The organism is Sphaerisporangium album (genome assembly GCF_003323745.1).
Lineage (GTDB): Bacteria > Actinomycetota > Actinomycetes > Streptosporangiales > Streptosporangiaceae > Sphaerisporangium > Sphaerisporangium album.
The window spans coordinates 57,672-165,923 of record NZ_QOIL01000010.1; the positions used below are offsets into that span (position 1 = coordinate 57,672).

Sequence of the window (108,252 nt, forward strand, 5' to 3'; positions counted from 1 at the left end):
CGAGGATCGTGCGGTCCAGGCGGTCGGCGAGCGCGCGCCGCACCTGGCCGGGGTCGGTGGTGTCGAGCACGGTGAGCGGCACGTCGGCGGTGGCGCAGATGACCTCGGGGGCCAGGGAGGAGCCTCCCATGCCCGCCAGCACGACGTGCTCCAGGTTCTCGGCGCGGGCGCGCTCGACCAGTTTGGTGATCTCGGGCAGCAGCTCACGCGAGGTGGTGGGCAGGTCGAGCCAGCCGAGGCGCATCCGCGCCTCGCTCTCGGCCTCCGGCCCCCACAGGGTCGGGTCGCCGTTGGACAGCGCCTGGGGGACGCCCTCCTCGGCGAGCCTCCGCACGGCCTCGGAGGCCTCCGCGGCTACCGCCTCGTCACCGAACGTTACAGACATATCCATCCTTAAAGGTGTCTCCTCGCACGAGGGCGGGCCTGCCGAGGCGCCGCACGGCACTCCCGTGGGCGCCGGGTAGGCCAGGGGCCTACCCGGCGCGCCGCCGGGAACCGGGTCCGAACCGCCGGACGCTCAGCTCGCCTTCTTGAGCTCGGACTCGACGGTCCCGAGCAGCTCGTTCCACGAGGTGACGAACTTCTCGACGCCTTCGTCCTCCAGTGCCCTCACCACGTCGTCGTAGTCGATGCCGGCCTGCTTGAGCGCGGCCATGGTGTTCCACGCCTGCTCGTAGTACGGCCGGACGGTGTCGCCGTCGATGTTCCCATGATCGGCGACCGCGTCGAGCGTCTTCTCCGGCATGGTGTTGACCGTGCCGGCGGTGACGAGCTGGTCGACGTACATGGTGTCGGGGTAGTCGGGGTTCTTGACGCCGGTGGACGCCCACAGCGGCCGCTGCGGGTGCGCCCCGGCCGCCTTCAGCGCCTGCCAGCGCGGGCTGTTCATGACCTCTTCGTACGCCGCGAACGCCAGGCGGGCGTTGGCGATGGCCGCCTTGCCCTTCAGCGCGAGCGCCTCCGGCGTGCCGATCTTCTCCAGGCGCTTGTCGATCTCGGTGTCGAACCGGCTGACGAAGAAGGACGCCACCGACTCGATCTTCGACAGGTCCAGGCCCGCGGCCTTCGCCTGCTCCAGGCCGGTCAGCCAGGCGTCCATGACGGCGCGGTAGCGCTCCAGCGAGAAGATCAGCGTCACGTTCACGCTGATCCCCTCGGCGAGGGTCTGCGTGATGGCCGGCAGCCCCGGCAGCGTCGCGGGGATCTTGATGTGGACGTTCGGGCGGTCGACCAGCCACCACAGGGCCCGGGCCTCCGCCACCGTCTTCTCGGCCGTCTCGGTGGCCAGGCGCGGGTCCACCTCGATGGACACCCGGCCGTCCACGCCGCCCGTGGCGTCGAAGACCGGCCGCAGGACGTCGGCCGCCCAGCGGATGTCGAAGGTCGTGATCGCCCGGACCGCCTCGCCGACGTCCACGCCGCGCACCGCAAGGTCGCGAAGCTGGGTGTCGTAGGCGTCGCCCTTGCTCAGGGCGGAGGCGAAGATCGTGGGGTTGGAGGTGACACCGGTGACGTACTTGTCGTTGATCAGCGACTGCAGGTTGCCGGTGCGCAGGCGCTCGCGGCTGATGTCGTCCAGCCAGATTGACACGCCCGCCTCGGTGAGGCGCTTCAGGTTTTCGCTCATGACGGTGAGTCCTCTAGTTTCCGGTGGTGTGACCCTTGTCGGCCCCGGTCTTGGCGAGGCTGCCCTTGGCGGCGGTCGCCACACGTTCGGCGGTGAGGCCGAACTGCTCGTACAACGTCTTGTACGGCGCCGACGCGCCGAAGTGCTCGAGACTCACGACCTCACCCTCCTCCCCTACGAACTGCCGCCACCCGAGCGCGATTCCCGCCTCCACCGCCACCCTCGCCCTGACGGACGGAGGCAGGACCAGCTGCTTGTAGGCGTCGTCCTGCGCGTTGAACCACTCCACGCACGGCATGGAGACCACCCGGGCGGGGATGCCCTCGTCCTCCAGGATGCGGCGCGCGCCCACGGCCAGCTCGACCTCGCTGCCCGTGCCGATGATCACCACGGCCGGCTGCCCGTTCGAGGCCTCCTCCAGGATGTAGCCGCCCTTGGCGACCTTCTCGAAGTCGGACGTCCCCTCGTAGACCGGGAGGTTCTGCCGGGTCAGCGCCAGCGCCGCCGGGCGGTCGGTGTGCTCCAGGACGGCCTTCCACGCGGCCGAGGTCTCGTTGGCGTCGGCGGGCCGCACCACGTCCAGGCCCGGGATCGCGCGCAGCGCCCACAGGTGCTCCACCGGCTGGTGGGTCGGGCCGTCCTCGCCGAGGCCGATCGAGTCGTGCGTCCAGACGTAGGTCACCGGCAGCCCCATCAGGGCCGCCAGGCGCACCGCCGGGCGCATGTAGTCGCTGAAGACCAGGAAGGTGCCGCCGTAGGGCCGGGTGCCGTTGTGCAGGGCGATTCCGTTCAGGATCGAGCCCATGCCGTGCTCGCGGATGCCGAAGTGCAGCGTGCGGCCGTACCGGTTCCCGGGGAAGAGCTTGGTCTGGTACTCCTCCGGGATGAAGGACGGCTCGCCCTCCATGGTCGTGTTGTTCGATTCCGCCAGGTCGGCCGAGCCGCCCCACAGCTCCGGCAGCACCGGCGCCAGCGCGGTCAGCACGGCGCCCGACGCCTTGCGCGTCGCCACGGACTTGCCCGCCTCGAAGACCGGCAGGGCCTCCTCCCAGCCCGCCGGGAGCTTGCGCACGCTGATGCGGTCGAACAGCTCGGCGTTCTCCGGGTTCGCCGACCGCCACTGCTCGAACTTCTCGTTCCACTCCGCGTGCAGGGCCCGGCCGCGCTGGGCGACCTCGCGGGCGTGGGCGATCACGTCGTCCGGCGCGATGAAGCTCTTGGCCGGGTCCAGGCCGAGGACCTCCTTGGTCGCCGCGACCTCGTCCGCGCCGAGCGCCGACCCGTGGATCTTGCCGGTGTTCTGCTTGTTCGGCGCGGGCCAGCCGATGATCGTGCGCAGCTTGATCAGCGTCGGGCGGTCGGTCTCGGCCACCGCCGCGCGGTACGCCTCGTACAGCTTCTCGACGTTCTCGACGTACTCGCCCGTCTCGGTCCAGTCCACGCTGATCACGTGCCAGCCGTAGGCCTCGTACCGCTTGGCGACGTCCTCCGACAGCGCGATCGCGGTGTCGTCCTCGATCGAGATGTGGTTGGCGTCGTAGATGACGTTGAGGTTGCCCAGCTTCTGGTGGCCCGCGATGGAGCTCACCTCGTGGCTGATGCCCTCCTCGATGTCGCCGTCGGAGACGATGCACCAGATGCGGTGGTCGAACGGGCTCTCGCCCGGCGCCGCGCCCGGGTCGAACAGGCCCCGCTCGCGGCGCTGCGCCATCGCCATGCCGACGGCGTTGCCGATGCCCTGGCCGAGCGGGCCCGTGGTCGTCTCGACGCCGAGCGTGTGCCCGTGCTCCGGGTGCCCGGGCGTCAGGCTGCCCCACTGGCGCAGCGACGCGAGATCGTCGAGTGTCAGGCCGTAGCCGGAGAGGAAGAGCTGGATGTAAAGGGTCAGGCTGGAGTGCCCGGCGGACAGGACGAAGCGGTCGCGCCCCACCCAGGCCGGATCGGTGGGATCATGGCGTAGCACGCGCTGGAACAGCAGGTACGCGGCCGGGGCGAGGCTCATCGCGGTGCCGGGGTGGCCCGAGCCCGCCTTCTCCACCGCGTCCATGGCCAAGGCGCGTATGACGTCGACCGTGCGCCGATCGAGGTCGCTCCACTCAAGGTCTGGCACGAGTTCGCTGCTCAACTGCTCGATCTCCTATTGGCTATTGGGCGCCGGTTCGGCTCTGCGGCCCGTCCGGTCTGGTCGTTCCTCCCCACACCGGACCTTAACGGGTCGTTCCCCATACCGTAGATGCAACGTGCGTCTAACATGTGACCGGGCAATGTGGGGTTCACATCGTTAGTTCCATCCCCTCGTGAAGCGGTATGGAACGCGATCCGCGGCACGGCCTGCGGGCCCGGCCTGCGGGCCTCCCGAGGGGCCGCCCGCCGGGGTGGACGAACCTCCCCACAGGGCCACTTGCCCACGTGGCATTCGCCCCCGATGCCGGGACCGGCGACTCCCCGCACTACAGTGAGTCCTCGAAGTTCGGCTCATGCCCGCAATCACGGACCGCTCTAATCTGAGGTTACGCGTTGACCCCGCTCCCGCTGGAAGCGCCTTGACGGTGCTCACGACAAAGCCGCCGGCCGTCCCGATCGCCGGCGCCCGCCGATCGCCGCTCGCGGTCGTGCGCGCGTACGTCGCGCTGACCAAGCCACGGATCATCGAGCTGCTCCTGATCACGACGCTCCCGGTCATGTTCCTCGCCGCGCGGGGCTTCCCGCCCCTCTGGACGGCCGTGGCCACGCTGGTCTTCGGCACCCTGTCCGCGGGTAGCGCCAATGCCCTGAACTGCTACATCGACCGGGACATCGACGCGACCATGCGCCGCACCCGCCGCCGCCCGCTGGCGATGGCGACGGTCGCGCCGAGGAACGCGCTGATCTTCGGCATCGTGCTGGGGGCGCTGTCGACGCTGGGCCTGGCGCTCACCGTGAACCCCCTGGCCGCGGGGCTCTCGCTCGCCGCGATCCTCTTCTACGTCTTCGTGTACTCGATGGTGCTCAAGCGGCGCACGTCGCAGAACGTCGTGTGGGGCGGCATCGCGGGGTGCATGCCCGTCCTCATCGGCTGGGCCGGCATCACCGGGCGGGTCGACTGGGCGCCGGTGATCCTGTTCGGGGTGGTGTTCTTCTGGACGCCCCCGCACACCTGGACGCTCGCCATGCGCTACCGCGAGGACTACGCCGCCGCCGCCGTCCCCATGCTGCCGGTGGTCGCGACCGAGCGGCGCGTGGTGGTGGAGTGCATCGCCTACACCTGGGCCACCGTGATCTGCTCGCTGCTGCTGTGGCCTGTCGCCGGGACCACGCCGGTGTACGGCGCGGTCGCGGCCGTCCTCGGCGCCGTGTGCCTGTTCGAGGTCTACCGGCTGCTCGGCAGGGTCAACGCAGGCAAGACCGGCGTCGCCCTGCGTCCGATGCGCTTCTTCCACTGGTCCAACGCCTACCTGGCGTTGCTGTTCCTCGCCGTGGCGGTCGACTCCCTGCTCTGAGACCCGCACCGAGATCCATACCGAGAGCCGCGCCCGAGGATTCCTCCGCGCGGCTTTCAGCGTGTTGGAGCCCTTTCGGCCTCGGTTCGGCAGGCGGCCCAGCCCTACAGGCGATGTAGTCGCCGGGGGTGAGGGAACCGGTTCCGCGTCCATGGCGAAAAAGGATGGAACACGGCACGGGTCGAATGGGACGGCCGGGTACAACATTCCAGGGCGCACGCGTCGCGCCGCCGCACGGCCACGACCTGCGGTGAACGACATCGGATCGGGGGGCGAGACGTCCATGGCGGTGAGTCTGAACCTGAGGGCCTACGCGCATGCCAGGGATCTGGTCAAGGAGGAGCGCGTCGTCCTGGACGAACGGCGCGACTGGGACGTGCACCGGCCCACGCCCGAGCAGGAGAACCGGTTCATCGAGGAGCACGGCTACGGCGAGTACGGGCGCTGGTTCCTCGGCGTCGACGACGAGCACGGCGAGGAGACCAAGGGCCACTACAAGTTCCCCTACGGCGACTTCGACAGGCTGCACAAGTGCGCCGTCCTGTCGGCCGAGGTCCGCGCCGCCCAGTACAGCTACGACGACATCGAGGCCGCGGCGGCCCACCTGCACGGCATGCTCATCGCGCTGGGGGAATGAGGCAGCCTTCCCATGCGCCCCACCTGGCACTTCTCTTCCTCGCCGTGACCGGCGACCGGCGGCCGCAGATCATGGGGCGCCTGCGGCTGACTTCGGCCGGTCGCGGACCCCTCAGCGGCCGGAGATCAGATCGGCGAGGCGGGCGTACGCCGACGTGCGCGCCATCTGGGCGTTCTCGTGGCGGTCGGCGGCGCGGAACATCGTGTAGATCATCTGGACGCCGATCCAGCGCAGCGGCTCCGGTTCCCACTGGCGCACCTGGCGGCCCACCCAGGGCAGCGCCGTCAGTTCGGTGTCGCGGCGCAGCACCAGGTCGCGCAGCGTGCGCCCGGCCAGGTTGGTGGTCGTGACGCCGCTCCCCACATAGCCGCCCGCCCACCCCAGGCCGGTCTCGTGGTCCAGGTGGACGGTCGAGCACCAGTCGCGGGGAACGCCCAGCACGCCGCACCACGCGTGCTGGATCCTCGCGCCCGCGGTGGCCGGGAAGAGCGTCGTCAGGATCGAGCGCAGCGCCGCCACCGTCCGGGGCTGCGTGGCGCCGCGCACGTCCGTCCGCGAGCCGAAGCGGTACGGCACGCCGCGGCCGCCGATGGCGATGCGCCCATCGGCGGTCCTCTGCGCGTAGCAGTACGCGTGCGCCTGGTCACCGAGCAGCTCCTGGCCCCGCCAGCCGATGCGCTCCCACACCTCGTCCGGCAGCGGCTCGGTGACGATCATCGAGCTGTTCATGGGCAGCCACTGGCGGTGCTGGCCCTTGATGCCGGCGGTGAACCCCTCGGTCGCGCGGATCACGTAGTCGGCGGTGACCGTCCCGTTGCTGGTGACCGCCGACGCCCTGCCCTTCTCCCCGGCGCCCCTCGGACGGATCTCGGTCACCGTCGTGCCCTCGAAGATGTCGACGCCCAGGGCCTCCACGGTGCCGGCTAGGCCGCTCGCGAGCTTGGCGGGCTGGATCCGGGCGCAGTGCGGGCTGTAGATGGCCGACAGGGCGCCGGCGACGCTGATGCGCTCCTCCTGCTCCTCGCGGGTCAGCAGCCGCATGTCCTCCTCGCCGAAGCCCCAGGTGCGCAGGTCGGCGAGCTCCGCGTGCATGCGCCGGTTCTGGGCGGGGTTGGTCGCCACGTGTACCAGGCCGCCCTTGTGGACGTCGGCCTCGATGCCCTCCGCGCGGGTGACCTCGATCACCTCGTCCACGGCCGTGAACATCGCGTGCTGGAGGTCGATCATCGACTGCCGCCCGCGCGCCGCCGCGTGCCGCTCTCGCGACCCGGCGAACTCCGCCGACAGCCAGCCGCCGTTGCGTCCCGAGGCGCCGAACCCGGCGAACTCCTTTTCCAGGATCGCGATCCGCAGGTCGGGCTGGGCCTTCTTCAGGTAGTACGCCGTCCACATGCCGGTGTAGCCGCCGCCGACGATGGCCACGTCGTAGTCCCGCGACCCGGGCAGCGCGGCACGGCGAGCGGGCAGCCCGATCTGCCGGTACCAGAACGACACCCCGCCGTTCGCGAAGTCGGGGGTCAGGGGGATGCCGTTAAGTTCGCTACCACTCATGCCGTTCACAACCGTTCACGCCGTTCGTACTGATTTCTTGCTTGCCACAGGATGCCGTGTCCCCTCCCGCGGTCGCCGCGCAGGGTGCGGGGGAGCGCGCTTCCGCCCGACGGCCGCACTTGATTACGGAAGGGGCACAGGCTGCCATGTCATGCGATATAAGACATGCCAGTCAAAGACGATCGTGTGCAGAGGCGTCCCCGGCCGAGGCTTCCCGCCGTGACCGACGCGTCCCCCCGACCATGGCGGCATCCGTCCAAGATCCCCCCGAGAGGCGATGACCGAAGACGATGGCCGGACCGGGGTGGTCCAAGACGATGGCCGGAGGCCGGTGATGACGAAGGAGACGGTTCCGTCCCGGTTCTCGCGGACGAGGCTGGGAGCGGCCACCCAGGCGTTCGGGTGCGGGATGGTCGTGGTGATCGCCCTCGTGTGGGCGGTGGGCGGCGCGTTCCTGGACAATTACCTGGTCGCGCAGGCCCGCTCCTACTGCGACGCCGGCTGGGAGCCCCCGCACAAGCTGGAGCTGCTCTTCTTTCTTCCCACGCGGCTGCTCTATTTCCCCGTCGCCGCCGTGGTCTCCGGAATCGCGTCCCTGCTGTTCAACCCCCTCGCCCTCTGGTCACCCCTGGGCCGCTGGAAGACCACCAGAGCGATCTTCAGTGCCCTGGCGATCCTGGTGGCCCTGACCGGCCCCGCCCTGCTCCTGCTCCACGACTTCGCGACCCTGGGAACCCTCGACGGCTACCCGGGAGACAGCGGCCTCTGCCCCCCGGACAACGTCCCCCCTTGGTGGCCGTCCTGGCTCCCGTCCTGAAACTTCGGCGTAGCGCCGGCAGAGGCTTCGACGAATGACGGAAGTGGATTGGAACATGTGTCAGCGCCACGGCAACGGTTTCTCTGCGAAATTCATCCTTGATGAGAAGGAGACGGCGGCGCCGGAAACGGCGGACTATGTCAACACGTTCGTCACCCTGAACGATGACGGACTCGAACTGCCCGGCGTTTCGATGGAAGACGCAATGCGGGCGTTCGTCTCTCCCACGTGGACGCCGGTTTCGGTGCGCGAAGCCCGGGAGCACGCCCAACCCGAGGAAATGGTGCTGGGCGTGGCGGGTGAACTCGGTGATCGCCGGGTACGGGTCTACGCGTTTCAGGATCGATCTGGGAAAGGGCCCGTCCGAGTCTCGGCCCGGTTCCTGGACGATTGACCCCACCCTGGCACAGACGGGTTCACGCCTGGCATATTCGGGTTCACGCCCGGCATATTTGTTCACGACGGCGATGAGTCTGGTGAGTATTGGCGTCCCACGACCAAACTCCCCAGTGGGATGCCGATACCCGATCGGCAGAGAACCTTCGTGTGCGAATGCTGCGTTCGTCCGTAGAGCGGACCTGTGGTTACTCGTCTTCTATGACGATCCGTATGGGGCTCCTGACGGAAAGCGCATTGACGACCTTGTTGACCCTCATTACTCTGGGTGCGTTTGCAGTGCTTTACGGCTGCTTTATGCGTGTTCGACGTGGACCGCGGGGCGCGGTGCCACTGGTTGACGGGGTCTTTCGGAGGTTTGTCATGCGCCTTCAGCGTGTCCATGTTTGGCTGCTCACGGTTCTCGCGGTGGCGTTACTGGTTTCGTCGGTGAATGTGGTGACCGGTCTGGCCTCGCCTGCGGGTTCGTCGGATTCGTCGTCTGAGCCGGAGCGATCCGTGGAGGGGCGTGCGGTCCGGAAGGTCGCCGACGTGCACGGGGCGGAGGACTCTCCGCCGCTGGTGGAGAAGGACTTGGCGGCGGTGTTGCCGGGTGCGGGGTCGGCCGAGGCCGTGGTGGGCGCCGCTCCCGCTGTCGCGGCGGGTCTGCCGTTCTGGGTCGGCAAGGCGGACGGCGTGGCGGCGCCGGGCCGGGTGCGGGTGGAGTCCATCGGCGCCGAGGCGGTCAAGCGGGTGGGCGGGGTGGCGGTGGGCGTGCGTGTGGCGCGTGCCGATGGCGGCGTGCAGGCGGCGCGGGTGCGGGTGGGCGTCGATTACTCGACGTTTGCCGGTGCGTTCTCCGCGGGGGCCCTGTCGCGGCTGGGGTTGATCGAGATGCCGGCGTGTGTGCTGGCTGCCCGTCCGGACGCGGCGTGTGCGAAGGCGGCGCGGAACGCCCGTGTCGTGCCCAGCAGTAACGACGTCGCCGCGCGTCAGGTGGTGGCGGATTTGGATGCCGCTCCGGACGGGGTGCCGGATGCCGGGAATGTTTATGTGCTGGCGTCGGTCGCGGCGGCGGAGGATCCCGGATCGGGAACGACCAACTTCGCGGCGACGGACTTGAAGGCGGCCGGGTCGTGGCAGGTGGGGTTGTCGGGGGGCGGGTTCTCGTACTCCTACCCGATCCCGGTGCCGCCGCCGGTGGCGGGCAAGGCGCCGGAGCTGGCGCTGTCGTACTCCTCCTCGGGTGTGGACAGTCTGACCAACTACACCAACAACCAGGCCTCGGTGGCGGGCATGGGCTGGGAGCTGTCGACGGGGTTTGTGGAGCGCCGGTTCCGTGGGTGTGCCGATGACGCGGCCGAGACGACCAAGAACGCCGATCAGCGTAACTGGAAGCACCAGTGCTGGGAGTCCCCGGACGAGAACGACGGCGACTCCGCCACCACCGACTACACCACCTCGCATCTGACGCTGTCGGTGGACGGCAAGTCCTCGCAGATCGTGAAGGACCGGACCAGCGGCGGGTGGAAGACGGTCGAGGACTACGGCTGGAAGATCGACTACGTGATCGACACGCAGGCCGGCCTGGCCTCGTGGGTGGTGACCACCGCCGATGGCACCCGCTACCGGTTCGGCGCGGTGCGTGACTCCAACTGGCAGACCGCCTACGTGGGCGACGACCCCGGGGAGCCGTGCTATTCCAGCTATTCCAAGACCGGTGCGCCGGGGCTGTGCAACGCGACCTGGCGGTGGAACCTGGACCAGGAGATCGACCCGAACGGCAACGTGATCGACTACACCTACACCCGGGAGGAGAACTGGTACTGCAAGACCGTCGGCGCGCTGTGCCAGCCGGGGCCGCTGGGAGATGGGCGGGCGTTCCGGGTGGCCTACGACCGGGGCGGTTACCTGTCCCAGGTGGCCTACGGGCGTAACACCAACGTGGCCGGATCGGCGCACACCGCCAAGGTCACCTTCAACACCGTCGACCGGGGACAGCCGCCGGCCTCGGGGGTTCCGTGGGACAACGACACCCCCACCGACCTGAACTGTCCGTCAGGACCGGCCGATGTGATCACCGCGTGTGACACCCCGGGGCCGGCGTTCTACATCTCCAAGCGGCTGAACACGGTCGTGACCTCGGTGGTGAACCCCTCGGGCGGGTGGGACGAGGTGTACCGGCTGGAGGCCGGCTACAAGTGGGTCTATACCCAGGTCCTCCCGCCGCTGCCCCCGGCCGGTCCGGTGCTGTGGCTGGACACCCTGCGCCCGGTCGGCCTGGCCGGCACCGGCCCCGACATCGCACTGCCCCCGGTGGACTTCGAAGCCGTCCTGCTGGACAACCGCGCCGACTACAACGACTCCCAGGGCAAACCCCGGCTGCAGATGCCGCGCATCTCTGCGGTGTACAACGGGCTCGGCGGCCGTACCGACGTGTACTACGGCCAGGCCAACCCCTGCCCGATCCCCTCGGGGTATCCCACCACGGGGTGGGACACCAATGCCCGTGACTGTTACATGGCCACGCTGGGCAGCTACTACGACTCGGGCGGCATCCAGCGCACCAGTCGCGCGGTGTACATGAAGTGGCTGGTCACCCAGGTCGTCGACAAGGACCTGGTCGGCGGCTCCCCGGACGTGCCCACCCGGTACGAGTATCTGGGCACCCCGGCCTGGGCGCGCGCCTTCAACTACATGAAGGCCACCAGCGTGAGTGGTGTCGTCTGCACCCCGCCGGTCACCGGCTACTGCAAGATGCTGACCGAGGACTGGGACGAGTTCCGCGGCTACCAGACCGTCCGCACCATCAAGGGCGCCGGCACCAGCCCCGACGACTACACCGTCAACACGACCTCGTTCTTCCGGGGCATGTACGACGACCCCAACTCCAGCGGCACCGCCAAGGGCACCCGGATCACCGACTTCGACGGCAACGGCTACAACGACAGCCGCGTCCTCGTAGGCCGCACCTTGCAGGAACAGACGTGGCGCGCCACCACCATCAACGGCACCACCCCCGCCGCGTCGGCGGCCGCGCAACCCCGGCCCGCCGCCGGCCCCCGGGTACGGCAACAGAGCTCCCAGTCCCAGGCTGCTCCCGCCGTGGCCGGTGCCAGTCCTCAGCCCCGCGCCGCTCTCGCCGTGGCCGGTGCCGAACCGGTGGCCGCACCCGCCGGTTCCCGGGTGACCACCGCCGCGCTGGCCCCGGCCCGCGCGATCGCCCAGGGCGTCCGCCGCCTCCTCGGTAAGGCCACCTTCGCCTGCACCTACCCGACCTGGTCACGGACGGGCTTCTACGGCAAGGGCAACCGCGTCACCTGGGTCAACCACACCTGGGAGGCCAAGAACCTGAACATGGGCATCGGCGCCGAACCCGGCGTCGACCCCTCGTGGCTCGATCTCGGCGTCTGCGCGACCCCCACCCCCACGCCCACGCCCACCCGCACCCCCACGCCGACTCCCACCCCGACGCCGACCACACCACCCCCGAGCGGCCCCGCCCTCGGCGGCTACGTCGAGATCGGCTCGACCCGCTACGAGTACACCACCGTCTCCACCGGCAACGGCCCCGGTATCTACGACCCGCTGTTGATCACGACCAGCCGCCAGGTCTCACGGGAAGCGGTCACTGGCGGGTTCCGTTACACCGACCAGCGCACCACCTACGACTCCTACGGTCTCCCGACCAAGGTCAACGACTACGGCGACACCGGCACGGCCACCGACAACACCTGCACCACCACCGCCTACGCGCGCAATACGGCCAAGTGGATGCTCGACTACCCGGCCACCGTCGAACGCAGGGCTGGAGACGCCTGCACCAGTGGAACTCTGTTGGCCAGAACGGTCACTCTGTACGACGGGGCCACCAACCTGGCCGGCAATACCCCCTCAGCGGGGGACGCGACCGAGACGCGTACCTACAGTGGCGATACCGAGTACACCACGGTCACGGCCACGTTCGATCGGTACGGGAGAGACATTTCGACCACCGATGCGCGCGGAAAGATCACCAGAACCGCCTATCAGCCGGCTGTCGGATATCCGATCGACGGTGTGAAGGTGACCAACTCTGTGGAGCACACGGCTACGACGTGGTCTTCGCCATCGCACGGCCAGAATCTTAAGATCCGGGACGCAGCTGGCCACGACGTGGTGATCGACTATGACGCGCTAGGACGCACGCTGCGATATTGGACTCCCGAACAGCCGCAGAGTGGCGGCACGCCGGCCGCACGAGTGGACTACAGCATCCCCTACGACGGCAACCTGGGTCAGCCGACTTCGGCGGCCAAGAGCACGATGAACACGCTGCGGTCGGGGACCGGAGGGTCCGCGAAATGGCTGAGTACCCACACCTACATCGACGGGTTCGGGCGTCCTCGCGAAACGCAGGGAGCATCTCCTGCGGGCGGGCGCGTCGTCACCGTCACAACCTACGACACGCGAGGTCTTTCCGCGGCCCGGTCCGCGCCCGCGTATAACTCCGCCCCACCTGGGTCGGCACTGCTGAACCCGGCTCTCACTGATCTGCCCCAGTGGTCGCGATCGGCGTACGACGGCGCGGGGCAGATCGTGGCTCAGGTCAACTACAGCACCGGCAGAGAACTGAGCCGGACCACTACCCGCTATTTCGGCGACCGCATCGAGGTGCAGCCACCGGCGGGGGGAAAGACCGTTTACTACTCCGACCTCAAAGACCGGGTGACGAAGGTCGAGGAATGGGCGGACGGGGTGACGCACCACGACATGACCTACGCCTACGACGTCAATGGTCATATGACGAGGATGGTCGACGCCGCCGGGAACATCCGTACATTCACATTCGACTCGGCAGGCCGCCGGATCGCCTCGCACGACCCGGATACCGGTGACAGCCAAGACCATTACGACGCCGCTGGCCTGCTGACATGGACGTCGGACGGCAGAGGACAGAAGGTTTCGTACGACTACGATGACCTCGGCCGGAAGACCGCCGTGTGGGCGGGTGAGTCCGGCACGGGAACCAAGCTCGCGGAATGGGTCTACGACACCCTGGCGCCAGGAAAGCTCACCTCGTCGACCCGGTATGTGGGCGGTAACGCTTACAAAGAGGAGGTCACCGACTACGACATCATGGGGCGCCCGCGTGGCTCTAAGGTGACCATTCCTACGTCGGAGGACCTGCTGGCAGGAAGCTACACGTTCTCCGCCGAGTACAACACGACGGGTGCGCTCAGCGCGGTGACGATGCCCGCCGCTGGGGGGCTTCCCGCCGAGAAAGTCACGTCCACCTTCGATGATCTCGGCATGGCCAAGCGAGTGACGTCTGACCTCGGAGGCGTATTCGTCTACGTTGACGATGCCCGGTACACGCCGACGGGCCAACTCGCCGAACGGACCTACGGATCCAACGGAAAGATCAAGCGAACCATCCGGTGGGACGATTCCACAGGCTGGGTATCCCGGATCACCACGCTCACTGACGCTCAGACCAGCACTCCGAAGACCGCTCAAGACGATCAGTATTACTATGACCTGTCCGGGCAGATCACTCGAATAATGGACGCTGCCTCGGCAGTGGCGGGGAGCACACCCGGCCAATCGGAATGCTTCCTCTATGACGGACTCCGCCGGCTCGCGGAGGCGTGGACCACCACGGTCTCGTCCTGCACGGAGGGGCCGGCGGCCGCGGACGGTTTCGGTGTCGACCCTTACAAGCAGCGATACCAATACGATGCGGTCGGCAACATGACGACCCTGACGGACACGGGCCAGGCGTCGGTCTACCACTACCCAGCGTCCGGCGCGTCCAGTGTTCGTCCCAACGCGGTCACCTCCATCTCGAAGCCGGGTGGCGGTACCGACACCTACGGATACGACAACGCCGGCAATCTGACGTCACGTTCCGTGGACGGGAAGCCAGGAGTCTTCGAGTGGAATGAGCTGGGCGAGCTGAGCAAGGCCACTGTCGACGGCCAAGAGACCAGGATGATCTACGATGCAGACGGCGAGCGCCTCATCAGGCGCGATCCGAGCGGGAAGGTCACTCTCTATCTCGGTTCCATGGACGTCGAGCTGGACGGTGGTCGGCTCACCGGCAAGCGTTACTACACGACACCCGACGGAACGACCGTCGCCATGCGTATGGGCACCACTGGAGTGACCTGGCTGGCCTCGGGATTCCACGGGTCCGAGCAGCTTGCGATCAACGACTCCACCGGGCTGGTCAGCCGGGAGCGGTACCTGCCCTTCGGTGCACGCCGCGGCATCGACGACCTTCCCTTCACGGACCGTGGGTTCCTCGGAAAGGTCGAGGATGAGGCGACGGGCCTGGACTACCTGTCGGCGCGGTACTACGACCCGTCGATCGCCAAGTTTATCTCGGCCGACCCGTTGCTGGACGTCGACAAACCTCAGTGGGCAAACCCCTACAGCTACGCTGGAAACAATCCGATCGGCATTTCCGATCCCGCTGGACTCAAGCCTTGCCTGAACAACACCCCGGAGTGCGACAGTTACAATCAGTACGAATGTAAGCGTAGCCCTACTTCCTGGTGCGAGGAATACTTCAAGCGGCAGAGACTCGCCAAGCGGGCGATGGAGGAGGCCGAGCGGTGGCGCAAGGCGGTCGCCGACCTGTTAATCCGGCGTACCCAGTGCGCGGTCTATGACTGCATCGGTGTGATCGACCAGCAGTTGACGCAGCTGCTTGGATTCGATCCGTTCGAGTACTATGACGACAGCGTCATGGCGAATGTCACTCGTTTCACCCTCGACGTAGTCAAATTCGTTATGGAGGACGCGGTCAAATGTACGGAGGGTAACGCGGGCTCCTGCGCTATGTTCGCGGCCAGCTTCATACCGGGCGAAAAACTCGTGGTGGGTGGGGTGAAGCTCGCAGGAAAGGCTGGCAAGGCAGCAGAGAAGCTGGGCGGATACCTGGGCAAGTCCATCAAGTCGTGTAGTAGCTTCCCTCCCGGTGTCCTCGTGCTCATGGCCGACGGCGCCCACAAACCGATCGAGGACGTGAAACCGGGTGACGAGGTCGTCGTCTACGATCCCGAAACCGGGAAACGCGGCGTGCGGCCGGTCCTGGCGACTCCGAGCAGCCAGGGTGAGAAGTATCTATACGAGATCGTTCTCCATACCGGCCACGCAGGAGTCGCCGGCGTCACAGCGACGGACCGGCACCCCTTCTGGGTGGAGGAGCAAGGTCATTGGCTCAACGCCTCCGACCTGAGGCCCGGAATGCTACTCCGGACCGCGGAGGGGGAGACCGCCGAGGTCACCGTAGTCCGGGCGCACCACCGGGCCGACCAGCGGGTGCACAACTTGACGATCGACGGTGTTCCGACGTACTTCGTCACGGCCGGGGGCGAGGACATCCTCGTCCACAACGGTTCCTGCCTGCCCGCCCTGCGCGGATTCAACAGCGTGCGTATGACGTTCGGCAACCAGACCTTCCTGCTCGACAAGAAGGGACTGTCTCACGTACTCAAGCGACATCACCCGAAGTACTGGGATGGATCACAAAAGGCGCAGCAGACGTTCTTCGATGCCGACATGTCAATCGATGACGTAGTCAAGGCCATCGGGGCCGTCATGCGACAGAACCGGTCTATCCTTCTGCAGAAGGGGGCGAACGGGACCTACCAGATCCGCGGTAAGGTCAACGGAATCACCTACGTCCTCGGCGTCAAGAACGGACGTATAGGCCAGTTCTACCCGAAGTAAAGGTTCGTTTCATGATCAACGTTCGGAGTTTCTTCCGGACCCCTGACGGTGAGTTCGTGGCCGTGGACGAGTTCGACGGGGCATTGGACGATCTCGACTACATCGAGGGAGCCATAGAACTCGAGGTCGACGGGAAGCCGATGCTGGGCAAGGCGGAATGGGACTATGTCGACGAGTTGTGGTTCTACATCTCTGACATGGTCAGGGAGATGCGGTCCACCGGCGAGGCCATGACCGATTTTCCCGACCAGCCGATCACTCTGTCGTTCCGGCGGATCGACCGTGTCGGGCGGGTGAGGATATCGTGCGACTTCGGCGTCTCGCACGAGCGTCGCGACGCGGTCGTCCGGGAGGAGGAGTTGCTGGACGCACTCCGGCGTTCGGGAAGCCTTTTCTTCGAAAAGATGGCGATCCTGGCTCCCGGTCACAGCAAAGGCTACGCGGATGCCGTCGAACGCCTTCAAGGCTGAAGGGCTTGTCCGGCGCCGCGTGGACTTCGGGCACATCAGTCCGGCCCGGAGTACCTGTGCGCCCCGAAAGCCCGGACTCTATACGTGTCGTGACTTGGAGACGGCGCGCTGGTAGAGGGCCATTTAGCGGTCAGCCATGATCGAAGTGGTCAGTGTCCGGCACTACCGCCAGATCCGCCAGCGCGTGCAGGACCTCATCGTCGAGGGGCTGCATACTTACTATGTAGCCCGCGGCGAGAACCACGTCCTCGTCCACAATGAAGCGTGCTTCATGATGTCCTCGGCCATCGGCAAGGATCCTCTTTTCGCCAGGGAGGCGCAGCGGGCCGGTAAGGACACGACAGTGCAGCGAGAGATGGCCGCGACGTTCGACCAGCTCTCCAAGGGCAACTGCCAGCCCGGTATGGAGACCAAGTACTACAGGAGCGGTATGTAGTACGCGCGTAGCAGGAACCGCGCCCGTTTGTTCTTCAGGATCGTGGACGGGGGTATGGAGATCGTCGGGAAGGCCGGCAAGGCCGACCAGGACACAGTCATGGACAGGGTCAAGAAGTTGTATGGGCCGAGGGGATATGCCTTAGCGCGACGGTGACGGGTTCTCGGCGAGATTCGTTCTCGATGAGAATGAAATGGAGGCGCCGGAAACGGCTGATTACATCGACGTGTTCGTCACGCTGCACGATGACGGAAGCAATTGGATCGGCGTCTTCGTTTCGCTGGGCAAGCTGGAACGCCTGATGCGCCAACTCGACGGTACCGATGAGTGCTGTGGGGGCCTGTACTACTACGAGAGCGGGTTGGTCCTGCTGCGCGAGCCGGGTGTCGACGCCATGTTCGCGGCGATACAGGACATGGTCGATGAGGATGGTATTCGAAGACATCTCGTGAGGCAGGTCGAGGACGACGACGAGGACGTCTGAGTTCCGGGGCGCCGAGGAGCATCCATCGGCGTCGTCGTCCATGGCATCGTCGGTTATCGGCCCGGCGTGGTGGTGAGGCGACTGTAGAGGGTCAGGTACTTGTCGGCCATTACTGCGGGGGAGAAGCGGGTTCGGGCTTCTCGGCGGCATTCGTCGGGGTCGATTTCGTCGGTGCGGAGGAGGTATTCGGCCAGTTCCTCCTCGGTGTCGGCGAGGAAGCCCGTCCGGCCGTGGTCGATGATCTCGGGGAGGACGCCTCGGCGCAGGCCCACGGGCGGGACGCCGAGGGCCAGGGCTTCGACTACGGCGGTGCCGCCGGGTTCGTCCCATTGGATGGGGAAGAGGGCGGCGCGGGCGGAGGCGTAGAGTTCGTCGCGCTCTGAGCCGCCGACCGAGCCCGCCCAGCGGACGAGGTCGCCGTCGAGGTACGGGGTCACCTGGTCGAGGTGGTAGCGGACGTCGGGGTGGCCGTTGAGCGGGTGGTCGGGGTCCTCGGTGACGGACTGGAGCTCGGCGGCGTCGTTCAGACCGCTCACCGGGCCGGCCAGGACGAGGGGGAGGCCGAGCTTCTGGCAGATCCTGGCCGCGATGTCCTGGCCCTTGAGGGCGCAGACGCGGCCCATCACGATCAGATGCTCGCCGCGGGGGAGGGAGGGGTCCGTGCCTGCCGCCGATGTGCCTGCCCGCGTGCCGGCCGACGCGCCGGTCGAAGTGCCGGTCCTGGCGGTCGTGCCGGTCGGTGTGCCGGCCAGCGGGGTGGCCAGGTGGACGGCGCCGAGGGAGGCCGCGCGCAGTGCGGCGGGGGCGCGGCGGAGCTGGGACTCCGACACGCCGTTGACGGCGATGGAGCCGGGGAAGGCGCCGTAGAAGGCGGCGTGCTTGCGCAGGTCCCAGTGCAGGGTGTGCAGGACGGGTGGGCCGCCGAACCCGGACAACGTGGAGAGGACGGCGGGGCCGACGACCTCCAGGTGGTCGTGGACGAGGTCGATGTCGTCGCGGGAGCGCAGCTCGGCCGCCACCCGCGCCATGTGGGCGTGCGCGATGCCCATGACCTGGTTGTACGGCTTCTGTAGGTGGGTGAACTGGCCCTCGTCGAAGACGCTGATGTGCTCGTCGGCCTCCAGCGTGCTCTCGCCGACCGTGGCGAGCACGACCCGCACGCCGCGCTCGCGCAGCGCCGGCACCAGGGTGGCGACGATGTTCTCGATCCCTCCGTAGCCGGTGGGCGGCACGGGAAGCCAAGGACCGGCGTTCATGAGGACGTTCATGCGACCTCCTCTGTCGCGGACGGGACGGCGGGGAGCGCGGGCATGGGCGGGGCCAGGGGCAGGACCATGGGTGAGGTCACGGACGGCTCGGCCGGGACGGGCGGCGGGGAGGACATGGCGGGCGGGCGGGCGGTGGCGCGGGCGCCGAGGACGGAGGCGAGGGGCGGGCGTTCGGCGACGCCGACGTCGCTCAGGGTCGTGTTGCCGTCCGCGTCGAACTGGAGCAGGCCGGTGGCGGGCGGCTCGGAGGCGACGATGCGCCCCTGACGTTCGAGCCGGGACCACGCGGTCAGCATGATCTGCCCGGCCATGCGGCCGAGCGCGGCGGTGGACTGGTGGCTGTGCTCGCGGCAGCCCAGGTCGACCTGCGCCATGGCGTCGAGCCCGATGTGCTGGAGCAGGTCGACCAGGAGCCCGAACTCGACCCCGTACTCGGTGACGAAGGGGACGGCCTCCAGGACCTCGCGCCGGGCCGCGTACTCCCCGCCGAGCGGCTGGACGAACCCGGCGAGCTCGGGCCAGTAGAGGTTCAGCATCGGCCGGGCCACCAGTTCGGTGACGCGGCCGCCCGCGCCGCGCTGCGCGACCCCGTCCGGACCGGTGAGCGGCCGCTCGTAGGCGCCCTTCACGAAATGGACGTGCGGCTGGGTGAGCAGCGGGCCGAGCAGCCCGGAGATGAAGTGGGAGCCGAAGTTGCGCAGGTCGGAGTCGGCGTACACGACGATGTCGCCGGTGGAGGCGGCGAGCCCCTTCCACAGGGCCTCTCCCTTGCCCGACAACGACGGCAGGCCGGGCAGGACGTCGTCCTGGGACACGACCCGGGCGCCGGCCTCGGTGGCGCGTACGGCGGTGGCGTCGGTGCTGCGCGAGTCGACGACGATGATCTCGTCCACGAGCGGGACGTCCTCGACCAGGTCGCGGCGGATGGCCGCGACGATGCCGCCGACGGTCTCCTGCTCGTCGCGGGCGGGCAGGACGACGCTGACGGTGGTGGCTCCCTTGGCGGGGAGGAGGGTGTGGGGCGGCCAGTCGGCCGCCGCGCTGGTGTGAGGGCCGAACCAGTCCCCGACGAGGGCCGGAAGCCGTCGGGAAGGGTGGGAATGTCCATCCATGCGAGTGCCCCGATCTGTTGGCATGACGGGCGGCAAATCTGCCCCGGAAAAAGCGGTTCGAACATTGCCGTTTGCGGAGCCGCAGAGGTGGCATATGCCGCTTCGTGACCTCGATGACGCGTATCGGCATTATCGGTGCTGGAAATGTCGCGGCCCGCCATGCGGATGTCCTGTCGTGTTTCCCCGATGTAACAATTAGTGCGATCGCCGACACGGATCCGGCGAGGGCCGGGGCGCTGGCCGCCCGGTACGGATCACGGGCTTATGGCGCCCACACCGAGATGCTCGACGCGGGCGGCCTGGACGCGGTCTACGTCTGCGTGCCCCCGTTCGCCCACGGCGCGCCGGAGCTCGATGTGCTGGCCGCGAATATCCCGATATTCGTGGAAAAGCCGCTCGCGCTGGACCTGGCCACCGCCGAGAAGATCGCCGCCGAGATCCGCAGGCGCGGCCTGGTGTCGGCGGTCGGCCACCACTGGCGCTACTTCGACACCGTTCGCCGGGCCGCGGAGCTCCTCGACGGCAGGCCCGTACGGCTGGCGCTCGGCCACTGGCTCGACAAGGTCCCCCCGGTGCCGTGGTGGCTGCGGCGGGACGGGTCCGGCGGGCAGGTGCTGGAGCAGGCCGTCCACGTGCTCGACCTGGCCCGCGTCCTGGTGGGCGAGGTGGACATGGTGCACGCAGTCCCCGCTACGGGTGCCGGCGACGGCGAGATCGACCGCGCGGTCGCCGCCGTGCTGCGCTTCCGCGGCGGCGCGGCGGGGGTGCTCGCCACGACGAGCCTGCTCGGGCGCAAGCTCAGGGCCGGCCTGGAGGTGCACGCCGAGGGGATCACCCTGGAGATCGGCGAGACGGCCCTGGTGGTGGACGGCGGTGGTGAGCCGGGCGCGGTGTTCGAGGACTCCGGCGACGCCAAGGTCCGCGTGGACCGGGAGTTCGTGGACGCCGTGCGCGGCGCGGACGCCGACGTGCGCGCCCCTTACGAGGAGGCCCTGCGCAGCCACCGCCTGGCGTACGCGGTCGCGCGCTCGGCCTCCGAGGGCGTCCCGGTCACGCTGGACGAGGATCGCTGACAATCCGGAAGCGGACACGAGGGCCCGGAGGATGACCGGAATGGTGGAGATCAGGACGCTCAGCGTCGACGCGCCGGGCATGGTGAGCCTGGCCGAGGAGAAGAGCCGCGCCGTGCCCGACGGCGGGTTCCGGGTCGAGACGCTGTACAGCGGCGTCTCGGCGGGCACGGAGCTGACCTACGTCAAGGGCGGCAACCCGTACCTCGGCTCCACCTGGGACGCGGAGCTCGGGCTGTTCCTGCCGGGAACCCCGTCCGTGGAGTACCCGGTGCGCGGCATCGGCTACATGCAGGTGGGGCGGGTCGCCGAGAGCAGGACGCCCGCCGTGCGCGAGGGCGCGATCCTGGCGATGGCGTACGGGCACCGCACCGGGTACGTCGCCGACCCGCTGGCCGACCGGTTCGTGGAGTTACCCGAGGGCCTGGACCCCCTGCTCGGCATCTACGTCGCCCACATGGGCCCGATCTGCGCCAACGGCCTGCTGCACGCGGCGGCCGACCTGTACGGCGCCGGGGTGCGGAGCCTCGGCGACGGCGTGCGCGGGCGGCGGGTCGCGGTGACGGGCGCGGGCGTGGTGGGCCTGCTGGTCGCGGCGTTCGCGATCGAGCACGGCGCGGCGGAGGTCGTGGTGGTCGACGAGACCGCCGGTCGGCTGCGGGCCGCCGAGGCGCTCGGCGCCGCCACGCTCGCCGTGCGCGACGACCCGGCCGTGGCGTTGAAGAGGCGATGGCGTCACGGGCACAGGGACAGGGGCGCCGACGTGGTGTTCCAGTGCCGGGGCCGGGCCCGCGCCCTCGCCCTGGCCCTGCGGCTGCTCCGGCCGCAGGGGACCGTGATCGATCTCGCCTTCTACCCCGAGGGCGCCGGCGAGGTGCGCCTGGGCGAGGAGTTCCACCACAACGGGCTCGGCGTGCGGTGCGCGCAGATCGCCAGGGTGCCGCGCGGGCTGGCCCACGCCTGGGACAGGGAGCGGCTGTCGCACGAGACCGTCGAACTGCTGCTGCGGCGCGGCCGGGTGCTACGTCAGAACATGATCACTGATGTCGTGGACTTCGCCCAGGCGCCCGGCCTGCTGCGCGACCTCGCCTCCGGGCGGCGCCAGACCCTCCAGGCGGTGCTGCGCCAGGACGTCGGTGACGAGCGCCGCTGACCAGCTGAAGTCGTGGCACCCGTGCCCTTCGAGCGTGGCGGGGTCGAAGTACTCGCGAAAGCCCGCGTGCGCCACCGCCCGCACCATGCCGTCGGCGACCAGCGCGGCGAGGTCGGGACGCCTGCGGCGCAGGCCGTGCCAGACCAGCCAGGACAGGTTGATCCAGCTCGGGCCGCGCCAGTAGCGGGCCGGGTCGAACTCGGGGGTGGCGGGCGCGAAGCTCGGCACCGTGCCGCGCCTTTCCAGCTCGAACCGGTCGAGCGCGGTGGCGGCCAGCGCGTCGGCGATCTCGTGGGGCAGGCCCGGCAGGATCAGCGGGGTCAGCCCGGCCGCGCTGCCGGACCTGATCAGGCGGCCGGTGAGCGCGTCGCGCGCGTGGAAGAGCCCGTCGGCGTACAGGTGCTCCACCATCGCGGCGGTGATCGCCGCCGCCTCGCGGTGGTGCGGCGCCGGGTCAAGCCCACAGGCGGCGGCGATCTTCGCCAGCGCCGACTCCGCCGCGCCGTAGGCGGCGTTGAACAGCGGGTCCTGCACGGCGAACGCGCCCGGGCGCCGGTAGCCGGTGTCGCGGTAGGCGCGGGCCAGCACGGTGTACCGCTCGTAGTCGCGGTCGGTGGGACGCTCGCCCGGGTCGACGTGGGCGAGGTCGCGGCGGCTGACGCCGAGCGGGTCCGGGCGTACGGCGGCCAGCGGCGCGTCCCAGGCCGGGCTGTTGTCCATGCCCGACTCCCACGGGTGGACGATCGACAGCAGCCCCTCGGCCGAGCGCCGCGCCTCGCGCAGGAACCGCTGCTGGGCGACCAGGCGCGGGTAGATCCTGCGCAGGAACGCCGGGTCCGGGTCGGCCAGGTGCACCTGCCAGGCGGCCGGCGCGTGCACCGGTGGCTGGACGATCCCGGAGGTCGCCGCGCCGCAGGGCGCGCGCACGCCCCAGAAGTCCGGGCCGGGGAAGTACGAGCCCGCCGGGACGCTCGGGTTGAACACGATGTGCGGCACCCTGCCGTCCCGCCACTGCGCGCCGAACAGGGTCAGCAGCTCCTGCCTGGCCCGGCGCGGCGCCCAGCGGGCGTTGCCGATCGCGATGAAGGCCGAGTCCCAGCTCCACTGGTGCGGGTACAGGCGGCGCGAGGGAACGGTGTAGCTGCCGTCCCAGTTGGCGACCAGCACGCGCACCGCCTCCCGGGACAGCTCCCGCGGGCCGCCCGCCCGGTCCGGCCACGCGGCCGGGCTGGAACGGTCCTGACGCGGGGCGGGCGCGAGGAGGTCGCCGCCGCGCGGGGGAGCGGCCGGGTGGGAGATCATAGGAACTTCCTGATGAAGGCGGCCGTTTCCGGCAGGGCGGTGCGGGGCTCGCCGCGCAGGCGGCATTCCAGGGCGAGGTAACCGTCGTAGCCGATCGCGTCGAGGCAGGCTAGCTGCGCGGCCCAGTCGATGTGGCCGGTGCCCGGCTGGTTGCGGTTGGACTCGCTGATCTGCATGTGCGCGAGGTACGGCGCGGCCTCGGCCAGCGAGCGGCAGGGGTCGTCCTCCTCGATGTTCATGTGGTAGGTGTCGCCGGCGACCCGGACGGAGTCCATCGCGCACAGCGCGACCGCCTCGGCCAGGGTGTTGACCATGTGGTTCTCGTACCGGTTGAGCGGCTCGATCATGATCAGCACGCCCTCGCGCGCGGCGTGCTCGCCCAGCTCGCCGAGGGCCTCGGCCAGCACCTCCCGGTCCTGCCCCGGTGAGCGCGGCGGCTCGAACGGCGGCAGCCGCCGGGAGAACTGCCCCCACGAGCCGGGCGTCATCACGCCGACCCCGCCGAGGCGCCCCATGACGGTGAGCTGGGAGCGGAGCTGGTGGATCGCGTCCCGGCGCTTGGCGGGGTCGAAGTCGCCGATGAAGTGGGACATCTCCACGCAGACCGTCGGCATGACGACGCCGTCCGCGAGCGCGCGGTCCAGTTCGCCGATGCGCGAGGCGAAGTGGAAGTCGCCCTTGCCGCGCAGCTCGATGGCATCGAACCCGGCCTCGACCGCGAAGGCGAACTTCTCCTGCAGCGTGTCCCCGGGTACCAGTTGCTCCTGCACCGCCAGCTTCATCGCGCCTCCTCGTGCGCCGGCGGGCCGGGCGTGGGCGGCCCGTGGTTCCCGGGGGGCTCCCCGAACGCGAACACCACCTGGAGCGCGTCGGCGGGATGCCGGTCCAGCAGGGCGAACGCCTCGGCCGCGTCCCGCGCGGGTGTCACGTGGCTGACAAGCGCGCCGGTGTCCACCTCGCCCCGGAGCGCCAGCTCCATGAACGTGCGCTGGAGCCGCTCGACGTCCCAGCGGTGCGACAGCCCCGCGGCGACCGCGCCGATCTGGGAGGAGACGAGCTGCACCTGGTTGTGGTGGAACTCCTCGCCGAGCCGCAGCCCGACGCCCTCACCCTGGTAGAACCCGGCGGCGACGACCCGGCCGCCCCTGCGCACCGACCGGATGGCCTCGTGCAGGGCGTGGTGGCTGCCGCTCAGCTCGATCGCGGTGTCGGCGCCGTCGAGCCGCTTGCGCACGAACTCGGCGCACGAGCCGGTCAGGACGTCGAACGTCTCGGCGGCGCCGAACCGGCGGGCCAGGGCGAGGCGGGCCGGGATGGCGTCGGCGGCGACGACCCGGGCGCCGCTGAGCACGGCGAGCCGGGTGGCCAGCAGCCCGATGACGCCCTGGCCGAAGATCGTGACCTGGTCGCCGAGGTGGACGCCGGCGGCGTGGACGGCGTTCAGGGCGATGGCCCCGACGCGGGCGAAGACACCGGTCAGCGGGTCGGCGCCTGGCGGCAGGACGTGCCCGGCGAGGCGCTCGGCGGGCAGCACCGCCTCCGCGCGGTGGCCCCAGATGCCCCAGACGAGGCTGCCGACCGGCGGGGCGGCGACGTCGGGCGCCGCCTCGACCACCTCGCCGACCTCCTGGTACCCCCAGCCCGACAGCGGGTAGGCGTGCGTGCGGCCCTCGGTGAAGAGCCGGCGCTCGGCGTCCCAGTGCCGGGTGAGGTACGGATTGGTGCCGCGGTACGCGGTGAGCTCGGTGCCGGCGGACACTCCCGAATAGATGGTGCGGACGCGCACGCATCCGGCTTCCAGACGGCCGGGCGGTTCCGGGGTGACACCGACGACGCCGGGTTCTTGAATGGTGATGGCGTGCATATCCCCATACTTATGAGTTTTGATCAAACAAAAGTCGGAGGGTTAGTCCTGCCGTTCACACGATAGTTACATCCCAGAGAGACCTAAGTCCAGGGCTTCTGTCGGAGGTAGCCAATGAAATTGGGATTTTTGACGGCCTGTCTACCGGAAAGCGATCTTTCCGACATCGCCCGTTGGGCCGCGGAGCAGGGCTTCCAGGCGCTGGAAGTGGCCGCGTGGCCCGCGCCCGATCCCAGAAATCACATCCGAGTAGATCAATTCGACGAGGCCGAATCCACCCGGGTGAAGAAGATCTTCGAGGAGACCGGCCTGACGCTCTCCTCGATCGCCTACTACGACAACAACCTGCACCCCACCCGGCGTGCCGGGATCAACGCCCACCTGCGCCGATGCGTGGACGCCGCCGCCGAGCTGGGGTGTCCGACCGTGGGCACCTTCGTCGGCCGCGACCCGGGGCTCACCGTGGACGCCAACCTCAAGCTCGCCGAGGAGGTCTTCGCGCCGGTGGTGGAGCACGCCGCCCGCCGGGGCGTGACCATCGTGATCGAGAACTGCGTGATGAAGAGCTGGCACCCGGACGGCTACCCGGGCAATCTCGCCTACTCGCCCGAGCTGTGGGAGTGGATGTTCACCCTCGGCCTCAAGCTCAACTACGACCCCTCCCACCTGGTCGGCCTCGGCATCGACCCCATCGCCGCCGTCACCCCGTACGTCGATCGGATCGCGCACGTCCAGGCCAAGGACACCCAGATCCTCCCCGGGCGGATCGACCGATACGGCTTCTACGGTCCGCTCGGCGGCGACAAGGGCTGGTACCGCTTCCGCGTCCCGGGCCTCGGCCAGGTCGACTGGGCCCGGTTGATCGACGTGCTGTACGAGGGCGGGTACGACGGGGTGATCTCCGTCGAGCACGAGGACCCCGTCTGGAGCGGCGACCCCGCAAAGGTGCGCGCGGGCCTCGGCATCGCCTACCGCACGTTGCACGGCCTCATCGTGGGGTAAAGGGCGGCTCTGAACCCCCGGGAGGAGCCCCATGCCGAGGAAGGTCCCCGCCGTCCTCTGCCTCGCCGTGCTCGCCGCCGCCCTGGCGGCCTGCGGCGGCGGCGCGGAGCCGGGCGCGTCGAACACCATCACCGTCTGGACCGAGGAGAACCTCGCCGACCGGATGGCCGTGCAGCAGGACCTCGCCGCCGGGTTCACCCGGAAGACCGGCGTCAAGGTCGAGCTGGTGGGCATCGGCGAGGACCAGTTCAGCCAGGTCCTCACCGCCGCCGCGGCCGCGGGCGACCTGCCGGACGTGATCGGCGCGGTCCCGCTGGCCGCGGTCCGCGAGCTGGACGCCAACGAGCTGCTCGACACCGAGACCCCGGCCCGGATCGTCGGCGACCTCGGGCGCGAGACCTTCTCGCCGCGGGCCCTGGAGCTGGACAGCGACGGCGGCAGGCTGCTCGCCGTGCCCAGCGACGGGTGGGCGCAGCTCATCCTCTACCGCAAGGACCTGTTCCAGAAGGCGGGGCTCGCGCCGCCCGACACCTACGAGCGGCTGGAGGCCGCCGCGAGGAGGCTGAACACCGGCGGCGTCGCCGGCATCACGCTCGCCGTCGCGCCGAAGGACTCCTTCACCGCGCAGAGCTTCGAGCACGTCGCGCTCGCCAACGGCTGCGAGCTCGCGGACGGCTCCGGGAAGACCGTGCTCGATTCCCCGCAGTGCGTGCGGGCGTTCGCCTTCTACTCGGCCCTCGTGCGGAACTACTCGGTCAAGGGCGACCAGGACGTCGACTCGACCCGGGCGACCTACTTCGCCGGCAGGGCCGCGATGACGATCTGGTCGTCGTTCATCCTTGACGAGCTGGCCGGGCTGCGCGACGACGCGCTCCCGAGCTGCGCCGAATGCCGGGCCGACAAGCGGTGGCTGGCCGCGAACACCGGCGTGGTGACCGCGCTGAAGGGCCCCGACGGCGCGCGGCCCGCGCAGTTCGGCGAGATCGTCTCGTGGGCGATCCCCTACGACGCCCGCAAGGACGCGGCGCGGCGGTTCGTCACGTACATGATGAGCGAGGGGTACGAGCGCTGGGTGGGTATGGCGCCGGAGGGCAAGGTCCCCGTCCGCACCACCCTGGCCCGGTCCTGGGACCGGCTGCCCGCCGGGGTCGACGCCAAGGAGCCCCTCGCCGCCGTCTACCCGGCCGGCCTGCTCGACGCGCTGCGCCGGAGCCCGGACACCTTCGCCCGCTGGGGCATCGCGCAGGGGCAGGGCAGGCTCGTCGGCGCCATGATGGGCGAGCTGCCGGTGCCGAGGGCGCTCGCCGGCGCGGCGGGCGGCTCGCTCACTCCGGAGGCGGCCGCGCGGCGGGCGAAGGCCGATGTCGAGACGATCAAGCGCGGGATCCGGCGATGACCGCCCCCGCCGGACCGTCCGGCCGCACGCTGCGGGAGCGCGAGGCCAGGGCAGGGCTGTTCCTGATGTCGCCCACGCTCGTGATCACGCTGGTCGTCGTGGTGGTCCCGCTGCTGTGGGCCGTCATGCTGGCCTTCCAGAACGTCCGCCTGATCAACATCAGGCGGGTGGGGCTGTTCGGCCGCTACACCCTGGAGAACTTCGCCTACGTGCTGGCCGAGCCCGGGTTCTGGTCCGCCTTGGCGAACACGCTGGTCTACACGGTCGCGGGCACCGTCCTGTCGATCGGCGTCGGGCTGGCCGCCGCGCTGGCACTGCGCGGCGCCTTCCCCGGGCGCACGCTGGTCAGGGCCTCGATCCTGATCCCGTACGTCGCCCCGGTCGTCGCCGTCGCCTTCCTGTGGCAGGTGATGCTCAGCCCGCAGTACGGCATCGTCAACACCTGGCTCGGCGAGCCGATCGCCTTCCTCAGCCAGGCCGAGGGCGCCTTCCTCGGCGTCAGGGTGCCCGTCGCGCTGCTCACGGTGATCGCCTTCGAGGCATGGCGGTACTTCCCCTTCGCCTTCCTGTTCATCCTGGCCCGGCTCCAGGCGCTGCCCCCCGAACTGGACGAGGCCGCCGTGGTGGACGGCGCCACGCCCACCCAGCGGTTCCGCCACGTCACGCTGCCGCAGCTGTGGCGGGTCATCGCGCTGCTGTCGGTGCTGCGGTTCGTGTTCACCTTCACGAAGTTCGACGACGTCTACCTGCTCACCGGCGGCGGCGCGGGCACCGAGGTGGTGGCCGTGCGCGTCTACGACTTCCTGACCGCCCGGGACGACCTCGGCGCCTCGGCCGCCCAGGCCATCGTGATGGCCGCCGTCCTGGTCGTCTTCCTGGTGGTCTACCTGAGGTCCTTCGGCGGAGCGGAGGCACGCCGATGACCGGCGCGACCCGTCCTCCCCTGACCCGGGACCGCTTGGAACGTGGCCTGCTGCGCGTGCTGAAGCCGCTGGTCATCGCCGCGCTCGTGCTGGCCACGGCCTTCCCGTTCCTCTACATGGCCATGCTGTCGGTGCGGGACGTCCAGGAGCTGATCCTCGAACCGGGCTCGCTGTGGCCGCGCCGGTTCACGCTGTCGTCCTACGCCGACGTCCTCGGCCGCCAGGGCTTCCTCACCTTCATGCGCAACAGCGCGATCGTGTCGGCCGCCTCCGTGGCCGCCACGCTGCTGATCTCGATCCCCGGCGCGTACGCCCTGGCCAGGCTGCGGTTCCGCGGCCGCCGCCAGGTGCACTTCCTGTTCCTCGCCGTCTACCTCTTCCCGGCCATCGTGCCCGCGATCCCGCTGTTCGTGCTGTTCACGATGCTCGGCCTGCGCGGCTCGCTGGGCGGTCTCGTGCTCGTCTACGTCGCCCAGACCGTCCCCGTCGCCGTCTACATGCTGCGCAACTACTTCGAGACCGTGCCCGAGAGCGTGGAGGAGGCGGCGGCGATCGACGGATGCGGCCGGATCGGTACGATCCTGCGCGTCGTGCTCCCGCTGTCCAAGCCCGCCCTCATGGCCACCGGGCTCTACGCCTTCATGATCGCGTGGAACGAGTTCCTGTTCGCGCTGCTGTTCCTGGTCGAGAAACGGGAGAGCTGGACGGTCTCCCTCGGGCTGTCACAGCTGGCGGGCGGTATCGAGGTTCCCGCGACCGTTCTCATGGCAGGATCGGTGGTGCTGACGCTGCCCATCGTGGCGGTGTTCTTCGCGAGCGAGCGGCTTCTGGCCGGGGGGCTCGCGATAGGCGCGGAGAAGGGCTAGGGGCGATGCTGACGGCGGGAGACGTCCTCCAGCTCATCCGGCGGGGCACGTGCCGCACCCGCAAGGAGCTCATCGACCACACCGGGCTGTCACGGTCCACGATCACCGACCGGGTGGACCGCCTGATCGAGTCCGGCTACATCCACGAGTCGGGCGTCGGCGCCTCCGGGGGCGGGCGCCCGCCGTCGGTGCTCGACGTCGACGCGTCGAACCACCTGCTGCTGGTGGCCGACCTCGGCGCCGGTCACGCCACCGTCGCCCTCACCGACCTCGCCGCGCGCACCCTCGCCGAGGAACACGCCGAGATGCGCATCGAGCGCGGCCCCGAGCCGGTGCTCGCCTGGGTCCGCGAGGCCTTCCAGCGGCTGCTGGCGCGGACGGGCGCCGACCCGGCGCGGGTGCGCGGCATCGGCGTCGACCTGCCCGGCACGGTCGACCCGGCGTCGGGGCGCATGATCAGGTCCTTCCTGATGCCCGGCTGGGACGACCACCCGATCAGCGAGGCCGTCCGCGGCCCGTTCGACGTGCCGATCCTCATCGAGAACGACGCCAACGCGATGGCGCTCGGCGAGTGGTGGGCGTCCTGGCGCCACCAGCCCTCGCTGCTGCTGGTCAAGGTCTCCACCGGCATCGGCGCGGGCATCGTCATCGACGGCCGCGTCCACCGGGGCATCGAGCAGGCGGCGGGCAGCATCGGGCACGTCCGGCTGAACGACCACGACGACCGGGTCTGCACCTGCGGCTCGCGGGGCTGCGTCGCTTCCCTGGCGAGCGGCCAGGCCATCGCCCGCGACCTGGGCCTCGAGTCGAGCCGGGAGGCCGTCCGGCTCGTCCAGGCGGGCGATCCGGCGGCCATCGCGCTCGCCCAGGAGGCGGGGCGCACGCTCGGGATCGTGCTCGCCACCGCGGTCAGCCTGCTCAACCCCGGCGTGCTGGTGCTGGCCGGCGACATGGCCCAGGCCGGTGAGCACTACCTCACCGGCGTCCGCGAGAGCGTGTACCGGTGCAGCCTTCCGTACACCACCAGGAACCTGAGGATCGTCCCGGGCGGGCTCGGCGACCGGGCGGGCGTGCTCGGCATGGCGGTCCTGGTAACCGAGCACGTCCTGTCGCCCGAGGCGGTGGACGCCGCCCTGCATGGCTGAGCGGGCGCTCGCCGGAACGCGGGAAAGATGGCAGGGTTCTCTGCAATGTTGGGGTGTGGGAGCCTTGTTCCGGGGGAAGACCTGAATGCTCGGGAGCCGTTCTGGGCGGGGTGGTGCGGTGATCACGGGGTGCCGGCCTGCGGATCCGGTGGGGGCGCGGCGCGCACGCCGCGTGGGCGAATACGCTCGCGGCCATGACAGGCCGTGATCCCCGCAGCGTGCTGAGGGAACGTCCGTCCGTCCGGCTGATCATTGGCCTGGTCGTGGCCGGGCTGTGCGCGATGGTGTCGTTCTCGTTCGACGTCTTCAACGGCGAGCCGGTGCAGTTCTTCATCGCGCTCGTGCTCGCGCTGGCCCCGGTGCCGCTGCTGCTGGCCGGGCTGCTCGCCCTGGACCGCCTGGAACCCGAGCCGCGCAAGGATCTCGCGTTCGCCTTCATGTGGGGCGCGGGCATCGCCGTGCTCCTCGCCGGCATCGTGAACAGCCTCAACCTGCGGTACGTCACGCTCGCCACCCAGGACCCCACGGGGGCGCGCAACCTCGTGGCCACCTTCGTCGCGCCCGTGGTCGAGGAGACGATGAAGGGGCTCGTGCTGCTCGGCCTGCTGCGCTGGCGCCGGCAGGAACTGGACGGCCCGACCGACGGCATCATCTACGCCGGGATGGTGGGCCTCGGCTTCGCGATGAGCGAGAACGTCAGCTACTACATCATGGCGCTGGACCAGCACGGCGTGCAGGGGCTCGCGGTCACCGTGGTGCTGCGCGGCATCCTGTCCCCGTTCGCCCACCCGCTGTTCACCTCGATGATCGGCATCGCGGTGGCGTACGCCGCGCAGAGCCGGGGGCCGGCGCGGGGCGGGGTCGTCTTCCTCGGATGGCTCGGCGCGATCACCCTGCACGGCATCTGGAACGGCTTCACGTCCTACGGCGGCCTGGGCGGCCTGGCGGCGGCCTACCTGCTGCTGATGGTCCTGTTCTTCGTCGAGCTCGGGGTCGTCCTGAAGGACCGCAGGCGCATCGTCGGCTTCATCCAGTACTACCTGCCGCCCTACGGCGGGCTCGGGCTGGTCACCGACATCGACGTGTTCATGCTGTCCTCCCTGCAGGGGCGCAGGCAGGCCCGGCAGTGGGCCAGGGCGCACGGCGGGCAGCGGGGGCTGAGCGCCATGCGCGACTACCAGGTCGCCGCGACCGAGCTCGGCCTGCTGCACGACCGGGGGCGGCGCGGCGTCATCTCCAGGGACGCCTTCGAGGGGCAGCGGGAAGCCCTGCTGGCCTGCATGAGCGCGGCCAAGTCCGATTTCCCCGTCCCCGCGCGGCACCAGACCACGATCGCCAAGGGCATGGCCCCGCCCGGGTACGCCCCCGGGCACGACCCGCGGCACTCGGCCTCGCCGTACCCGCCGTATCCGCCGTCAGACGGCATTCCCCGCGACCCGGCCTGACCTGTTCGCGGTCTTCGCGAGGTCCGCGGGACGGGCCGCGCGTCACCGGCGGGCCGGCCGGCTAACCGCACCCCACCTGCGTGAAGGACGGGGGAGTCTTGTCCTGTACTTTCGCGATGAATCCGGCGGTCGCCGTCGCCCCGGCCGCCAGCCGGGGGTTGGCCTCGGGCGCGTGGATCATCGCCGTCGGGCCGCTCTGCATCGGCGTGCCCTGCCACGCCTCGGTGATGGTCATCCCGAGCGGCATCGTCCACTGGACGTACCAGGCGTTGATCGGCGCGTCGCCGGTGTTCCTGATCGTCACCTCGCCGCGGAACCCGCCGGGCCAGGCGAACACGGTCTTCACGGACGCCGAGCAGGAGGCGGGCGCCGGCGTCGATGAAGGGGTCACCGGATGGGTCGACGGCACCCCCGGTGGGGAGGGCTGCTGTGACGTCGCCGTGGCCGCCGGCGGAGTCGCCCGTACGGTCTCCGAGCAGCCCGTGAGCGCCGCGACCGTGGTCAGGGCCGCCGCCAGCGCGAGCCCGTACCGGGCCGCCGTCCCCGGTCCGGCTCTTCCGATCGCCTCGGACACGGTGACGGCTGTCGTGGCTCCGCTGGGAGCGCTCCCATGCACGGTGCGGACCCTATCCCGCGTCTGACGGCGGCTCCAGAGGGGCGGGCGCGAAGATCCCGGTGGCACGGAAAGCCGCAGGTCCGCTCGGCGGCCATCTCCGGGACCGATGAAACTTTCGCGACCGGGCGGGCGGGAGCCTCAGCGGCGCGCGCCGAGGATCCGGTCCAGCGAGGTCTCCCTGGGGCCGGGGAACACCGGGGACGAGCGCAGCACCATCGCGTCCAGGAAGCCCTTGGCCGTCGCGCCGAACTCCCGGGCGGCGTAGACGGTCGTCCGGCCGGGCCAGACGGCGAAGGAATCGTCGCCGACCCCGAACGCCTCGATGCCCGCCGCCCGGCACAGCGCCACCGCGCGCGGCAGGTGGAAGTTCTGCGTCACGACGGTCAGGCGGTCGGCCCCGAACACCTCGCGGGCCCGCACACAGGAGTCCCAGGTGTCGAACCCCGCGTAGTCCAGCACCATGACCCGGTCCGGCACCCCGCGCGCGACCAGGTAGGCGCGCATCGCGGACGGCTCGTCGTACCCGGCCCTGCCGTTGTCGCCCGACAGCAGCAGCGCCCGCACCCGGCCGTCCCGGTAGAGCGCGGCGGCGAGGTCCAGCCGCGTGGCCAGCATCGGCGAGGGCACGCCGTGGAACAGCCCGGCTCCCAGCACGAGCGCCACGGGAGCGGGCGGGACGTCGCGGATCCACGCGCCGCCGGGGCCCGCCGTGACCCGGTGGCCGGCGGCGGACAGCCAGGCCCAGGTCATCGGCGCGAGCGTGAGCAGGCTGAGCGCGACGGCCGAGAGGAACAGGCGGCGTCGCGTCCGCAGCGGCCATCGTGGCCGGCGGAATCGGGGCGAATGATCGGTGTGGCCGAGCATGCTCGCTTAGACGCCGACCGCGTCCACTTCGTTCGGGGCGGGTGTGAGGGAGCCCAGCGGGCCGCGCGAGCGCATGAGGAACACCACGCGCAGGGCGGCGATCCAGACCAGCGTCGACCCGAGCACGTGCAGGCCGACCAGGAACGCGGGCACGGCGAGGAAGTACTGCACGTACCCGATCACGCCCTGGGCCAGCTCGACGCCGAGCAGCACCAGCGCGCCCCGCCGGGCCCGGCCCGGGACGTCGGTGACGTGCAGCGCGAACAGCAGCGCGAAGGTCAGGCCGAGCACCACCCACACCGTGTCGGCGTGCAGGCGCGCCATGGTCTCGATGTCGAAGTTGAAACGTGAGGCCGCCTCGTCGCCGGAGTGCGGGCCCGTGCCCGTGACGACCACGCCAGCGACCAGCAGCACGAACACCGCCGTGACCAGCACGAACCCGAGCGTGCGGATGTCGCGGTGGACGAGGCGGCGCGCGGGCGCGTCCCCCTCGCCGGAACGGGCGTAGAGCGCGAACGCGCCGGCGATCATGCCGATGGACACCAGGAAATGGACGCTGACCGTCACCGGGTTGAGCGCCGAGCGGACCACCAGGCCGCCCCACACCGCCTGGAGGGCCACCCCCGCGGGCTGGATCAGTGCCAGGCGCGTCAGCGCCCGGCGGCGGGGGACCAGCCGGAAGGCCGCGACCACGCAGCCCACCGCCACCGCGAGCACCAGGAACGACAGCAGGCGGTTGCCGAACTCGATCGCCATGTTGAGCGGCGCGTGGGCGTCGTGCGGCGCGGGGACGAAGCTGCCGGGCGTGCAGCGCGGCCAGCTCGGGCAGCCGAGCCCGGATCCGGTGAGGCGGACGGCGGCGCCGGTGACGGCGATGCCCGCGTTCGCCACCACGCTCGCCAGCGCCCACCGTCGCATCGACGCGGCGGTCGGCGACCAGGCGGAGTGGAACAACTCCAGGGCCCGGCCCCGGAGCCGTTCGGGAAGAGGCCGCCCGTCGTTACTGGAGAACTGGTCTGCTGCGGTCACGGCACACATCGTAGGTGCCGGGGGGAGTGCCTCTGATTGTGGTGTGTCCGTTACGCGACCTCCGGTCGCGCTGCGTGAGCCGCCTCCGCGCCTGTGCCTTCCGCCGTCGGTAAGGAAGGGGCTCGTTCCTCACCCTTCCGGCTGCCCCTCGCGTGGGCCGGGCGGAGATGGGCGGGTATTGATTGGGGTTGCGGCTATGTGACATATTACTGATTCGTTGAGGATTGTGGCGTTGGGGTGGGGATGACGGACGTCGTGGTGGTCGGCGCGGGGGTCGTCGGGGCGGCGTGCGCGTACTACGCCGCTCGGGCGGGGCTCTCCGTGACGGTCCTGGACCGGGGGCCGGTCGCGGCGGGGACCACCGGCGCCGGTGAGGGGAACATCCTCGTCTCCGACAAGGAACCAGGTCCCGAGCTGGAGCTCGCGCTGCTGTCGGCCCGCCTCTGGCGCGAGCTGGCCGGACTGGGCGGGTTCGAGTACGAGGCCAAGGGCGGGCTGGTCGTCGCCGAGACGTCCGAGGTGCTCGGGTCGCTCGCCGACCTCGCCGTCGCCCAGGCCGGGGCGGGCGTCGAGCACGTGCCCGTGGCCGCCGGCGAGCTGCCCGGCTACGAGCCCGACCTCACGCCGGACCTGGCCGGCGGGGTGTACTACCCGCAGGACTCCCAGGTGCAGCCCATGCTCGCCGCCGCCCGCCTCCTGAGCGGCGCCCCCGGAGCCGTCCTGCGGACCGGCGTGGAGGTCACCGGGCTGCTGCGCGACGGCGACCGGGTCACCGGGGTACGCACGAACGAGGGGGACATCCCGGCGGGCGCCGTGGTCAACGCGGCGGGCACCTGGAGCGGAGAGGTCGCCGCGCTCGCCGGGCTGGACCTGCCGATCCTGCCCCGCCGGGGCTTCATCCTGGTCACCGAGCCGCTCGGCGGACGCCTCGGGCCGCCGCTGATCAGGCACAAGGTCTACACCGCCGCGTACGTCACCGACGTGGCGAGCGACTCGGAGGGCCTGGAGACGAGTGCCGTGATCGAGGGAACGCCCTCCGGCACCGTGCTCATCGGGGCCAGCCGCGAACGCGTCGGCTTCGACCGCACGACGTCGATCCCGGTGCTGGAGGCGCTCGCCCGCCAGGCCGTCGCGCTGTTCCCCGGGCTGGCGGCCCGCCGGGTGATCAGGGCGTACTGCGGCTTCCGCCCGTACTGTCCCGACCATCTGCCCGTCATCGGGGCCGATCCGCGCGCGCCCGGCCTGTACCACGCGTGCGGCCACGAGGGCGCGGGCATCGGCCTCGCCCCGGCGACCGGCCACCTCGTCGCGGGGCTGCTCGCCGGGGCCGCCCCCACGCTGGACCTGAGCCCCTTCCGCCCGGAAAGGTTCGCCGCATGACGCGATCGCAGGAAGGCCCCCACGCGGGCCGCCTCGACGGGGCGCGGCCTGTGCCCGCCTTCGAGATCACCGTGGACGGCCGCCCGGTGCCCGCCGCGCCGGGCCAGACGATCGGCGCCGTCCTGCACGCCGCCGGGGTGGTCTCCTGGCGCACGACCCGGGTCGGCGGGCGTCCGCGCGGCCTGTTCTGCGGCATCGGGATCTGCTTCGACTGCCTGGTCACGGTGAACGGCACGCCGTCGCTGCGCGCCTGCCAGACCGAGGCCCTGCCGGGGGACCGGGTGACCACGGGATGAGCGACCGGGCCATGCCGGGATCGGGCCATGAGGGGCCGGGCACGAGGGACCTGGCCATCGTCGGGGCGGGCCCCGCCGGGATGGCGGCCGCCGTGGCCGCCTCGCGCGCGGGGCTGGACGTGGTGCTGGTCGACGCGCAGGCGCGCCTGGGCGGCCAGTACTTCCGGCACGCGCCCCCCGGCCTCCGCGCCGGGCACCCCGGCACGCCGCAGCGCGGCTTCGGCCGCTTCACCCGCCTCGCCGAGGCCCTCACCGGTGTGGACGTGCGCCTCGGGCACCGGGTCTGGGCCGTGGAGAAGGCCGTGGAGAAGAACGCGGAGAGGAACACCGCCGGGAACGCCGGGAAGGCCGCCGGGAACGATCCGGGGAACGAGGCCGACCAGAACCCCGGGAAGGACGCGGCCGCAGGGTTCATCGTCCACTGCCTGGCGGGGACGCGGGACGAGCGGCGCGTGACCCTCCGCGCCCGGCGGCTGCTGATCGCCACCGGCGCGCACGACCGCCCGCTGCCCTTCCCCGGCTGGGACCTGCCCGGCGTGCTCACCGCCGGGGGCGCGCAGGCGCTGCTCAAGGGCGACCTCGTGCCTGCCGGGCGGACGGTCGTCGTCGCCGGGACCGGCCCGTTCCTGCTGCCCGTCGCGGCGGGCCTGGCCGAGGCCGGCGCGCGCGTGGCGGGCGTGTTCGAGGCGAACGGCGGCGCCGGCCTCGCCCCGGCCCTGGCGGTCCGTCCGGGCAAGCTGGCCGAGGGCGCGGGATACCTGTGGCGCCTCGCGCGGCGCCGCGTCCCGTACGCCGTGCGTCACGCCGTGGTCGAGGCGCACGGCGGGGACCGGCTCACGCACGTCACCGTGGCCCGGCTCGGCCGCGACTGGACTCCCGGCGCGCGGCGGACGATCGCCTGCGACGCGCTGGCGGTCGGCTACGGCTTCGTCCCGCAGATCGAGCTGGCCACCCAGCTCGGCTGCGCCACCGAGGCCGGCGGTGACGGCGAGCAGGTGGTCGTGGTGGACGCCGGGATGCGCACCAGCGTGCCCGGCGTCTACGCGGCGGGCGAGCCCACCGGCGTCGGCGGCGCGGACCTGGCCGAGGCCGAGGGCTGGATCGCCGGGCGCGCCGTGGCCGCCGACCTCGGCCGCCCCGTGCGGCCCGCGCCCGCCCTGTCACGCAGGCGTGACCGCCTGGCCGCCTTCGGCCGGGCGATGCAGGACGCATATCCGGTCCGCGACGGGTGGAAGGGCTGGCTGCGCGGCGACACGCTGGTCTGCCGCTGCGAGGAGGTCCCGTACGCGCGCGTCCGGGAGGCGCTGGCGCTCGGCGCCACCGACGCGCGGTCGGTGAAGCTGCTGGCCCGTCCCGGCATGGGCTGGTGCCAGGGCCGCGTCTGCGGGTACGCCGTGGCGCGCCTGGCGGGCGAGACGTCCCCGCCGCCCCGCCGCCCGGTGGCGCACCCCGTACGGCTGGGCGACCTGGCGGGCCTCCCGGACCGGGCGGACGAGACGCAAGGCACGGCAAACGACCCCGCAGGAGAGGAAGCCCGATGACGACCCGTGAGAAGCCCTGGCACGGTGTGATGGTGGCGACGGCGCTGCCGCTGCGCGAGGACCTGAGCGTCGACGAGGACCGCTACGCCGAGCACTGCCGCCATCTGGTCGAGCAGGGATGCGACGGCGTGGTGCCCAACGGCTCGCTGGGCGAGTACCAGACGCTCACCCCCGGGGAGCGCGCCCGCGTCGTCGAGACGGCCGTCGCGGCGATCGGGGGCGACCGCGTGATGCCGGGCGTGGCGGCGTACGGCGCGGCCGAGGCGCGGCGCTGGGCCGAGCAGGCGGCAGAGGCCGGCTGCCAGGCGGTGATGCTGCTGCCGCCGAACGCCTACCGCGCCGACGAGCGGGCGGTGCTCGGCCACTACCGGGAGGTCGCCAAGGCGGGCCTGCCGATCGTCGCCTACAACAACCCGTACGACACCAGGGTGGACCTGGTCCCGTCGCTGCTGGCGGAGCTGCACGCCGAGGGCCTGATCGCAGGGGTCAAGGAGTTCACCGGCGACGTGCGCCGCCCCTACGAGATCGCGGAGCTGGCCCCGGGCCTGGACGTGCTGATCGGCTCGGACGACGTGGTGCTGGAGCTGGCCCTCTCCGGGGCGGTCGGCTGGGTCGCCGGCTTCCCGAACGCGCTGCCCGCGTCCTGCGTGGCGCTGTACCGGGCGGCGACCGAGGGCGACGTGGCGACGGCGCTGCCGTTGTACCGGGCGCTGCACCCGCTGCTGCGCTGGGACGCCAAGGTCGAGTTCGTCCAGGCGATCAAGCTGTCGATGGACGTCGCCGGCCGGTACGGCGGCCCGTGCCGCCCGCCGCGCGTCCCGCTGACCCCCGAGCACGAGGCCGCCGTCCGCGTCGCCACGGAGAAGGCGCTGGCCGGAGGGCTGAGGTGAGGAGGCGATGAGGACCAGGAAGATCTACCACGTCGTCGACTCGCACACCGAGGGCATGCCGACGCGCGTGGTGACCGGGGGAGTGGGCGTGATCCCCGGGGCGAGCATGGCCGAGCGCAGGGAGTACTTCCTGGCGCACCTCGACCACGTCCGCAAGCTGCTGATGTTCGAGCCGCACGGCCATTCGGCGATGAGCGGCGCGATCCTCCAGCCGCCCACCCGTCCCGACGCCGACTTCGGCGTGCTGTACATCGAGGTGTCCGGGTGCCTGCCGATGTGCGGCCACGGCACGATCGGCGTCGCGACCGTCCTGGTCGAGACGGGCATGGTCGAGGTCGTCGAGCCCGTCACGACCGTGCGCCTGGACACCCCGGCCGGTCTGGTCGTCGCGACGGTGCGGGTGGAGGACGGCGTGGCGGCGGCGGTGACGATCCGCAACGTGCCGTCGTTCAGCGCGGGGCTCGGCCGCACGGTCAAGGTGCCCGGGTTCGGCGAGGTGGCCTACGACCTGGCCTACGGCGGCAACTTCTACGCGATCCTGCCGATCGAGTCGGTGGGGCTGCCGTTCGACCGGGCCAGGGGGCGGGACATCCTGGACGCGGGCCTGGCGATCTCGGCGGCGATCAACGAGGCGGACGAGCCCGTGCACCCGCTGGACCCGGGAATCCGGGGCTGCCACCACGTGCAGTTCGTCGCCCCGGGCTCGGACGCGCGGCTGTCGCGGCACGCCATGGCCATCTATCCGGGCTGGTTCGACCGGTCGCCGTGCGGCACGGGGACCAGCGCCCGCATGGCGCAACTGCACGCGCGCGGCGAGCTCCCCCTGGGCGAGGACTTCGTCAACGAGTCGTTCATCGGCACGCGGTTCACCGGGCGGCTGCTGGAGGAGACCGAGGTGGCGGGGGTGCCCGCCGTCGTCCCGGCGATCACGGGCCGGGCGTGGCTGACGGGCACGGCGCAGCACTTCCTGGACCCGGCGGACCCCTTCCCGGAGGGCTTTCTGCTGTGATGTCCTGGTGGCCGTATCGTGGTCCACGACATGGACTATGGTTTTATGTAGCGGGACAGCGCTCGCCCGGCATGGAGATCGAAGAGGGGTCCACGATGGATGTTGTCGAAAGCCGTTCGCCGCAGAACCCCGCCGACCTGGTGGCGAGCGCGCCCGTGGCCGGCGCGGACGGCGTCGCCGATGCCGTGCGACGGGCACGGGCCGCGCAGGCGCGGTGGGCCGGGGCGAACGCCGCCGAGCGCGCCGCCGCGCTGACCTCCGCGGCCGAGGCCGTGGCGGGCGCCGCCGGCGAGCTCGCCGAGCTGGTGGTCCGGGAGGCCGGCAAGCCGGTCGCCGAGGCCAGGGGCGAGGTCGCGCGGTCGGCGGCGATCCTGCGCTACTACGCCCAGCAGGTCTTCGACCCGATCGGCGCCGTGCACGAGCCCTCCGGCGCCGGGCTCGCCTACACGCGCAGGCGCCCGCGTGGCGTGGCGGGCCTGATCACGCCGTGGAACTTCCCCCTGGCCATTCCGCTGTGGAAGGCGGCCCCGGCGCTGGCCTTCGGCAACGCCGTCGTCCTCAAGCCCGCCCCGCACGCCCTCGCCTGCGCCCTGCGCCTGGCCGAGCTGCTCGCCCTGCCCGAGGACCTGTTCCAGGTCGTCCCCGGCGGTCCCGAGGAGGGCGCGGCGCTCGTGGAGGCCGCCGACGTCGTCTCCTTCACCGGATCGGCGGCCGTGGGCCGCGAGGTGAGCGTGGCCGCGGTGCGCCGGGGCGTCGCCGTCCAGGCCGAGATGGGCGGCCAGAACGCCGCCATCGTCCTGCGCGACGCCAACCTGGAGGCGGCGGCCGCGCAGATCGCCGCCGCCGCGTTCGGGTACGCCGGGCAGAAGTGCACCGCGACCAAGCGGGTGATCACGGTCGGCAACGCCGCGGAGGTGCGCGAGGCGCTGGTCGCCGCCGTCGCCAAGCTCGGCGTGGGCGACCCGTCCGACCCCGGCACCGCCGTCGGGCCGCTGATCGACGAGGCCGCCCGCGACCGCGTCGTCGCGGCCGCCACCGGGGGGCGGACGCTGACCGGCGGCGCGGCGCTGGACCGCGCCGGCTGGTTCGCCGCGCCCACCCTGGTGGACGACGTCCCGGACGGGCACGTCCTGGCGTGCGACGAGGTGTTCGGCCCCATCTGCCTGGTGCAGGACGCCGGGTCGGTGGACGAGGCCGTGGCCCTGGCCAACGGCGTGCGCTACGGGCTGGTCTCCGCCGTCTACACCCGCGACCTGGACCGCGCGCTGGAGGTCTCGGCGCGGCTGGACACCGGCCTGGTGAAGGTCAACAGCCCCACCTCGGGCGTGGACTTCCACCTGCCGTTCGGCGGCGAGAAGGACTCCAGCTACGGGCCCCGCGAGCAGGGCAAGGCAGCCCAGGAGTTCTACACCTCGACCCGCACGGTCGCGCTGGCGCCTGCCGGTCACTGACCACGGTCCCCGGGGGGCGCGGCGGGTCGTCACCGGCCCCTACGGGTCCTTACCGGCCTCCTAACGGTCTGGTATCGACGTCTTGACGCGGACATGGGCCACAGGTGCAATGTCACGCACCATGTGGGACGGCGCTGTTTCGCGAGGAGAAGAGACGATGGGCAGATCGCGTATATCGGTGATCGCGGCGATGCTGGCGGCCGCGAGCCTGCTGACCGCCGGATGCGGGCAGGGCCTGCTCGACGGCGGCTCGAACTCCGGGGGAGACGAGGGACCCATCACGCTCGGGATGCTGATCCCGCAGTCCGGCAGCGAGGCCGCCATCGGACCGTACATGAAGAACGCCGCCCAGCTCGCCGTGGACGAGATCAACGGCAAGGGCGGCGTCCTCGGCCGCAAGCTGGAGCTCAAGGTCGCCGACGACGCCTGCGACGCGCAGACCGCCGTCGCGGGCGCCAACAAGCTCGTCACCGAGGGGATCAAGGTCTCGGTCGGCGGCTACTGCTCCGGGGCCACGCTGCCCACCCTGCCGGTCTTCGGCAAGGCGAACATCCCGATGATCATCCCGGCGGCGAACTCGCAGGAACTCGTCGACCAGCACCTCAAGCACGTCTTCCTGATCAACGGCACCGGCACCCAGCAGGCGACCGCGGCCATGGCCTGGATGACCAAGCAGGGCGCCACGAGCGTCGCGCTGGTGCACGACAACACCAGTTACTCCAAGGACATCGCCGTCCGCACCCAGAAGCTGCTCGACGAGGCCGGCGGTCCCGAGACGGCGATCCTGGAGGCGGTGACGCCCAAGGAGAGCGACTACAGCGCGAACATCCACAACATCCTGGCCAAGAAGCCCGACTTCGTCTACTGGACCGGCTACTTCCAGGAGGGCGGCCTGATCATCCGCCAGCTCCGCCAGGCCGGGTACAAGGGCAGCGTCATGGTCGGCGACGGCGCGGTGTCGGAGAAGCTCGCCGAGATCGCCGGGGGCGACGCCGCCGAGGGCGTGTACGCCACGATGACCCAGACCCCCGAGACGCTCCAGGGCGCCGAGGCCTGGATCGCCGCCTACAAGAAGAAGTTCAACGCCGACCCCGGGCCGTACTCCAACCAGGCCTACGACGGCGTCCGGCTGGCCGCCGAGGCGATCACCAAGGCCGGGTCCACCGACGGCGACAAGGTGATCGCCGCGCTGGAGGCCGTCGACGGCTTCCCGATGTTCTCCGGCCCGCTGAAGTTCACCGCCGACCACACCCTGTCCACCGGCGGCTTCCAGATCCTGGTCGTGAAGTCCGGAAAGTTCGCCCTGCAGGACGCGCTCAAGTGAGGCCCGGCACGTCCCGTACGGCGGCTTCCCCCGCGGTGACCACCCCATGATCCGCACGGCGGTCCCCCCGGCGGCCGGCGCCCACCCGGCGCCCGGCCGCCGCGGCCTCGAAGGAAGCACGACATGGCACAACTGATCTGGAACGGGCTGTTCGTCGGCTCGTTCTACGCGCTGGTGGCGCTCGGCTACAGCATGGTCTACGGGATCATGAAGCTGCTGAACTTCGCCCACGGCGACATCTACATGCTGGGCGCCTTCACCGGCTTCGCGATCCTCGGAGCGGTGGGCGGCGTCTCGCCGGGCATGGCGCTGCCCGTCCTGCTCGGCGTCCTGGTCGTCACGATGGGCGTCACCGGCCTGTCCGGCGTCGTGCTGGAGCGCGTCGCCTACCGGCCGCTGCGGAGCGCGCCGCGCCTGTCCCTGCTGATCACGGCGGTCGGCGCCTCCTTCGCGCTGGAGTACGGCATGCGCGCCGCCGCCGGCGCCGACCCGCGGGTCTACCCGCTCAGGCTCGGCGGCACGACCGTCGAGCTGCTCGGCGCGCGCATCACCCTCCAGCAGGTCGCGCTGATCATCGTCGCGATCGCCCTGATGGCGGGGCTGAACGTGCTGGTCACCCGCACCCGCGAGGGCCGCGCCATGCGGGCCATCGCCCTGGACCCGCGCACGGCCGCGCTGATGGGCATCAACGTCAACGCGGTGATCTCCCGCACGTTCTTCCTCGGCTCGGCGCTCGCGGGCGCGGCCGGCGTGATGGCCGGCGCCTACTACGGCAAGGTCGACTTCCTCATGGGCTTCCTCATCGGGCTCAAGGCGTTCACCTCGGCGGTCATCGGCGGCATCGGCAACATCACCGGCACCATGCTCGGCGGCCTGCTGCTCGGCCTGCTGGAGTCGTTCGGCACCTACTGGCTCGGCGGCGAGTGGCGCGACGTGTTCGCCTTCGGCGTGCTGATCCTCTTCCTGACCGTGCGGCCGACCGGCCTGCTCGGCGAGCGCGTGACGGAGCGCGTGTGACCGCGCCCGCCCCCGCCCCCGCCCCCGCCCGGCCGCGCCGCGGGACGGCGCTCGGCCGCGCCACCTCGCGGCTGTTCGACAGCAGGTGGGCGGGCCTGGCCGGGCTCGCGATCGCGGTCCTGGCCCCGTTCGTCATCGCCACGCCGTACGCTCTGTCGGTCATGACCAGCGCGGCGATCTTCGTGATGCTCGCCTCCGGGCTGAACATCGTGGTCGGCTTCTGCGGCCTGCTCGACCTCGGGTACGTCGCCTTCTTCGCCGTCGGCGCCTACACCAGCGGCGTGCTCAGCACCCGGCTCGGGCTTCCGCTGGTCGCGACCGTGCCCGCCGTGATCGCCGTCACGGTGGTCGCCGGCATCGTGATCGGCGCCCCGACCCTGCGGCTGCGCAGCGACTACCTGGCCATCGTCACGCTGGGCTTCGGCGAGATCATCCGCATCACCGCCAACAACCTGGACGTCACCGGCGGCCCCTCCGGCATCTACGGCATCCCCGGCCTGACGGGCAGCCCGGTGGTCTTCTACTACCTCGTCGTGGTGGTCGTCTCGGTCGCCGTCATCGGCGCCTCCCGGCTCGGCCGCTCCCGCCTCGGACGGGCCTGGCGGTTCGTCCGCGAGGACGAGGACGCCGCCGAGGCCATGGGCGTGCACACCTACCGCGTCAAGCTCGCCGCCTACATCGCGGGCGCCGTCTGGGGCGGCCTGGCGGGCGTGCTGTTCGCCGCGCAGCTCTCGGCCATCTCGCCGGGCAGCTTCACGTTCCTGCAGTCGGCGCTCGTGCTCATGGCCGTGGTGCTCGGCGGCATGGGCTCGACCCCGGGCGTGGTGATCGGCGCGATCGTCATCAGCCTGCTGCCCGAGGTGCTGCGCGACCTCGCGGACTACCGCTTCTTCGCCTTCGGCGTCCTGCTCATCCTCGTCATGCTGGTCCGCCCGCAGGGACTGTGGCCGCACCGCTCCCGGGAGGCGGGCTCATGACCCTGCTGTCCGTCCAGGACCTGCGCCTGTCCTTCGGCGGCCTGCTCGCCATCGACGGCCTGAGCTTCTCGGTCGGCGAGGCCGAGATCGTCTCGGTCATCGGGCCCAACGGCGCGGGCAAGACCTCGGCCTTCAACTGCGTGACCGGGTTCTACCGGCCCACCGCCGGCCGCGTCACCCTGTCGGGCAGGGACGTCACCGGCCTGCGCCCGTCCAGGATCGCGGCGCTCGGCGTGGCCCGCACGTTCCAGAACCTGCGCCTGTTCGGAGAGATGTCCGTCCTGGACAACGTCCGCGCCGGGGCGCACCTGTGGCTCGGCCAGAGCTTCCTCGACGCGCTGCTGCACACCCCGCGCTACCGGCGCACCGAGCGCGAGTGCACCGAGCAGGCCCACCATTGGCTGGACTTCGTCGGCCTGCGCGGCGACCGCTTCGGCGAGGCCCGCGCCCTGCCGTACGGCGAGCAGCGGCGGGTGGAGATCGCCCGCGCGCTGGCCCGCAAGCCCGGGTTGCTGCTGCTGGACGAGCCCGCCGCCGGGCTCAACCACGGCGAGAAGGCCGAGATGCTCGACCTGATCCGCAGGATCCGCGGCCTCGGCATCGCCACCGTGCTCATCGAGCACGACATGGGGCTGGTCATGGAGGTGTCCGAGCGGGTGGTCGTGCTCAACTTCGGTCGCGAGATCGCCGACGGCCGTCCCGAGGACGTCCGCCGCGACCCCGCCGTCATCGAGGCGTACCTGGGCAAGGACGACGAGGACGAGGCGGCCGACGAGTACCGGGGAGGCCGCGATGGCGGCGCTTGAGGTCGGCGGGCTCGACGTGCACTACGGCGGCGTGCACGCCCTGCGCGGCATGTCGCTGACCGTCGGGGAGGGCGAGATCGTCGCGCTGCTCGGCAACAACGGCGCCGGCAAGACCACCACGCTCTCGGCGATCTCCGGCCTGGTGCGGCCGAGCGCCGGGAAGATCGTCTTCGACGGCCGGGACCTCACCCGGGCCAGGCCCGAAGCGATCGTCCGCGCGGGCCTGGTGCACGTCCCCGAGGGACGCCGGGTGTTCAGCACGCTGACCGTCCATGAGAACCTGCAGATCGGCGGGTATCCGGTCCGCGACAAGGCCGAGATCCGCCGGCGCGTCGACCGCGTCTACGCGCTGCTGCCGCGCCTCGCCGAGCGCCGCGCCCAGCAGGGCGGCACGCTGTCGGGCGGCGAGCAGCAGATGCTCGCCATCGGCCGCGCGCTGGTCTCCGGCCCCCGGCTGCTGCTCCTGGACGAGCCGTCCATGGGCCTGGCGCCGCTCGTCGTCGCCTCGGTCATGGAACTGGTCCGCGAGGTCAACCTGGAAGGGGTGTCGGTCCTGCTGGTCGAGCAGAACGCCAAGGCGGCGCTGAAGATCGCCCACCGCGGGTACGTGATCGAGAGCGGCGCGTGCGTGCTCGGCGGGTCCGCGGCCGAGCTGCGCGGCGACTCCCGGGTCGTCGAGGCGTACCTGGGCGGGGTCTGACGATGGAAGGCCCGCAGGAGACGGCGATCGAGACGGTGGACTACCACACCGGCGGGGAGCCGTTCCGCGTCGTCACGGCCGGCGCGCCGGAGATCCCCGGCCGGACGGTGCTGGAGCGCAGGACCCGCGCGTCCGGCCCGGACGTCGACCGGATCCGCAGGCTGCTGTGCCACGAGCCGCGCGGCCACGCCGACATGTACGGATGCTTCCTGGTCCCCCCGGACGACGAGGGGGCCCACCTCGGCGTGCTGTTCTGGCACAAGGACGGCTACTCCACCGCCTGCGGCCACGGCACCATCGCCCTTGGCGTCCACGCCGTGGAGACGGGCCTGGTCAAGGCCGCCCCCGACGGCGACACCGACGTGGTCGTCGACGTGCCCTCCGGCCGGGTCACGGCCCGGGTGCGCCGCGCGGGCGGGACGATCGAGTCGGTGACGTTCAGGAACGTTCCCTCCCGCGTGGTCGCGCGGAACGTCCCGGTCACCGCGACCACCGGGCGCGCCGTCGTCGAGACCACGGTGGACGTCGCCTACGGCGGCGCGATCTACGCCTCGGTGCCCGCCGCGGCGTTCGGGCTCGCCGTGGAGCCCCGCCACCTCACCGACCTCATCGCCCTCGGCCGCTCCGTCAAGGCCTCGCTGGCGGGCCACCCCGCGGCCCGGCACCCCGCCGACGACCGGCTGTCGGGCGTCTACGGCGTGATCTTCCACGACGAGCTCGCCCCCGGCCGCCAGCGCAACGTCACCGTCTTCGCCGACGGCGAGGTGGACCGCTCGCCCTGCGGCTCGGGGACCGCCGCCCGGCTCGCCCTGCTCCACGCCGACGGGTTCACCGGGGAGCTGGTCCACGAGAGCGTCGTCGGCAGCGTGTTCACCGGGCGGGTCGCCGAGGTGCGCGGCGACGCCGTGATCCCCGAGATCACCGGCATGGCCTACCGCACCGGGACGCACCGCTTCACCCTCGACCCCCGCGACCCCGTCGGCCCCGGGTTCACGCTCCGATGAGCGCGCCGCCCTGCATCGACGGAGACGCCGTCCGCGGGCTCCTGCCGATGGCCCAGGCTGTTCGAGAGCGTGGGCATGGCCTGGGAGGATCTGGTCGTGGCGGCCGCCGTCACGGCGCGTGGAGGGGCAATGAGCCGGGAGGGGATGCCGGGATGACCACTGGGTCCGAGCGGAGCGGGCCGTGAGCGAGGAGGGCGGGCTCCACCTGCCGGTCATGAGCGGGCGCCAGAGCCTGCGCGAGCAGGTCGCGCAGGCCCTGAGGGACGCGCTGGTCGCCGCGGAGATGCGCCCGGGCGTCGTGTACTCGGCGCCGGTGCTGGCCGCCCAGTTCGGCGTCTCGGCCACGCCCGTGCGCGAGGCCATGCTCGACCTGGCCAAGGAGGGGCTCGTCGAGGCGGTGCGCAACAAGGGCTTCCGGGTGACCGAGCTGTCCGAGCGCGAGCTGGACGAGCTCACCGAGATCCGCGCGCTGCTGGAGGTGCCGACGGTCGCCCGCCTGGCCGACGCCGCGCGGGCGGGGGAGTTCGAGTCGCTGCGGCCGGTGGCCCTGGAGATCGTCGCCGCGGCCGAGTCCGGCGACCTTCTGGCCTACGTCAACGCGGACCTGCGCTTCCACGTGGACCTGCTCCGGCTGGCGGGCAACGCCCACCTGGTCGAGATCGCCCGCGACCTGAGGTACCGCGCCCGGCTGTACGGGCTGAAGGGCCTGTCGGAGCGGGGCGCGCTCGTCCACTCGGCCCGGGAGCACCTGGACCTCCTGGACGCGCTGGTGCGCGGCGACGCCGGGGCCGCCCGGCGCGTGATGGAGCACCATATCCAGCACGTACGAGGCATCTGGGCCGACCGCCCGGAGTGACCGGCCGGCGCGCGAGCGTCCTCCCTGGACTGCCTCCCGTCAGCGGTGATGGGTTGTGATCGGTATGGCCACGTACGGTTAACCTGTTGACTCGATAGGTAATGTGGGGAATCGTGGGTCGGCGACGGACAAGAGTCACCTGACCTCGGAGGGCCACATGAGCGTCACGGACGAACTTCTCGCCAACGCCGGGCGATACGCCGAGCGGTTCGACAAGGGGCACCTCCCGCTGCCCCCGGCCAAGGGCGTCGCCGTCCTCGCCTGCATGGACGCGCGGCTCAACGTCTACGGCCTGCTCGGTCTGTCCGAGGGCGACGCGCACGTCATCCGCAACGCCGGCGGGGTCGTCACCGCCGACGAGCGGCGCAGCCTCGCCATCAGCCAGCGCCTGCTCGGCACCCGCGAGATCATCCTGATCCACCACACCGACTGCGGCATGCTGACCTTCACCGACGACGGCTTCAAGCACGCGATCGAGGCCGAGACCGGCATCAAGCCCGACTGGGCCGCCGAGGCGTTCACCGACCTGGACGAGGACGTCGTGCAGTCGGTCAACCGCATCAGGGCCGACCCGTTCATCCCGGTCAAGGACTCCGTGCGCGGCTTCGTGTACGAGGTCGAGACCGGGCGCCTGCGCGAGGTCAAGGCCTGAGGCCGGGCCGCCGTTCCCGTCCACGCCCCGGGAGCGGCGGCCCCCGCGCCCGATCCGCGCCTCCCCGGACCCGGTGCTTCGGACGGCGCTTAAGAACGCGCTCAGGACGTGCTCAGGACGTGCGGGTGGCGCCGACCGAGGCGATGACCACGCAGCCGATCGCCGCCCACTCGCGCACGTTCAGGATCTCCCCGAGGACGAACAGGCCCACCAGCGCGGCGGCCGCCGGCTCCACGCTCATCAGGATGCCGAAGACCCGCTTCGGCATCCGGCGCAGCGCCTCCAGCTCCAGGCTGTAGGGGATGACCGACGAGAGCAGCCCGACCCCCGCCCCCAGCAGCAGCAGCTCGGGACGCAGCAGGTCGGCGCCCCCGGTGGCGATCCCGGCGGGCGCGCTCACCGCCACCGCGACGATCATCGCGAAGGACAGCCCGGTCGTTCCCGGGAACCGCTTGCCCACGGCCGCCGACAGCAGGATGTACGCCGCCCAGCACGCGCCCGCCAGCGCGGCGAAGCCGATGCCGGGCAGGCTCAGGCCGCCGCCGCCGTCCCACGGCGCCAGCAGGACGATGCCGAGCGCCGCCAGCACCACCCACAGCAGGTCGGCCCTGCGGCGGGAGGCCGCGACGGCCACGCCGAGCGGGCCGAGGAACTCGATCGTCACGCAGATGCCCATCGGCAGCCGCGCCAGGCCCTCGTAGAACGAGATGTTCATGACCCCGAGCGTGAGGCCGAAGGCCAGCCCGGCGGCCAGGTCGCGCCGCGTCAGCCCCCGCAGGCGGGGCCGGGCCACGACGCCCAGGATCAGCGCCCCGGTGGCGATGCGCAGGAACACCACGGCGGTGGGCGGGAGCGCGGTGAACAGGTCCTTGGCGAAGCCCGCGCCGATCTGCACCGACAGGATCGCCAGGAGCACCAGCCCCGGCGGGGGCACGGCCCCGGCCGCCGCCCGGGCGAGGGAGCCGGGGCGCGGGCGATCACGCGAGAACGGCCCGTCGGAGACGGACAGGGTCGGCACGGCCATGAGGGTCTTCTCGCGTTCCTCGCACCTTCTGGCGCGGTCGGGGGAGATCGGGGACGTCGCGACGCCGGACGGCCGGGGGTGTCCGCGACCTGACGGCCCGCGTCGGTGTCCTCCTAGGAATACATGCACGCCGGTCACCGCCCGCGCGCGGGGGCCGCCGCGCGCTCTCCCCGCCTCCCGGGTCACCCCGCCGAGCGGGGCCGGGCGTACCCGTGATGCCGTGGCGGGGAGACCCCGCAGTCACCGGCCGTGCGCGGGGCCGGGCGCGCGAGGTGGCCCCGCCGCGACGGGATCCGGCGGCCCCGGGGTCACTCCCAGCGGAACGTGCGGGCGGCCAGGGCCAGTGTCACCGCGGCCCACGCGAGGAGGATCAGCAGCTCACGAGCCGGCAGCCCGCCGCCCTGGGCGAGAATCGACCGCAGGCCCCCGGTCAGGGCCGTGATGGGCAGCACCTCGGCCACCACGCGCAGCGCGTGCGGGAACGACGTCACCGGCACCACCACGCCGCCGAGGCCGAGCAGCACCAGGTAGACGAGGTTCGCCGCCGCCAGCGTCGCCTCGGCGCGCAGCGTGCCGGCCATCAGCAGCGCGAGGCCGCTGAACGCCGCCGTCCCGGCGAGGACCATCACCAGGACCAGGGCGAACGCCTCCAGCGGGGCGCCGTGCGGGCGCCATCCGAGCGCGAGCGCCACGGCCGCGATGACGGCGAACTGGAGGATCTCGACGGTGATCACCGCGAGGGTCTTGGCCAGCATGAGCCCCGCGCGCGACAGCGGCGTGGCGCCGAGGCGCTTGAGCACGCCGTACCTGCGCTCGAAGCCGGTGCCGATCGCCTGGCCGGTGAAGGCCGTCGACATGATCGCCAGGGCGAGCACCCCGGGCGCGACGAAGTCGATGCGCCTGCCCGGCACCTCCAGCAGCGGGGCGGCCGAGAACCCGACGAGCACGAGCAGCGGGATGATCATGGTGAGCAGGAGCTGCTCGCCGTTGCGCAGCACCGCCCGCACCTCGGCCCCGGTCTGGGCCAGCACCATGCGGTGCAGCGGCGCCGCGCCCGGGCGCGGCGTGAAGTCCAGCGCGGCGCTCACCGGGCCCGCCCTCCGCCCGACGGGGCCGTGCGGCGCGGGACGGCCGCGCCCGGCGTGATGTCGGGGGTGATGTCCGGGGTGGTCACCGGAGCTCCCTTCCGGTCAGTTCGAGGAAGACGTCCTCCAGGGTGCGCCGCTCTACGCTGAGGTCGTCGGCGGTCACGCCCTCGGCGGCGCACCAGGCGGTGACCGTGCCGAGCAGCTCGGGCCCGACGTGCCCCTCGATGACGTAGTGGCCGCTCGGCGACTCCTTGGCGGCCGTGCCCGTGGGAAGGGCGGTCAGCAGCTCGTCCAGGTCGAGCCCCGGCCTGGCCCGGAAGCGGAGCTGGCGCTCGGCGCCCGTCAGCGTGCGCGGGCTGCCCTCGGCGACGACGGTGCCCCGGTCGATGATGACCACCTTGTCGGCGAGCTTCTCGGCCTCGTCCATGTGGTGGGTGGTCAGCACCGTGGACACCCCCCGGGCGCGCAGCTCGCCGACGACGTCCCAGCAGGCGTGCCGCGCCTGGGGGTCGAGCCCCGCGGTCGGCTCGTCCAGGAAGACCAGCTCGGGACGGCCGATGATGGCCGCGGCCAGCGACACGCGCTGCTGCTGGCCGCCCGACATGCGGCGGTAGGGGGTGCGGGCGTGCTCGGTCAGCCCCAGCCGGTCGAGCAGCGCTCCAGGGTCGAGGGGATGGGCGTGGAAGCGGGCGACCAGCCGCAGCCACTCGCCGGCCCGCATGGCCGGGGGCACGCCGCCGGCCTGGAGCATCACGCCGATGCGGGGCTTGAGCCTCGCGGCGTCGCGCGCGGGGTCGAGGCCGAGCACCCGGACGGCGCCGCCATCGGCCCTGCGGAACCCCTCGCAGATCTCGATCGTCGAGGTCTTCCCGGCGCCGTTCGGGCCCAGGATGGCCGTGACCGCACCGCGTTCGGCGCTCAGCGTCAGGCCGTCGACGGCGATCGTGCGGCCGTATCGCTTGACCAGGTCGGTGAGCGCGACGGCTGGGGAGTCCATGCTGACGAGTCTAGGGACCGCGCGGGGCGGTCCCCGCGCCGGACCGCGCCGCCCGGGCCGCGTCGCGGTAAAGGGAGGTAAAGGTTGCGGGCGCCTCCCGCCAAGGCGGCCGGTCGCCGCGCGGGGGGATCGCGCGCCGTGTGACGCTGGCCCCGTGCTCGCCCCGGCGCGCGGGGAGTCCGGGGCAGGGCGTCGACGCGTCCCGTCGAGGCCGCCACGGGCGCCGGTCCCGGTGCTCCGCGCCGGGGCCCGTCCGGAGACCGGGCGCGCAGCGTCCGCGGCAAGGGAGGTCCGCAATGCCGGCCCGTAGCGGTTACCAGCCCGGTGTGCCCTGCTGGGCGGATCTCTCCAGCCCCGACCCTCGCGCGTCGGCCGCCTTCTACGAGGAGATCTTCGGGTGGCGCGCCGGGTTCGACCCCGACCCGGAGGCGGGCGGATACGGGACGTTCCGGCAGGACGGCAAGCTCGTCGCGGGCGTCGGGCCCACGTTCGGCCCCGGCAGGCCCCCGGCCTGGAACACCTACATCGCCACCGGCGACGCCGAGTCGGTCGCCGGCAGGGTCAAGGAGGCCGGGGGGCGGGTGTCCACCGGCCCGGTCCAGGTCTTCGACGAGGGCTCCATGGCCGTGTTCGAGGATCCGGCGGGCGCCGTCTTCATGGTCTGGGAGCCCGGGCGGCACTTCGGCGCGCAGCTCGTCGGCGAGCCGGTCTCGATGTGCTGGAGCGCCCTGGACACGCGCGACCCCGAGGACGCCAAGGCGTTCTACCCGGCCGTGTTCGGCTGGGCCGGCCGCGGCGTCCCCGGCGGGGGGCACACCGAGTGGCTGGTGGACGGCAGGCCGGTCGCGGCCATGACCCCGACCGGCGGCGAGCTTCCCGGGGGAGCGCGGGCCCGCTGGCTGGTCCATTTCGCCGTGCGCGACTGCGACGCCGTCGTGGCCCTCGCGGCCGAGCGCGGCGCGACGGCGCTCCAGCGGCCCCGGGACCTGCCGCCGGGCCGGTCCGCCGTCCTCGCCGACCCCTTCGGAGCCGTCTTCGCCGTCACGGCCCTCAGGCCCGCCGGGTGAATCGAGCGAAGGTCGAGATTAGGTAAGGCTTCCCTGCGTGACGGACTGCATTCGGTCCGCGCGCGTTCACGGGTTGTGCCTCGGGAAGGAATTACGGCACACTGATGTTGTGAAAAACGTGACCGGGATGACGAACGCCGAGAAGGGCGCCGAGCGCGGTACGCGCGCGCGCGTCGCTCGGCTGATCCTGGAACACGGCCCGGTCGACGCCGCCGCGCTGGGCGAGCGGCTGGGGCTCACGCCCGCGGCGGTCCGCCGCCATCTGGACGCGCTGCTCGCCGAGGGAATGATAGAGCCTCGCACCGCACGGCCACGCGGGCAGCGGGGCCGGGGCAGGCCGGCGAAGCTGTTCGTCATCACCGACGCGGGCCGCAGCGCCTTCGAGCACGCCTATGACGGTCTCGCGGGCGGCGCGCTGCGCTTCCTGGCCGAGCGCATGGGCGAGGAGGCCGTGGCCGAGTTCGCCAGATCCCAGGTCAGCGGCCTGGTCAGGCGCCTGGAGCCGTTGATGCGCGAGGTCCCCGCCGACCAGCGGGTGCGCGTGCTGGCCGAGGCGCTGACGGCCGACGGCTACGCCGCCTCGGCCAGCACGGCCAAGTCCGGCGGCGAGCAACTGTGCCAGCACCACTGCCCGGTCGCGCACGTGGCGGCGGAGTTCCCGCAGCTCTGCGAGGCCGAGACCGAGGCGTTCGGGCATCTGCTCGGCACGCCGGTGCAGCGCCTGGCGACGATCGCCCACGGCGACGGGGTTTGCACGACCCACGTCAGCCCGCGGGCGCTGGCGTCCCAGCACACCACGCAGGGCACGCGTGACGGCTCCGACCCGACCGTCGGCAATTCGCGGAACTCGATCGATAAGAGCAAGGAGACCGGAAGGTGACTGTCACCGACCGCCCGGAGCTTGAGGGCCTCGGGAACTATAAGTTCGGCTGGGCCGATTCCGACGTGGCCGGCGCCACCGCGCGCCGAGGCCTGTCCGAGGAGGTCGTGCGCAACATCTCCGCGCTGAAGAACGAGCCGGAGTGGATGCTCGACCTTCGCCTCAAGGGCCTGCGCCTGTTCGGCAAGAAGCCTCTGCCGAGCTGGGGCTCCGACCTCACGGGCATCGACTTCGACAACATCAAGTACTTCGTCCGCTCCACCGAGAAGCAGGCCGCTTCCTGGGACGAGCTTCCCGCGGACATCAAGAACACCTACGACAAGCTCGGCATCCCCGAGGCGGAGAAGCAGCGGCTGATCGCCGGCGTCGCCGCCCAGTACGAGTCCGAGGTGGTCTACCACAAGATCCGTGAGGACCTCGAGGAGAAGGGCGTCATCTTCCTCGACACCGACACCGGCCTCAAGGAGCACCCCGAGCTCTTCAAGGAGTACTTCGGGTCGGTCATCCCGGTGGGCGACAACAAGTTCGCCTCGCTGAACAGCGCGGTGTGGTCGGGCGGCTCGTTCATCTACGTCCCGCCGAACGTCAACGTCGAGATCCCGCTCCAGGCCTACTTCCGGATCAACACCGAGAACATGGGCCAGTTCGAGCGCACGCTGATCATCGTCGACGAGGGCTCGTACGTCCACTACGTCGAGGGCTGCACGGCGCCGATCTACTCGTCCGACTCGCTGCACAGCGCGGTCGTCGAGATCATCGTGAAGAAGAACGCCCGCTGCCGGTACACGACCATCCAGAACTGGTCGAACAACGTCTACAACCTGGTCACCAAGCGCGCCGTCGCCTACGAGGGCGCCACCATGGAGTGGATCGACGGCAACATCGGCTCCAAGGTCACGATGAAGTACCCGGCGGTCTACCTCATGGGCGAGCACGCCAAGGGCGAGACCCTGAGCGTCGCCTTCGCCGGCGAGGGCCAGCACCAGGACGCGGGCGCCAAGATGGTGCACCTCGCGCCGAAGACCTCCTCGACGATCGTCTCCAAGTCGGTCGCGCGCGGCGGCGGGCGCACGTCCTACCGCGGCCTCGTCCAGATCGAGGAGGGCGCGGCGGGCTCGGCGTCCACCGTGAAGTGCGACGCGCTGCTCATCGACCAGATCAGCCGCTCGGACACCTACCCCTACGTCGACGTCCGCGAGGACGACGTCTCCATGGGGCACGAGGCCACGGTCTCCAAGGTCTCCGACGACCAGCTCTTCTACCTGATGAGCCGAGGCCTCAACGAGGACGAGGCCATGGCCATGATCGTCCGCGGCTTCGTCGAGCCGATCGCGCGCGAGCTGCCCATGGAGTACGCCCTGGAGCTCAACCGCCTGATCGAGCTGCAGATGGAAGGGGCGGTGGGCTGACCATGGGCCTGGACACCAAGCCTCTCTCCACCCTGCACGGGAAGTCCTCCTACGACCTTGAGGACTTCCCCGTGCCCACCGGGCGCGAGGAGTCCTGGCGGTTCACCCCGCTGTCGCGCCTGCGCGGCCTGCACGACGGCACCGCCCCGGTCACCGGCAGCGTCGTCGTCGAGGTGCACCCGTCCCCGGAGGTCTCCGTCGAGACCGTCGGCCGTGACGACTCCCGCGTCGGCAAGGCGTACGTGCCGGCCGACCGGGTGAGCGTCCAGGCGTTCACCTCGTTCGAGAAGGCCACCGTGATCACGGTGCCCAAGGAGGCCGTGACCTCCGAGCCCACCGTGGTCAACCTCCGCGGCGAGAGCGCGGAGGGCGCGACGTACGGCCACCTGGTGGTCGTGGTCGAGCCGCTGGCGCAGGCCGTGGTCGTCCTGGACCACCGGGGCAGCGCCGTCTACGCCGACAACGTCGAGTTCGTGGTCGGCGACGGAGCCTCGCTCAGGGTCGTCAGCCTGCAGGACTGGGCCGGCGACGCCGTGCACGTCTCGCACCACCACGCCCAGCTCGCCAAGGACGCGACGTTCAAGAGCTTCGTGGTCACCCTCGGCGGCGACCTTGTGCGCCTGTCGCCGTCGGTGTCCTACACCGGGCGCGGCGGCGACGCCGACTTGAGTGGCCTGTACTTCGCCGACGCCGGCCAGCACCTGGAGCACCGCCTGCTGGTCGACCACAGCGTGCCCGACTGCCGCAGCCACGTCGACTACCGCGGCGCGCTGCAGGGCGACGAGGCGCACGCCGTGTGGATCGGCGACGTGATCATCCGTGTCGAGGCCACCGGGACCGACACCTACGAGCTCAACCGCAACCTCATCCTCACCGACGGCGCCCGCGCCGACTCGGTGCCCAACCTGGAGATCCTCACCGGTGAGGTCGCGGGGGCGGGGCACGCCTCGGCCTCCGGCAGGCTGGACGACGAGCACACCTTCTACCTTCAGGCCCGGGGCATCCCCTACGAGGAGGCGCGCCGCCTGGTCGTGCGGGGCTACTTCGCGCAGCTGATCCAGAAGATCGAGGTGGAGGAGATCCGCGACCGGGTGCTCGCGGCCGTGGAGGCGGAGCTTGCACGATGACTTTCGAAAAGGTCTGCACCCTTTCCGACATCCCGGACGGCGGCGTCGTCGGGGTCGAGGCCGGCGGGCGGCCCGTGGCGCTGGTCCGCAGGGACGGTGAGGTCTTCGCCCTGCACGACGTCTGCTCGCACGCCGAGGTACGGCTCAGCGAGGGCGAGGTGTACGACGACACGCTGGAATGCTGGCTGCACGGCTCGTGTTTCGACATCCGCTCCGGCAAGCCGACCGGCCCTCCCGCCACCCGACCCGTCCCCGTGTACCACGTGAAGCTCGAAGGCGACGACGTGCTCGTCTCGATCGACGCGGACGGCACCGACACAGCCCAAGATCAGGAGTCCTAAGTGCCCACCCTGGAAATTCGTGACCTGCATGTCGCCGTGGAGGACAAGGAGATCCTGCGCGGCGTCGACCTGACCGTCCGGTCGGGCGAGACCCACGCCCTGATGGGGCCGAACGGCTCGGGCAAGTCGACGCTCGCCTACGCGATCGCGGGTCACCCCAAGTACACCGTCACCTCCGGCACGGTGACGCTCGACGGCGAGGACGTGCTGTCCCTGTCGGTCGACGAGCGCGCCCGCGCCGGCCTGTTCCTCGCCATGCAGTACCCCGTCGAGGTCCCGGGCGTCTCGGTGTCCAACTTCCTGCGCAGCGCCGTCACGGCCGTGCGCGGCGAGGCGCCCAAGCTGCGCCTGTTCACCAAGGAGCTCAAGGAGGGCATGGACGCCCTGTCCATCGACGCCTCCTTCGCCCAGCGCAACCTCAACGAGGGCTTCTCCGGCGGCGAGAAGAAGCGCCACGAGATCCTCCAGCTCGAACTGCTCAAGCCGAAGATCGCCGTGCTGGACGAGACCGACTCCGGTCTCGACGTCGACGCGCTGCGCGTCGTCTCCGAGGGCGTCAACCGCTTCCGGTCCACCGGCGAGACGGGCGTGCTGCTGATCACGCACTACACCCGCATCCTGCGCTACGTGAAGCCGGACTTCGTCCACGTCTTCGCGGGCGGCCGGATCGTCGAGGAGGGCGGCCCGGAGCTGGCCGACAAGCTCGAGGCCGAGGGCTACGAGCGCTACACCAAGGCGAGTGCATGACCGACAGCGTGTTCGACGTGGAGAGGATCCGGAAGGACTTCCCGATCCTCTCCCGCGAGCTGCCCGGGGGCAGGCCCCTCGTATACCTCGACTCGGGCAACTCCTCCCAGAAGCCCGCGCACGTCATCAACACGATGCGCGACCACCTGGAGCAGCACTACAGCAACGTCGGGCGGGCCCTGCACGTCCTCGGCAGCGAGTCGACCGAGGCCTACGAGGGCGCCCGTGACGCGGTGGCGGCCTTCATCGGCGCGCCGGGCCGCGACGAGGTCGTCTTCACCAAGAACGCCTCCGAGGCGCTGAACCTGGTGGCCTACGCCTTCGGCAACCCCGTGGGCACCGACGAGCGCTTCCGCCTCGGGCCCGGCGACGAGATCGTCATCTCCGAGATGGAGCACCACTCCAACATCGTGCCCTGGCAGCTGCTGGCCCAGCGCACCGGCGCCACGCTGCGCTGGTTCCCCGTCACCGACGAGGGCCGCCTGGACCTGTCCGGGCTGGACGAGCTGGTCACCGAGCGCACGAAGATCGTCTCGATCGTCCACCAGTCCAACGTCCTCGGCACGGTCAACCCCGTCGCCGACGTCCTGGCGCGGGCGCGCCGGGTGGGCGCGCTGATGATGCTCGACGCCTCCCAGTCGGTGCCCCACCGCCCGGTGGACGTCGCCGCGCTCGGCGTCGACTTCGTCGCCTTCACCGGCCACAAGATGGTCGGCCCGTCGGGCATCGGCGTGCTGTGGGGCCGCCGGGAGCTGCTGGAGGCCATGCCGCCGTTCCTCGGCGGCGGCGAGATGATCGAGGCCGTCTGGATGGACCACTCGACCTTCGCCCCGGTGCCGCACAAGTTCGAGGCCGGCACCCCGCCCATCGTCGAGGCGATCGGGCTCGGCGCGGCCGTCGAGTACCTCACCGGCGTCGGCATGGAGCAGATCCGGCGCCACGAGCACGACCTCACGGTGTACGGCCTGGAGGCGCTGGCCGAGGTCCCGGGGATGCGGATCATCGGCCCGGCCACGGCCGAGGAGCGCGGCGGCACGCTGTCGTTCACAATCCCCGGCATACACCCCCACGATGTGGGGCAGATTCTCGACGACCGGTTCGGCATCGCCGTCCGCGTCGGGCACCACTGCGCGCGGCCGCTCCACCTGCGCTTCGGAATACCGGCGACGACGCGGGCGTCTTTCTACCTGTACAACACCACGGACGAGATCGACGCGCTGGTCCGAGGGCTCCACCACGTCCAGAAGGTGTTCGGATAAGACATGATCGCCGAGTCGCTGTACCAGGAGCTGATCCTGGAGCACTACAAGCACCCGCAGGGGCGGGGGCTGCGCGAGCCGTACGACGCCGAGGTCCACCACGTGAACCCGACCTGCGGCGACGAGGTCACCATGCGGGTGAAACTGGGCGACGGCGGTAAGGTCCAGGACGTGTCCTACGACGGGCAGGGCTGCTCGATCAGCCAGGCCGCCGCGTCGGTGCTGCACGAGCTGGCCACCGGCACGACCGTCGAGGACAGCCTCGCGGTCGTGGACGAGTTCACCCGGCTCATGCAGGGCCGGGGCCAGGTCGAGCCCGACGAGGACGTCCTCGGGGACGCGGTGGCGTTCGCCGGTGTGGCCAAGTATCCGGCCAGGGTGAAGTGCGCCCTGCTGGCCTGGATGGCGTACAAGGACGCCGTGGTGAGGAGCTCGTCGTGATCGGCAGGCGAGTCCGGGCAGACTACCGCCGCACCCCGGCCGGGGCGCGGCGAGGCGAGGAGGCGGCGTGAGCAAGCCCGTGGAGACCCCGACCGGCACCCCGGCCGGGTTCGACGGCGATACGGCCCTGGAGGACGTCATGGAGGCCCTCAAGGACGTCGTGGACCCCGAACTGGGGGTCAACGTGGTGGACCTCGGCCTGGTGTACGGGGTGAACCTCGACCCGGGCGAGCCGGGCGCGGCGCCGGTCGCCACGCTGGACATGACGCTGACCAGCGCGGCGTGCCCGCTGACCGACGTCATCGAGGAGCAGGCGCACTCGGCCCTGGACGGCATGGTCTCGGACGTGAAGATCAACTGGGTCTGGCTTCCCCCGTGGGGCCCGGACAAGATCACCGACGACGGACGCGAGCAGTTGCGCATGCTCGGCTTCAACGTCTGACCCCGGGCGGCCGCCGTGGGCCTGCCGCATCACTCTCCGCCCGGTTCGGCCCGTTCCGCGGAGGCGAGGTGGCGGGCGACGGCGTCCAGCGTGGGGAACTCCGACAGCAGCGTCGGCGGCACCCGGAAGCCGATCCGCTCTGAGAGGTCGGCCTGGATGTCGGCGACCTCCAGGGAGTCCAGCCCGTACGCCTCCACGGGGATCGAGGGGTCGATCTCGCACTCGGGCTGGTTCAGCTCAGCCGCCACACGGCGCACGAGCCACACCCGGATCTCCTCGGCCCCGTACAGGCCGTCCGCGTGGACCGGCCCGGCGGCGCGGGGCGGCGCGGGCCCGGCGGCGCGCTCGGTGATCTGGAAGAACCGGGCGGCGAGGTCGCGGGCGTAGGCGACGTTCGTCTCGATCAGCTCGAAGGCCGGCAGGGACCCCGCGTGGTAGGTCCGGTTGAGCCCCTGCGACGCCTCCAGGCGTTCCAGGACGCCGGCCGCCACGTCCTCGCACCCGAAGTGCGGCATGAACGGCCACTCGGCCACCCGCAGGACCTCCTCCAGCCGTCCGCCGGCCCGGGCCAGGTCCTCGCCCAGCCGTTCGCGCAGGGCGCCCGCGTCCACGCCGTCGCCGTAGCAGTAGGCGACGACGAGGTCCTGGCCGGCGTACCGGCTGTGGTAGGCCACGCACCGGCCGCCGGAGGTCGCCGCCGCCGCGCCGCGCCAGGGCAGCAGGAACATCCCTCCGCGTGGCAGTCCCGACACCCGGCACAGCACCGTGCGGTAGTCGACCGTCCGGACGCGGGAGGCGATGTCCCGCTCCTCGTCGGTGAGGTCCATCACCGTCCGCACCCGGTCCAGGGGGACGGTGAGCACCAGCGCGTCGGCGGTCACCTGTTCCGAGCCGGTGCGCACGGTGACCGCGTCGGGGCCGCGCTCGATCCACTCCACCCGCACGCCGGTCCGCACGTCCGGCAGTTCCTTGGCGACCCGCCGCCACAGCCGCGCGAAGCCGTCCTTCACCGTGAAGTTGCCCGCGTGCCCGCCGAGCGGCGCCCCCGAGCCGACCAGGCCGGTGAGCTCGGCGAACTTCACGAAGTAGAGCGCGGGCAGGCCGGGGTCGGTCAGCAGGCCGAAGCCGCCGCTGGTGTAGCCGGTGCCGAGCGAGCCGGCCATCGCGCCCAGGCCCTCGGCGTCCAGCCAGGAGGAGATCGGCAGGGCGAGCGCGGCGGCGCTGTGCGCGAGCCCCGGCCGGCCGGCGTCCGGGAACTCCCGCTCGCGCAGCCGCAGGTAGCGCTGGAACGCCCGGCGCCGGAAGAAGCCGGAGCCGGGCGGGGCGGCCCGCCGGTGGCCGGCGTCCAGTTCCAGCGTCGGCGTGGCGTCCTCGGTCTCGACGCCGAGCTCGGCGGCCAGCGAGTACAGCTCCGTGTACGCCGTGGTGCACACGTGCGCACCCATGTCGTACGCGCGCCCGTCTACGTACACCGACTCCGCCTTGCCGCCGACCTGGTCGGTGTTCTCCAGCACCACCACCTCGTGCCCCAGGCGGACGAGCTCGCGGGCGAGGGTCAGGCCGCTCGCGCCGGCGCCGAGCACGCAGACCCGTCGCGGCGGGCCGCCCGCGCAGGCCCCGGATCCCGCGGTGGGCGCGGGGCCTCCGCGGGTGAGGTTCCGGTCCATGCGGCGGCCTCCTTCGGTCGTCGTGGGTCTTCAACCCCGCCGGGAGGGCAGGGGCCAGGCGGGGGCCTCGCCGCGCAGGTAGGCGTCGCGGCAGGCGCCGCGCCGCACCTTCCCGCTCGTGGTCTTCAGGACCAGGCCGCGCGGGCCGAGCACGACGTCGCACGCGATGCCGCCGTGCCGCCGCCGCACGGTGGCCCGGACGGCGCGGACGACGTCCAGCGTCGCGTCCGGGCCGGGCTCGCCGCCGATCGTCTCGGCCATGACCACCACCCGTTCACCCTCCTCGTCCGTCTCCCCGGCGACGGCGAAGGCCGCCACGCCACCGGGGCGGATGAGCGGGTGGCACGCGCGGACGGAGTCCTCGATGTCCTGCGGGTAGTGGTTGTGCCCGCGAATGATGATCATGTCCTTGAGCCGCCCGGTGACGAACAGCTCGCCCTCGTACATGAACCCCAGGTCGCCGGTCCTGAGGTAGCGGCGGGGGTCCCCGTCCGCGACGGCGGCGTGGAAGGTCCGCGCGGTCTCCTCGGGCCGGTTCCAGTACCCCCGCGCCTTGGCCGCCGAGTCGGCCCAGATCTCGCCCACGCGGCCGGGCGGGCAGGGCATCGCGGTGTCCGGGTCGACGATCCGCACGCTCGCCCCGGGCTTGGTGGAGATGCCGCAGCCCCAGTAGGCCACCGTGTCGCCTGTGTCCACCGTCTCGTCCGGCCCCGCCGGCACGGCCAGTCCCCGCTCGATGGCCTCCCGGACGACGCGGAGCGGCCCGCTGCCGCCCATGGTCAGGCTGAGGGTGTGCTCGGCCATCCCGTAGGTCGGGAAGAACGCCCCGGGCGGGAACCCCGCCGGGACGAACGCCCTGAGGAACCTCTCCACAGTGGCGGGGCGGATCGGCTCGCCCGAGGAGCCGATGTGGCGCAGCGAGCCGAGGTCCCACCCGGCGCGCTGCTCGGGCGTCGTCTTGCGGACGATCAGGTCGAAGGCGAAGTTCGGTGCCGCCGTGTGCGTCGCGCGCACCCGGGAGACCACGTCGAACCACACGGCCGGCCGTTGCAGGAAGCTCAGCGGCGACAGCACGTACGTCCGCGTCGAGTGGCCGACCACGGTGTTGAGCAGGAAGCTGATCAGGCCGAGGTCGTGGAAGTGCGGCACCCAGGTGACCGCGACGGTGTCCTCGCCGAGGCCGAGGTCGTGGGCCAGGCTGAGCAGCTCGTGGTGGATGTTGCGGTGGCTGACGATCACGCCCTTGGGCGTGCCGGTGGACCCGGAGGTGTACTGCAGGAACGCCGCGTCGTCCAGGTCGGCGGGCACGTGCCAGCGCGCGCGGGGCTCGCCGTCCGCGGCCGGCTCCGGCGGGAGGTCCCCGTGGGTGGACAGCCACGGCCGCCCCGCCCGGCACAGGTCACCGGTGACCATGCGGTGGTAGTCGTCGTGGGTGAGCAGGACCGCGGCGCCGGAGTCGGTCGCGACGGCGGACAGCACCTCGGCGTCGTGACCCGGCGAGAAGGGGTTCGGCGGCGCGACCGGCACGGGGATCACCCCGGCGGCCAGGCAGCCGAGGAACGCGCCGACGAAGTCGAGGGACGGCAGGTAGACCAGCAGCGCCCGGTCCCCGGGGCGCAGGCCGCACCGGTCGAGCAGGGCGCGCACGCGCTCGGTCTCGTCCACCAGCTCGCGGACGGTCATCGACGCGGCGTCGCGGCCCTCGTCGTCGACCTGGACGAACAGCCTGCGCGCGGGCACCCGTCCGGCCAGGGCCCGCAGTGCCTCGGTCAGCGTGCGCTCGGTCGGGGCGCTCCGTGTCCTGAGCGTCACGTGATCGTTCCCCTCTCTGGAGCCTTGCGGAGAAAGGCGATTCATCGGGGGGTTTGTCCGCTTTTAGCGATGATAGGGCGGCGGTACGGGGGCTCACGGGCGCGATCGCGAGGCTGTCAGAAGTTTTCACGCCGCCTTGCCCTGGCCATTGCCCGCGACCTCGCCACCGCCGTCCGCGCGCGTGCTGATCGCGCTTCGCCGCGCGTCCGGTAGACTGAAGGACGACGATGATGAGCGGTGCTCGTGTGTCGTGACCGACACACCCGCTCAGTGCCCCAGCCGGGCACCACTGATCCCTCGCGCGGCAGCACGCCGTGCACCCCCTGGCTCGTCCTTTCGCAGAAGTGACGCGCCGCATCTCTTCGATCGAAAGGCACGACACTCGTGACCATCAGCAACGCCGCCATGCCCGCCGACGCCCCCGCCGGGGCAGGGCAGGAGGGGGCCGCGCCCGGCGCGCTTCCCCAGGCGGTGTCGGAAAACCCCGCGGGCCCGGCGGAGTTCAGCCTCCTCGGCCTGCCCAAGCCCCTGATCGCCGCGCTCGCGCGCCAGGGCATCACCAGCCCGTTCCCCATCCAGCGCGCGACCATCCCCGACATCCTGTCCGGGCGTCACGTGCTCGGCCGGGGCCAGACCGGCTCGGGCAAGACCCTGGCCTTCGGCCTGCCCACGATGACCCGCGTCGCCGGCACCAAGGCCGCGCCGGGCCGTCCCCTCGCCATCATCCTCGTGCCGACCCGCGAGCTGGCCATGCAGGTGACCGACGCCCTGGAGCCCCTCGGCCGTGGGCTGGGCCTGCGCATGAAGACCGTCGTCGGCGGCATGTCCATGGGCCGCCAGATCGAGGCCCTGCGGCGCGGCGTCGAGATCGTCGTCGCGACTCCCGGGCGGCTCACCGACCTCGTCCAGCAGGGCGAGTGCTCGCTGGCCGACGTCCGGGTCACCGTGATCGACGAGGCCGACCACATGTGCGACCTCGGCTTCTTCCCCGTGGTCAGCGCGCTGCTCAAGCAGACCCCCGCCGACGGGCAGCGCCTGCTGTTCTCGGCCACCCTCGACGGCGACGTCGACAAGCTCGTCCGCCGGTTCCTCGACGACCCGGTGACCCACTCGCTCGCCCCGGCGACCTCGCCCGTGGACACCATGGAGCACCACATGCTCCAGGTCACGCGGGACGACAAGTTCGCGGTCACCGCCGAGATCGCCGGCCGCGACGGCCGCACGATCATGTTCGTGCGCACCCAGCACGGCGTCGACCGCCTGGTGAAGCAGCTCGCCCGGGTCGGCGTCCGCGCGGGCGGCCTGCACGGCGGCAAGCGCCAGAACCAGCGCACGCGCATCCTGGCGGAGTTCCGCGAGGGCACGATCGGCGTGCTGGTGTGCACCGACGTCGCCGCGCGCGGCATCCACGTCGACGACGTCAGCCTCGTCCTGCACGTCGACCCGCCGATGGACCACAAGAGCTACCTGCACCGCGGCGGCCGCACGGCGCGCGCCGGCGAGCGCGGCACCGTGATGACGCTGGTGCTGCCGAGCGAGCGGCGCTCGGCCGAGCAGATGACCCGGCGCGCGGGCGTCGAGCCGCAGCGGCTCAAGGCCACGCCGGGCCACCCCGCGCTCGCCGAGGTGGCGGGCGCGCGGCAGCCGAGCGGCGTCGCCGTGCCGGTGTGGGAGCCGCCGGCTCCGGCCGCCAAGCAGCGCCCGCGCCGCGAGGGCGGCCAGGGCGGCGGCGACCGCCGTCCGCGCCGCTTCCACGACCGTGGACGTGAGGACGGGGAGCGCCGCGAGGGCGAGCGTCCGGGCGAGCGCCGCGAGCGCCGGTTCGACGGCGAGCGCCGTCCGGAGCGCCGCCCCGAGGGCCGGGGCGAGTTCCGGGGAGCGCCGGGCCCGCGCGGCTCGGGTCCCCGCAGCGGCCGTCAGGGCTCCCCGGAGCGCTCGGCCGGCAGAACCGGCCGCTGACAACGCGACGAGCCGCCCGGTGACGCCGGGCGGCTCGTCGGCCGGGGAAGCCTGGTGAGCTCGGGGAAGCCCGGTCGGCTCGCCGGGCCGGGCGCGTGCCCGCCCCCTTGAGACGCGCGCGGCGGACTGGGACGATGCCCGGTGCCGTCAGGCGTGGTCGGCGCAGCAGGGTGTCGGGTTCGGCACCTCGGCGGGCATGAGCCGTCCGCCCATGGCGGGCATCGTCAGCAGGACCGCACGCCCGTCCCGCCACTGCGGCCGGACGAAGTCCTGGGTCGCGACCGGTGTGCCGGAGGCCGGCTCCTCGGTCTGCGCCAGCACGGCGACCCGGTCGATCGCCGAACGTTCCAGCAACTCCGCCACACTCAGCGTCCCGGTCAGCTCGTCGTGCCCGGGGTAGACAACCAGGCGCCCGCCCGACCTGCCGGCGTGCTCGGCGGCGGCCAGCGCCGCGCCCTCCGCCAGCGCCTCGGGCCCGCTCCGGCGCTCGCCGAGCGCGACGCCCATCGTCTCGGGAACCGCGGAGAGATCCACGCCGGCGTCGCCGGCGGCCGTGAGCGACACGGAGAGGGCGACGTGCGGCAGGCCCGTCGCCGTGCGTACGAAGTGCGTGCAGCCGATGGTCCCGGCCGGAAGGCCGAGCGCCTCCACCATGTCATGGAGAAGGTGCTCGGCCTCGGGAACCGTCCGCGAGCCCGCGTCCAGTCCGAGGATCATCCGCGGGGCACGATCCAGATCGGGTTGCTGTAGAACCACAGGTCCTTCCACGGGTCGGCGTCGCCGTAGACGTCGATCGCGGGACCGGCCGGGTCGACGGACGCGCCGAGAAGGCCCGGGGCGCTGCGGTTGCCGTCGGTGCCGCGCAGGCGCACGTACACCGGCTTGGCGACCTCGCCGAGCTGGTAGGTGAAGCTGACCGTGCCCGAGTTCTTGCCGACCTCGTAGGACTTGACGACCTTCGTCGCCGGGGTCGTGAAGACGTCCTTGTCGGAGACGGGGCCGGTGACGTCGCCCTGGATGACGTCCACGCGGGCCAGGGTCGGCACGAACATCGCCCAGTTGGGCTGGTTCGCCAGCGTGATCTCGATGCAGACCTCGACCTTGGTGCCTTTGCGCACCTGCAGCGTGTCACCGAGGGTGACGCCGCGCTGGCCGCCGCGGACCTCGCGGACCCGCACGACCAGGCCGCTGATCAGGCCGCCGTGGTCCACCCAGACGCGGCCCTGGCGGATGGCGTCCATGACCGCGCCGTAGGAGAAGCTCCGCGCGCCGACGTGGGTCCGGCTGTAGTAGCCGGGCCAGAAGTCGCCGTTGCCGAGGTTGGGCGCGCCGCCGTGGACCGGGTCGTTGTACCGGCCGTTGGCGTTGAAGTCGCTGCCCGGGCCGCGCACGCTGGTGTCGCCCCAGACGGTGTGGGAGTCGGAGTTGGCGGTGATCCACCAGCTCTTGCCCTCGGCGAGGAGGCTGTCCCACAGACCGCCGACCGTCGAGGTCATCCAGTCGAAGCCGCCGAAGGTCTTGTAGCTCTCCGCCGGGTAACCGGGGAACGAGTCCGCGCTCGGGCCGCCGTCGTAGTACCCGCGCCCCGAGCCCGCGCCGTTCGGCTTGGGGATGCCCGCGGCCTGGTGGCCCGGCGCGCCCTCCATACCGACGGCGATGTCGGGCTGGGCGTCCCGCCAGCCGCGGATCTCGTGCGGGGAGTCGATGCCCTTGCGCGCGGGGTGGTTGGCGAGGAACAGCGCGTCGTCGACGCGGCGCTTCTTCACGGCCTGCGCCAGGAAGTTGAGGCCGGCGATGGCGAGGGCCTCGTTCTGGGGCGTGTTGGCGCCCGCGTTCTTGACCGAGCCGTCGAAGGAGTTCTCGAACTCCTTCAGCGTGGCGACCTCGTTGGGGCCGGGGGCCACGAAGACGGTGCCGTGCTCGGCGGCCGGGATGTTCCACTCCAGGCCCTGGAAGACCAGGGTGTCCTTGATGAGCCGGCGCGCCGCCACGATGTCGGGGTTGACCTTCTCGACGCCGATCTTGGCGTGCGCGACGCTGCCGTGGTCGGTGATGACCATCCAGTCCAGGCCGTACGCGTTGCCGTGCTGCACGTGGTCGATGACGCGGTACTGGCCGTCGCTGCTGTGCTGGGTGTGGATGTGGTGGTCACCGGCGAGCCAGTGGTACCCGTCGCGCGGCTCGTCGCCGTGGCGGGCGCGCCGCTCGGAGGAGGCCGAGGCGGCGGCCTCGCCCTGCGCCCCGAGCACGCCGGCGGCGGTGAGGCCGGCGCCGAGGAGGCCTGCGCGGCGGAACATCTGGCGCCGCGAGAGTTCGGAAGGGGAGAGCTCGGCGTCCGGGATCGTCAGGTCGACGACCGGGGCCATGTCGCCCTGGTCGTGCCCGTCCCCGTGGCCGTGCGTGTGAGAGTGATCATGAGGGTGGTCGTGCCCGTGGCCCATGTCTTGCCTTTCCATCCCGCCGGATCGATCTTGTTCCGGCTACTGAGGAACCATGGCAAAAGGCGCTTAACCGGACATGAACACTCCGGATCGGGCGAGGGTCCAATGGCTTGCGATCGAGGCACCGGGCCGCCTGACCATCGGTTTTGCGAGCCGAGTCGGGCAAGTGTCCAGGGTTTTGTGACTGGATGTCAGGACAAATCGACTTTCAAGTCGTTAGGGCATATTGACGGGTTTGTCGGACGCGTTCCAGGGGAGCGGGATCGTCGGCTCGGGCGGGGTATCCGGCATCCGTGGCACGCTCGCAGGGGCGAATGCGGCGCTCACTTCCGCTCATATCAGCAAAAGCTGTGACTTACCGATCTAAAGACTAGACGGGTCGATCAAAAGAATCTAGAGTCGCGGCCAATAGCCCCGGAGGTGCGAATCGTAACCTCCGGGAAACAGGACGGGCACGCACCTGTGCCCAAGGCGCGGCGGCGCGCGCCTTGCCTGGCTAGGCATCAGCCAGGGAAGGAGACATGAGCATGTCAACGGCGGTTCCACACCGGCGCGCGCCGATGGGCGCAGGCGCGCCCGGCCGTGCCCGATCCGGGCGCCTCCCGTGGCGCCTGGCGCGCGGTGCCAGGGCGGCCGCGGCCTCCCTGCTCGTGGCGGCGGGCACGCTGGTGGCCTCGGTGGCCGTGGCGCCCGCGGCCAACGCGGTCCCCATCAACCCCGCGGCGTTCCAGCAGGTCGCGCTGGCCAAGGGCGTGGCGGAGGTCGGCGAGCCGATGTCGCTCGCCGTCCTGCCGGACCGCTCGGTGCTGCACACGGCCCGCGACGGCACACTGCGGCGGACCGACGCCGCCGGCACGACGTCGGTGGTCGGCACGCTCCCCGTCTACACCCACGACGAGGAGGGGCTCCAGGGCGTCGGCGTCGACCCCGGCTTCGCCACCAACCGCCGTATCTACCTGTACTACGCGCCCCCCCTGTCCACCCCGGCGGGCGACGCCCCGGCGAGCGGCACCAACTGGACGGCGTGGCAGGGTGTCAACCGGCTCTCCCGGTTCACCCTCACCGCCGACTGGAAGCTCCAGGCCGGCAGCGAGGTCAAGGTCCTCGACGTGCCCACCGACCGGGGCATGTGCTGCCACGTCGGCGGCGACATGGACTTCGACGCCGCGGGCAACCTCTACCTGACCACGGGCGACGACACCAACCCCTTCGCCTCCGACGGGTACAGCCCCATCGACGAGCGCGCCGACCGCAACCCCGTCTTCGACGCGCAGCGGTCCGCCGCCAACACCAACGACCTGCGCGGCAAGGTCCTGCGCATCAAGGTGAACGACAACGGCACGTACTCGATCCCGGCCGGCAACATGTTCGCCCCCGGCACCGCGAACACGCGCCCCGAGATCTACGCCATGGGCTTCCGCAACCCGTTCCGGATGAGCGTGGACAAGGCGACCGGCGTCGTCTACCTCGGCGACTACGGCCCCGACTCCGGCACCACCTCCGCGCGCGGCCCGAGCGGGCAGGTCGAGTTCAACCGGATCACCGGCCCCGGCTTCTTCGGCTGGCCGTACTGCACCGGGACCAACACCGCCACCGAGACCTACGCCGAGTACGACTTCGCCACCGGCGCCAACGGCGCGAAGTACAACTGCGCGGGCGGCCCCGCGAACAACTCCTTCCGCAACACCGGACGGCCCACGCTCCCGGCCGCCCAGCCCGCCTGGATCCGGTACGCCGGGGACGCCGGATCGCCGCCGGAGTTCGGCGGCGGCTCCGAGTCGCCCATGGGCGGCCCCGTCTACCGCTACGACGCCGCCTCCACCTCGCCGGTGAAGTTCCCGCAGGAACTGGACGGCGTGTTCTTCGCCGGCGAGTTCGGGCGGGGCTGGATCAAGGCCGTCGAGGTCGGCCCCGGTGGCGCCCGCGGCGCGATCACCTCGGTCCCGTTCACCGGCAAGCAGGTCATGGACCAGGCGTTCGGCCCCGACGGCGCGTTGTACGTCCTGGACTACGGCACCGGGTACTTCGGCGGCGACGCCAACTCGGCGCTGTACCGCATCGAGCACATCGGCACCGGCAACCGGGCTCCGACGGCGCGGGCGAGCGCCTCCCCGACCTCCGGCAAGGCGCCGCTGACGGTGGCCTTCTCCTCCGCCGGCAGCTCCGACCCCGAGGGCGGCGCGCTGACGTACGCGTGGACGTTCGGCGACGGCGGCACCTCCACCGCCGCCAATCCCTCCCACACTTACACCGCCAACGGCACCTACACCGCCACGCTCACGGTCAGGGACCCGCAGGGGCTGACGGGATCGGCGAACGCGATCATCACGGTCGGCAACACCGCCCCGCAGGTGACGATCACCTCGCCCGGCAACGGCCAGCCGTTCACCTTCGGCGACACCGTCTCCTACGGCATCGCCGTCACCGACCCCGACGGCGGGACGATCGACTGCGCCAAGGTCACCATGACCTACCTGCTCGGCCACGACAGCCACGCGCACGCGGTGACCTCCAAGACCGGCTGCTCGGGCACGATCGCCACCACGGTCGACGGCGAGCACGCCACCGACGCCAACACCTTCGGCGTCCTTGCCGCCGAGTACACCGACGCCGGCGGCCTGAAGGGCACGGCCCAGGTCACGCTCCAGCCCAGGCACCGCCAGGCCGAGCACTACTCGTCGTCCTCCGGCGTCGACCCGATCGCCCACGCGGGCGCCGAGGGCGGCAAGACGGTGGGCAACATCGAAAGCGGCGACTGGATCGCCTTCCAGCCCTACCTGCTCTCCGGCGTCACCTCCATCACCGCGCGCGTCTCCTCGGCCGGGGTCGGCGGCACGCTGGAGGTGCGGGCCGGGTCGGCCACGGGCACCCTGCTCGGCTCGGCGACGGTGCCGGTGACCGGCGGCTGGGAGACCTTCCGCGACGTCACCGCCCCCCTGAACCCGGGCCCGTCGGGCGCCACCACGCTCTACCTGGTGTTCAAGGGCGCCGCCGGAGCGCTGTACGACCTCGACGCCTTCACCTTCGCGACCGGCGGCGCCCCGGGCGGGACCGGCCCGGTGAAGGGCCTGGCGGGCAAGTGCCTGGACGTCGCGGGCGCCTCCGCGGCCGACGGCACCAAGATCCAGCTCTACACCTGCAACGGCACGGGCGCGCAGAACTGGACGGTCAACGGCCAGACCCTGCGGGCGCTCGGCAAGTGCCTGGACGTGGCCGGCGGCGGCACCGCTAACGGCACCAAGGCGCAGCTCTACACCTGCAACGGCACGGGCGCGCAGAACTGGGCGGCGCAGAGCGACGGCACGCTCCGCAACCCCGCCTCCGGCAGATGCCTGGAGGCCGCCGGCAACAGCTCGGCCGACGGCACCCAGGTCCAGATCTACGACTGCAACGGCGGGGCGAACCAGAAGTGGACCCTGCCCTGACCGGTCGCGTCTCCTGACGGGGCGGCCCGCGCGCCGCCCCGTCGCGACCGGAGGGTCCGTCACAGGAGTGCTCACGGCACCGGAGTGCTCACGGCACCACTCAGTACGGCATCACTCAGTACAAGGAGGGAGCAAGGTGAGACACCATCTGCGCCGCGCTCTGGTCATGGTGGCGGCCATCGTCACCGCCATGGTCTGCGCCGGCACGGGTCAGGCGATGGCGGCCGACACCCCCTACAAGGTGCTCGTGTTCTCCAAGACCGCCGGATTCCGGCACGACTCGATCCCCGCGGGGATCCAGGCCGTCCGCGACCTCGGCGCGGGCAACAACTTCACCGTCGACGCGACCGAGGACGCGGCCGCGTTCACCACCGGCAACCTCGCCCAGTACGCGGCCGTGATCTTCCTGAGCACCACCGGCGACGTGCTGAACGCCGCCCAGCAGACGGCCTTCGAGTCCTACATCGCCTCGGGCAAGGGGTACGTGGGCGTCCACGCCGCCGCCGACACCGAGTACGACTGGCCGTTCTACGGCAACCTGGTGGGCGCCTGGTTCTCCTCCCACCCGGCGATCCAGCAGGCCAATGTCCGGGTGACGGACCGTGCGCACGCCGCCACCGCCACCCTGCCGGCGACCTGGACCCGCACCGACGAGTGGTACAACTACCGGACCAACCCGCGCGCCTCGGCCCGCGTGCTGGCCACCCTGGACGAGGGTTCGTACTCCGGCGGCACCATGGGTGCCGACCACCCGATTGTCTGGTGCAAGACCTACGGCGGCGGGCGCTCGTTCTACACCGGCGGCGGCCACACCATCGCCTCCTTCGCCGAGGCGCCCTTCCGGGCCCACCTGCTCGGCGGCATCCGTTACGCGGCCGGCAAGACCAAGGCCGACTGCCGTCCCGAGTCCGGCTACACCACGCTGTACAACGGGTCGACGACCGGCTGGTCCCAGGCCGGGCCCGGCGGGTTCACCAACGCCGACGGCGCCCTGACCTCCTTCGGCGGCCTCGGCATGCTGTGGTACTCGGCCAAGGAGTTCGCCTCCTACTCCCTGAAGCTCGACTGGAAGATGCCGGGCGACGACAACTCCGGCGTGTTCATCGGCTTCCCGCCCAGCGGCGACCCGTGGTCGGCGGTGAACAACGGCTACGAGATCCAGATCGACGCCACCGACACCCCCGACAGGACGACCGGCTCGGTCTACGGGTTCAAGTCCGCCGACCTCGCCGCCCGGGACGCCGCCCTCAACCCGCCCGGCGAGTGGAACACCTACGAGCTGCTGGTCGAGGGCGAGCGCGTGCAGGTCTTCCTGAACGGCACCAAGATCAACGACTTCACCAACGCCGACCCGGTCCGCAGCCTGCGCCAGGGCCACATCGGCATCCAGAACCACGGCGACGGCGACGACGTCTCGTTCCGCAACGTCCGGATCAAGGAACTCGGCGCGCCGCCGCCCACCCGGACCGGCCCGATCAGGGGCCTGGCGAACAAGTGCCTGGACGTCGCCGGCTCCGGCACCGCCGACGGCACCAAGGTGCAGCTCTACACCTGCAACGGCACCGGGGCCCAGCAGTGGACGACCGGCAACGGCCAGACGATCAGGGCGCTCGGCAAGTGCCTGGACGTCTCGGCCTCCGGCACCGCCAACGGCACCAAGGTGCAGCTCTACACCTGCAACGGCACCGGCGCGCAGAACTGGGCGCCGCAGAGCGACGGCACGGTGCGCAACCCGCAGTCCGCCAAGTGCCTGGAGATCGCCGGCAACAACTCCGCCGACGGCACCCAGGCCCAGATCTGGGACTGCGTCGCCGGGGCCGCCAACCAGAAGTGGGTGCTGCCGTAGGAAGCGGTTGATCCACCGAGCGATCTCGCGCGTACCTCCCTTGTGGGCGCGCACAGGTAGCACAAGGCATGGAGAACGTGAGGCGGGACCGCGACGCCGACCGGCCCCGTCTCCGCGCCCCGTCCGGCCCCGGGCACCACGTTCCCCGGGCGTGCCGCGGTGACGCCGACACCGCGAGCGCCCGGGTGGGTCCGGGCGGACGGGGTGATCCAGGGTTCCCCGCGTCCCGGCGCGCCCCCCGGCGCCGGGCCGCGGGGACGTCCCGGCACGCCCGGGACCCGTGACGCGATCTCGGCAGGTGAGCGCCTGACACGTCTTCCGGCGGCGGCCGACTACTCTTTGACGGGCAGGCACACCGACGTGAGAGAGATCATGAAGACCTTCGAAGAGCTGTTCGCCGAGCTGTCGGACAAGGCGCGCACCCGCCCCGCGGGGTCGGGCACCGTCGCGGCCCTGGACGCCGGTGTCCACGCCATCGGCAAGAAGGTCGTCGAGGAGGCCGCCGAGAGCTGGATGGCGGCCGAGCACGAGTCGGCCGACCGCGCCGCCGAAGAGATCTCCCAGCTCCTCTACCACGTGCAGGTCCTGATGATCGCCCGGGGCATCGGGCTCGACGAGGTCTACAAGCATCTCTAGGCCGGGTCCCTCCCGGCCTTCGCCGACCGGCCTCGTCTCTCCGATCCGAAGGAATCTCCGTAAGCCATGCTGCGCATAGCCGTACCGAACAAGGGCGTTCTCACCGAGGCCGCCCAGACCATCCTCAAGGAGGCGGGCTACCGCCCCCGCAGGGACTCGAAGGAGCTCGTCGTCGTCGACCCCGACAACGACTGCGAGCTGTTCTTCCTGCGTCCCCGCGACATCGCCGTCTACGTCGGCGAGGGCACGCTCGACGCCGGCATCACCGGCCTGGACATGCTGTTCGACTCCGGTGCCCCCGCCGAGGAGGTCATGCCGCTCGGGTTCGGCGCCTCCACCTTCCGGCTCGCCGCCAAGCCGGGCGCGTTCTCCTCGATCAAGGACCTCGAGGGCATGCGCGTGGCCACGTCCTACGCCGGCCTGCTCGGCAAGCACCTCGCCGAGGTCGGCGTCGAGGCCCGGGTGATCAAGCTGGACGGCGCGGTCGAGACCGCGATCCGCCTCGGGGTCGCCGACGCCGTGGCCGACGTCGTCGAGACCGGCACCACCCTGCGCAACGTCGGGCTGGAGGTCTTCGGCGACCCGATCGCCCACTCCCAGGCCGTGCTGATCAAGCAGGTCGGCGCCGAGGAGACCAACGGCGTCCGCCAGCTCGTCCGGCGGTTGCAGGGCGTCATCGTCGCCCGCGACTACGTCATGATCGACTACGACATCCGGGCCGAGCGCATCGACGAGGCCATCGCGATCACCCCCGGCATGGAGGGGCCCACGGTGTCGCCGCTGCACCGCGAGGGCTGGGTCGCGGTCCGCGCGATGGTCCCCCGCAAGGGCCACCAGCAGGTCATGGACCAGCTCTGGGAGATCGGCGCCAAGGCGGTCCTCGCCACGGCCATCTTCGCCTGCCGCATCTGACCCCACCGGCCCGAGCCTGCGCGCCCGCCCCGAGGGGCGGGCGCTCCTCCACCGATCGGCGCGTCCACTGCCGCCGCCGGCCGGAGGAGGGTCGCGGAGGCCTCCGGCAACTCGGTGTAGTCAGCCTGCTACGCTTCGGATACCCTTGGTCGCGGCCCCTCCGACCATGGTGGGCGTCTCTCGAGTACCCCCTCTCGAACTGGAGACACACCCATGTCAAGTGATCAGCTCAGCGTCGAGACCCGGCGTGGCGTCGACAGGCTTCTGCGGTTCTCCGGGAACGTCGGCGGGCTGAACGAGGACGACGTGCTGGCCGTCCTGCGCGAGGCGGGCATCACCACGCTGGAGTCCCTGGTCCGGCACGCCCTGGCGGTGCCGCCACCCGCCGAGCCCGAGCCCCTCGGCTCCACCGGCCTCCTCGCGCCCGTCCGGGCGGACGCCGGCCCGCCGTCCGCGCTGGTGTCGCACCGGGTGCCGCAGGTGGCCGTGGTCGTCGACGGCGTCGAGTACGACCCGGCGGACGTCACGCGCTTCGACGGCCAGGTGCTGACCTTCGTGGCCGACGGTTCCCCCGATCGCGTGCTGGCCTTCACCGACGACCGGCCGCTGCGCATGGCGATATGGGCGGCCACGGCACTCGGCCGGTCGAGCGCCGGCACCACCACGCCCGGTGAGATGCGCGCCGGCCCTCGGCCGCCCACGATCGGTGAGGTGCAGATGTTCGAGCACCACTTCTACGGCGGTGACTGGTTCTGGCTGGGCGCCAAGCGCGGCTGGCCCGACCTGACCCGGGTCAGGCACGGCTCCTGGCCCGGCTCCGACTGGAACGACACCATCAGCTCGATCGGCGCGACCAACTGCCTGGTCTTCTACTACGAGCACATCAACTACGGCGGCATCAGGCTGTACGGCACCCCGGGCATCGACATACCCGACCTGGGCCGCATCGGCTGGAACGACCGCATCTCCTCGGTCGCCAACTACGGCCCCATCGGGGGCTGACCACGGCCCCCCCGCGGAACGCCGCCGGGCCCTTGCGGGCCGAGGTCCCGGCACGGCCTTCGCCCGGTCACGCGGCGGAGCGGCCGTGCCGCGGCCCGGCTGACACGGCCGGCTGACACGGGCCTGGTGCGGCCCACCTCCGGCCAGGTGAAGATCTTCGGGCGCGCCCCCGGCGAGGCGGTGGCGGCCGGCGAGATCGGCGCCATGCTCCAGGAGGGCGCGCTGTATCCCCGAGCTGACCGTGCGCGAGCCGGCCGACTTCGTCCGCCGCCGCGCTGAGCGCCGGCCGGAACCCGCTGTCGGCGCGCGAGCGCGACGTGCTGACCGCGGCCTCGGACGGCTCCACGATCGGGGACATCGCCCGGCGGCTGCACCTGTCGGAGGGCACCGTCCGCAACTACCTGTCCGCGGCGATCCAGAAGACCCACGCCCGCAACCGCATCGAGGCCGTGCAGCGCGCCGAGGCCCAGGGCTGGCTCTGAGGACGCCGGCGCCGCGGGGACCGGGCGCCGCGCCGGTCGGGCCGGGGCGGTCAGAAGGTGATCGTCCATCCCTCCCGGGCGGCCTGTTCGGCGGTGTAGGCGACGCCGTGGACCTTCAGCCCGGCCGGGTCCAGCAGGGTGATCGCGCCGCCCTTGTTGCCGAGCCCGAACCCCTCGCCGGCGGGCACCACCAGGGTCGCGCCCGGGGCCAGCGGCCCGGGGGGCAGCGTCATGCCGTTTCCGGCGCGGTCGGCGAGTCGCCACCCGGCCAGGTCGACCGGGTCGGGCGAGGCGTTGAGCAGCGTGACGGTCTCGTGCTCGGGCGCCGGGCCGAGGGGGTTGGCCAGCGCCGCGATGATCCGCACCACTTCCTCGCCGGTGGACGGGCGGGCCGGAGTGGAGACGAGGGCGTGCCCGGTCACGTCGTCGGTGTGCCAGGCCTGGGACTGGAACGCCAGGAAGACGGCGACCCACCGCGACTCGGCGGGAAGGTGCACCAGCAGGGCGCCGTCCTGCCACACGTGGTCGTCGGCGCGGAACCGGCCGCTGTTGCCCTGGTTCATGTGCACGTCGTGCACGCCGTTGCCGGGCACGAACCCGAAGATCTTGTCCGGGGTCCTCGGCTCCGGCCCCCAGCGTTCCCCGAGGACGTACACCCCGGCGCCGGGGTCGCCGATCGCCCGCTGGACGTAGTGGTCGAGCCGGTCGGCCAGGTCGTTGTCCTCGCCGGGCAGGTCCGGCGGCAGCGGGCGCATGAGCGCCGGGTCGAACAGGTTGCCCCGGATGAAGTCCGCCGCGGCCCCGCCCGGGGCGCTGGGCAGGGACGTCCATCCGCTGCCCCCGGGCGGCAGCGCCGCGGTGAGCGGGTGGCGGAAGTCCTCCACCGCCGCGTACAGCAGCTCGGAGGGCGCCTGCTGGGACAGGACGTTCACCGCCGCCCGGTAGGCCGTGCCGGCGTCGTCCACCAGGTGGATCTGATAGTGCGGTGTGTCGCCGCCGCCCTCCCTGCGCCGGGCCACCGCCCGGCCGGCGAGCACACCATAAGACTTGAGCGGCATCGCGAACCCCTTCCAAGGGAGCGGAACGTGCCCGCGCCGCCCCCGTCGCCCCCCGCGCCCCCCGGCGCGCCAGGAGCAGGGTAACGCCGGGCAGGTCCCGCATCCATTCCCGGCGGGCCGCGACACGCGGGGCCGGGCCGGAAACGGCGCGAGAGGTCCGTCCGGCCGGACGCGGCGCCCTCGGCCGCGTCGTCAGCGGCGGCCCGGGCGCAGGTCGGCGACGTGGCGGATCAGGTCGCCGACGTGGACCACCCCCATGCACCGTCCCACCTCGTCCACCACCACCAGGTCGTCATAGACCCGCGAGCCGTCCCTGCCCGCGAGCTGCATGGCCGCGATCGCGGGCGTCGTCTTCGGCACGACGCGCGGCGCGTCGGCCAGGCGGTGGGCGGGCTTCTTGGCGTGCAGGGCGTGGCCGTAGGGCCCGGCGATGGACAGCAGGAAGCGGCTGCGCTCCACGCTGCCCCGGGGCCGCTGGTACTCGTCCACCAGGATGACGCTGGTGATCGACGGCTCGGTGCCGAGCGCGTCCACCACGTCCTCGGCCGTCGCGTCCAGCCGAAGGGTGACCGCGGGCATGAGGAACTCCTGCACCCGCGGGCCGAGGTCGATCATGGAGGGCTCGGCGGCCGGGGCCGGCACCGGCAGGGGGACGTGCACACGGCCGTGCGAGGGGCGCCAGTCGGGCGGGGCGAGCAGCGGGCCCTGGGCGAGCCTGATGCCCCAGCCGCGGAGCATGGTGAGCTGCGTCTCCTCGCGCACGCGCGGCGCCAGCACGTGGATGCCGATGCCCTTGGCCATCTGGGCGACGGCCTCCCCGAGGGCGTTGCGCCGCGGGTCGCGGGGGATGCGGTCCACCAGATCGGGGGACAGGACGGCCGCGTACGGCGAGGCGTCGGCGACGAGGTCCAGGGGCATGTGCGTGGTGCCGAGGCCGCCCAGCGCCACCAGGTAGCCGATGGTCCGCAGGCCCTCGACGCCGACCAGCAGCGCCTGGCGGTACTCGGGGGGGAAGTCGCCCGAGACGACCAGGATGACCTCGCGGGGCCGCCGGCGCGTGGCGCGCATCGCCTCGTGCAGCGGCGCCATGGCGGCGGAGCCCTCGATCACGGCGCCCGACGCCACGGTCAGGAGGAGGGGCAGCAGCGCCTCCTCGCGCGCGGCCGCGTAGGCGGCGGCCACGGCGGAGGAGATGTCCCGGGAGAACCCGGGAGGCGTGACGCCGGCGACGGCCTCGACGGCGATCACTCCGCCGGTGTCGAGGTCGACGATCGGCTGGAATGCGGCAGAGCCGCCGGAGGCCTGGCGGTGGGGGGCGTCGGCGGCGGGGAGTTCCGGGGGTGAAGCGGCCGGAGAGGTGGACCTGGGGACCGTCACACGGCGATTGTCGTGCGGTTTCAGCAGGAACTACCGCCCAGAAGGGCGAATTCACCCACATTTCCGCTCTCGTTGTAAGGGAAGTTCTTCTTTACAGGAAGTCCGGAACGATGTCACCGTTCGTGACCATGAGCGCTGCCCCGAGGGCCCTCGTCCCCCCCTCCCCGAGCCGCCCGGGGCCGCGTGGACCCGGCCCTCGGTAAGGTGTGCGGGCGGCGCCCGGGGTTCCCCCGGGCCCGGGAGGAGGAGATCGTGACGTCACGTCCCGCGGCGGGAGGCGGGCGGTGGGTGTCGGTCGTCCCCGAGCGCCTGGCGGGCTGGGCGCAGGGGTTCGCCGGACGCCACGGCCCCGTCGTGGCCGTCGCGGACGGTGACGTCGTGCGGCTGCGCGCCGAGGACGGCGCCCTGGCCGAGTGCCATGTGCCGTTCCCTCCGCTGTCCGCGCCAGGCGACCCCGAGGCGGAGGGCGGCCCCGTGGGGGACCTGGTGGCGCACGCGGCCCGGGAGCGGCGCGTCGGGGTGCTGCTCGTGCGCCTGGGCGGGTACGCGGCCGGCGTGTTCGAGGGCGAGCGCCTGGTGGTCTCCAAGGTCGGGTCCCGGCAGGTCCACGGGCGCAGCGCCGCCGGAGGCTGGTCCCAGCAGCGCTTCGCCCGGCGCAGGCAGAAGCAGGCGAGCGAGGCGCTGGGGGCGGCGGCCGAGGTCGCCGCCCGGGTGCTCGGCCCGCACGTCCCCGACCTGGACGCCGTCGTCCTCGGCGGCGACCGGCGCGCGGCCGACGCGCTGCGCGAGGACCGCAGGCTCGCCGCCGTCTTCGCGCTCGCGTCCGGGCCGTTCCTGGACGTCCCCGACCCCCGGCTGGCCGTGCTCAAGGAGACGCCCCAGAGGTTCCGGGCGGTGCGCATCCGCGTCGTCGACCCGGAGGGCTGAGCCCGGCCGGCCTCAGGTGGCGAGCGGGAGGCGCAGGACGAAACGCGCGCCGCCGGTGTCGGACTCCTCGACGTGGATGGCCCCCCCGTTTCCCCGGACGATCTCCTGCGTGATCGCCAGCCCGAGGCCGGTGCCCGGCCCGTCGCGCTCCGGGCGGACGCCAAGCCGGGTGAACCGCTCGAAGATCCGCCGCCGGTCGGCCTCCGGCACCCCCTCGCCGTCGTCGGACACCGCGAGCAGCGCGGCGCCGCCCTGCCGCCGCACCTCGACGTCCACCGTCTTGCTGGCGTAGCGCTGGGCGTTGTCCAGCACGTTGACGAGAGCCCGCCTCATCTCGGAGGGCACGGCCTCCACGATCACGCCCGAGCCGACCTTGAGGCCGACCTGGCACCGGTCCAGCCGCTCGGACACCTCCTGCCGCACGCACTCGCCGAGGTCGAACCGCTCGCGCCGCCCCGGGCGCCCCGCCCGGGTCCGCGCCAGCGCCAGCAGGTCCGTGACCATGGCCTCCAGGCGGTCGACGCACGGCAGCAGCCGGGTCGCCAGGGACGGCACGTCGGCCTGGCCGGGGTACATGAGCGCGTCCTCCAGCTCCGCCCGGAGCGCGGTGATCGGGGAACGGATCTCGTGGGAGACGTCCGAGGTGAAACGGCGCTCCTGGGAGAGCATTTCCAGGGTGACGTTGAGGTTGCGGACGAGCTCGGTGATCTCCTCGGGGTCGCGCTCCTGAGGGATGCTGCCGCCGGCGTCGCCCTCGTTGAGCGCGGCGAGTTCGGCCGAGACGGCGGCCACCCGCCGCAGCGCCTTCCTCCGGAACGCCCGGCCGGCCAGGGAGGCGGCGGTGACGGCGGCGACCGCCGGGAGGCGTGCGGCCGCCACGCAGGCGACCCGCGAGAGCGCGCCCACGCCCGAGACGCCGCCCGTGCGGCCCGCACGGGCGTCAGGGTGGTTACGCCCCCGCCTCATGTGGTCGCATGACGGCGACCGCGTGTGCCAGATGCCCACAAATGCCCCCCGTTCGCGAGGTACCGGCCGTCCCGCTCCCCGGAACCGTCCGGAGGGACCTCCTGCCTGGTCGCGACGCGGGAGACCGCGAGGGCACGGCACCTGCCTCCGCGGTGGGGCGCCAGTGTGGCAGGCTGGCGTCTCCGTTCAACAACTCTACGTCCCCGACCGGACTGACCTGCGACAACGTGGTCTGTGGGCATCCGGTGGCGGGCGGGCGGCGCGCTCGGTCTCCGGTTCCCGAGCCACTCCGCGGCGGGTGGCCCGCCCGGCGGGCACCGGGTACGGGCCTCCGGAGGGGCGCGGGCCTTACACTAGGCCTATGCGCACTCCCGATTGATCGGCGCACTCACACGGAGGCGGGCCGGGCCCGTCTCGCGGCACCCGTGCTCTTTTCCGAAAGCACGTTCCTCCAATCTCGTTCCCCGCTCTGGGAGTGTTCCCTCATCATGATCATCGCGTCCGACATCGAACTGCGCGCCGGCTCCCGTCTGCTCATCGAAGGGGCGTCCTTCCGCGTCAACCCGGGCGACCGCATCGGCCTGGTGGGCCGCAACGGCGCCGGCAAGACCACGCTGTGCAAGGTGCTCGCGGGCGAGGGCCTGCCCGCCGCCGGCACCGTCGGCACCACAGGCAGCGTCGGCTACCTTCCCCAGGATCCCCGCACGGGCGACCTCTCGGTGCTCGCCTCGGACCGCATTCTCTCCGCCCGCGGCCTGGACGAGGTGCTGCGGGAGCTGCGCGAGGCCGAGGGGGGCATGGCCTCGGCCGACGACCGCGTCCGCGACCGCGCGGTCCGCGCGTACGGCCGCCTGGAGGACCGGCTGCACGTCCTCGGCGGGTACGCGGCGGAGGCCGAGGCGGCGTCGATCGCCTCCAGCCTGGGCCTGCCCGACCGGGTGCTCAAGCAGCCCCTCGAAACCCTGTCCGGCGGTCAGCGGCGGCGGGTCGAGCTGGCCCGCATTCTCTTCAGCGGGGCGGAGACTCTCCTGCTTGACGAGCCGACAAACCACCTCGATGCAGACTCAATCGGGTGGCTTCGTGATTTTTTACGATCCCACCAGGGCGGCTTGATCATTATTAGCCACGATGTCGGGCTTCTTGAAGCGACGGTCAACCGCGTCCTGCACCTCGACGCCAACCGCTGCGTCGTCGACACCTACAACGTCGGCTGGACCGCCTATCTCGCCCAGCGCGAGAGCGACGAGCGCCGCAGGAAGAGGGAGCGCGCCAACGCCGAGCGCCAGGCGTCCCAGCTTCTCTCCCAGGCCGACCGCATGCGCGCCAAGGCGACCAAGGCCAAGGCCGCGCAGGACATGGAGCGGCGGGCCAGGCGCCTGCTGTCCGGCGTGGAGGAGGAGCGGCGTCACGACAAGGTCGCCAAGCTGCGCTTCCCCGATCCCGCCCCCTGCGGCCGCACCCCGCTGACGGCGACCGGCCTGTCGAAGTCCTACGGCTCGCTGGAGGTCTTCACCGACGTGGACGCCGCCGTGGACCGGGGCAGCCGGGTCGTCGTGCTCGGCCTCAACGGCGCCGGCAAAACCACGCTGCTGCGCATGCTGGGCGGCCTGGAGAAGCCCGACACCGGCGAGGTCCGCCCCGGTCACGGCCTCAAGCTGGGCTACTACGCCCAGGAGCACGAGACCCTGGACGGCGAGCGCACCGTGCTGGAGAACATGCGCTCCGCCGGTCCCGACGTGCCCGACGTCGGCCTGCGCAAGGTGCTCGGCTCGTTCCTGTTCTCGGGTGACGATGCCGACAAGCCCGCCTCGGTCCTGTCCGGAGGGGAGAAGACCCGCCTGGCCCTGGCCACACTGGTGCTTTCGAGCGCCAACGTCCTGCTGCTGGACGAACCTACTAACAACCTGGACCCGATCAGCCGCGATCAAGTACTTTCAGCTCTAAGGTCCTATTCTGGGGCAATTGTCCTCGTTACTCATGATGAGGGTGCCGTAGAGGCTCTGCGACCGGATAGGGTGATCTTGCTACCGGACGGAGTGGAAGACGCGTGGAGCGATGAATTTTCCGATCTTGTGGCACTTGCCTGATCTTAATTTGAGCGGGTACGGATCTTTTCCCGTGGAGTAGGTAGCCGATCCGGCTGAAATGACTGATCATGGCGTGAGTAACGCTGCGGAAGTCTGGCACTACAGGAGGTACTCGTGGCCGAGACTCTGAAGAAGGGCACCCGGGTGACCGGAGCCGACCGTGAAAAGCTGGCCGCCGACCTAAAGAAGCGCTACGCCGCGGGTGAGAGCATCCGCGCGCTGGCCGCTTCCACCGGCAGGTCGTACGGGTTCATCCACCGCATCCTCAGCGAGTCCGGCGTGACTCTGCGCGGGCGCGGCGGGGCGACCCGGGGCAAGTCGAAGCGCTAGAAGCGGCCGCCTCGGAACGCGCGACCGCAGCCGCTCGTCCTGTTCGTCCGTGGCCGTCCCGCGTCCACCGGTAGAATCCGATTCTGGAACCACCGGGGCCGGAGGCCGCGACTTCACGAACGGAGCGAGCGATGCCGGAAGCGACGGCTGGGGGGAGTGCGGCGGCGATCTCGGCGAGCGAGGGCGCCGGACCGGGCACGAACGGAACGCGGAGGCGTTCGGAGGGTGTGCGCGGCGAGGCTGACAGGGCCCTCGGCAGCGAGGAGCTCGCGGAGATCGGCATGCGCTTCGAGGTGGACGGCGAGATCGCGACGATCACATTGGACCGGCCGGACAAGCGGAACGCCCAGACGTTCGCCACCTGGTCGGCCCTGGCTCGGATCGGCAGCACGCTGCCCGGGCACGTGCGCGTCGTCGTGGTCAGAGGCGAGGGGCCGTCCTTCTCAGCGGGCATAGACCTGCGAATGTTCACTCCGGAGGGAGTGCCGGGGCAGGGCTCGTTCGCGTCCGTGGCCGCGCTCGACTCCGACGCGTTCGAAAGGCGGATCCAGGAGGCCCAGCAGGGGTTCCTGTGGTTGCGCCGGCCGGACATCGTGTCGATCGCGGCGGTTCAGGGACACGCGATCGGGGCCGGATTCCAACTGGCCCTGTCCTGCGACCTGCGGATCCTCGCCGAAGACGCCAGATTCTGCATGAAGGAGCCCGCGCTCGGGCTCGTCCCCGACCTCACCGGCACCAAGCCGCTGGTCGATATCGTGGGCGTGGCCAGAGCCGTGGAGATCTGCCTCACGGCCCGCGTCGTCGAGGCCGGGGAGGCGCTGAGGCTCGGGCTCGCCGAGCAGGTCGTCCCGCGCGAGGACCTGGAGGCGGCGACCGCGAAGCTGGCGTCCGCCCTGCTCACGACCGACAGGGCCGCCGCAGCGGCGACCAAGCGGCTGCTGAGGGGCGCGCCGCGCCGCTCGCTGGAGGAGCAGGCCGCGGCCGAGCGCGCGGAGCAGGTGGTGCGCGTGCAGACGCTGTTCGCCGCGTCCGCCGCCCCTGAGCGGTGAAGAGGAACCAGCGGGGCCCCGCCTGACCCGGGGCGCCCGGCGCCCGGACCCCCTGAGATGATCGTTCGCCGTGAGCTGATCGGGGAATGGTGCGACCGGAGCGCGTGCTTCGCCGAAGAAGAAGACGGGCGAACGGGGAGAGGACCGGCGAAACACCACGATGTCGATGCTGGGCGGGGGATACGGGCCCCAGGTGATGCGGTCCCTGCGGCGGGACAGCTCCGTGACCAAGGAGCGGTTGACGCCCGGCACCGTGCCGCGCATCGCCCGGTACGCCAGGCCCTACCGCTGGCACATCGCCGCGTTCCTGGCGCTCGTCGTGCTCGACGCGGCGATCGTGATCGCCAACCCGCTCCTGCTGAAGGCGATCATCGACCAGGGCATCGTCCCGCGCCGCACCGACATCGTCATCCGGCTGTCGGCCATGATCGCGGGGCTCGCCGTGGTGGACGCCGCGCTCGGGCTCGTGCAGCGGTGGTTCTCCTCGCGCATCGGCGAAGGCCTGATCTACGACCTGCGCACCGAGGTCTTCGACCACGTGCAGCGCATGCCGGTGGCGTTCTTCATGCGCGCCCAGACCGGCGCGCTGGTCTCCCGGCTGAACAGCGACGTCATCGGCGCCCAGCGGGCGCTGACCAGCACGCTCTCGGCCGTCGTGTCCAACGTCGTGAGCCTCGTCATGGTGCTCGGCGCGATGCTGCTGCTGTCGTGGCAGGTGACGCTGGTCGCGCTCGTCCTGCTGCCGGTCTTCGTCTTCCCCGCCCGCTGGGTGGGGCGCCGCATGTCCGGGCTGACCCGCGAGCAGATGCAGCTCGACGCCGAGATGAGCTCGGTGATGACCGAGCGGTTCAACGTCGCCGGCGCCATGGTCGCCAAGCTGTACGGGCGGCCCGGCGACGAGGCCGCGCACTTCGGCGAGCGCGCCGGGCGCGTGCGCGACGTCGGCATCACGGTCGGCATGTACGCCACGGTGTTCCGGGTGGCCCTCGGCCTGGTGGCCGCGCTGGCCACCGCCCTGGTGTACGGCGCGGGCGGCATCCTCGTGGTCGACGGCGCCTTCCCGATCGGCACGCTGGTCGCGCTCGCGGCGATGCTCATGCGCCTGTACGGGCCGCTGACCAGCCTGTCCAACGTCCACGTCGACATCATGACCGCGCTGGTCAGCTTCGACCGCGTCTTCGAGGTGCTGGACCTGCGGCCTATGGTGGCCGAGAGCCCGGACGCCCGGCCGGTGCCGGAAGGGCCGGTCACGATCGAGTTCGACGACGTCCGCTTCCAGTACCCCTCGGCCGAGGAGGTCTCGCTGGCCTCGCTGGAGTCGGTGGCCCGCCCCGACACCGGGCCGAGCCAGGAGGTGCTCAAGGGGGTGAGCTTCATCGCCGCGCCCGGGGAGCTGATCGCGCTGGTGGGGCACTCCGGCGCGGGCAAGACCACGATCACCTCGCTCGTCTCCCGGCTGTACGACGTCACCGGCGGCGCGGTGCGGGTCAACGGCGTGGACGTGCGCGAGGCCACCCTGGGCTCCCTGCGCGACACGATCGGCGTCGTGATGCAGGACGCCCACCTGTTCCACGACACCATCGGCGCCAACCTGCGGTACGCCCGGCCCGGCGCGAGCGACGAGGAGATCTGGGAGGCGCTGCACGCCGCGCAGATCGGCGAGCTGATCGAGGCGCTGCCCGAGGGCCTGGACACCGTCGTCGGCGACCGCGGCTACCGGCTCTCCGGCGGCGAGAAGCAGCGGGTCGCGCTGGCCCGGCTCCTGCTGAAGGCGCCGCACGTGGTGGTGCTGGACGAGGCCACGGCGCACCTGGACTCGGAGTCCGAGGCCGCGGTCCAGCGGGCGCTGAAGACCGCGCTGGCCGGCCGGACGTCCCTGGTGATCGCCCACCGGCTCTCGACGATCCGCGAGGCGGACACGATCCTGGTCGTCCAGGACGGCCGGGTGGTCGAGCGCGGCCGTCACGACGACCTGCTCGCCCGGGGCGGCGCCTACGCCGAGCTGTACCGCACGCAGTTCGAGCACCAGCGATGAGCGCCGGCCGGGCCCGGTTCAGGGGGCGCCGGTCAGGGGGCGCCGGTCACAGGTAGCCGAGCCGCACCAGCTCGTCCTTGGCGATCTTCTCCACCAGCGCGGCCTGCGGCGGCTCGAGCCCGGTGCGCCACGCCCCGACCCGCGGCGCCGCCGCGCCGTACAGGGCCACCGTCGAGACCCGGGACTCCACGAATTCCGAGACCGTGGCGATCGTCTCGGCGGGGGATGACGCCATGTCCTCGTACCGGACCGTGAGCAGCTGGTCGCGGGGCAGCTCCTGGCGCAGCGCGGCGCTCAGGCGGACGGCGCTGCGCCAGCGCAGCGCGCACTTGCCGGCCGCGTCCATGCGGGACCACTTGTCGCGGTGCTCGCCGGCGTTGACGCCGAGGAACGGGTTGGGGAACTCGGTCTCGTCGCTCAGCATGCCCGGGCGTGCCCACGCCATGGACGTGCGGTCGGCGAGCATGTCGGCGGCGACGTCCCTGCCGTCGCGGATGAACTGGACGAACCGCGCGTCGGGGAAGGCCTGTAGCAGTACGGGGGCGCTGTAGAGCAGGTCGGGGCTGGCGTCGCCGAACCGCACGACGGTGCCGGGGGAGGCGCACGGCCCCACCCCGGTGACGGCCCCGGCCTCCCGGCAGGCCGCCGGGCACTCGGCGCAGGCGCCGGGGACGATCTGCCAGGCCTCGGCGAGCGCGTCGCGCAGCACCCGTACCGCGCCGCCGCCCTTCCTGCGCATGATCGACGGCCGTCGCGCGAAGGCGTACACGACGTGGGCGACGGCCGCGCGGCCTATGGTGACGTGGAACCCCGGCGAGCGTTTCAGGGCACGGGCGAGCAGGTCCGCTCCGGAGTGCGGGGCGCCCAGCACGAACACCGGTCTGCGGACCTTGATGCCGTTGACCACGAGAATGTGGGGCGGGGGTCGCATAAGTGAGGACAGTCTGACACCCTTTGCGAGGTGAACGAACCGGCTACGCCCCGCCTCTCGGTGGTATATGGCGCCTGGGTAAGAGTATTCACCATGGCGGGCATATCCGCCGATTCGCGGCCTTGCGCGGCCGCCGGACCGGGTCGGGGGACGGGCCGGTGAGCGGCAGGCGCCTGTGGATCCCGTCCCGGCTGCGGCCGGGGGACAGGGTGGCGGTCGTCGCGCCCTCGGGGCCCGTCGACCCGGTCCGCCTGGCCCGCGGCCGCCAGGTGCTCACCGAGGCCGGCCTGGACGTCGTCGTCATGCCGAGGGTCATGCACCGGCGTGGGTACCTCGCGGGCTCGGACGCCGGCCGGGCGGCCGACCTGCAGGAGGCCTGGTGCGACCCGGCCTACCGCGCGGTGGTCTGCGCGCGGGGCGGGTACGGCGCCACCCGCCTGCTCGACCTGCTCGACTGGCAGGCGATGGAGGCCGCGCGTCCCAAGATCCTGCTGGGGTCCAGCGACATCACGGCCCTGCACCAGGCGTTCGCCGTCCGCCTCGGCGTGGCGAGCTGCTTCGGCCCGATGCCGGCCTGCGAGACCCTGAGCGACCCCGAGGGCCCCGACCGGGTGTCGCTCGACCACCTGTTCGCCTCGCTGTTCGAGACCGAGACGCCGGGCCCGATCGCGGGCGACCGCGTGATCGTCCCCGGCCGCGCCGAGGCCCCGCTCACCGGGGGCAACCTGGCGCTGCTCGCCTCCCTGTGCGGCACCCCGTACGCCCTGCGCGGGCAGGGGCGCGTCGTCCTGCTGGAGGACGTCGGCGAGGAGCCGTACCGCGTCGACCGCATGCTGACGCAGCTGGTCCAGGCCGGGTGCCTGGACGGCGCCGCGGGCATCGTCCTCGGCTCCTGGGTGGGCTGCGGCGACCCGATGCCGGTTCTCGTCGAGCGGCTGGCCCCGCTGGAGGTGCCCATGATCGCCGGTCTGCCGATCGGCCACGGGACACCACAGTTCACGGCCTGGATGGGAGCGGAAGCGGTTATTGATACGGAATCGTGCTCTTTGACTTGCCTGTTCCGCGACCCGGCCACGGCAATGTAGTCGCTGGTCCGGGGGATGACGGCGGTAGTTGGGAGCCTCGTGTGGGCTTGTTCAGGCGGTACCGCGACCGGCGGGGCGGCGTGCCGAAGCGCGCGAGCGAAGACGTGGACCTCGACTCACTGCTCGCGCTCGTCGCCGACGACCTGGGGTACGCCTGGGAGTTCGCCCCCGACGGCTCCGCCCTCGACCTGTCCGGGCCCCGGAGCGTCACCGTCCGCCTGACCGGGCTGCGCCGCGAGGCCGCGCGCCGTCCCCGCGAGGACTGGCCCACGCTGGTCGCCGGCCATCTGTCGCGCACCGTGGCCAGGGCCGACGACATGCCGGACGTGTGCGACCTGGCCCGCGTCCGGCCGCTGCTGCGCACGCGCGTCGTCCTGGCCGATGATCTGGAGGACGACCCGTCCCGGCTGATCGGCCGGCACATCGGCTCGGACCTGGTGGAGGTCCTCACCGTGTACGGCCGCCCGGTGCGCCCGGAGGAGGCGTTCTGCTGGCCCGTCACCCCGGCCGAGGCGCTCGACCTGGCGGCGGCCAACGTGCTCGCCGACGAGCGGCTGACCTCCGAGCGCGTCGACCTGGACGGGACGCCCGCCTGGGTCATGTCGGGCTCGCACTCCGGCGCCGCCGTGCACCTGCGCCGCATCGAGGACTACCTGCTCGTGTCCTCCGACGGCCTCATGGTCGCGCTGCCGCGCCCCGGCGAGATGATCGTCCACCCGATCGGCGGACTGTCGGTGATGCGCGCGATCGAACGCCTGTGGCTGCTCGCCCACCGTGAGTACCGCTCCCGCGACGACGGCCTCAGCCCGCACGTCTACTGGTGGAAGGACGGCCGGCTCACCCGGATCCAGGCCGAGCTGGTGGAGCAGGACGGCCTGCGCCGCCTGGTCGTCGCCCCGCCCCCCGAGTTCGCCCGGCTGCTCGCCGACCTGGCCCGGGGCAGCTAGCCGCCGGGGCGCGCCCGGCGCCGGTGCGGGCCCCTAGCCGATGTAGGCGCTGTGGCGGGACGGGGCGCCCTCGGGCTGGGACAGGGTGTGGGCGGCGTGGATCAGCGGGACGTGGCTGAACGCCTGCGGGAAGTTGCCGACCAGCCGCCCGTAGCGGGGGTCGTACTCTTCGGCCAGCAGCCCGACGTCGTTGCGCAGGGACAGCAGCCTCTCGAACAGCTCGACGGCCTCCCGCCTCCTGCCGATCATCGCCCGCGCCTCGGCCAGCCAGAAGCTGCACGCCAGGAACGCGCCCTCCCCGCCGGTGATGCCGTCCACCGAGTTGCGCTGGGCCAGCGGGTAGCGCAGCACGAACCCCTCCGGCATCAGCTCGCGCTCGACGGCCTCGATCGTGCCCACCACGCGGGGGTCGCGGGCGGGCAGGAACCCCGTCTGCGGGATCAGCAGCAGCGACGCGTCCAGCTCCCGGGAGCCGTACGACTGGGTGAAGGTGTTGCGGTCGGAGTCGAAGCCCTTCTCCATGACCTCGGAGTGGATGCGCTCGCGCAGCGCGCGCCAGCGGTCGGCCGGACCGGTCTGGCCGAACCGCTCGATCTGCCGGATCGACCGGTCGGCGGCCACCCACGCCATGACCTTGGAGTGGACGAAGTGCCGCCTCGGACCCCGCACCTCCCACAGGCCCTCGTCGGGCTCGTCCCAGTGGGACTCCAGGAAGTCCATCAGCGACCGCTGGATCGCCCAGGTGCGCGACAGGGCCGGCAGCCCCGACGCCCGCGACACGTAGAGGCAGTTGATCACCTCGCCGTAGACGTCGAGCTGGAGCTGGTCGACGGCGGCGTTGCCGATGCGCACCGGGCGGGAGTCCTCGTAGCCGTCCAGCCAGGGCAGCTCCATCTCCGGGAGCCGCCGCTCGCCCGCGACGCCGTACATGATCTGCAGGTCCTGCGGGCGGCCGGCGATGGCGCGCAGCAGCCACTCGCGCCAGTCGCGCGCCTCCTCGACGTAGCCCGCGTAGATCAGCGCGTCGAGCGTCATGGTGGCGTCGCGCAGCCAGCAGTAGCGGTAGTCCCAGTTGCGGACGCCGCCCAGGTCCTCGGGCAGGGAGGTGGTGGGCGCGGCCACGATGCCGCCGGTGGGGGCGTAGGTCAGCGCCTTGAGCGTGATCAGCGAGCGGGTCACCGCGTCATACCAGCGGGGCTCGGCGCCCGGGTCCCACCGGGACGCCCACTCGGTCCACATCGCCTCGGTCTCGGCGAGCTCGGCGATCGGGTCGATGTCGTGCGGCTTGGGGGAGTGGGAGGGGTGCCAGGTGAACACGAACGGCAGCCGGTCGCCCGCCGACATCCGGAACGTCGCCCGGTGGGCGTAGTCGCCGCCCTGGAGCGGCACCGGCGAGTGCAGCCAGGCCGAGTCGGGGCCGCCGATGGCCTGGAGCACGCCGTCGGTGCGGCGCACCCACGGCACGATTCGCCCGTAGTCGAAGCGGATGCGGATCTGCGTGGCCATCTCGACGCTGCCCGACAGGCACTCGACGATGCGCACCAGGTCGGGGTTGGCCTGCCGGGGCGGCATGAAGTCGGTCACGCGGACCGTGCCGCCCTCGGTGTCCCACTCGGTCTCGAGGATCAGCGTGTTGTGGCGGTAGCGGCGGCGCGTGCTGAGCCGGCGCCGCGGGCCCGCGGGGCCGATCCACCAGTGGCCGTTGCGCTCCTCGCCGAGCAGGGAGGAGAAGCACGCGGGGGAGTCGAAACGGGGCAGGCACAGCCAGTCGACCGAGCCGTCCCGTCCGACGAGGGCCGCCGACTGCATGTCGCCGATGATGGCGTAGTCCTCGATCCGCATGTTCGTCACGCTAGTACGCGCGGGGGCGGGCTCGCGCCGCGATCGCGGCTCCGTCCCTCAGGCGGCGCCGGGTTCCGGTCTCGGCCGGGGGCGCATCCGGGGCATGAAGAACTGCGTGAGCGGCCCGATCGTCACCGCGAACACGATGGTCCCGACGCCGACCGTCCCGCCGAGCAGCCAGCCCGCCGCGAGGACGGCGAGCTCGATGATCGTGCGCGCGGCGCGGATCGACAGCCCGAGCCGGTGCAGGCCGGTCATCAGGCCGTCCCGGGGCCCGGGGCCCATGCCGGCGCCGATGTACAGCCCGGTGGCGGCGGCGACGCACACGACGCCGGTCAGAAGGTACGCCCAGCGCAGGGCCAGGAGGTCCGGTGTGGGGGCCAGCCACAGGGTCAGGTCGGCGAACAGCCCGAGGAAGACGATGTTGCTGACGGTGCCGACGCCCGGCCGCTGCCGCAGGGGGATCCAGAAGACCATCACGATGGCGCCCACGAGGATGATCCAGGTCCCGATCGACCAGCCGGTCCGCACGGCCAGACCCTGGTGGAACACGTCCCACGGATCGTTGCCGAGCCCGGACTCGACCTGGAGGCCGATTCCCGCGCCGTAGAGCGCGAGCCCGGCGTACAGGCGCAGCAGGCGATTGGGCAGCGAGCCCAGGTGAGGGAGGGAGAGTTCGCTCATAATGGCGTTAATGGTCGATGCCGATTGGCTTGCTCATAAAGGGCCAATCAGAGAAAGTGGCCTTATGGAGCGCTATCTGAGCGGGCCGCAACTGGCCAGGCTGGTCGACCTGCCCAGCGGCGTCCGGCCGTACTACCAGGCCCTGGCGCGGGCCGTGCGCACGCTGATGCTCGACGGGCGCCTGCCCACCCGGGTGCGCATGCCGGCCGAGCGCCACCTGGCCGAGGCGCTCGGCGTCAGCCGGACCACCGTCACCGCCGCCTACGACCGGCTGCGCGAGCAGGGCTACCTGGAGAGCCGCCAGGGCGCCGGAAGCTGGACGGCGCTGCCCGGCCCCGGCGCGCTCGGCGGCGAGAACCCCTGGATGGCCGCCGACGACGACGGCCTGCTCCCGCTGCACTCCGCGGCCCCAGCCGCCACCGCCCTGCTCCCCGAGGCCATCGCCGCCGCCACCGACGCCTACCCGCGCTACGGCCTCGGCAGCGGCTACGACCCGATGGGCATCCGGCCGCTGCGCGAGGCCATCGCCGCCCGCTACGTCGCCAGGGGCCTCGCCACCCGTCCCGACCAGATCCTCGTCACGCTCGGGGCGCAGCACGGCACCCACCTGGTGATGTCCCTGCTGGCCGGGCCCGGCGACCCCGTCCTGGTCGAGTCGCCGACCTACCCGCACGCGCTGGAGGCGGCCCGCAAGCAGGGCGCCCGGCTGGTCCCCGTGGGCGTGCAGGACGAGGGCCTGAGCATGGACCTGGTGACCTCGGCCATCCGCCAGTCGTCCGCCCGCCTGGCCTACGTCATCCCCGACTTCCAGAACCCGACCGGCCTGCTGATGCCCGACGCCGACCGCGCGGCGCTGGCGGGCGCGGCGCGCCGGTACGACACGACGCTGCTGGTGGACGAGAGCTGGTCGGAGATGGCGATCGACGACGTGCCGCGCACATCCCCGGCGGCGGCCTTCGACACCGACGGCCGCGTGATCAGCGTCGGGTCGGCGTCCAAGCTGTGGTGGGGGGGCCTGCGGATCGGCTGGATCCGGGGCACGGCCGCGCTGGTGCGCCGCCTGGCGGTGCTGCGCGCCTCGGTGGACATCGCCGCCCCGCTGTTCGAGCAGCTCGTCGTGACGCACCTGTTCGAGCGCATCGAGGAGACGAGGGCCGAGCGCCGCCGCGCCCTGCGCGCCTCACGCGCGGCGCTCGCCGAGGTCCTGCGCGAGGAGGTCCCCGAGTGGCGGTTCAGGCTGCCCGCGGGCGGCGGCTCGCTGTGGGTGCGGCTGGACGCCCCCGTCGCCACCCCGCTGGCCGACGCCGCCGCGCTGCACGGCATCCGGCTCGCCCCGGGCCCCTGGTTCGGCGTCGACGGCACGCTGGAGCGTTACCTGCGCCTGCCGTACACCCTGCCGCCGGGCCCGCTCGCCGACGCGGCCCGCCGCCTGGCCTCGGCCCGGGCCCTCGGAGCGGGCGCCGTCCCCTGCCGGGCGCGCGCCGCCGCCCCGCTGACGCCCACCCTCTGAGCGTCACGAGGCCCGCACCTCGCCCATCAGCACGCGCAGCCGGTGGGAGAACCCCAGCAGCACCACCGCCGCGAGCACGGCGATGGCGGCCAGCGTGGCGAAGTAGGCCGGCTGGGACATGTACCCCAGCAGCCGCGCCGTCTGGCCCCCGATCGCGTCGCCGACCGCGAACGAGAGGTACCAGACGCCGAGCATCTGGCTCCTGAACGCGTGCGGGGCCAGCTCGGTGGTCACCGACAGGCCCACGGGGCTGAGCGAGAGCTCGCCGAACACCTGGATGAGGTACACCAGGAACAGCCACCACACCGAGATCTTCCCGAACTGCGCCAGGTGGGCCGCGTAGGCCATCACCACGAAGCTCATGGCGATCATGAACAGCCCGGCGGCGAACTTCTGCGCCGCCCCCACGCGGTCGCCGAGCCGCACCCACAGGCCCGCGAAGACCGGCACGAAGATCAGGATGAGCAGCGGGTTGAACGACTGCGTGGTGGCGGCCGTGATGGTGTGCCCGAACAGGTCGAGGTCGGTCTTGGTGGCGGCGAAGTCGTTGAGCACGGTCGGCGCCAGGTCGTAGATCATCCAGAAGACCGCGGCGGCGGCGAACAGCCAGACGTACGCCTTCATCTTCGACCGCTCGCCGGAGGTCAGGTTGTGGCTGCCGAGCAGGATGTAGGCGAAGTAGCCGACCGGGACCAGGATCGTGAGCACGGTGAGCGCGACCGTGAACCGGTCCACGGTGAGCGTGCCGGAGATCCACCACAGGCCGATCGCGAGGGCCGCGGTGGCGAGGCCGGTGACGGCGAGGGCACCGAAGCGGCGGCCCTCCTCGGGCGTGAGGCGGTGGCCCGGCTCCTCGCCGACGCCCCGCAGGTGCCGGCCGCCGATCACGTACTGGGTGAGGCCGAAGGCCATGCCCACGGCGGCGGCGCCGAAGCCGAGGTGCCAGCGGTCGTCCTTGGCCAGGTTGCTGACGACGTAGGGCGCGGCGAACGCTCCGAGGTTGATGCCCAGGTAGAAGATGGAGAAGCCCGCGTCGCGCCGCGCGTTGTCACCCTCGGGGTAGAGCTGCCCGACCATCGTCGAGATGTTCGGCTTGAGCAGCCCGGTCCCGGCGACGATCAGGGCCAGCCCCGCCCACACCAGCGCCGATCCCTCGATGGGGACGGCCATGCACAGGTGGCCGAGCATGATGACCGAGCCGCCGGCGAGCACCGCCTTGCGCGCGCCGAGCACGCGGTCGGCGATCCAGCCGCCGGGCAGCGCGAGCAGGTACACCAGCGCGCCGTAGACGCCCACCACCGCCGTCGCCGTGGTCTTGGGCAGCCCGAGGCCGCCGTCCGCCACGGTGGCGATGAGGAAGAAGTACAGGATCGCGCGCAGCCCGTAGAAGCTGAAGCGCTCCCACATCTCGGTCATGAACAGCGTGGCGATGCCGCGTGGATGACCGAAGATCGTCTTTTCCTCCGCGCGCTCGCCGGCCTCTACGGACATGCCGGTCCGCCCCCGTTTCGCTCAGGTGTCTCCCGGTCCCCCCGCGGGCCGGATGATCGCGTACATGGGCGGACGTCAGAAGGTATCCGACCAGATGTACTGACTGTCCTGAATATCCGAAAAAGTGCTCACTATACAAATATGCCCGCTTGCCGTCCGTGATCCGATCACATCCCGTGATCAAGCGGAGGCCCTCGTGCGATGCCACGATCAACAGTGCGTTTCTTCTCGCTTACGGGGACTTGTCTGGTGTGAACGCCCTGTGGTGCGATGCATGCCACCCGTGCTCATGGGCATTCTCTGGAGGCGCTACATGGCCGACCCCCGAGTCCTGGCGGAACGTTCCGAGATCGAGTCGGAGATCGCCGGGCACACCATCTGCCAACAGCTCAAGCTCACGGCCGAGCGCTTCCCCGACGCTCCGGCCTACTCCGACCCCGCCGACGGCGGCGGCTGGACGACGCTGACCTACGGCCAGGCCCGCCACCGCGTGCTCGCCATCGCCGCCGGGTTCACCGCCCTCGGCCTCGGCCCCGGCGAGGCCGTGGCGCTCATGATGGTCAACCGCAGCGAGCATGTGCTCGCCGACCTCGGCGCCGTCCACGCGGGCGGCATGGCCTGCTCGGTCTACTCGACCTTCGCGCCCGACCAGATCGCCTTCGTCGCGGGGGACGTCGGCGCCAGGATCGTCGTGCTCGGCGGCGCCGCCGACCTCGACCGCTGGCGGCCGATCCTCGGCGAGCTCCCCGGCCTGCTCAAGGTCATCGTGCTGGCGGACGCCCCCGAGGGCGAGTTGTTCATGAGCTGGGACGACTTCCTCGCGCTCGGCGAGCGCGCCCTGGCCGAGGACCCCGCCGCCGCCGAGGCGCGCGCGGACGCCGTCACCGCCGGCGACGTGCTCAGCGTGCTCTACACCTCCGGCACCACCGGCAACCCCAAGGGCGTGCCCCTCACCCACACCAACATCTTCTACGAGGTCGTGGCCACCGACCGCCTGACGCGCCTGCCCGAGCAGGGCCCGCAGATCTCCTACCTCACCTACGCCCACATCGCCGAGCGCGTGCTCAGCCTGTACCTGCCGCTGTTCAAGGTCTCCCACATCCACTTCTGCACCGACCCGGCGCAGCTCGCCACCGTCCTCGGGCAGGTCAAGCCGATGCTGTTCTTCGGCGTGCCCCGGGTCTGGGAGAAGATGACGGCCCGCCTTCAGGCGCTGCTCGCCACCCAGCCCGCCGAGCAGCAGGAGCAGGTCCGCGCAGCCATGGCCGCCGGGCTCGCCTACATCGAGGCCGCGCAGTACGGCCGCACCCCGGGCCCGGAGGTCACCGCCGCCTACGAGCGGGCCGACGCGGCCCTGCTGTCGATCATCCGCGCCATGATCGGCTTCGAGAACGCGCGCTGGCTCGCCACCGCCGCCGCGCCGATGCCGCTGGAGGTCCAGCGCTTCTTCGCCGGTCTCGGCCTGAAAGTCCTCGACGTCTACGGCATGACCGAGACCAGCGGCGCGTTCACCGCCAACAGCGACGCGGAGTTCAAGCTCGGCACGGTCGGCCGCCCCGGCCCCGGCGTCGAGGTCCGCATCGCCGAGGACGGCGAGATCATCACGCGCAGCCCCGCCAACACCGCCGGTTACCTCGACCGGCCCGAGGCCACCGCCGAGCTCATCGACGAGGACGGCTGGCTGCACACCGGCGACATCGGCTCCATCGACGAGGACGGATTCGTCAGCATCCTCGACCGCAAGAAGGAGCTGATCATCACCGCGGGAGGCGAGAACATCTCCCCGGCCAACACCGAGAACCACCTCAAGGAACACCCGCTGATCGGCCAGGCCCTCGCGTACGGCGACCGCAGGCCCTACGTCGTCGCGATCCTCACCCTGGACGGCGAGGTCGCCCCGGTCTGGGCGCGCGGGCGCGGCGTCGAGTTCACCACCCTGGCGGACCTCGCCGAGCACCCCGACGTGCTCAAGGAGGTCGAGACGGCCGTCGCCGCCGCCAACGAGAAGCTCGCCCGGGTCCAGCAGGTCAAGAGGTGGCGCCTGCTGCCCGTGGAGTGGACCGCCGAGACCGCGGAGCTCACGCCGAGCCTCAAGCTCAAGCGCCGCGTCATCCACGCCAAGTACGCCGAGGCGATCGACGCGATGTACGAGGGCTGAGCCGCACGACCCCGCGCATCCTGTGCGCGGCACTCCCTCCCGGAGGGCCGCGCACCGCCGGGAGGGTGTTTTACCGGACCGGGCGTGTGTCGGGCTCCGGCCGTTTACCGGCCGGTGCCTAGCCTCCAGCGCATGACCATGAGACGTATGCTCACCACGTCGGCGGCAGGGCTGGCCGCGCTCACGGTCCTCGCCGAGGCGCCCGCGTCCCTCGCCGGGGCCGACGTGTACGCGCCCCCGCCGTCCTCCCGCCCGGAACCCTCGCCGGTCTCGGCGGTGCCGTCCGTACCGCCGGGGCCGGCGCGGACGCCGGAGCGCCCGGTGATCCGGTCGGTGAAGGTCCGCCCGAGGAGCCCGGTGGCCCGCCCCCGGGGAGTGGTGCGTCTGGTGGTCGAGGTGCTGGCGAAGGGGGCCTCCGGGAAGAACGGGGTGACCTTGCGCCTGGAGCCCGCGCGGCGCCGGGCGGCGGCCAGGCGACACGTCCCCGCCAGGCCCCCCGCCGCCCGGAGGGGCTCCGCCGCCGGGAAGCGCCCCGCGCGGTGGGAGATGTGGCGGTTCAACCCGCCGGTGGGGCTCACGCGCTGGTACCCCTCCGGCCGGTGGCGGGTCGTCGCGACCGCCAGGAACGCCAAGGGGGCGCGGTCGACGGCGTCCTCGTCGTTCCTGTTCAAGAAGGCGACCGTCCTCACGGGGGTGCGGGTCACCCGGGTGCGCGAGCGGGCGTGGCTGGCGCGCGTGTCGGGCACGCTGATGCGCGTCGACCCGGCCGGCAGGTTCGACTACTGGTCGTTCCCCGGGCAGCGGGTCACGCTGCAGTTCAGGAAACACGGCGGGAGGACGTGGCGGACCGTCGCCAAGGCGCGCACGAATGGCGAGGGACGGTTCTCCCGGCGGGTGAGACGGGCACACGGCGTATGGCGGGCGATTTACCCGGGAACGCCGCATTACGCCCGGAGTGCCACTTCTTCGAGACATATGGCAAGAAAGTAGGACAAAGGCCGCGTGCGGTGATATGACCTGTGGAGTGCGGTGTCCATTCTGTAATCATTTTCTGGGGATTGTCTGGCAACTTTTCCTTCCCTCAAAGCGTCTATGACGTAGGCACACCCCCACTGGGATGCCTTTCTCTACGGGGAGAGGAAGTTCCAACAATGATGAAACGCATCGCTACCGCATTGGTAGCGGCCGCCATGGGCGCCTCCGCGCTCTCGGCGGCGCCGGCGCTGGCCGAAACGGCGCCGGACGACGCGGTGAGCATCGAATCCATCAAGGTGACCCCCGACCCGGTGGTCATCCGTGGACACGATGACGTCGCGGTCACGGCCACGGTGCAGACCGTGGGAGCCGAGGACGTGAAGTTCGACTTCGAGCCGACGGGACGGGGCGGCCAGCCCGACTGCAACCCCTGCCCCGGCGCCGCGAAGTCGTCCTCCGGCGACTGGAAGACGTGGGAGAAGACGATCGTTCTCGACCGGCGCGATCCGGACGGGGACTGGGTCGTCTACGTCGAGGCGACCGGCAAGGACGGCAAGGCCGTCAAGGCCAAGGCCTACTTCTCCGTCAAGCACGTCGCGGCGAAGCCGCCGTACCGCGGCCCCCGCGCGACGCGGATCGAAGGGTTCGACGCGAGCCCCGAGCCCGTCAAGAAGGGCCGCAAGCTGACCCTCGACGGCAAGCTCTCGGCGGCCCGGTGCCACAACGACTGGTGGTGGGACGGCAACGTCTTCGTCGTGGGCGGCGACCGCTGCCGTGACGACTACCGCTGGAGCAGCTGGCGCTGGCTCGGCTGGCAGGAGATCAAGGTGTACTTCCACCCGGCCCACGGTGGCAAGTGGCAGTACGTCGACACGATCGAGACCAACCCGGACGGAACCTTCTACACGAAGATCCCGGCCTACTGGTCCGGCACGTGGAAGGTCGTCTTCGAGGGTTCGCGCGGCCTGTACGGGTCGTCGGCGAGCGACTACGTGAAGGTCGTCCGCTAGCCCACGGGTCCGGACGACCGGGACGCCTGGTCCCCGCCACGCGCGGGGGCCAGGCGTTCCGTCGTCCCGGGCGTTCGCGGCGCCCACCCCGGCCTAGGACTCTCGCGCGAGCTCCAGCGCGGTCAGGTCGAGGGCGCTCAGCGTGAAGATGTTCGCGATCTGGTCGACGGGCATCCCCGCGTCACCGAGCTGCGTCATGGTGACCGCCGCCCGCAGGAACACGCGGCCGATCACCACTTCGTCCACGTCGGGCATGTCCCTGCGGAAGAAGTCCGCGAGCTGCTGCCCCACCTCGCGGTCGGCGTGCACGCGTGGGTGGTTCAGCTCGGGGCTGGCGAGGATGTCGGCCAGGTCCCTGCGCTCGTCGTCGGTGAGCTTGCTCAAAGGTGGTCGCCTCCCGCAGCGATGTTCGTCATGGGGAGACTATGCGCTGGCGACCTCCGGGTGAACGCCCCCCCGCCGTCGAAGATCGGCGGGCGGGCGTGGGGACCCGGCCGCGCGGACCACGTCAGGGGGAGACGGCTTCGACGAGCTTGCGGCGCTGCTGCACGCCCAGCCCTCCGACGCGCCGCTTCTCGTCCACGCCCGCGCGTTCCATGAGCGCGGCGGCCTTGGTCGGGCCGATGCCGGACAGCGCGCGTAGCGCCTGCGAAACCTTGATCTTCTTGGCGGTGTCGTCGTCGCGCTCGAACAACTCGGCGAGGGTGAGTTCTCCGTTCTTCAGGCGGGCGAGGAGCGCGGCGCGTGCCTGCCGGGCCTCGGTCGCCTTGACCAGGGCGGCCTGACGCTGCTCGGGGGTGAGGACGGGGAGGGCCATAGGGGGTCTCCTAGATGGTTCGTGTCCTGGGCCGTCTGATCGGCCGTTGCTGTGGTCGGGGGTGTGTTACCCCCACATCGGCTGTTAATCATGGGTTCTGCAGGTGATCGCCCGATCCCGCCCGGTTCCCACCCGTGGCCTATGTCGTACAAGTCGTGAAATTTGGGCCTTCAAACTTCCGACCTCTGGCCTGACTCTCAGTGGAGGCGCGCGACAAACCCCCCGATGCGCGCCTGAGGAGGAACAGGTGAGACGACGTCTGTTCGTCGGGTTCGCGATCCTGGCGCTGCTGCTGACCAGCGGCATCACCGGGGTCGGAGCCTCGGCGGAGCCGCCGGCGAACTACCAGTACCTGGTGGAGGGACCCAGCACGTCCCAGCAGCGGACCGCCATCGCCCAGACCGGCGCCGCCATCGACGAGGTGGCGGCGAGCTCGGTCGTGGTGACCGCCACGGCGGCCGAGATCGGCGCGATCAAGGAGCTGGGCTTCACGGTGAAACGGCTTCCCCGGCCGTTATCCCCTGTGCTGCCCCGCCCGCAGGACTTCCCGTCGGCCGACTCCGGCTACCACAACTTCGCCGAGCTGACCGCTCTGGTGAACCAGGTGGTCGCCGCCTACCCGTCCATCGCCAGGAAGTCCAGCGTCGGCACGTCCTACGGCGGCCGCGACCTGATGGCGATCAAGATCAGCGACAACGTCGCCACCGACGAGAACGAGCCGGAGGTGCTGTTCACCCACCACCAGCACGCTCGCGAGCACCTGACCGTCGAGATGGCGATCTACCTGCTCAACCTGCTCACCCAGGGCTACGGCACCGACAGCAGGATCACCAACCTCGTGAACACCCGCGAGATCTGGATCCTGCCCGACCTCAACCCCGACGGCGGCGAGTACGACATCGCCACCGGCTCCTACCGCTCCTGGCGCAAGAACCGGCAGCCGAACTCCGGCTCGTCCTACGTCGGCACCGACCTGAACCGCAACTGGGCCTACCGGTGGGGCTGCTGCGGCGGCTCCTCCGGCAGCACCTCCAGCGAGACCTACCGCGGCCCCTCCGCCGAGTCGTCCCCCGAGGTCAGGGCGGTCGCCAACTTCGTGCGCAGCCGGGTCGTCGGCGGCGTCCAGCAGATCAAGGCGAACATCGACTGGCACACCTACTCCGAGCTGATCCTGTGGCCCTACGGCTACACCACGGCCGACACCGCGGCGGGCCTGACGCAGGACGACCACGACGCGCTCGCCGCGCTCGGCCAGAACATGGCGAGCACCAACGGCTACACCCCCGAGCAGGCCAGCGACCTCTACATCACCGACGGCGACATCAACGACTGGCTGTGGGGCACGTACAAGATCTTCAGCTACACCTTCGAGATGTACCCGAGAAGTTCCTCGCCGGGCTTCTACCCGCCCGACGAGCAGATCGGCCCGCAGACCACGCGCAACAAGGAGGCGGTCCTGCGCTTCCTGGAGTACTCCGACTGCGTCTACCGCATCATCGGCAAGCAGGCCCAGTACTGCTGAACCGGCCCGGCGCGGTGACACCCCCGCCGCGTCACAGGTGAGGCCCCCGCACGGCCGCGGCCCCGACCGGGGCGGCGCGGCCGTGCGGACGGCTTTTCCGGCCCGGTCCCCGCGGGGGCACCCGCCGCGCTACGAACCCCCGCCGTCTCAAGTAAGCTTTCGTGGCCTGTAGGCATGAGAGGACCGCTCCCAAGTGCGGAGGCGCGGCTCCGGCACATTCGGGGTGAGATCCCGGGCGGAGCGGAGCGCCGAGCGCGCACCCGGCGGACGGCGAGCATGCCGCCACAGTGGAACATGGTGGGTGACCCACCATGCGCGTCCGCCCCTACCGAGGAGCCCGATCATGACCCCCGACGCCACCGAGGACACCGAAGACACCACGACCTTCGCTGACCTGGGGCTGCGGCCCGAGCTTCTGCGCGCGTTGCTGGATCTCGGGTACGAGGAGCCCACGCCCATCCAGCGCGAGGCGATCCCGCCGCTGCTGTCCGGCCACGACCTGCTCGGCCAGGCCGCGACGGGCACCGGCAAGACGGCCGCCTTCGCCCTGCCGATCCTCCAGCACATGCCGGCGGGCGGCGGCGACGGCGCGGCGCCCATGGCGCTGGTGCTGGTCCCGACGCGCGAGCTGGCCGTCCAGGTGTCGGAGGCCGTCCACCGCTACGGGCGCGACCTCGGCACCCGCGTGCTGCCCATCTACGGCGGCCAGCCGATCGGGCGGCAGCTCAGGGAGCTCCAGCGGGGCGTGGACGTCGTCGTGGCGACCCCCGGGCGCGCGCTGGACCACATCGGGCGCAAAACGCTCCGGCTCGACGCGCTGCGCATGGTCGTCCTGGACGAGGCCGACGAGATGCTCGACATGGGGTTCGCCGACGACATCGAGGCCATCCTCCAGGAGACCCCCGAGGAGCGCCAGACCGTCCTGTTCTCCGCCACGATGCCCCCGCGCATCGACTCGATCGCCCGCGCGCACCTGAAGGACCCGGTGCGCATCCAGATCGAGCGCGAGTCCACCGCCCCCGGCGAGGCCCCGCGCGTGCGCCAGAGCGCCTACGTGGTGCCGCGGGCGCACAAGCCCGCCGCGCTCGGGCGGGTGCTGGACGTCGAGGCGCCCGAGGCGACCATCGTGTTCTGCCGCACCCGCGAGGAGGTCGACCAGCTCACCGAGACCATGAACGGCCGCGGCTACCGCGCCGAGGCGCTGCACGGCGGCATGGGCCAGGAGCAGCGCGACCGCGTGATGGCGCGCCTGCGCGCCGGCACCGCCGACCTGCTGGTGGCCACCGACGTCGCGGCGCGCGGGCTGGACATCGAGCAGCTCAGCCACGTCGTCAACTACAACGTCCCCTCCGCGCCCGAGTCCTACGTCCACCGCATCGGCCGGGTCGGCCGGGCCGGTCGCGAGGGCGTCGCGATCACGCTGGCCGAGCCGCGCGAGCACCGCATGCTCAAGACCATCGAGCGGGTCACCAAGAGCCGCATCGTCGTCGAGAAGGTGCCGACGGTCGCCGACCTGCGCGCCCGGCGGCTGGAGCTGACCCGCTCGGCGCTGGAGGAGAGCATCCTGGAGGACGACCTGGAGCACTTCCGGGTCGTGGTCGACACCCTCGCCGACGAGTTCGACGTCATGGAGATCGCCATGGCGGCCGTGAAGCTGGCGCACGAGGCGAGCGGCGCCGCCGCCGACGAGGAGGAGATCCCCGAGGTCCCGCTGCGCTCCGAGCGCGAGGGCCGGGGCCGCCGCGAGCCCGCCGGGCGCGACGAGCGGCGCGGGCGCGGGCCCACCAGCGGGATGACCCGCATCTTCGTCGGCGCGGGGCGCAGCGCGGGCGTCCGGCCCCAGGACCTGGTGGGCGCGATCGCCAACGAGACGCGGCTGAGCGGGCGCGACATCGGCGCGATCGAGATCGCCGACCGGTTCTCGCTCGTGGAGGTCCCCCAGCAGGCGGCCGACGACGTGATCGCCTCGCTGCGGCAGAGCACGATCAAGGGCAGGAAGGTGACCGTGCGCCGCGAGCGGTTCCCGGCCCGCTGACCGTCCCGCCGGCCGTCCCGCGCCCTTCTCGACGGGACGTGCCCGCTGGGAAGTGCCCGCTCGGACGTGCCGCCGGGTCGTCAGGCGAGGGCGTTGACGGTGGCGGCGAAGACGGCGGGCAGGCGGCGGGCCGCCGGGACGATCAGCCGGGCGGTGCCCGGGTGCCGCCGCGCCGCCAGCAGCGCCTCGGTGAGCAGCCGGTGGCGCAGCGACAGCCGCCGCCACGCGCGCTCGTACGCCTGCGGCCGCCCGGCGCGCAGGCACTCGACCAGGGCGCGCGCCGCCAGCAGGCCCAGGGACACCCCCTCGCCGGTCAGCGCGTCCACGTACCCGGCGGCGTCGCCGACCAGCAGCACCCGCCCCGCCACCCGGGCGCGCACCCGCTGCTTCAGCGGCCCCGCGCCGCGCACGGGCGTCGCCACCGGCCCCTCCAGACGGGCCACCAGCCCGGGGAACTCCGCGAGGTGCTCGTCGTAGCGGCGGCGCTCGGAGCCGAGCACGGCCACGCCCACCAGGTCGTCGGCCACCGGGGTGACGTACGCCTCGCCGCGCGGCGCCCAGTGCACCTCGACGAAGTCCGTCCAGGGGGCGATCCGGTAGTGCCGGCGCTGCCCGTACCGCCGGGGGGCGGGGCTCGGCAGCTCCAGGCCGAGCAGGGCGCGCAGCGGCGAGTGCAGGCCGTCGGCGGCCACCAGCCAGCGGGCCCGCGTCCCGAAGGCCTCCACATGGTCCTCGTGCTGGCGCAGGGCCTCCACACGCCCGTGGACGACCTTCACCCCCACCTCGGCCGCGCGCCCGGCCAGGGCGGCGTGCAGGGCCGTGCGGCGCACGCCGAGCCCGGGGCCGTGCCGGAACTCCGCGTGCACGCGATGACGCTCGTCGGCGTAGCGGATGCCGCGCAGCGGCCGGCCCGGCACCCGCACGCCGAGCGCGCTCAGGGCGGCGGCACCGGTGGGCATGAGACCCTCGCCGCACGCCTTGTCCACCGGCGTCGCGCGGGGCTCGACCACCACCGCCTCCATGCCGGCCAGCGCGGCGTTGATGGCGGTCGCCAGCCCGGCGGGCCCGCCGCCGGCGATGAGCACGTCGATCACGCGGCGGCCTCGCCGGTCGCCGGCGTCCTGGTCAGCGAGGCCAGGGCCGTCTCCTCGCAGCGGATGCGCACGACCATCAGCGCGGCGTTCAGCACGGTGAACACGAGCGCGGTCACCCACGCCCCGTGGATCAGCGGCAGCGCGGCGCCCTCCACGGCCACCGCCACGTAGTTGGGGTGGCGCAGCCAGCGCAGCCGGTACGGGCCGCGCGTCACCAGCGGCAGGCCGGGCACGACGATGACCTCGGTGTTCCACTGCCGTCCGAGCGCGGTGATGCACCACCAGCGCAGGGCCTGGGCGGCGACGGCCAGCGCGAGCATGGGCAGGCCCAGGGCCGGGACGAACGGGCGGTCCGCCAGCCAGGTCTCCAGCAGGCACCCGGCGAGCAGGCCGGTGTGCAGGGCCACCATCCAGGGGTAGTGGCCGCGCCCGAACACCCGGCCGCCCCTGGCCAGGCTCCAGCGGGCGTTCCCGCGGGCCACGACGAGCTCGGCGAGGCGCTCGGCGCCGACGAGCAGCACCAGCAGCACGTACCACGTTGACATGTGGCCGAATGATACGGGGACGGGGATCGACGCGGCGGCCGAAGGCGGCATCGCGTCGCTACCAGCGCAGCAGGACGAGCTCGGAGCAGAATCCCGGGCCCATCGCCATGAGGAGGCCCGGCGTCCCGGGAGGGGGTGGACGCAGGGCGAGGGTGTCGCGCAGCACGTGCAGCACCGAGGAGGACGAGAGGTTGCCGATGTCGGCCAGCGAGCGCCAGGTGAGGTCCAGCGCGCCCTCGGGCAGGTCCAGGCTCTCGGCGACGGCGTGCAGCACCTTCGGCCCGCCCGGATGGCACACCCACGCCGACACGTCCGCCGAGGTGAGCCCGTGGTCGGCGAGCAGCCCGCGCACGTCGTCGGCGAGGTAGGTGCGCACCACGTCGGGGACGCTCGTGTCGAGCACCACGCGGAAGCCGGTGTCGGAGACGTCCCAGCCCATCACGGTCTCGGAGCCGGGGTAGAGGTGGGCGCGGCTGGCGACGACCTCGGGGCCCCCGCCCTCGGAGCGGTGCGCGCCGACGGCCACCACGGCCGCCGCGCCGTCGCCGAACAGGCCGCTGGCCACGAGGTTCACCGGGGAGGCGTCGCCGCGCTGGAGGGTGAGCGAGCACAGCTCCACCGACAGCAGCACGGCCACGTGGCCGGGCCATCCGCGCAGGTAGTCGTGCAGGCGGGCGATCCCCGCCGCGCCGGCGACGCAGCCGAGCCCGAAGACCGGCACCCGCTTCACGTCGGGACGAAGGCCGAGCCTGCCCGCGAGCCGGGCGTCCACCGAGGGGGCGGCGATCCCGGTCACGGACGTGAACATGATCAGGTCGACGTCGGCGGGGGCGAGCCCGGCGGCCTCCAGCGCGGCGCCCACCGCCTCGGCGCCGAGATCGACGGCCGCCTCGACGAAGATGTCGTTGGCCGTCCCGAAGCCGTCCAGTTTCGCGTACTCCTCCAGGGGAAGCACCAGGTTGCGGTGGCCGACCTGGGCGGAGGTGTGCACCCGGTCCAGCAGCCGCCGGCTCGCCCCGGGGGGAAGGCAAACGCGCGCGAACGCGTCGGTGATCTCGGCTTGAGGGTAACGATGGGGAGGAAGAGCACCGCGGACAGCCGCAATTCGGGTCATAGGAAGTTCCCGCTTCGCCGACACTGGGAGACATCTCTGTCTTGCCCACCCGGCCCGCCCGCATACCTGGAGCGCCGGCCTGAGGATCTTTTAGTGAGGTCCGTCCGGGATCAGCGGGTTTGCCGGTTCCTCAGCCGGTTGGCGGCACGCGTACGGCCGCGAGCTGCGTCGCCTGCGCGACCAGGCGGCCCTTGCCGTCCCAGGCGTGCGCGACCTCGTCCATGAGGCCCCCGGTGACGTCGAGGGCCCGCATGCGCACGCGGAGCGGGCCCGGGGCGGGCAGCCTGCGCACGTACGCCGAGAACTGGACGGTCGGCGCCCAGCCGGGGAGCCCGAGGTCGTAGGAGACCGGGGGCACCGGGTCCAGGGCCACCAGCAGCGAGAGCGGATCCCAGTCGGAGCCGTCGGCCAGGCGCTGCCAGCCCGCGGTGACGCCCGCGCGGGACGGCGTGCCGAGCGCGAAGGCGAGGCCGGCCGGGTCCAGCCGCTGCTCGACGACCTCCATGAGCGCCACCGGGAACCCGGCTCCCGGGGCCTCCGGGGGCGTGAGGAAGCAGTCCTGCTCGTCGGGGAGCGCGGCCGGTTCGGCGTCCGACCACCACGGGTCGTCCTCGGTGAGCGTTCCCAGCGTGATCAGCGCCTCGACGCACGGCCGCCCGTCCTGGGTCAGCCGGGCGCGCGCGTGCGTCATGGTCCGCCCGGCGCGCAGCGTCTCCACGTGCACGGCGGCCGGGCCGGGGGAGGGGGACCGGAGGAAGGACCCGCTGACGGCCGTGAGGTGGGGGTGGTCCGCGCCCCCGCTCACGATGGCGGCCCGGCCGAGGATCGCGAGCAGGTAGCCGCCGTGCGGCTTGCCGCCGACCGTCCACTGCGGGTCGACCACGGCCTCGTACTCGTGCCCGCCCGGGACCTCACGCCGCGCCGAGACCGCGGTCGCCGTCTGGAAGTGCCCCATTCAAGCCCCTTTCGTCTCGCGCCAGTGTGACAGGCCGTTCTAGGCGCGCCCGCCCGCCTCCCGCCGCAGGGCCGGCTCCAGGCCCGGCTCCGGGGCGGGCTCCCGGGTGAGGGGAGCCGGAGAGGCGGCCGGAGCGCGGCGGCGCATCAGCGCGTGCATGAGGCAGCCCGCCACCAGCCCCCAGAACGCCGACCCGACGCCGAGGAACGTGGCCCCCGAGAACGTCACGACGAAGGCCACCACCGCGCCCTCGCGTCCCTCCGAGGCGGAGAACGCCCCGGTGAGGGCGCCGGCCAGCGCGCCCAGCAGGGCCAGCCCCGCCACCGCCTCGATGAGAAGCGGCGGCGAGAGCAGGACGAGCGCCGTGGCCAGGCCCGACCCCAGGCCCAGCACGATCATCGAGGCGCCCGCCGTCACCGAGGCGATCCAGCGGCGCGAGGGGTCGGGCCCGGCGTCCGGCCCGGCCGCGAGCGCGGCGGTGATCGCGGCCAGGTTCACCGCGTGCCCGCCGAGGAACGCGGCGCCGGCCGAGGCCGTCCCGGTGGCCGTGAGGACGTCCCTCAGCGGCGGGCGGTAGCCGAACCCGGCCAGCACCGCCATGCCCGGCACGTTCTGCGAGGCCATCGTCACCAGGAACAGCGGCACCCCCACACCGAAGACGGCGGGCGGGCTCCACACGGGGGCGACGACCTCCACGACCGGCCACGGGTCCAGGCCGCGCAACCCGCCCGCGGGCGTCGTGACGGCGATGGCGACGGCCGCGGCCACCAGCGCGCCGGGGACGGCCCACGTGCGGGCGAAGCGGTAGAGCAGCGCCCACACGAGGATCACCGGCCCGGCCATCGCCGGCACCTCCAGCATGGCCCGGACCGGCGTGAGGCAGAGCCCGCCGAGGACGCCCGCGAGCATGGCGGCGGCGATCGGCGCCGGGATCGCCGCGATCGTCCGGCCCAGGGCGGGGATGAGCCCCGACGCGGCGATCAGCACCCCGCAGACCACGAACGCCCCCACGGCGGCGGGGAACCCGCCGTCCAGGCCGGTCGTGGTCACCAGCAGCGCCGCGCCGGGAGTGGACCACGCGATGGTGACGGGCATGCGCCGCCGCAGGCCGAGGACGATCGCCACCACCCCCACCGCGACGCACAGGGCCATCAGCCCCGACGCGGCCTGCCGGTCGTCCGCCCCCGCGCCGCGAAGGCCCGTCAGCACGACGGTGAAGGAGCTCGCGAACCCGACCAGGGCGGCGACCACCCCGGCGACGACGGGCTGGGCGGGGGAGGATGGTTCCATAAACGGAACGCTAGCGACCGGGAGCCACGCCCGGCAAGGTAGGGCACGATAACGCCATGGACGCCCCGGACCGCCGACCCGCCCTCGACGCCGCGCCCCTGGAGATGGGACGGCGGGTGCGCCGGCTGCGCGAGGAACAGGGCATGTCGCTGTCGGAGCTGGCCCGGCGGGCGAACGTCGGCAAGGCGACCCTCTCCGGGCTGGAGAACGGCACGCGCAACCCCACGATGGAGACCCTGTGGGCCGTCACCGCCCAGCTCGGCGTGCCGGTCGCGACGATCTTCGGCCCGCCCGCCGAGCCGCTGGCCGTGCACGGGACCGCCGTCGAGGCCACGCTGCTGCAGGTCTTCGAGGAGGACCGGGTCACCTTCGAGCTCTACCGCATCCACCTGCCCGCCGGCGCGTCCCAGACCTCCCCCGCCCACCCCGGCGGTGTCACCGAGCACCTGACCGTGTTCAGCGGCGTGCTCAGCGCGGGCCCGGCGACCGGCCCGAGCCGGGCGGGCCCGGGGGAGTACCTCACCTGGCGGGCCGACGTCCCGCACACCTACGCGGCGATCGGGGCCGAGGACGTCCACGCGGGTCTGCTCATCCGCTACCCGTCCCCGCGGGGGAAGGGACGATGACGTCCGGCGGGCCCGCCCCCGCCGCGGAGGAGGAGCCGCCCGAGTCCTTCCTGGCCGCGGCCGAGGAGCTGCTCGCCGTGCCGTCCACCGCCGACCGGCCCGGCGACCTGCGGCGGGCGCTCGACCTGGTGCTCGGCTTCGTCGGCGAGGGCTTCACGGTGGAGCGGTTCTCCTCCGGCGGCAAGCCCAGCGCGCTGGTCTACCACGGCGGCGCGCGGCCCCGGTTCCGCGTGAT

Annotated in this window: 92 protein-coding genes and 2 pseudogenes (1 of these 94 cut by a window edge); 61 read left to right on the forward strand and 33 right to left on the reverse strand. The window is 72.0% G+C overall.

Going from position 1 to position 108,252, the window contains the following annotated elements; all coding sequences use genetic code 11:
• The 3 genes from DQ384_RS18710 to tkt form a co-directional block, all read right to left on the reverse strand.
• Nucleotides 1-391 carry the beginning of a glucose-6-phosphate isomerase gene (locus tag DQ384_RS18710; RefSeq protein ID WP_114030136.1) on the reverse strand. 1,244 nt of this gene lie to the left of the window's left edge, so only the first 391 of its 1,635 coding nucleotides appear in the window; its start codon is at nt 389-391; the stop codon falls past the left edge of the window.
• 126 nt (nt 392-517) lie between these two features.
• A complete protein-coding gene (tal, locus tag DQ384_RS18715; RefSeq protein WP_114030137.1) occupies nt 518-1,627 on the reverse strand; it encodes a transaldolase in 1,110 nt (369 codons plus the stop codon).
• Nucleotides 1,628-1,640: 13 nt separating this feature from the next.
• A complete protein-coding gene (gene tkt, locus DQ384_RS18720) occupies nt 1,641-3,752 on the reverse strand; it encodes a transketolase (RefSeq protein WP_114030138.1) in 2,112 nt (703 codons plus the stop codon).
• A gap of 418 nt (nt 3,753-4,170) precedes the next feature.
• On the opposite strand from tkt, the gene DQ384_RS18725 reads away from it, so the two are divergent.
• Both DQ384_RS18725 and DQ384_RS18730 read left to right on the forward strand, forming a co-directional pair.
• Nucleotides 4,171-5,106, forward strand: a complete 936-nt coding sequence (locus DQ384_RS18725; RefSeq protein ID WP_425451467.1) for a heme o synthase — start codon at nt 4,171-4,173, stop codon at nt 5,104-5,106.
• A 283-nt stretch (nt 5,107-5,389) separates the two neighbouring features.
• Nucleotides 5,390-5,743 carry a hypothetical protein gene (locus DQ384_RS18730; protein ID WP_114030342.1) on the forward strand — a complete coding sequence of 118 codons (354 nt, stop codon included), beginning with the start codon at nt 5,390-5,392 and terminating at the stop codon, nt 5,741-5,743.
• A 111-nt stretch (nt 5,744-5,854) separates the two neighbouring features.
• On the opposite strand, the gene DQ384_RS18735 is transcribed toward DQ384_RS18730, so the two are convergent.
• Nucleotides 5,855-7,294: an NAD(P)/FAD-dependent oxidoreductase gene (locus DQ384_RS18735; RefSeq protein WP_114030343.1), complete on the reverse strand. Its 1,440-nt coding sequence runs from the start codon at nt 7,292-7,294 to the stop codon at nt 5,855-5,857.
• 334 nt (nt 7,295-7,628) lie between these two features.
• Here DQ384_RS18735 and DQ384_RS18740 point away from each other — a divergent pair, with 334 nt between their 5' ends.
• From DQ384_RS18740 to DQ384_RS18765, 6 genes are all read left to right on the forward strand, one after another.
• Nucleotides 7,629-8,111, forward strand: a complete 483-nt coding sequence (locus DQ384_RS18740) for a hypothetical protein (RefSeq protein WP_114030140.1) — start codon at nt 7,629-7,631, stop codon at nt 8,109-8,111.
• A gap of 34 nt (nt 8,112-8,145) precedes the next feature.
• Nucleotides 8,146-8,505 (forward strand): BrnT family toxin, encoded by a 360-nt coding sequence (locus DQ384_RS18745; protein WP_114030141.1) that lies wholly within the window; start codon nt 8,146-8,148, stop codon nt 8,503-8,505.
• 203 nt (nt 8,506-8,708) lie between these two features.
• On the forward strand, nt 8,709-16,205 hold the full coding sequence (locus DQ384_RS18750) for an RHS repeat-associated core domain-containing protein (RefSeq protein ID WP_147268820.1): 7,497 nt from the start codon (nt 8,709-8,711) through the stop codon (nt 16,203-16,205).
• An 11-nt stretch (nt 16,206-16,216) separates the two neighbouring features.
• Nucleotides 16,217-16,675, forward strand: coding sequence for a hypothetical protein (locus tag DQ384_RS18755; protein WP_114030143.1), 459 nt, complete (start codon nt 16,217-16,219; stop codon nt 16,673-16,675).
• Nucleotides 16,676-16,811: 136 nt separating this feature from the next.
• Nucleotides 16,812-17,111 carry a hypothetical protein gene (locus DQ384_RS18760; protein ID WP_147268821.1) on the forward strand — a complete coding sequence of 100 codons (300 nt, stop codon included), beginning with the start codon at nt 16,812-16,814 and terminating at the stop codon, nt 17,109-17,111.
• A gap of 193 nt (nt 17,112-17,304) precedes the next feature.
• Nucleotides 17,305-17,595 (forward strand): hypothetical protein, encoded by a 291-nt coding sequence (locus tag DQ384_RS18765; protein WP_114030145.1) that lies wholly within the window; start codon nt 17,305-17,307, stop codon nt 17,593-17,595.
• Between the two features lie 53 nt (nt 17,596-17,648).
• Here DQ384_RS18765 and DQ384_RS18770 read toward each other — a convergent pair whose 3' ends face one another.
• Together DQ384_RS18770 and DQ384_RS18775 are read right to left on the reverse strand one after the other, a co-directional pair.
• On the reverse strand, nt 17,649-18,863 hold the full coding sequence (locus DQ384_RS18770) for a glycosyltransferase (protein ID WP_114030146.1): 1,215 nt from the start codon (nt 18,861-18,863) through the stop codon (nt 17,649-17,651).
• Nucleotides 18,860-19,975 (reverse strand): glucosyl-3-phosphoglycerate synthase, encoded by a 1,116-nt coding sequence (locus tag DQ384_RS18775; RefSeq protein WP_114030147.1) that lies wholly within the window; start codon nt 19,973-19,975, stop codon nt 18,860-18,862. The genes DQ384_RS18770 and DQ384_RS18775 overlap by 4 nt, the downstream gene beginning before the upstream one ends.
• A gap of 113 nt (nt 19,976-20,088) precedes the next feature.
• Here DQ384_RS18775 and DQ384_RS18780 point away from each other — a divergent pair, with 113 nt between their 5' ends.
• Nucleotides 20,089-21,048: a Gfo/Idh/MocA family protein gene (locus DQ384_RS18780; protein ID WP_245966618.1), complete on the forward strand. Its 960-nt coding sequence runs from the start codon at nt 20,089-20,091 to the stop codon at nt 21,046-21,048.
• 40 nt (nt 21,049-21,088) lie between these two features.
• Nucleotides 21,089-22,198, forward strand: a complete 1,110-nt coding sequence (locus DQ384_RS18785; protein WP_114030148.1) for a zinc-dependent alcohol dehydrogenase — start codon at nt 21,089-21,091, stop codon at nt 22,196-22,198.
• A gap of 9 nt (nt 22,199-22,207) precedes the next feature.
• Here DQ384_RS18785 and DQ384_RS44190 read toward each other — a convergent pair.
• The 3 genes and pseudogenes from DQ384_RS44190 to DQ384_RS18800 form a co-directional block, all read right to left on the reverse strand.
• Nucleotides 22,208-23,566 (reverse strand): annotated as a pseudogene (locus DQ384_RS44190) (MGH1-like glycoside hydrolase domain-containing protein); the annotation flags it as partial.
• A complete protein-coding gene (locus tag DQ384_RS18795) occupies nt 23,497-24,282 on the reverse strand; it encodes a sugar phosphate isomerase/epimerase family protein (protein WP_114030149.1) in 786 nt (261 codons plus the stop codon). The gene DQ384_RS18795 and the pseudogene DQ384_RS44190, both read right to left, overlap by 70 nt.
• Nucleotides 24,279-25,364, reverse strand: coding sequence for a zinc-dependent alcohol dehydrogenase (locus DQ384_RS18800; RefSeq protein WP_114030150.1), 1,086 nt, complete (start codon nt 25,362-25,364; stop codon nt 24,279-24,281). Before DQ384_RS18800 ends, DQ384_RS18795 begins: the two co-directional genes overlap by 4 nt.
• A 114-nt stretch (nt 25,365-25,478) precedes the next feature.
• On the opposite strand from DQ384_RS18800, the gene DQ384_RS18805 reads away from it, so the two are divergent.
• The 6 genes from DQ384_RS18805 (at nt 25,479) to DQ384_RS18830 (ending at nt 32,141) form a co-directional block, all read left to right on the forward strand.
• Nucleotides 25,479-26,366, forward strand: coding sequence for a sugar phosphate isomerase/epimerase family protein (locus tag DQ384_RS18805; protein WP_114030151.1), 888 nt, complete (start codon nt 25,479-25,481; stop codon nt 26,364-26,366).
• Between the two features lie 31 nt (nt 26,367-26,397).
• Nucleotides 26,398-27,762, forward strand: a complete 1,365-nt coding sequence (locus tag DQ384_RS18810) for an ABC transporter substrate-binding protein (RefSeq protein ID WP_114030152.1) — start codon at nt 26,398-26,400, stop codon at nt 27,760-27,762.
• Nucleotides 27,759-28,685 (forward strand): carbohydrate ABC transporter permease, encoded by a 927-nt coding sequence (locus DQ384_RS18815; protein ID WP_114030153.1) that lies wholly within the window; start codon nt 27,759-27,761, stop codon nt 28,683-28,685. Before DQ384_RS18810 ends, DQ384_RS18815 begins: the two co-directional genes overlap by 4 nt.
• Entirely contained in the window at nt 28,682-29,551 is an 870-nt protein-coding gene (locus DQ384_RS18820; RefSeq protein WP_114030154.1) for a carbohydrate ABC transporter permease, read from the forward strand. Before DQ384_RS18815 ends, DQ384_RS18820 begins: the two co-directional genes overlap by 4 nt.
• Nucleotides 29,552-29,556: 5 nt before the next feature.
• Nucleotides 29,557-30,696, forward strand: a complete 1,140-nt coding sequence (locus DQ384_RS18825; protein WP_114030155.1) for an ROK family transcriptional regulator — start codon at nt 29,557-29,559, stop codon at nt 30,694-30,696.
• Nucleotides 30,697-30,890: 194 nt separating this feature from the next.
• Nucleotides 30,891-32,141: a PrsW family intramembrane metalloprotease gene (locus DQ384_RS18830; protein ID WP_114030156.1), complete on the forward strand. Its 1,251-nt coding sequence runs from the start codon at nt 30,891-30,893 to the stop codon at nt 32,139-32,141.
• 61 nt (nt 32,142-32,202) lie between these two features.
• Here DQ384_RS18830 and DQ384_RS18835 read toward each other — a convergent pair whose 3' ends face one another.
• The 3 genes from DQ384_RS18835 to DQ384_RS18845 all read right to left on the reverse strand — a co-directional run bounded on the left by DQ384_RS18835 (nt 32,203) and on the right by DQ384_RS18845 (nt 34,650).
• Nucleotides 32,203-32,715 carry a cellulose binding domain-containing protein gene (locus tag DQ384_RS18835; protein WP_245966594.1) on the reverse strand — a complete coding sequence of 171 codons (513 nt, stop codon included), beginning with the start codon at nt 32,713-32,715 and terminating at the stop codon, nt 32,203-32,205.
• Nucleotides 32,716-32,895: 180 nt separating this feature from the next.
• Nucleotides 32,896-33,507: a SanA/YdcF family protein gene (locus DQ384_RS18840; RefSeq protein WP_245966595.1), complete on the reverse strand. Its 612-nt coding sequence runs from the start codon at nt 33,505-33,507 to the stop codon at nt 32,896-32,898.
• Nucleotides 33,508-33,627: 120 nt separating this feature from the next.
• Nucleotides 33,628-34,650, reverse strand: coding sequence for a COX15/CtaA family protein (locus tag DQ384_RS18845; RefSeq protein WP_245966596.1), 1,023 nt, complete (start codon nt 34,648-34,650; stop codon nt 33,628-33,630).
• Between the two features lie 243 nt (nt 34,651-34,893).
• On the opposite strand from DQ384_RS18845, the gene DQ384_RS18850 reads away from it, so the two are divergent.
• The 14 genes from DQ384_RS18850 to DQ384_RS18915 all read left to right on the forward strand — a co-directional run bounded on the left by DQ384_RS18850 (nt 34,894) and on the right by DQ384_RS18915 (nt 48,553).
• Nucleotides 34,894-36,030 carry an NAD(P)/FAD-dependent oxidoreductase gene (locus DQ384_RS18850; RefSeq protein ID WP_114030160.1) on the forward strand — a complete coding sequence of 379 codons (1,137 nt, stop codon included), beginning with the start codon at nt 34,894-34,896 and terminating at the stop codon, nt 36,028-36,030.
• Nucleotides 36,027-36,326 carry a (2Fe-2S)-binding protein gene (locus tag DQ384_RS18855; RefSeq protein WP_114030161.1) on the forward strand — a complete coding sequence of 100 codons (300 nt, stop codon included), beginning with the start codon at nt 36,027-36,029 and terminating at the stop codon, nt 36,324-36,326. Before DQ384_RS18850 ends, DQ384_RS18855 begins: the two co-directional genes overlap by 4 nt.
• Nucleotides 36,323-37,867: an FAD/NAD(P)-dependent oxidoreductase gene (locus tag DQ384_RS18860; protein WP_181871284.1), complete on the forward strand. Its 1,545-nt coding sequence runs from the start codon at nt 36,323-36,325 to the stop codon at nt 37,865-37,867. The genes DQ384_RS18855 and DQ384_RS18860 overlap by 4 nt, the downstream gene beginning before the upstream one ends.
• The gene (locus DQ384_RS18865) at nt 37,864-38,757 is read left to right on the forward strand and encodes a dihydrodipicolinate synthase family protein (protein WP_114030163.1); all 894 of its coding nucleotides are present in this window, start codon (nt 37,864-37,866) and stop codon (nt 38,755-38,757) included. Before DQ384_RS18860 ends, DQ384_RS18865 begins: the two co-directional genes overlap by 4 nt.
• A gap of 7 nt (nt 38,758-38,764) precedes the next feature.
• Nucleotides 38,765-39,766: a proline racemase family protein gene (locus tag DQ384_RS18870; protein WP_114030164.1), complete on the forward strand. Its 1,002-nt coding sequence runs from the start codon at nt 38,765-38,767 to the stop codon at nt 39,764-39,766.
• Between the two features lie 95 nt (nt 39,767-39,861).
• A complete protein-coding gene (locus tag DQ384_RS18875; RefSeq protein WP_114030345.1) occupies nt 39,862-41,217 on the forward strand; it encodes an aldehyde dehydrogenase family protein in 1,356 nt (451 codons plus the stop codon).
• Nucleotides 41,218-41,374: 157 nt separating this feature from the next.
• Nucleotides 41,375-42,541, forward strand: coding sequence for a branched-chain amino acid ABC transporter substrate-binding protein (locus tag DQ384_RS18880; RefSeq protein WP_114030165.1), 1,167 nt, complete (start codon nt 41,375-41,377; stop codon nt 42,539-42,541).
• Nucleotides 42,542-42,664: 123 nt separating this feature from the next.
• Nucleotides 42,665-43,558 carry a branched-chain amino acid ABC transporter permease gene (locus DQ384_RS18885; protein ID WP_114030166.1) on the forward strand — a complete coding sequence of 298 codons (894 nt, stop codon included), beginning with the start codon at nt 42,665-42,667 and terminating at the stop codon, nt 43,556-43,558.
• Nucleotides 43,555-44,535, forward strand: a complete 981-nt coding sequence (locus tag DQ384_RS18890; RefSeq protein WP_114030167.1) for a branched-chain amino acid ABC transporter permease — start codon at nt 43,555-43,557, stop codon at nt 44,533-44,535. The genes DQ384_RS18885 and DQ384_RS18890 overlap by 4 nt, the downstream gene beginning before the upstream one ends.
• Nucleotides 44,532-45,341, forward strand: coding sequence for an ABC transporter ATP-binding protein (locus DQ384_RS18895; protein ID WP_114030168.1), 810 nt, complete (start codon nt 44,532-44,534; stop codon nt 45,339-45,341). The genes DQ384_RS18890 and DQ384_RS18895 overlap by 4 nt, the downstream gene beginning before the upstream one ends.
• Nucleotides 45,328-46,041 (forward strand): ABC transporter ATP-binding protein, encoded by a 714-nt coding sequence (locus DQ384_RS18900; RefSeq protein ID WP_114030169.1) that lies wholly within the window; start codon nt 45,328-45,330, stop codon nt 46,039-46,041. Before DQ384_RS18895 ends, DQ384_RS18900 begins: the two co-directional genes overlap by 14 nt.
• 2 nt (nt 46,042-46,043) lie before the next feature.
• The gene (locus DQ384_RS18905) at nt 46,044-47,045 is read left to right on the forward strand and encodes a proline racemase family protein (RefSeq protein WP_114030170.1); all 1,002 of its coding nucleotides are present in this window, start codon (nt 46,044-46,046) and stop codon (nt 47,043-47,045) included.
• Nucleotides 47,046-47,226: 181 nt separating this feature from the next.
• Nucleotides 47,227-47,901 carry a GntR family transcriptional regulator gene (locus DQ384_RS18910; protein WP_245966597.1) on the forward strand — a complete coding sequence of 225 codons (675 nt, stop codon included), beginning with the start codon at nt 47,227-47,229 and terminating at the stop codon, nt 47,899-47,901.
• 157 nt (nt 47,902-48,058) lie between these two features.
• Nucleotides 48,059-48,553 (forward strand): beta-class carbonic anhydrase, encoded by a 495-nt coding sequence (locus tag DQ384_RS18915; protein WP_114030171.1) that lies wholly within the window; start codon nt 48,059-48,061, stop codon nt 48,551-48,553.
• A 112-nt stretch (nt 48,554-48,665) separates the two neighbouring features.
• On the opposite strand, the gene DQ384_RS18920 is transcribed toward DQ384_RS18915, so the two are convergent.
• From DQ384_RS18920 to DQ384_RS18930, 3 genes are all read right to left on the reverse strand, one after another.
• Entirely contained in the window at nt 48,666-49,577 is a 912-nt protein-coding gene (locus DQ384_RS18920; RefSeq protein WP_114030172.1) for an EamA family transporter, read from the reverse strand.
• Between the two features lie 308 nt (nt 49,578-49,885).
• Nucleotides 49,886-50,611: an ABC transporter permease gene (locus tag DQ384_RS18925; RefSeq protein WP_114030347.1), complete on the reverse strand. Its 726-nt coding sequence runs from the start codon at nt 50,609-50,611 to the stop codon at nt 49,886-49,888.
• Between the two features lie 136 nt (nt 50,612-50,747).
• Nucleotides 50,748-51,662 carry an ABC transporter ATP-binding protein gene (locus tag DQ384_RS18930; RefSeq protein ID WP_114030173.1) on the reverse strand — a complete coding sequence of 305 codons (915 nt, stop codon included), beginning with the start codon at nt 51,660-51,662 and terminating at the stop codon, nt 50,748-50,750.
• Nucleotides 51,663-51,958: 296 nt separating this feature from the next.
• Between DQ384_RS18930 and DQ384_RS18935 the strand changes: the two genes are divergently transcribed.
• The 9 genes from DQ384_RS18935 (at nt 51,959) to DQ384_RS18975 (ending at nt 59,375) form a co-directional block, all read left to right on the forward strand.
• Nucleotides 51,959-52,729, forward strand: a complete 771-nt coding sequence (locus DQ384_RS18935; RefSeq protein ID WP_114030174.1) for a VOC family protein — start codon at nt 51,959-51,961, stop codon at nt 52,727-52,729.
• A 127-nt stretch (nt 52,730-52,856) separates the two neighbouring features.
• Nucleotides 52,857-53,609 carry a helix-turn-helix transcriptional regulator gene (locus DQ384_RS18940; protein WP_245966619.1) on the forward strand — a complete coding sequence of 251 codons (753 nt, stop codon included), beginning with the start codon at nt 52,857-52,859 and terminating at the stop codon, nt 53,607-53,609.
• Complete coding sequence (gene sufB / locus DQ384_RS18945; protein ID WP_114030175.1) at nt 53,606-55,018, forward strand: Fe-S cluster assembly protein SufB; 1,413 nt, start codon at nt 53,606-53,608, stop codon at nt 55,016-55,018. The genes DQ384_RS18940 and sufB overlap by 4 nt, the downstream gene beginning before the upstream one ends.
• Nucleotides 55,019-55,020: 2 nt before the next feature.
• Nucleotides 55,021-56,145, forward strand: a complete 1,125-nt coding sequence (gene sufD / locus DQ384_RS18950) for a Fe-S cluster assembly protein SufD (RefSeq protein WP_114030176.1) — start codon at nt 55,021-55,023, stop codon at nt 56,143-56,145.
• Entirely contained in the window at nt 56,142-56,486 is a 345-nt protein-coding gene (locus tag DQ384_RS18955; RefSeq protein WP_114030177.1) for a non-heme iron oxygenase ferredoxin subunit, read from the forward strand. The genes sufD and DQ384_RS18955 overlap by 4 nt, the downstream gene beginning before the upstream one ends.
• Nucleotides 56,487-57,233, forward strand: a complete 747-nt coding sequence (gene sufC / locus DQ384_RS18960) for a Fe-S cluster assembly ATPase SufC (RefSeq protein WP_114030178.1) — start codon at nt 56,487-56,489, stop codon at nt 57,231-57,233.
• Nucleotides 57,230-58,492, forward strand: coding sequence for a cysteine desulfurase (locus DQ384_RS18965; protein ID WP_114030179.1), 1,263 nt, complete (start codon nt 57,230-57,232; stop codon nt 58,490-58,492). The genes sufC and DQ384_RS18965 overlap by 4 nt, the downstream gene beginning before the upstream one ends.
• A 3-nt stretch (nt 58,493-58,495) precedes the next feature.
• Nucleotides 58,496-58,933, forward strand: a complete 438-nt coding sequence (sufU, locus tag DQ384_RS18970) for a Fe-S cluster assembly sulfur transfer protein SufU (RefSeq protein WP_114030180.1) — start codon at nt 58,496-58,498, stop codon at nt 58,931-58,933.
• Nucleotides 58,934-59,072: 139 nt separating this feature from the next.
• Nucleotides 59,073-59,375 carry a metal-sulfur cluster assembly factor gene (locus tag DQ384_RS18975; RefSeq protein WP_114030348.1) on the forward strand — a complete coding sequence of 101 codons (303 nt, stop codon included), beginning with the start codon at nt 59,073-59,075 and terminating at the stop codon, nt 59,373-59,375.
• Nucleotides 59,376-59,404: 29 nt separating this feature from the next.
• On the opposite strand, the gene DQ384_RS18980 is transcribed toward DQ384_RS18975, so the two are convergent.
• Together DQ384_RS18980 and DQ384_RS18985 are read right to left on the reverse strand one after the other, a co-directional pair.
• Nucleotides 59,405-61,042 carry an FAD-dependent oxidoreductase gene (locus tag DQ384_RS18980; protein WP_114030181.1) on the reverse strand — a complete coding sequence of 546 codons (1,638 nt, stop codon included), beginning with the start codon at nt 61,040-61,042 and terminating at the stop codon, nt 59,405-59,407.
• Nucleotides 61,043-61,072: 30 nt separating this feature from the next.
• Nucleotides 61,073-62,854, reverse strand: a complete 1,782-nt coding sequence (locus DQ384_RS18985) for a fatty acyl-AMP ligase (RefSeq protein ID WP_181871285.1) — start codon at nt 62,852-62,854, stop codon at nt 61,073-61,075.
• A gap of 384 nt (nt 62,855-63,238) precedes the next feature.
• Between DQ384_RS18985 and DQ384_RS18990 the strand changes: the two genes are divergently transcribed.
• Nucleotides 63,239-64,813, forward strand: a complete 1,575-nt coding sequence (locus DQ384_RS18990) for a DEAD/DEAH box helicase (RefSeq protein WP_245966598.1) — start codon at nt 63,239-63,241, stop codon at nt 64,811-64,813.
• Between the two features lie 147 nt (nt 64,814-64,960).
• Here the strand turns inward: DQ384_RS18990 and DQ384_RS18995 are convergent, their stop codons facing one another.
• Nucleotides 64,961-65,530 (reverse strand): hypothetical protein, encoded by a 570-nt coding sequence (locus tag DQ384_RS18995; RefSeq protein WP_114030183.1) that lies wholly within the window; start codon nt 65,528-65,530, stop codon nt 64,961-64,963.
• The gene (locus DQ384_RS19000; protein WP_220183013.1) at nt 65,527-67,269 is read right to left on the reverse strand and encodes a PHP domain-containing protein; all 1,743 of its coding nucleotides are present in this window, start codon (nt 67,267-67,269) and stop codon (nt 65,527-65,529) included. The genes DQ384_RS18995 and DQ384_RS19000 overlap by 4 nt, the downstream gene beginning before the upstream one ends.
• 506 nt (nt 67,270-67,775) lie before the next feature.
• Between DQ384_RS19000 and DQ384_RS19005 the strand changes: the two genes are divergently transcribed.
• From DQ384_RS19005 to DQ384_RS19030, 6 genes are all read left to right on the forward strand, one after another.
• Nucleotides 67,776-70,679: a PQQ-dependent sugar dehydrogenase gene (locus DQ384_RS19005; RefSeq protein WP_245966599.1), complete on the forward strand. Its 2,904-nt coding sequence runs from the start codon at nt 67,776-67,778 to the stop codon at nt 70,677-70,679.
• 136 nt (nt 70,680-70,815) lie between these two features.
• Nucleotides 70,816-72,525: a ThuA domain-containing protein gene (locus tag DQ384_RS19010; protein WP_220183014.1), complete on the forward strand. Its 1,710-nt coding sequence runs from the start codon at nt 70,816-70,818 to the stop codon at nt 72,523-72,525.
• A gap of 372 nt (nt 72,526-72,897) precedes the next feature.
• Entirely contained in the window at nt 72,898-73,161 is a 264-nt protein-coding gene (locus DQ384_RS19015) for a phosphoribosyl-ATP diphosphatase (RefSeq protein ID WP_114030187.1), read from the forward strand.
• 66 nt (nt 73,162-73,227) lie between these two features.
• Entirely contained in the window at nt 73,228-74,073 is an 846-nt protein-coding gene (hisG, locus tag DQ384_RS19020; protein WP_114030188.1) for an ATP phosphoribosyltransferase, read from the forward strand.
• A gap of 213 nt (nt 74,074-74,286) precedes the next feature.
• Nucleotides 74,287-75,075: a hypothetical protein gene (locus tag DQ384_RS19025; protein WP_114030189.1), complete on the forward strand. Its 789-nt coding sequence runs from the start codon at nt 74,287-74,289 to the stop codon at nt 75,073-75,075.
• 296 nt (nt 75,076-75,371) lie between these two features.
• On the forward strand, nt 75,372-75,557 hold the full coding sequence (locus tag DQ384_RS19030; protein WP_281274081.1) for a response regulator transcription factor: 186 nt from the start codon (nt 75,372-75,374) through the stop codon (nt 75,555-75,557).
• Between the two features lie 50 nt (nt 75,558-75,607).
• Here the strand turns inward: DQ384_RS19030 and DQ384_RS19035 are convergent, their stop codons facing one another.
• Both DQ384_RS19035 and DQ384_RS19040 read right to left on the reverse strand, forming a co-directional pair.
• The gene (locus DQ384_RS19035; RefSeq protein ID WP_114030190.1) at nt 75,608-76,615 is read right to left on the reverse strand and encodes a DUF2278 family protein; all 1,008 of its coding nucleotides are present in this window, start codon (nt 76,613-76,615) and stop codon (nt 75,608-75,610) included.
• A 192-nt stretch (nt 76,616-76,807) separates the two neighbouring features.
• Nucleotides 76,808-77,992 carry an EAL domain-containing protein gene (locus DQ384_RS19040; RefSeq protein WP_114030191.1) on the reverse strand — a complete coding sequence of 395 codons (1,185 nt, stop codon included), beginning with the start codon at nt 77,990-77,992 and terminating at the stop codon, nt 76,808-76,810.
• Between the two features lie 252 nt (nt 77,993-78,244).
• On the opposite strand from DQ384_RS19040, the gene DQ384_RS19045 reads away from it, so the two are divergent.
• Entirely contained in the window at nt 78,245-78,919 is a 675-nt protein-coding gene (locus tag DQ384_RS19045) for an acVLRF1 family peptidyl-tRNA hydrolase (protein WP_114030350.1), read from the forward strand.
• A 12-nt stretch (nt 78,920-78,931) separates the two neighbouring features.
• Here the strand turns inward: DQ384_RS19045 and DQ384_RS19050 are convergent, their stop codons facing one another.
• Complete coding sequence (locus DQ384_RS19050) at nt 78,932-79,885, reverse strand: sensor histidine kinase (RefSeq protein WP_147268822.1); 954 nt, start codon at nt 79,883-79,885, stop codon at nt 78,932-78,934.
• Between the two features lie 488 nt (nt 79,886-80,373).
• On the opposite strand from DQ384_RS19050, the gene DQ384_RS19055 reads away from it, so the two are divergent.
• The 4 genes from DQ384_RS19055 to DQ384_RS19070 all read left to right on the forward strand — a co-directional run bounded on the left by DQ384_RS19055 (nt 80,374) and on the right by DQ384_RS19070 (nt 85,386).
• A complete protein-coding gene (locus DQ384_RS19055) occupies nt 80,374-81,972 on the forward strand; it encodes an ABC-F family ATP-binding cassette domain-containing protein (RefSeq protein ID WP_114030193.1) in 1,599 nt (532 codons plus the stop codon).
• Between the two features lie 114 nt (nt 81,973-82,086).
• Nucleotides 82,087-82,302 carry a helix-turn-helix domain-containing protein gene (locus DQ384_RS19060; protein WP_093173121.1) on the forward strand — a complete coding sequence of 72 codons (216 nt, stop codon included), beginning with the start codon at nt 82,087-82,089 and terminating at the stop codon, nt 82,300-82,302.
• 281 nt (nt 82,303-82,583) lie between these two features.
• Nucleotides 82,584-83,351, forward strand: coding sequence for an enoyl-CoA hydratase/isomerase family protein (locus DQ384_RS19065; protein ID WP_245966621.1), 768 nt, complete (start codon nt 82,584-82,586; stop codon nt 83,349-83,351).
• Between the two features lie 160 nt (nt 83,352-83,511).
• Nucleotides 83,512-85,386 carry an ABC transporter ATP-binding protein gene (locus DQ384_RS19070; RefSeq protein ID WP_114030195.1) on the forward strand — a complete coding sequence of 625 codons (1,875 nt, stop codon included), beginning with the start codon at nt 83,512-83,514 and terminating at the stop codon, nt 85,384-85,386.
• Nucleotides 85,387-85,432: 46 nt separating this feature from the next.
• On the opposite strand, the gene DQ384_RS19075 is transcribed toward DQ384_RS19070, so the two are convergent.
• On the reverse strand, nt 85,433-86,317 hold the full coding sequence (locus DQ384_RS19075) for a sulfotransferase family protein (protein WP_114030196.1): 885 nt from the start codon (nt 86,315-86,317) through the stop codon (nt 85,433-85,435).
• Nucleotides 86,318-86,475: 158 nt separating this feature from the next.
• On the opposite strand from DQ384_RS19075, the gene DQ384_RS19080 reads away from it, so the two are divergent.
• Both DQ384_RS19080 and DQ384_RS41320 read left to right on the forward strand, forming a co-directional pair.
• Nucleotides 86,476-87,402, forward strand: a complete 927-nt coding sequence (locus tag DQ384_RS19080; protein ID WP_245966601.1) for a S66 peptidase family protein — start codon at nt 86,476-86,478, stop codon at nt 87,400-87,402.
• A gap of 41 nt (nt 87,403-87,443) precedes the next feature.
• A complete protein-coding gene (locus DQ384_RS41320) occupies nt 87,444-88,349 on the forward strand; it encodes a hypothetical protein (RefSeq protein WP_181871287.1) in 906 nt (301 codons plus the stop codon).
• Between the two features lie 33 nt (nt 88,350-88,382).
• Here DQ384_RS41320 and DQ384_RS19095 read toward each other — a convergent pair whose 3' ends face one another.
• Together DQ384_RS19095 and yczE are read right to left on the reverse strand one after the other, a co-directional pair.
• Complete coding sequence (locus DQ384_RS19095; RefSeq protein WP_114030198.1) at nt 88,383-90,191, reverse strand: glycoside hydrolase family 15 protein; 1,809 nt, start codon at nt 90,189-90,191, stop codon at nt 88,383-88,385.
• A 57-nt stretch (nt 90,192-90,248) separates the two neighbouring features.
• Nucleotides 90,249-90,875: a membrane protein YczE gene (gene yczE, locus DQ384_RS19100; protein ID WP_114030199.1), complete on the reverse strand. Its 627-nt coding sequence runs from the start codon at nt 90,873-90,875 to the stop codon at nt 90,249-90,251.
• A gap of 64 nt (nt 90,876-90,939) precedes the next feature.
• Between yczE and yczR the strand changes: the two genes are divergently transcribed.
• Nucleotides 90,940-92,385 carry a MocR-like transcription factor YczR gene (gene yczR / locus DQ384_RS19105; RefSeq protein ID WP_114030200.1) on the forward strand — a complete coding sequence of 482 codons (1,446 nt, stop codon included), beginning with the start codon at nt 90,940-90,942 and terminating at the stop codon, nt 92,383-92,385.
• A 3-nt stretch (nt 92,386-92,388) separates the two neighbouring features.
• Here yczR and DQ384_RS19110 read toward each other — a convergent pair whose 3' ends face one another.
• Nucleotides 92,389-93,876, reverse strand: coding sequence for a peptide MFS transporter (locus DQ384_RS19110; protein ID WP_114030201.1), 1,488 nt, complete (start codon nt 93,874-93,876; stop codon nt 92,389-92,391).
• Between the two features lie 274 nt (nt 93,877-94,150).
• Here DQ384_RS19110 and DQ384_RS19115 point away from each other — a divergent pair, with 274 nt between their 5' ends.
• From DQ384_RS19115 to DQ384_RS19125, 3 genes are all read left to right on the forward strand, one after another.
• On the forward strand, nt 94,151-96,034 hold the full coding sequence (locus DQ384_RS19115; protein ID WP_425451470.1) for an AMP-dependent synthetase/ligase: 1,884 nt from the start codon (nt 94,151-94,153) through the stop codon (nt 96,032-96,034).
• Nucleotides 96,035-96,166: 132 nt separating this feature from the next.
• Nucleotides 96,167-97,024 (forward strand): hypothetical protein, encoded by an 858-nt coding sequence (locus DQ384_RS40465; RefSeq protein ID WP_147268823.1) that lies wholly within the window; start codon nt 96,167-96,169, stop codon nt 97,022-97,024.
• Between the two features lie 164 nt (nt 97,025-97,188).
• A complete protein-coding gene (locus tag DQ384_RS19125; RefSeq protein WP_147268824.1) occupies nt 97,189-98,019 on the forward strand; it encodes a hypothetical protein in 831 nt (276 codons plus the stop codon).
• Between the two features lie 93 nt (nt 98,020-98,112).
• Here DQ384_RS19125 and DQ384_RS19130 read toward each other — a convergent pair whose 3' ends face one another.
• Both DQ384_RS19130 and mihF read right to left on the reverse strand, forming a co-directional pair.
• Nucleotides 98,113-98,403, reverse strand: coding sequence for a hypothetical protein (locus DQ384_RS19130; protein ID WP_114030204.1), 291 nt, complete (start codon nt 98,401-98,403; stop codon nt 98,113-98,115).
• Between the two features lie 124 nt (nt 98,404-98,527).
• Nucleotides 98,528-98,836, reverse strand: coding sequence for an integration host factor, actinobacterial type (gene mihF, locus DQ384_RS19135; protein WP_114030205.1), 309 nt, complete (start codon nt 98,834-98,836; stop codon nt 98,528-98,530).
• Between the two features lie 247 nt (nt 98,837-99,083).
• Between mihF and DQ384_RS19140 the strand changes: the two genes are divergently transcribed.
• Together DQ384_RS19140 and DQ384_RS19145 are read left to right on the forward strand one after the other, a co-directional pair.
• Nucleotides 99,084-100,358 carry a M14 family metallopeptidase gene (locus DQ384_RS19140; protein ID WP_114030206.1) on the forward strand — a complete coding sequence of 425 codons (1,275 nt, stop codon included), beginning with the start codon at nt 99,084-99,086 and terminating at the stop codon, nt 100,356-100,358.
• Between the two features lie 343 nt (nt 100,359-100,701).
• Entirely contained in the window at nt 100,702-102,393 is a 1,692-nt protein-coding gene (locus DQ384_RS19145; protein ID WP_114030207.1) for a DEAD/DEAH box helicase, read from the forward strand.
• Between the two features lie 80 nt (nt 102,394-102,473).
• Here DQ384_RS19145 and DQ384_RS19150 read toward each other — a convergent pair whose 3' ends face one another.
• From DQ384_RS19150 to DQ384_RS19170, 5 genes are all read right to left on the reverse strand, one after another.
• Nucleotides 102,474-103,487 (reverse strand): NAD(P)/FAD-dependent oxidoreductase, encoded by a 1,014-nt coding sequence (locus DQ384_RS19150; protein WP_114030208.1) that lies wholly within the window; start codon nt 103,485-103,487, stop codon nt 102,474-102,476.
• Nucleotides 103,484-104,032 carry an isoprenylcysteine carboxyl methyltransferase family protein gene (locus DQ384_RS19155; RefSeq protein ID WP_114030209.1) on the reverse strand — a complete coding sequence of 183 codons (549 nt, stop codon included), beginning with the start codon at nt 104,030-104,032 and terminating at the stop codon, nt 103,484-103,486. Before DQ384_RS19155 ends, DQ384_RS19150 begins: the two co-directional genes overlap by 4 nt.
• 58 nt (nt 104,033-104,090) lie before the next feature.
• Nucleotides 104,091-105,146 carry a type III polyketide synthase gene (locus DQ384_RS19160; RefSeq protein ID WP_114030210.1) on the reverse strand — a complete coding sequence of 352 codons (1,056 nt, stop codon included), beginning with the start codon at nt 105,144-105,146 and terminating at the stop codon, nt 104,091-104,093.
• Nucleotides 105,147-105,276: 130 nt separating this feature from the next.
• Nucleotides 105,277-106,101 (reverse strand): thioesterase family protein, encoded by an 825-nt coding sequence (locus DQ384_RS19165; protein ID WP_114030211.1) that lies wholly within the window; start codon nt 106,099-106,101, stop codon nt 105,277-105,279.
• Between the two features lie 39 nt (nt 106,102-106,140).
• Nucleotides 106,141-107,391 carry a benzoate/H(+) symporter BenE family transporter gene (locus DQ384_RS19170; RefSeq protein ID WP_114030212.1) on the reverse strand — a complete coding sequence of 417 codons (1,251 nt, stop codon included), beginning with the start codon at nt 107,389-107,391 and terminating at the stop codon, nt 106,141-106,143.
• Between the two features lie 56 nt (nt 107,392-107,447).
• Here DQ384_RS19170 and DQ384_RS19175 point away from each other — a divergent pair, with 56 nt between their 5' ends.
• Together DQ384_RS19175 and DQ384_RS42215 are read left to right on the forward strand one after the other, a co-directional pair.
• Nucleotides 107,448-108,017, forward strand: coding sequence for a helix-turn-helix domain-containing protein (locus DQ384_RS19175; protein WP_114030213.1), 570 nt, complete (start codon nt 107,448-107,450; stop codon nt 108,015-108,017).
• Nucleotides 108,014-108,252 (forward strand): annotated as a pseudogene (locus DQ384_RS42215) (M20 family peptidase); the annotation flags it as partial. The gene DQ384_RS19175 and the pseudogene DQ384_RS42215, both read left to right, overlap by 4 nt.

Bases quoted from the DNA above. Each gene is read 5' to 3' on its own strand.
- DQ384_RS18735 (WP_114030343.1), bottom strand. From the start codon at position 7,294: ATGAGTGGTAGCGAACTTAACGGCATCCCCCTGACCCCCGACTTCGCG.
- DQ384_RS19160 (WP_114030210.1), bottom strand. From the start codon at position 105,146: ATGACCCGAATTGCGGCTGTCCGCGGTGCTCTTCCTCCCCATCGTTAC.
- DQ384_RS19175 (WP_114030213.1), top strand. From the start codon at position 107,448: ATGGACGCCCCGGACCGCCGACCCGCCCTCGACGCCGCGCCCCTGGAG.
- DQ384_RS18855 (WP_114030161.1), top strand. From the start codon at position 36,027: ATGACGCGATCGCAGGAAGGCCCCCACGCGGGCCGCCTCGACGGGGCG.
- DQ384_RS19050 (WP_147268822.1), bottom strand. From the start codon at position 79,885: ATGAGGCGGGGGCGTAACCACCCTGACGCCCGTGCGGGCCGCACGGGC.
- DQ384_RS18780 (WP_245966618.1), top strand. From the start codon at position 20,089: ATGACGCGTATCGGCATTATCGGTGCTGGAAATGTCGCGGCCCGCCAT.
- DQ384_RS19095 (WP_114030198.1), bottom strand. From the start codon at position 90,191: ATGCGGATCGAGGACTACGCCATCATCGGCGACATGCAGTCGGCGGCC.
- DQ384_RS18745 (WP_114030141.1), top strand. From the start codon at position 8,146: ATGACGGAAGTGGATTGGAACATGTGTCAGCGCCACGGCAACGGTTTC.
- DQ384_RS18870 (WP_114030164.1), top strand. From the start codon at position 38,765: ATGAGGACCAGGAAGATCTACCACGTCGTCGACTCGCACACCGAGGGC.
- DQ384_RS18920 (WP_114030172.1), bottom strand. From the start codon at position 49,577: ATGGCCGTGCCGACCCTGTCCGTCTCCGACGGGCCGTTCTCGCGTGAT.
- DQ384_RS19075 (WP_114030196.1), bottom strand. From the start codon at position 86,317: ATGCGACCCCCGCCCCACATTCTCGTGGTCAACGGCATCAAGGTCCGC.
- DQ384_RS40465 (WP_147268823.1), top strand. From the start codon at position 96,167: ATGACCATGAGACGTATGCTCACCACGTCGGCGGCAGGGCTGGCCGCG.
- DQ384_RS19025 (WP_114030189.1), top strand. From the start codon at position 74,287: ATGTCAAGTGATCAGCTCAGCGTCGAGACCCGGCGTGGCGTCGACAGG.
- DQ384_RS18860 (WP_181871284.1), top strand. From the start codon at position 36,323: ATGAGCGACCGGGCCATGCCGGGATCGGGCCATGAGGGGCCGGGCACG.
- DQ384_RS18900 (WP_114030169.1), top strand. From the start codon at position 45,328: ATGGCGGCGCTTGAGGTCGGCGGGCTCGACGTGCACTACGGCGGCGTG.
- hisG (WP_114030188.1), top strand. From the start codon at position 73,228: ATGCTGCGCATAGCCGTACCGAACAAGGGCGTTCTCACCGAGGCCGCC.
- DQ384_RS18995 (WP_114030183.1), bottom strand. From the start codon at position 65,530: ATGATCCTCGGACTGGACGCGGGCTCGCGGACGGTTCCCGAGGCCGAG.
- sufD (WP_114030176.1), top strand. From the start codon at position 55,021: ATGGGCCTGGACACCAAGCCTCTCTCCACCCTGCACGGGAAGTCCTCC.
- DQ384_RS19115 (WP_425451470.1), top strand. From the start codon at position 94,151: ATGCCACCCGTGCTCATGGGCATTCTCTGGAGGCGCTACATGGCCGAC.
- DQ384_RS18825 (WP_114030155.1), top strand. From the start codon at position 29,557: ATGCTGACGGCGGGAGACGTCCTCCAGCTCATCCGGCGGGGCACGTGC.
- DQ384_RS18980 (WP_114030181.1), bottom strand. From the start codon at position 61,042: ATGGACCGGAACCTCACCCGCGGAGGCCCCGCGCCCACCGCGGGATCC.
- DQ384_RS19015 (WP_114030187.1), top strand. From the start codon at position 72,898: ATGAAGACCTTCGAAGAGCTGTTCGCCGAGCTGTCGGACAAGGCGCGC.
- yczR (WP_114030200.1), top strand. From the start codon at position 90,940: ATGGAGCGCTATCTGAGCGGGCCGCAACTGGCCAGGCTGGTCGACCTG.
- DQ384_RS18830 (WP_114030156.1), top strand. From the start codon at position 30,891: ATGACAGGCCGTGATCCCCGCAGCGTGCTGAGGGAACGTCCGTCCGTC.
- DQ384_RS18930 (WP_114030173.1), bottom strand. From the start codon at position 51,662: ATGGACTCCCCAGCCGTCGCGCTCACCGACCTGGTCAAGCGATACGGC.
- DQ384_RS18935 (WP_114030174.1), top strand. From the start codon at position 51,959: ATGCCGGCCCGTAGCGGTTACCAGCCCGGTGTGCCCTGCTGGGCGGAT.
- DQ384_RS18805 (WP_114030151.1), top strand. From the start codon at position 25,479: ATGAAATTGGGATTTTTGACGGCCTGTCTACCGGAAAGCGATCTTTCC.
- DQ384_RS18800 (WP_114030150.1), bottom strand. From the start codon at position 25,364: ATGCACGCCATCACCATTCAAGAACCCGGCGTCGTCGGTGTCACCCCG.
- DQ384_RS19065 (WP_245966621.1), top strand. From the start codon at position 82,584: ATGCGCTTCGAGGTGGACGGCGAGATCGCGACGATCACATTGGACCGG.
- DQ384_RS18765 (WP_114030145.1), top strand. From the start codon at position 17,305: ATGGAGGCGCCGGAAACGGCTGATTACATCGACGTGTTCGTCACGCTG.
- DQ384_RS18975 (WP_114030348.1), top strand. From the start codon at position 59,073: ATGGAGGCCCTCAAGGACGTCGTGGACCCCGAACTGGGGGTCAACGTG.
- DQ384_RS18770 (WP_114030146.1), bottom strand. From the start codon at position 18,863: ATGAACGTCCTCATGAACGCCGGTCCTTGGCTTCCCGTGCCGCCCACC.
- DQ384_RS18865 (WP_114030163.1), top strand. From the start codon at position 37,864: ATGACGACCCGTGAGAAGCCCTGGCACGGTGTGATGGTGGCGACGGCG.
- DQ384_RS19005 (WP_245966599.1), top strand. From the start codon at position 67,776: ATGAGCATGTCAACGGCGGTTCCACACCGGCGCGCGCCGATGGGCGCA.
- DQ384_RS18840 (WP_245966595.1), bottom strand. From the start codon at position 33,507: ATGACCTGGGCCTGGCTGTCCGCCGCCGGCCACCGGGTCACGGCGGGC.
- DQ384_RS18775 (WP_114030147.1), bottom strand. From the start codon at position 19,975: ATGGATGGACATTCCCACCCTTCCCGACGGCTTCCGGCCCTCGTCGGG.
- DQ384_RS19035 (WP_114030190.1), bottom strand. From the start codon at position 76,615: ATGCCGCTCAAGTCTTATGGTGTGCTCGCCGGCCGGGCGGTGGCCCGG.
- DQ384_RS18925 (WP_114030347.1), bottom strand. From the start codon at position 50,611: ATGGTGCTGGCCCAGACCGGGGCCGAGGTGCGGGCGGTGCTGCGCAAC.
- DQ384_RS18810 (WP_114030152.1), top strand. From the start codon at position 26,398: ATGCCGAGGAAGGTCCCCGCCGTCCTCTGCCTCGCCGTGCTCGCCGCC.
- DQ384_RS18955 (WP_114030177.1), top strand. From the start codon at position 56,142: ATGACTTTCGAAAAGGTCTGCACCCTTTCCGACATCCCGGACGGCGGC.
- DQ384_RS18750 (WP_147268820.1), top strand. From the start codon at position 8,709: ATGACGATCCGTATGGGGCTCCTGACGGAAAGCGCATTGACGACCTTG.
- DQ384_RS19125 (WP_147268824.1), top strand. From the start codon at position 97,189: ATGAAACGCATCGCTACCGCATTGGTAGCGGCCGCCATGGGCGCCTCC.
- DQ384_RS18850 (WP_114030160.1), top strand. From the start codon at position 34,894: ATGACGGACGTCGTGGTGGTCGGCGCGGGGGTCGTCGGGGCGGCGTGC.
- DQ384_RS19070 (WP_114030195.1), top strand. From the start codon at position 83,512: ATGTCGATGCTGGGCGGGGGATACGGGCCCCAGGTGATGCGGTCCCTG.
- mihF (WP_114030205.1), bottom strand. From the start codon at position 98,836: ATGGCCCTCCCCGTCCTCACCCCCGAGCAGCGTCAGGCCGCCCTGGTC.
- DQ384_RS18730 (WP_114030342.1), top strand. From the start codon at position 5,390: ATGGCGGTGAGTCTGAACCTGAGGGCCTACGCGCATGCCAGGGATCTG.
- DQ384_RS19055 (WP_114030193.1), top strand. From the start codon at position 80,374: ATGATCATCGCGTCCGACATCGAACTGCGCGCCGGCTCCCGTCTGCTC.
- DQ384_RS18820 (WP_114030154.1), top strand. From the start codon at position 28,682: ATGACCGGCGCGACCCGTCCTCCCCTGACCCGGGACCGCTTGGAACGT.
- yczE (WP_114030199.1), bottom strand. From the start codon at position 90,875: ATGAGCGAACTCTCCCTCCCTCACCTGGGCTCGCTGCCCAATCGCCTG.
- DQ384_RS18875 (WP_114030345.1), top strand. From the start codon at position 39,862: ATGGATGTTGTCGAAAGCCGTTCGCCGCAGAACCCCGCCGACCTGGTG.
- DQ384_RS19145 (WP_114030207.1), top strand. From the start codon at position 100,702: ATGACCCCCGACGCCACCGAGGACACCGAAGACACCACGACCTTCGCT.
- DQ384_RS19165 (WP_114030211.1), bottom strand. From the start codon at position 106,101: ATGGGGCACTTCCAGACGGCGACCGCGGTCTCGGCGCGGCGTGAGGTC.
- DQ384_RS18965 (WP_114030179.1), top strand. From the start codon at position 57,230: ATGACCGACAGCGTGTTCGACGTGGAGAGGATCCGGAAGGACTTCCCG.
- DQ384_RS19110 (WP_114030201.1), bottom strand. From the start codon at position 93,876: ATGTCCGTAGAGGCCGGCGAGCGCGCGGAGGAAAAGACGATCTTCGGT.
- tal (WP_114030137.1), bottom strand. From the start codon at position 1,627: ATGAGCGAAAACCTGAAGCGCCTCACCGAGGCGGGCGTGTCAATCTGG.
- DQ384_RS19000 (WP_220183013.1), bottom strand. From the start codon at position 67,269: ATGGAAAGGCAAGACATGGGCCACGGGCACGACCACCCTCATGATCAC.
- DQ384_RS18785 (WP_114030148.1), top strand. From the start codon at position 21,089: ATGGTGGAGATCAGGACGCTCAGCGTCGACGCGCCGGGCATGGTGAGC.
- DQ384_RS18740 (WP_114030140.1), top strand. From the start codon at position 7,629: ATGACGAAGGAGACGGTTCCGTCCCGGTTCTCGCGGACGAGGCTGGGA.
- DQ384_RS18885 (WP_114030166.1), top strand. From the start codon at position 42,665: ATGGCACAACTGATCTGGAACGGGCTGTTCGTCGGCTCGTTCTACGCG.
- DQ384_RS18880 (WP_114030165.1), top strand. From the start codon at position 41,375: ATGGGCAGATCGCGTATATCGGTGATCGCGGCGATGCTGGCGGCCGCG.
- DQ384_RS18815 (WP_114030153.1), top strand. From the start codon at position 27,759: ATGACCGCCCCCGCCGGACCGTCCGGCCGCACGCTGCGGGAGCGCGAG.
- DQ384_RS18760 (WP_147268821.1), top strand. From the start codon at position 16,812: ATGATCGAAGTGGTCAGTGTCCGGCACTACCGCCAGATCCGCCAGCGC.
- DQ384_RS19155 (WP_114030209.1), bottom strand. From the start codon at position 104,032: ATGTCAACGTGGTACGTGCTGCTGGTGCTGCTCGTCGGCGCCGAGCGC.
- DQ384_RS18940 (WP_245966619.1), top strand. From the start codon at position 52,857: ATGACGAACGCCGAGAAGGGCGCCGAGCGCGGTACGCGCGCGCGCGTC.
- DQ384_RS19170 (WP_114030212.1), bottom strand. From the start codon at position 107,391: ATGGAACCATCCTCCCCCGCCCAGCCCGTCGTCGCCGGGGTGGTCGCC.
- DQ384_RS18905 (WP_114030170.1), top strand. From the start codon at position 46,044: ATGGAAGGCCCGCAGGAGACGGCGATCGAGACGGTGGACTACCACACC.
- DQ384_RS18795 (WP_114030149.1), bottom strand. From the start codon at position 24,282: ATGAAGCTGGCGGTGCAGGAGCAACTGGTACCCGGGGACACGCTGCAG.
- DQ384_RS18915 (WP_114030171.1), top strand. From the start codon at position 48,059: ATGAGCGTCACGGACGAACTTCTCGCCAACGCCGGGCGATACGCCGAG.
- DQ384_RS18755 (WP_114030143.1), top strand. From the start codon at position 16,217: ATGATCAACGTTCGGAGTTTCTTCCGGACCCCTGACGGTGAGTTCGTG.
- DQ384_RS18895 (WP_114030168.1), top strand. From the start codon at position 44,532: ATGACCCTGCTGTCCGTCCAGGACCTGCGCCTGTCCTTCGGCGGCCTG.
- sufU (WP_114030180.1), top strand. From the start codon at position 58,496: ATGATCGCCGAGTCGCTGTACCAGGAGCTGATCCTGGAGCACTACAAG.